Source organism: Allobosea sp. RIT-PG3_2 (assembly GCF_057321085.1).
Genome location: NZ_JBXWCA010000003.1, coordinates 1 through 111726 on the forward strand (window position 1 = coordinate 1; position 111726 = coordinate 111726).

At 65.6% G+C, this 111726-nt stretch carries 107 protein-coding genes, 1 tRNA gene and 1 pseudogene; 51 read left to right on the forward strand and 58 right to left on the reverse strand.

The window, feature by feature from the left end:
• Positions 1–329 precede the first annotated feature (329 nt).
• Positions 330–440 (forward strand): annotated as a pseudogene (locus tag AC2FAN_RS10300) (IS630 family transposase); the annotation flags it as partial.
• A gap of 291 nt (positions 441–731) precedes the next feature.
• Here the strand turns inward: AC2FAN_RS10300 and AC2FAN_RS10305 are convergent.
• Genes AC2FAN_RS10305 through AC2FAN_RS10320 form a run of 4 tightly spaced genes read right to left on the reverse strand, consistent with a single transcriptional unit; the run spans position 732 to position 3068 of the window.
• The gene (locus AC2FAN_RS10305) at positions 732–2132 is read right to left on the reverse strand and encodes an AtzE family amidohydrolase (protein WP_485173769.1); all 1401 of its coding nucleotides are present in this window, start codon (positions 2130–2132) and stop codon (positions 732–734) included.
• Positions 2129–2353, reverse strand: coding sequence for a DUF4089 domain-containing protein (locus AC2FAN_RS10310; RefSeq protein WP_485173771.1), 225 nt, complete (start codon positions 2351–2353; stop codon positions 2129–2131). Before AC2FAN_RS10310 ends, AC2FAN_RS10305 begins: the two co-directional genes overlap by 4 nt.
• Complete coding sequence (locus AC2FAN_RS10315; RefSeq protein ID WP_485173773.1) at positions 2350–2487, reverse strand: hypothetical protein; 138 nt, start codon at positions 2485–2487, stop codon at positions 2350–2352. The genes AC2FAN_RS10310 and AC2FAN_RS10315 overlap by 4 nt, the downstream gene beginning before the upstream one ends.
• Complete coding sequence (locus AC2FAN_RS10320; protein ID WP_485173775.1) at positions 2484–3068, reverse strand: cysteine hydrolase family protein; 585 nt, start codon at positions 3066–3068, stop codon at positions 2484–2486. The genes AC2FAN_RS10315 and AC2FAN_RS10320 overlap by 4 nt, the downstream gene beginning before the upstream one ends.
• A 290-nt stretch (positions 3069–3358) precedes the next feature.
• On the opposite strand from AC2FAN_RS10320, the gene atzF reads away from it, so the two are divergent.
• Positions 3359–5167, forward strand: coding sequence for an allophanate hydrolase (gene atzF / locus AC2FAN_RS10325; RefSeq protein ID WP_485173777.1), 1809 nt, complete (start codon positions 3359–3361; stop codon positions 5165–5167).
• On the opposite strand, the gene AC2FAN_RS10330 is transcribed toward atzF, so the two are convergent.
• The 10 genes from AC2FAN_RS10330 to AC2FAN_RS10375 form a co-directional block, all read right to left on the reverse strand.
• Positions 5149–5838 carry a GntR family transcriptional regulator gene (locus AC2FAN_RS10330; RefSeq protein WP_265051818.1) on the reverse strand — a complete coding sequence of 230 codons (690 nt, stop codon included), beginning with the start codon at positions 5836–5838 and terminating at the stop codon, positions 5149–5151. The two genes, atzF and AC2FAN_RS10330, sit on opposite strands and share 19 nt — an antisense overlap.
• Before the next feature lie 97 nt (positions 5839–5935).
• Entirely contained in the window at positions 5936–6316 is a 381-nt protein-coding gene (hpxZ, locus tag AC2FAN_RS10335; protein WP_265051819.1) for an oxalurate catabolism protein HpxZ, read from the reverse strand.
• 36 nt (positions 6317–6352) lie between these two features.
• Positions 6353–8065 (reverse strand): dipeptide ABC transporter ATP-binding protein, encoded by a 1713-nt coding sequence (locus AC2FAN_RS10340; protein ID WP_265051820.1) that lies wholly within the window; start codon positions 8063–8065, stop codon positions 6353–6355.
• A gap of 1 nt (position 8066) precedes the next feature.
• Positions 8067–8984, reverse strand: coding sequence for an ABC transporter permease (locus AC2FAN_RS10345; RefSeq protein ID WP_476807570.1), 918 nt, complete (start codon positions 8982–8984; stop codon positions 8067–8069).
• A 14-nt stretch (positions 8985–8998) separates the two neighbouring features.
• The gene (locus AC2FAN_RS10350) at positions 8999–10012 is read right to left on the reverse strand and encodes an ABC transporter permease (protein ID WP_485173780.1); all 1014 of its coding nucleotides are present in this window, start codon (positions 10010–10012) and stop codon (positions 8999–9001) included.
• Positions 10013–10167: 155 nt separating this feature from the next.
• Entirely contained in the window at positions 10168–11754 is a 1587-nt protein-coding gene (locus tag AC2FAN_RS10355; protein ID WP_485173782.1) for an ABC transporter substrate-binding protein, read from the reverse strand.
• A 301-nt stretch (positions 11755–12055) separates the two neighbouring features.
• Positions 12056–12544: a hypothetical protein gene (locus AC2FAN_RS10360; protein WP_485173784.1), complete on the reverse strand. Its 489-nt coding sequence runs from the start codon at positions 12542–12544 to the stop codon at positions 12056–12058.
• A gap of 63 nt (positions 12545–12607) precedes the next feature.
• Positions 12608–12742, reverse strand: a complete 135-nt coding sequence (locus AC2FAN_RS10365; RefSeq protein ID WP_485173786.1) for a hypothetical protein — start codon at positions 12740–12742, stop codon at positions 12608–12610.
• A 249-nt stretch (positions 12743–12991) separates the two neighbouring features.
• Entirely contained in the window at positions 12992–13429 is a 438-nt protein-coding gene (locus AC2FAN_RS10370) for a tripartite tricarboxylate transporter permease (protein ID WP_485173788.1), read from the reverse strand.
• Positions 13430–13447: 18 nt separating this feature from the next.
• Positions 13448–13915: a MarR family winged helix-turn-helix transcriptional regulator gene (locus AC2FAN_RS10375; protein WP_485173790.1), complete on the reverse strand. Its 468-nt coding sequence runs from the start codon at positions 13913–13915 to the stop codon at positions 13448–13450.
• A 56-nt stretch (positions 13916–13971) separates the two neighbouring features.
• On the opposite strand from AC2FAN_RS10375, the gene AC2FAN_RS10380 reads away from it, so the two are divergent.
• Positions 13972–15108, forward strand: a complete 1137-nt coding sequence (locus AC2FAN_RS10380) for an FAD-dependent oxidoreductase (protein ID WP_485173792.1) — start codon at positions 13972–13974, stop codon at positions 15106–15108.
• 280 nt (positions 15109–15388) lie between these two features.
• On the opposite strand, the gene AC2FAN_RS10385 is transcribed toward AC2FAN_RS10380, so the two are convergent.
• Positions 15389–16099 carry a FadR/GntR family transcriptional regulator gene (locus AC2FAN_RS10385; RefSeq protein ID WP_485173794.1) on the reverse strand — a complete coding sequence of 237 codons (711 nt, stop codon included), beginning with the start codon at positions 16097–16099 and terminating at the stop codon, positions 15389–15391.
• Between the two features lie 148 nt (positions 16100–16247).
• On the opposite strand from AC2FAN_RS10385, the gene AC2FAN_RS10390 reads away from it, so the two are divergent.
• The 4 genes from AC2FAN_RS10390 to AC2FAN_RS10405 all read left to right on the forward strand — a co-directional run bounded on the left by AC2FAN_RS10390 (position 16248) and on the right by AC2FAN_RS10405 (position 19614).
• A complete protein-coding gene (locus AC2FAN_RS10390) occupies positions 16248–17117 on the forward strand; it encodes an amino acid ABC transporter permease (protein ID WP_485173796.1) in 870 nt (289 codons plus the stop codon).
• A complete protein-coding gene (locus AC2FAN_RS10395) occupies positions 17117–17896 on the forward strand; it encodes an amino acid ABC transporter ATP-binding protein (RefSeq protein ID WP_485173798.1) in 780 nt (259 codons plus the stop codon). Before AC2FAN_RS10390 ends, AC2FAN_RS10395 begins: the two co-directional genes overlap by 1 nt.
• Before the next feature lie 16 nt (positions 17897–17912).
• On the forward strand, positions 17913–18803 hold the full coding sequence (locus AC2FAN_RS10400) for an ABC transporter substrate-binding protein (protein WP_485173800.1): 891 nt from the start codon (positions 17913–17915) through the stop codon (positions 18801–18803).
• Positions 18804–19068: 265 nt separating this feature from the next.
• Positions 19069–19614 carry an ureidoglycolate lyase gene (locus tag AC2FAN_RS10405; protein ID WP_485173802.1) on the forward strand — a complete coding sequence of 182 codons (546 nt, stop codon included), beginning with the start codon at positions 19069–19071 and terminating at the stop codon, positions 19612–19614.
• 164 nt (positions 19615–19778) lie between these two features.
• On the opposite strand, the gene AC2FAN_RS10410 is transcribed toward AC2FAN_RS10405, so the two are convergent.
• The 7 genes from AC2FAN_RS10410 to AC2FAN_RS10440 all read right to left on the reverse strand — a co-directional run bounded on the left by AC2FAN_RS10410 (position 19779) and on the right by AC2FAN_RS10440 (position 25500).
• A complete protein-coding gene (locus tag AC2FAN_RS10410) occupies positions 19779–20597 on the reverse strand; it encodes a transglutaminase-like domain-containing protein (protein WP_265051831.1) in 819 nt (272 codons plus the stop codon).
• Between the two features lie 105 nt (positions 20598–20702).
• On the reverse strand, positions 20703–21716 hold the full coding sequence (locus AC2FAN_RS10415; RefSeq protein WP_476807802.1) for an HAD family hydrolase: 1014 nt from the start codon (positions 21714–21716) through the stop codon (positions 20703–20705).
• Positions 21717–21777: 61 nt separating this feature from the next.
• Positions 21778–22551, reverse strand: a complete 774-nt coding sequence (locus AC2FAN_RS10420) for a hypothetical protein (RefSeq protein ID WP_485173805.1) — start codon at positions 22549–22551, stop codon at positions 21778–21780.
• A gap of 80 nt (positions 22552–22631) precedes the next feature.
• Complete coding sequence (locus AC2FAN_RS10425; protein WP_265051833.1) at positions 22632–22856, reverse strand: hypothetical protein; 225 nt, start codon at positions 22854–22856, stop codon at positions 22632–22634.
• Between the two features lie 82 nt (positions 22857–22938).
• Entirely contained in the window at positions 22939–24522 is a 1584-nt protein-coding gene (locus AC2FAN_RS10430; protein ID WP_485174551.1) for an arylsulfatase, read from the reverse strand.
• Positions 24523–24829: 307 nt separating this feature from the next.
• Positions 24830–25162 carry an HdeA/HdeB family chaperone gene (locus AC2FAN_RS10435; RefSeq protein ID WP_265051834.1) on the reverse strand — a complete coding sequence of 111 codons (333 nt, stop codon included), beginning with the start codon at positions 25160–25162 and terminating at the stop codon, positions 24830–24832.
• 83 nt (positions 25163–25245) lie between these two features.
• Positions 25246–25500, reverse strand: coding sequence for a hypothetical protein (locus AC2FAN_RS10440; protein WP_485173808.1), 255 nt, complete (start codon positions 25498–25500; stop codon positions 25246–25248).
• Positions 25501–25690: 190 nt separating this feature from the next.
• Here AC2FAN_RS10440 and AC2FAN_RS10445 point away from each other — a divergent pair, with 190 nt between their 5' ends.
• The gene (locus AC2FAN_RS10445; protein WP_485173809.1) at positions 25691–27469 is read left to right on the forward strand and encodes a hypothetical protein; all 1779 of its coding nucleotides are present in this window, start codon (positions 25691–25693) and stop codon (positions 27467–27469) included.
• Between the two features lie 66 nt (positions 27470–27535).
• On the opposite strand, the gene AC2FAN_RS10450 is transcribed toward AC2FAN_RS10445, so the two are convergent.
• The 3 genes from AC2FAN_RS10450 to AC2FAN_RS10460 all read right to left on the reverse strand — a co-directional run bounded on the left by AC2FAN_RS10450 (position 27536) and on the right by AC2FAN_RS10460 (position 31423).
• Positions 27536–29338 (reverse strand): mechanosensitive ion channel family protein, encoded by a 1803-nt coding sequence (locus tag AC2FAN_RS10450; RefSeq protein WP_485173811.1) that lies wholly within the window; start codon positions 29336–29338, stop codon positions 27536–27538.
• A 142-nt stretch (positions 29339–29480) separates the two neighbouring features.
• Entirely contained in the window at positions 29481–30494 is a 1014-nt protein-coding gene (locus AC2FAN_RS10455) for a DUF1254 domain-containing protein (RefSeq protein WP_485173813.1), read from the reverse strand.
• A 101-nt stretch (positions 30495–30595) separates the two neighbouring features.
• The gene (locus AC2FAN_RS10460) at positions 30596–31423 is read right to left on the reverse strand and encodes an acid phosphatase (protein ID WP_265051840.1); all 828 of its coding nucleotides are present in this window, start codon (positions 31421–31423) and stop codon (positions 30596–30598) included.
• 176 nt (positions 31424–31599) lie between these two features.
• Here AC2FAN_RS10460 and AC2FAN_RS10465 point away from each other — a divergent pair, with 176 nt between their 5' ends.
• On the forward strand, positions 31600–32598 hold the full coding sequence (locus AC2FAN_RS10465; protein ID WP_265051841.1) for a helix-turn-helix transcriptional regulator: 999 nt from the start codon (positions 31600–31602) through the stop codon (positions 32596–32598).
• 169 nt (positions 32599–32767) lie between these two features.
• Positions 32768–33214 (forward strand): PaaI family thioesterase, encoded by a 447-nt coding sequence (locus AC2FAN_RS10470; RefSeq protein ID WP_265051842.1) that lies wholly within the window; start codon positions 32768–32770, stop codon positions 33212–33214.
• 93 nt (positions 33215–33307) lie between these two features.
• On the opposite strand, the gene AC2FAN_RS10475 is transcribed toward AC2FAN_RS10470, so the two are convergent.
• Positions 33308–35281, reverse strand: a complete 1974-nt coding sequence (locus AC2FAN_RS10475; protein WP_485174553.1) for a hybrid sensor histidine kinase/response regulator — start codon at positions 35279–35281, stop codon at positions 33308–33310.
• A 448-nt stretch (positions 35282–35729) separates the two neighbouring features.
• On the opposite strand from AC2FAN_RS10475, the gene AC2FAN_RS10480 reads away from it, so the two are divergent.
• The 3 genes from AC2FAN_RS10480 (at position 35730) to AC2FAN_RS10490 (ending at position 39103) form a co-directional block, all read left to right on the forward strand.
• On the forward strand, positions 35730–37022 hold the full coding sequence (locus AC2FAN_RS10480; protein ID WP_476806933.1) for an alpha/beta hydrolase: 1293 nt from the start codon (positions 35730–35732) through the stop codon (positions 37020–37022).
• A gap of 63 nt (positions 37023–37085) precedes the next feature.
• Positions 37086–38243, forward strand: coding sequence for an acyl-CoA dehydrogenase family protein (locus AC2FAN_RS10485; RefSeq protein ID WP_476806956.1), 1158 nt, complete (start codon positions 37086–37088; stop codon positions 38241–38243).
• On the forward strand, positions 38243–39103 hold the full coding sequence (locus AC2FAN_RS10490) for an HTD2 family dehydratase (protein WP_485173816.1): 861 nt from the start codon (positions 38243–38245) through the stop codon (positions 39101–39103). The genes AC2FAN_RS10485 and AC2FAN_RS10490 overlap by 1 nt, the downstream gene beginning before the upstream one ends.
• A 22-nt stretch (positions 39104–39125) precedes the next feature.
• Here AC2FAN_RS10490 and pepT read toward each other — a convergent pair whose 3' ends face one another.
• From pepT to AC2FAN_RS10535, 9 genes are all read right to left on the reverse strand, one after another.
• Positions 39126–40370: a peptidase T gene (gene pepT / locus AC2FAN_RS10495; RefSeq protein ID WP_485173818.1), complete on the reverse strand. Its 1245-nt coding sequence runs from the start codon at positions 40368–40370 to the stop codon at positions 39126–39128.
• 106 nt (positions 40371–40476) lie between these two features.
• On the reverse strand, positions 40477–41454 hold the full coding sequence (locus AC2FAN_RS10500) for a peptide ABC transporter ATP-binding protein (RefSeq protein WP_485173820.1): 978 nt from the start codon (positions 41452–41454) through the stop codon (positions 40477–40479).
• On the reverse strand, positions 41451–42473 hold the full coding sequence (locus AC2FAN_RS10505) for an ABC transporter ATP-binding protein (RefSeq protein WP_485173822.1): 1023 nt from the start codon (positions 42471–42473) through the stop codon (positions 41451–41453). Before AC2FAN_RS10505 ends, AC2FAN_RS10500 begins: the two co-directional genes overlap by 4 nt.
• A gap of 4 nt (positions 42474–42477) precedes the next feature.
• Positions 42478–43389 carry an ABC transporter permease subunit gene (locus AC2FAN_RS10510; protein ID WP_265051847.1) on the reverse strand — a complete coding sequence of 304 codons (912 nt, stop codon included), beginning with the start codon at positions 43387–43389 and terminating at the stop codon, positions 42478–42480.
• Positions 43390–43429: 40 nt separating this feature from the next.
• Positions 43430–44440, reverse strand: coding sequence for an ABC transporter permease subunit (locus tag AC2FAN_RS10515; RefSeq protein ID WP_265051848.1), 1011 nt, complete (start codon positions 44438–44440; stop codon positions 43430–43432).
• A gap of 286 nt (positions 44441–44726) precedes the next feature.
• Entirely contained in the window at positions 44727–46343 is a 1617-nt protein-coding gene (locus AC2FAN_RS10520) for an ABC transporter substrate-binding protein (protein ID WP_485173824.1), read from the reverse strand.
• Between the two features lie 146 nt (positions 46344–46489).
• Positions 46490–48082 carry an ABC transporter substrate-binding protein gene (locus AC2FAN_RS10525; protein ID WP_476806939.1) on the reverse strand — a complete coding sequence of 531 codons (1593 nt, stop codon included), beginning with the start codon at positions 48080–48082 and terminating at the stop codon, positions 46490–46492.
• 244 nt (positions 48083–48326) lie between these two features.
• A complete protein-coding gene (locus tag AC2FAN_RS10530) occupies positions 48327–48992 on the reverse strand; it encodes a GntR family transcriptional regulator (protein ID WP_485173826.1) in 666 nt (221 codons plus the stop codon).
• 52 nt (positions 48993–49044) lie between these two features.
• Positions 49045–50451 carry a flagellar biosynthesis protein FlgA gene (locus tag AC2FAN_RS10535; protein WP_485173828.1) on the reverse strand — a complete coding sequence of 469 codons (1407 nt, stop codon included), beginning with the start codon at positions 50449–50451 and terminating at the stop codon, positions 49045–49047.
• Between the two features lie 164 nt (positions 50452–50615).
• On the opposite strand from AC2FAN_RS10535, the gene AC2FAN_RS10540 reads away from it, so the two are divergent.
• The 6 genes from AC2FAN_RS10540 (at position 50616) to pcaF (ending at position 57196) form a co-directional block, all read left to right on the forward strand.
• Entirely contained in the window at positions 50616–51650 is a 1035-nt protein-coding gene (locus AC2FAN_RS10540; protein ID WP_476806941.1) for a 4-hydroxythreonine-4-phosphate dehydrogenase PdxA, read from the forward strand.
• Between the two features lie 70 nt (positions 51651–51720).
• Entirely contained in the window at positions 51721–52716 is a 996-nt protein-coding gene (locus AC2FAN_RS10545) for a Bug family tripartite tricarboxylate transporter substrate binding protein (RefSeq protein WP_485173831.1), read from the forward strand.
• A gap of 170 nt (positions 52717–52886) precedes the next feature.
• On the forward strand, positions 52887–53375 hold the full coding sequence (locus tag AC2FAN_RS10550; RefSeq protein ID WP_265051855.1) for a tripartite tricarboxylate transporter TctB family protein: 489 nt from the start codon (positions 52887–52889) through the stop codon (positions 53373–53375).
• Positions 53376–53394: 19 nt separating this feature from the next.
• On the forward strand, positions 53395–54906 hold the full coding sequence (locus AC2FAN_RS10555; RefSeq protein WP_485173833.1) for a tripartite tricarboxylate transporter permease: 1512 nt from the start codon (positions 53395–53397) through the stop codon (positions 54904–54906).
• 51 nt (positions 54907–54957) lie between these two features.
• Positions 54958–55875 (forward strand): dihydrodipicolinate synthase family protein, encoded by a 918-nt coding sequence (locus AC2FAN_RS10560; protein ID WP_485173835.1) that lies wholly within the window; start codon positions 54958–54960, stop codon positions 55873–55875.
• A 112-nt stretch (positions 55876–55987) separates the two neighbouring features.
• Positions 55988–57196 (forward strand): 3-oxoadipyl-CoA thiolase, encoded by a 1209-nt coding sequence (gene pcaF / locus AC2FAN_RS10565; protein WP_265051858.1) that lies wholly within the window; start codon positions 55988–55990, stop codon positions 57194–57196.
• A 49-nt stretch (positions 57197–57245) separates the two neighbouring features.
• On the opposite strand, the gene AC2FAN_RS10570 is transcribed toward pcaF, so the two are convergent.
• Positions 57246–57719 carry a hypothetical protein gene (locus tag AC2FAN_RS10570; protein ID WP_485173838.1) on the reverse strand — a complete coding sequence of 158 codons (474 nt, stop codon included), beginning with the start codon at positions 57717–57719 and terminating at the stop codon, positions 57246–57248.
• Positions 57720–58038: 319 nt separating this feature from the next.
• On the opposite strand from AC2FAN_RS10570, the gene AC2FAN_RS10575 reads away from it, so the two are divergent.
• From AC2FAN_RS10575 to AC2FAN_RS10620, 10 genes are all read left to right on the forward strand, one after another.
• On the forward strand, positions 58039–58695 hold the full coding sequence (locus tag AC2FAN_RS10575) for a helix-turn-helix domain-containing protein (RefSeq protein ID WP_265051860.1): 657 nt from the start codon (positions 58039–58041) through the stop codon (positions 58693–58695).
• Between the two features lie 171 nt (positions 58696–58866).
• Positions 58867–60489: a cytochrome-c oxidase, cbb3-type subunit I gene (gene ccoN / locus AC2FAN_RS10580; RefSeq protein WP_485174555.1), complete on the forward strand. Its 1623-nt coding sequence runs from the start codon at positions 58867–58869 to the stop codon at positions 60487–60489.
• 13 nt (positions 60490–60502) lie between these two features.
• Complete coding sequence (ccoO, locus tag AC2FAN_RS10585; protein ID WP_485173840.1) at positions 60503–61267, forward strand: cytochrome-c oxidase, cbb3-type subunit II; 765 nt, start codon at positions 60503–60505, stop codon at positions 61265–61267.
• An 11-nt stretch (positions 61268–61278) separates the two neighbouring features.
• A complete protein-coding gene (locus AC2FAN_RS10590; RefSeq protein WP_265051862.1) occupies positions 61279–61434 on the forward strand; it encodes a cbb3-type cytochrome c oxidase subunit 3 in 156 nt (51 codons plus the stop codon).
• A 2-nt stretch (positions 61435–61436) separates the two neighbouring features.
• Positions 61437–62321, forward strand: a complete 885-nt coding sequence (ccoP, locus tag AC2FAN_RS10595; protein WP_485173842.1) for a cytochrome-c oxidase, cbb3-type subunit III — start codon at positions 61437–61439, stop codon at positions 62319–62321.
• Between the two features lie 31 nt (positions 62322–62352).
• A complete protein-coding gene (gene ccoG / locus AC2FAN_RS10600) occupies positions 62353–63777 on the forward strand; it encodes a cytochrome c oxidase accessory protein CcoG (RefSeq protein WP_485174557.1) in 1425 nt (474 codons plus the stop codon).
• A 20-nt stretch (positions 63778–63797) separates the two neighbouring features.
• Positions 63798–64319 carry a FixH family protein gene (locus AC2FAN_RS10605; protein WP_476806946.1) on the forward strand — a complete coding sequence of 174 codons (522 nt, stop codon included), beginning with the start codon at positions 63798–63800 and terminating at the stop codon, positions 64317–64319.
• Between the two features lies 1 nt (position 64320).
• The gene (locus AC2FAN_RS10610) at positions 64321–66507 is read left to right on the forward strand and encodes a heavy metal translocating P-type ATPase (protein WP_485173844.1); all 2187 of its coding nucleotides are present in this window, start codon (positions 64321–64323) and stop codon (positions 66505–66507) included.
• Between the two features lie 2 nt (positions 66508–66509).
• The gene (ccoS, locus tag AC2FAN_RS10615) at positions 66510–66659 is read left to right on the forward strand and encodes a cbb3-type cytochrome oxidase assembly protein CcoS (RefSeq protein WP_265051866.1); all 150 of its coding nucleotides are present in this window, start codon (positions 66510–66512) and stop codon (positions 66657–66659) included.
• A 112-nt stretch (positions 66660–66771) separates the two neighbouring features.
• A complete protein-coding gene (locus tag AC2FAN_RS10620; protein ID WP_485173847.1) occupies positions 66772–69285 on the forward strand; it encodes a DNA translocase FtsK in 2514 nt (837 codons plus the stop codon).
• A gap of 27 nt (positions 69286–69312) precedes the next feature.
• Here the strand turns inward: AC2FAN_RS10620 and AC2FAN_RS10625 are convergent, their stop codons facing one another.
• Together AC2FAN_RS10625 and AC2FAN_RS10630 are read right to left on the reverse strand one after the other, a co-directional pair.
• On the reverse strand, positions 69313–70140 hold the full coding sequence (locus tag AC2FAN_RS10625; protein ID WP_265051868.1) for a DUF2182 domain-containing protein: 828 nt from the start codon (positions 70138–70140) through the stop codon (positions 69313–69315).
• Entirely contained in the window at positions 70137–70916 is a 780-nt protein-coding gene (locus tag AC2FAN_RS10630; RefSeq protein ID WP_265051869.1) for a DUF899 domain-containing protein, read from the reverse strand. Before AC2FAN_RS10630 ends, AC2FAN_RS10625 begins: the two co-directional genes overlap by 4 nt.
• A 122-nt stretch (positions 70917–71038) precedes the next feature.
• On the opposite strand from AC2FAN_RS10630, the gene AC2FAN_RS10635 reads away from it, so the two are divergent.
• Positions 71039–72247 (forward strand): helix-turn-helix domain-containing protein, encoded by a 1209-nt coding sequence (locus AC2FAN_RS10635; protein ID WP_265051870.1) that lies wholly within the window; start codon positions 71039–71041, stop codon positions 72245–72247.
• 45 nt (positions 72248–72292) lie between these two features.
• A complete protein-coding gene (locus AC2FAN_RS10640) occupies positions 72293–72931 on the forward strand; it encodes an NHL repeat-containing protein (RefSeq protein WP_265051871.1) in 639 nt (212 codons plus the stop codon).
• A 102-nt stretch (positions 72932–73033) separates the two neighbouring features.
• Here the strand turns inward: AC2FAN_RS10640 and AC2FAN_RS10645 are convergent, their stop codons facing one another.
• The 3 genes from AC2FAN_RS10645 to AC2FAN_RS10655 form a co-directional block, all read right to left on the reverse strand.
• On the reverse strand, positions 73034–74041 hold the full coding sequence (locus AC2FAN_RS10645) for an amino acid ABC transporter substrate-binding protein (protein ID WP_485174559.1): 1008 nt from the start codon (positions 74039–74041) through the stop codon (positions 73034–73036).
• A gap of 107 nt (positions 74042–74148) precedes the next feature.
• Complete coding sequence (locus AC2FAN_RS10650; RefSeq protein ID WP_485173850.1) at positions 74149–75309, reverse strand: M20 aminoacylase family protein; 1161 nt, start codon at positions 75307–75309, stop codon at positions 74149–74151.
• A 102-nt stretch (positions 75310–75411) separates the two neighbouring features.
• Positions 75412–76305: a LysR substrate-binding domain-containing protein gene (locus tag AC2FAN_RS10655; RefSeq protein WP_485173851.1), complete on the reverse strand. Its 894-nt coding sequence runs from the start codon at positions 76303–76305 to the stop codon at positions 75412–75414.
• A 130-nt stretch (positions 76306–76435) separates the two neighbouring features.
• On the opposite strand from AC2FAN_RS10655, the gene AC2FAN_RS10660 reads away from it, so the two are divergent.
• Positions 76436–77140 (forward strand): SDR family oxidoreductase, encoded by a 705-nt coding sequence (locus tag AC2FAN_RS10660; RefSeq protein ID WP_485173853.1) that lies wholly within the window; start codon positions 76436–76438, stop codon positions 77138–77140.
• Positions 77141–77166: 26 nt separating this feature from the next.
• On the opposite strand, the gene AC2FAN_RS10665 is transcribed toward AC2FAN_RS10660, so the two are convergent.
• The 9 genes from AC2FAN_RS10665 to AC2FAN_RS10705 form a co-directional block, all read right to left on the reverse strand.
• Positions 77167–78186, reverse strand: coding sequence for a GGDEF domain-containing response regulator (locus AC2FAN_RS10665; protein WP_265051875.1), 1020 nt, complete (start codon positions 78184–78186; stop codon positions 77167–77169).
• An 11-nt stretch (positions 78187–78197) separates the two neighbouring features.
• Complete coding sequence (cheB, locus tag AC2FAN_RS10670) at positions 78198–79214, reverse strand: chemotaxis-specific protein-glutamate methyltransferase CheB (RefSeq protein WP_485173856.1); 1017 nt, start codon at positions 79212–79214, stop codon at positions 78198–78200.
• A gap of 28 nt (positions 79215–79242) precedes the next feature.
• Positions 79243–81495, reverse strand: coding sequence for a hybrid sensor histidine kinase/response regulator (locus AC2FAN_RS10675; protein WP_485173858.1), 2253 nt, complete (start codon positions 81493–81495; stop codon positions 79243–79245).
• Positions 81492–82172 carry a chemotaxis protein CheW gene (locus AC2FAN_RS10680; protein ID WP_476806951.1) on the reverse strand — a complete coding sequence of 227 codons (681 nt, stop codon included), beginning with the start codon at positions 82170–82172 and terminating at the stop codon, positions 81492–81494. The genes AC2FAN_RS10675 and AC2FAN_RS10680 overlap by 4 nt, the downstream gene beginning before the upstream one ends.
• On the reverse strand, positions 82172–83446 hold the full coding sequence (locus tag AC2FAN_RS10685) for a CheR family methyltransferase (protein WP_485173860.1): 1275 nt from the start codon (positions 83444–83446) through the stop codon (positions 82172–82174). Before AC2FAN_RS10685 ends, AC2FAN_RS10680 begins: the two co-directional genes overlap by 1 nt.
• Entirely contained in the window at positions 83446–83910 is a 465-nt protein-coding gene (locus AC2FAN_RS10690) for a chemotaxis protein CheW (protein ID WP_265051880.1), read from the reverse strand. The genes AC2FAN_RS10685 and AC2FAN_RS10690 overlap by 1 nt, the downstream gene beginning before the upstream one ends.
• 24 nt (positions 83911–83934) lie before the next feature.
• Entirely contained in the window at positions 83935–85572 is a 1638-nt protein-coding gene (locus tag AC2FAN_RS10695; protein ID WP_485173862.1) for a methyl-accepting chemotaxis protein, read from the reverse strand.
• 139 nt (positions 85573–85711) lie between these two features.
• Positions 85712–87016: an NAD(P)/FAD-dependent oxidoreductase gene (locus AC2FAN_RS10700; protein ID WP_485173864.1), complete on the reverse strand. Its 1305-nt coding sequence runs from the start codon at positions 87014–87016 to the stop codon at positions 85712–85714.
• A 105-nt stretch (positions 87017–87121) separates the two neighbouring features.
• A complete protein-coding gene (locus AC2FAN_RS10705; RefSeq protein WP_485173866.1) occupies positions 87122–89470 on the reverse strand; it encodes a molybdopterin guanine dinucleotide-containing S/N-oxide reductase in 2349 nt (782 codons plus the stop codon).
• A gap of 175 nt (positions 89471–89645) precedes the next feature.
• On the opposite strand from AC2FAN_RS10705, the gene AC2FAN_RS10710 reads away from it, so the two are divergent.
• Positions 89646–90434: an enoyl-CoA hydratase/isomerase family protein gene (locus AC2FAN_RS10710; protein ID WP_485173868.1), complete on the forward strand. Its 789-nt coding sequence runs from the start codon at positions 89646–89648 to the stop codon at positions 90432–90434.
• Between the two features lie 163 nt (positions 90435–90597).
• A complete protein-coding gene (locus tag AC2FAN_RS10715; RefSeq protein ID WP_485173870.1) occupies positions 90598–90897 on the forward strand; it encodes a hypothetical protein in 300 nt (99 codons plus the stop codon).
• 48 nt (positions 90898–90945) lie between these two features.
• Here AC2FAN_RS10715 and AC2FAN_RS10720 read toward each other — a convergent pair whose 3' ends face one another.
• Together AC2FAN_RS10720 and AC2FAN_RS10725 are read right to left on the reverse strand one after the other, a co-directional pair.
• Entirely contained in the window at positions 90946–91290 is a 345-nt protein-coding gene (locus AC2FAN_RS10720; RefSeq protein WP_265051886.1) for a Rid family hydrolase, read from the reverse strand.
• A gap of 387 nt (positions 91291–91677) precedes the next feature.
• Positions 91678–91764: transfer RNA gene (locus AC2FAN_RS10725), tRNA-Leu, on the reverse strand.
• Between the two features lie 274 nt (positions 91765–92038).
• Here AC2FAN_RS10725 and AC2FAN_RS10730 point away from each other — a divergent pair.
• Positions 92039–93043: a complex I NDUFA9 subunit family protein gene (locus AC2FAN_RS10730; protein WP_485173872.1), complete on the forward strand. Its 1005-nt coding sequence runs from the start codon at positions 92039–92041 to the stop codon at positions 93041–93043.
• 29 nt (positions 93044–93072) lie between these two features.
• A complete protein-coding gene (locus AC2FAN_RS10735) occupies positions 93073–93753 on the forward strand; it encodes an HAD family hydrolase (RefSeq protein ID WP_265051911.1) in 681 nt (226 codons plus the stop codon).
• 12 nt (positions 93754–93765) lie between these two features.
• Here the strand turns inward: AC2FAN_RS10735 and AC2FAN_RS10740 are convergent, their stop codons facing one another.
• Positions 93766–94761, reverse strand: coding sequence for a 2-hydroxyacid dehydrogenase (locus AC2FAN_RS10740; RefSeq protein WP_265051912.1), 996 nt, complete (start codon positions 94759–94761; stop codon positions 93766–93768).
• Between the two features lie 179 nt (positions 94762–94940).
• Here AC2FAN_RS10740 and AC2FAN_RS10745 point away from each other — a divergent pair, with 179 nt between their 5' ends.
• On the forward strand, positions 94941–95471 hold the full coding sequence (locus AC2FAN_RS10745) for an SH3 domain-containing protein (protein WP_265051913.1): 531 nt from the start codon (positions 94941–94943) through the stop codon (positions 95469–95471).
• A 205-nt stretch (positions 95472–95676) separates the two neighbouring features.
• On the opposite strand, the gene irr is transcribed toward AC2FAN_RS10745, so the two are convergent.
• Positions 95677–96141: a Fur family transcriptional regulator Irr gene (irr, locus tag AC2FAN_RS10750; protein WP_265051914.1), complete on the reverse strand. Its 465-nt coding sequence runs from the start codon at positions 96139–96141 to the stop codon at positions 95677–95679.
• Between the two features lie 300 nt (positions 96142–96441).
• Between irr and fabA the strand changes: the two genes are divergently transcribed.
• The 5 genes from fabA (at position 96442) to AC2FAN_RS10775 (ending at position 99857) form a co-directional block, all read left to right on the forward strand.
• A complete protein-coding gene (fabA, locus tag AC2FAN_RS10755) occupies positions 96442–96954 on the forward strand; it encodes a 3-hydroxyacyl-[acyl-carrier-protein] dehydratase FabA (protein ID WP_089176843.1) in 513 nt (170 codons plus the stop codon).
• A 112-nt stretch (positions 96955–97066) separates the two neighbouring features.
• Positions 97067–98293: a beta-ketoacyl-ACP synthase I gene (gene fabB / locus AC2FAN_RS10760; RefSeq protein WP_265051915.1), complete on the forward strand. Its 1227-nt coding sequence runs from the start codon at positions 97067–97069 to the stop codon at positions 98291–98293.
• Positions 98294–98300: 7 nt separating this feature from the next.
• Entirely contained in the window at positions 98301–98573 is a 273-nt protein-coding gene (locus tag AC2FAN_RS10765) for a DUF3303 domain-containing protein (RefSeq protein ID WP_265051916.1), read from the forward strand.
• A gap of 138 nt (positions 98574–98711) precedes the next feature.
• Positions 98712–99545, forward strand: a complete 834-nt coding sequence (gene fabI, locus AC2FAN_RS10770) for an enoyl-ACP reductase FabI (RefSeq protein WP_485173876.1) — start codon at positions 98712–98714, stop codon at positions 99543–99545.
• A gap of 66 nt (positions 99546–99611) precedes the next feature.
• Positions 99612–99857 carry a DUF2188 domain-containing protein gene (locus AC2FAN_RS10775; protein WP_265051918.1) on the forward strand — a complete coding sequence of 82 codons (246 nt, stop codon included), beginning with the start codon at positions 99612–99614 and terminating at the stop codon, positions 99855–99857.
• A 24-nt stretch (positions 99858–99881) separates the two neighbouring features.
• Here AC2FAN_RS10775 and AC2FAN_RS10780 read toward each other — a convergent pair whose 3' ends face one another.
• Positions 99882–100235 (reverse strand): hypothetical protein, encoded by a 354-nt coding sequence (locus AC2FAN_RS10780; RefSeq protein ID WP_485173878.1) that lies wholly within the window; start codon positions 100233–100235, stop codon positions 99882–99884.
• A 188-nt stretch (positions 100236–100423) separates the two neighbouring features.
• Between AC2FAN_RS10780 and AC2FAN_RS10785 the strand changes: the two genes are divergently transcribed.
• Positions 100424–100594, forward strand: coding sequence for a GIY-YIG nuclease family protein (locus tag AC2FAN_RS10785; RefSeq protein WP_485174561.1), 171 nt, complete (start codon positions 100424–100426; stop codon positions 100592–100594).
• Between the two features lie 91 nt (positions 100595–100685).
• Here the strand turns inward: AC2FAN_RS10785 and AC2FAN_RS10790 are convergent, their stop codons facing one another.
• On the reverse strand, positions 100686–101918 hold the full coding sequence (locus tag AC2FAN_RS10790; protein WP_485173880.1) for an argininosuccinate synthase: 1233 nt from the start codon (positions 101916–101918) through the stop codon (positions 100686–100688).
• Positions 101919–102162: 244 nt separating this feature from the next.
• Here AC2FAN_RS10790 and AC2FAN_RS10795 point away from each other — a divergent pair, with 244 nt between their 5' ends.
• Together AC2FAN_RS10795 and AC2FAN_RS10800 are read left to right on the forward strand one after the other, a co-directional pair.
• Entirely contained in the window at positions 102163–102771 is a 609-nt protein-coding gene (locus AC2FAN_RS10795; protein ID WP_485173882.1) for a DsbA family protein, read from the forward strand.
• Between the two features lie 4 nt (positions 102772–102775).
• Complete coding sequence (locus tag AC2FAN_RS10800) at positions 102776–103681, forward strand: NHL repeat-containing protein (RefSeq protein WP_485173883.1); 906 nt, start codon at positions 102776–102778, stop codon at positions 103679–103681.
• On the opposite strand, the gene AC2FAN_RS10805 is transcribed toward AC2FAN_RS10800, so the two are convergent.
• Together AC2FAN_RS10805 and AC2FAN_RS10810 are read right to left on the reverse strand one after the other, a co-directional pair.
• Positions 103682–104755: a M48 family metallopeptidase gene (locus AC2FAN_RS10805; RefSeq protein ID WP_485173885.1), complete on the reverse strand. Its 1074-nt coding sequence runs from the start codon at positions 104753–104755 to the stop codon at positions 103682–103684.
• Between the two features lie 29 nt (positions 104756–104784).
• Complete coding sequence (locus AC2FAN_RS10810; RefSeq protein ID WP_265051924.1) at positions 104785–105342, reverse strand: LemA family protein; 558 nt, start codon at positions 105340–105342, stop codon at positions 104785–104787.
• A 355-nt stretch (positions 105343–105697) separates the two neighbouring features.
• Between AC2FAN_RS10810 and rpsA the strand changes: the two genes are divergently transcribed.
• The 6 genes from rpsA (at position 105698) to lhpI (ending at position 111652) form a co-directional block, all read left to right on the forward strand.
• Positions 105698–107404 carry a 30S ribosomal protein S1 gene (gene rpsA / locus AC2FAN_RS10815; protein WP_265051925.1) on the forward strand — a complete coding sequence of 569 codons (1707 nt, stop codon included), beginning with the start codon at positions 105698–105700 and terminating at the stop codon, positions 107402–107404.
• 258 nt (positions 107405–107662) lie between these two features.
• A complete protein-coding gene (locus AC2FAN_RS10820; protein ID WP_485173888.1) occupies positions 107663–108952 on the forward strand; it encodes an Hsp70 family protein in 1290 nt (429 codons plus the stop codon).
• A gap of 73 nt (positions 108953–109025) precedes the next feature.
• Positions 109026–109997, forward strand: a complete 972-nt coding sequence (gene sppA / locus AC2FAN_RS10825; protein WP_485173890.1) for a signal peptide peptidase SppA — start codon at positions 109026–109028, stop codon at positions 109995–109997.
• A gap of 28 nt (positions 109998–110025) precedes the next feature.
• Positions 110026–110310, forward strand: a complete 285-nt coding sequence (gene ihfB, locus AC2FAN_RS10830) for an integration host factor subunit beta (RefSeq protein ID WP_265051928.1) — start codon at positions 110026–110028, stop codon at positions 110308–110310.
• 56 nt (positions 110311–110366) lie between these two features.
• The gene (locus AC2FAN_RS10835) at positions 110367–110705 is read left to right on the forward strand and encodes a LapA family protein (protein WP_265051929.1); all 339 of its coding nucleotides are present in this window, start codon (positions 110367–110369) and stop codon (positions 110703–110705) included.
• Entirely contained in the window at positions 110705–111652 is a 948-nt protein-coding gene (lhpI, locus tag AC2FAN_RS10840) for a bifunctional Delta(1)-pyrroline-2-carboxylate/Delta(1)-piperideine-2-carboxylate reductase (protein ID WP_265051930.1), read from the forward strand. Before AC2FAN_RS10835 ends, lhpI begins: the two co-directional genes overlap by 1 nt.
• Positions 111653–111726 lie beyond the last annotated feature (74 nt).

Below are 111726 nucleotides of genomic sequence, written 5' to 3' on the forward strand. Positions count from 1 at the left end.
GAAAACGAAAACCCCGTCTCGTTCCGAGGCGGGGTTTTTGCATTCGCCGAGCACACCGCCAGAATCCGCGCCAGATCGCCACGGAGCTCAAGCGAAACGCCGCATCCATCCCGCGGCGTGATGACGATGCGCTCGATCATTGCGCGGATCGCTTCGATCGCCTCGTCGCGCAGGCAGGTCAGGATCTTCCTGAAGGCTCTCCAGCTCGATCACGCGCCGGCGGTAGGATTCCGCAAGGTTCAGATGACCAGCACGGCGGGACGATCGGCCGACGGAGATAGCTCGCGTTCAGGGATTGCTTCTCGCGCTCCCACTCAGCAAGGCGCTGTTTCATCGACGAGACCGGCTTGTCCACCATGGCTCGCCTGCGCGGTCGGGCTCCCCGCGGCGAACGCTGCCGGGCCGGCATCCCCAATGGCCACTGGAGGACGACGACCTGGCCGGAGGGACGCGGTCGGAGCGATCGTCAGCCTCTTCTCCCCGACCGCATGCGCGATCTACTTCAAAGCCGCCGGCTAAGGCATGGATTAAACCGAAACTATTCTAGCGAAAAGCAGGCCACCGCGGCGAGAGGCAAGCTTCACATGCATGATCGGTCGCCAAAATGGACGAAGCTGCTTGCGGCATCTGCGAAACTCCGCTTTGCGGTAGTAATCTCGACGATCGGCGGTGAGGACGAAAGCGCTCGCCGCAAAGGTCCACTCGCCGTGGAATCGTCCCTGGCGGTCGAGTCAATTGCAACTCGCCAGCGGAGGTTTGACCGAGGCGACGCGGGCCTCGGCAAGGGCATAGGCTGCGCGCAGGCAGAGATCCTCGCGCCAGGGAGCGGCGATGAGCTGAACGCCGATCGGCAGGCCGCCTCCGAAGACGGGTACCGCCGCTACCGGCAGCCCGACGCAGGAGATCGGCTGCGTGAACAATCCGATATTGGGCCTCAGCGGCACGGTCTCGCCCTTCAGCATCATGGTCTTCTGGCCGAGTTCCGGCGCGACGCAGGGAGTCGCCGGTGCGACGATCAGGTCGACGGTCTCGAAAAGCCGTATCATCTCGTCGTGAAACCAACGCCGCGCCCGCTGCGCCTGGAGATACCAGGCGGTCGGCTGCAGGGCCCCGGCGAGAAAGCGGTCGCGGGTCTCGGGGTCGAAATCATCGGCGTGCTGCCGCAGGCGCTGAAGGTGAAAGGCGGAGCTCTCGCCATTGGTGATCAGGAAGGCGGCCGCGCGCGCTATGGCCGCCCCGGCGATATCGATCACTTGCGTCGCGCCGAGCGCCTCGGCGACCGCGGCAACGGCAGCCTGCGCCTCCGGCATCGAATCCGTCGCGAAATAGCCGCCCGCGATCGCGATACGCAGCCCGGAGACGCCGTCCTTCAGCGTCGGCAAGGTCGGGTCGATCGCCCGGACCGCACAGGCTGGATCATGCGAGTCCCGGCCCTGCATCAGGTCATAGGCCATCGCGAGGTCTGTCACGTCGCGGGCGAAGGGGCCGAGATGGTCGAGCGAATCGCAGAATGGAAAACTGCGCGTACGCGGCAGCCGGCCATAAGTAGGCTTCAGTCCAAAGACCCCGCAGAACGAACTCGGCACCCGGATCGAGCCGTTGGTGTCGGAGCCGAGCGAGATGGGCGCCAATCCCGCGGCGGTCGCGGCGCCCGAGCCCGACGACGAACCTCCAGCCATGCGGGCGAGGTCATGCGGATTGCGGCAAGGCCCGTCATGGGCGTTCTCGCCGGTGAAGTCATAAGCGTATTCGCCCATGTTGAGACCGCCAAGCAGCACCGCGTCGGCCTGGCTCAGGCGCTCGATCAACAGTGCATCGCGTGCGGCCGGCGCGCGCGCCCGGTTGATCTTCGAGCCGGCGCGGGTCGGCAAGCCGCTGATGTCGAACAGGTTCTTGGCGGCGAAAGGCACGCCCGCAAGTGGCCCGAGGGCCTTGCCCGCAGCGCGACGAGCGTCGATGGCCGCCGCTTGGGTGAGTGCGCGCTCGGCGGTGACATCGGTGAAGGCGTTAATAGTCGGGTTGAGCTCGTCGATGCGCTTGAGAAAACCGCCCACGACGTCCTCCGCGCTGATCGCGCCATCTCGGATATCGGTGGCGATCCGGTGGGCCGGTGCGAAGGCGTCGAAACTCACGCGGGCTCTCCGTTGCCGGATTTCCCGGCACGGAACACGCCGGCCGGCTCGAAGGCAGCCTCGTCGAGCGGAGCCTCGAAGACGATCGTTGCCATGGTCTCGGCGATCGCCAGGAACTGCAGGACAGCGGGGCGCTGATTCCCAGTGATCGTCAGACCGAGCGTGGACGCCATTGCATCGCAATGGCGCGCTGCGTCGAAGACGGGCTTGGTGTCGCTCATTCAGCGGGCTCCAGCTTGCCAAGCGGGGCGGCGGCCGCGGTTCTGGGCGCACTCGCGCTCGCCGGTGCATGCGCGCGGTCAAGCCGGAAGCCGCCGATCATCGGGATGAAACTCTGGACGACCATCCGGTTCACGCCGCCTTTTCCTTTGGGGCAAGCGCCTCCAGCACGGCATCCGTGGTCGATACCCAGCCGAAGATGCCGCCCTGGGCCGTGATCATACGCAGGCCAACCTCGTGGAATTCCGGGAAATACGAGGCGCAGGCATCACCAAGCACGAGACAGCGATACCCCCGGTCGTTCGCCTCGCGCACGGTCGTATGGACGCAGACCTCGGTGGTGACGCCGCAGACCAGCAGTGTCTCGATACCGCGATTGCGGAGCATCAGGTCGAGATCTGTCTGGTAGAAGGCGCCCTTGCCGGGCTTGTCGAGCACGGGTTCGCCGGGCAGTGGCGCCAGCGCCGGCACGATCTCGTGACCCGCCTCACCACGGATCAGGATGCGGCCCATCGGCCCTTCCGCACCAATGCGCTTTTCCTTCGGCCCGCGCTGTACCTTGGCCGGCGGCGCGTCCGAGAGATCGGGCCTGTGCCCCTCGCGGGTGTGGATCACCAGAATGCCTGCGGTGCGCGCGCCCTCCAGCACGCGCCGGCAGGGCGCGACTGCCTTGACGAGCAGCGCGCCCGGCTTCGCGGCGATCTCGACGGCTGGCATCTGGCGCTCCTCCCGCAAAGAGAACGGAACGGGCTTTGCAAGGCCCGTGCCTATACCTGCAGGCAGCGTGCTGCCGTTGGGCGCAGGTGGCGCGTCTGCCGCGCAGCTGCCCCGGAAAGGAAAAACGCGGTTCCCCAGCCATTCCCGCCTTCAGGACTCCGAAGATAGTCGCGCTACTCCTTTGCAGAACTCTCCCAGCAAAGCGCCTTGCATAATCTTTGCATGCAATCGTGCTGAGATTGATCACTAAATAGCCAATCAGCCCATGCCACCGAAACGGAAGCCGGCCAGTGCAGACTCTGAGTGAAATCCTCTCTGCCCATCGCGACGGAAGCCGCACCCTCGCGCAGACCGTCGCCGGGAGCTATGCCCGGCTACGCGCGCTGGACGATCCGGCGATGTTCATTGCACTCAAGCCCGAGTCCGAGGCGCTGGCGGAGGCGGAGCGGCTGCAGGCGGAGGGAGAGCGCGGCCGTGCGCTGTGGGGCGTTCCGGTCGCCATCAAGGACAATATCGACTTCGTCGGGCTGCCCACCACCGCGGCATGCCCGGCCTTCGCCTATGTGCCCGCGCAGGATGCCGCCGCCGTCGCCCGTTTGAGGGCCGCCGGCGCCATCGTGATCGGCAAGACGAATCTCGACCAGTTCGCCACCGGGCTTAACGGAACGCGCTCGCCCTATGGCGCGCCACGCAACGCGCTGCGGGCGGATCTGGTGCCCGGCGGCTCCAGCTCCGGCTCGGCCAGTGCAGTCGCTTCCGGCGTCGTCCCCATTGCGCTGGGCACGGACACCGCCGGCTCCGGGCGTGTGCCGGCCGGCCTGCAGAACCTCGTCGGGCTCAAGCCGAGCCTCGGCCTGGTTCCGACAGCGGGCGTCGTGCCGGCGTGCCGCACGCTCGACTGCGTCTCGGTTTTTGCGTTGACGGTCGATGACGCGATGGCGGTGCTGGAGGTGATCTCGGGTGTCGATGACGCCGACCCGTTCTCCCGGCCCGTAGCGCTCGGGCGGCTCGGCCCATTGCCGCCGCACCAGAGAATTGCCATCCCGCGACCCGCCGATCTCGACTTCGACGGCGATGCGGCGGCAGCCGCGAGCTTTGCGCTGGCGGTCGAGCGCGCGCGGGGGCTGGGCGCGACCATCGTCCCAATCGATATGACGCCATTCTACGAGACGGCCCGCCTGCTTTATGACGGCCCCTGGGTGGCCGAGCGCTTCCTTGCGGTCCGCGGACTGCTCGCACGCGACCCCGAAGCGATCCTGCCCGTCATCAGGCAGGTCATCGCCGGCAGGCCCTTGCCCGATGCGGCCGACACCTTCGCGGCGCAATACAGGCTGGCCGAGCTCGCTCTCGCCGCCAGTGCCTCGCTGAAAGGCATCGATGCGATGATGGTGCCGACTGCGCCGAGGCCGGTGACGCTGGCCGAGATGGCCGGCGACCCGGTCGGCAGGAACTCGCTGCTCGGCCGCTACACCAATTTCGTCAATCTGCTCGATATGTGCGCGCTCGCCGTGCCGGTGACCCTGGCCGGGGACGGCACGGCGGCGGGCGTCACCTTCATCGCGCCGTCCGGCCGCGACGCGGCGCTGGCCACGCTGGGCCGCGCCTTTCATCACGCGGCCGGCTTGAGGCTCGGCGGCCTGGACGCGCCGATGCCACCGCTCGCGGAGCTCCCGATCGTCGCCCCGCCCGGCGCGATCGAGATCGCGGTCGTCGGTGCCCATCTGTCGGGCATGCCGCTCAACGGCGAGCTGACGGCATTGGGCGCTACGTTTCTGCGCGCGACAACCACGAGCGAGGACTACAGGCTCTTCGCTTTGCCCGGCGGCCCGCCGGCCCGGCCCGGCCTGATCCGCGTCCGCAACGGTGGAGCCGCCATCGCGCTCGAGGTCTGGGCGTTGCCTGCCGAAGGCTTCGGCCGCTTCGTCGCCGGAATCCCCACGCCACTCGGCATCGGCACGCTCGCGCTGGCCGACGGTACGCGGGTCAAGGGCTTCCTCTGCGAGCAGATCGCGACGGAGGACGCGCGCGACGTGACCGAATTCGGCGGCTGGCGGGCTTTCGCGGCAGCCCAGATCGAGCCTCAGGGCGCTCGCGCGTAACTCCTGAAGGCATCGCGCACGATGCCGATATGGGCGCGCATCGCCTCTGCCGCACCGGGCTGGTCGCCTCGCAGGATCGCCTGCACGATCAAGTCGTGCTCCTGGTAGGAGCCTCCCAGCCGACCGGTCGTCCGGAACTGCGCCCTGCGAAACGGCGCGACTCGCGCACGCGTCATCAAAGTCAGTTCGGCGAGGTAGCCATTATGCGTGCCCGCATATATGGCGGCGTGAAAAGCCTCGTTGGTCTCGTGATAGCGCAGGGGATCGCCCTCATGCACCAGCGCGCGCAGCGCCTGATGCAAACCCTCCAGGCCGCGCCGTTCGGGCACGGTCATGTTGCGGGCGGCGAGCCCCGCACAGAGAGCTTCGAGTTCGGCCATCGCCTCGAACATGTCGTCGAGCTGCGTCGGTGTCGGCAAGGCCACCACCGCGCCGCGATGCGGCCGCACGCTGACCAGGCCTGATGCTGCGAGCTGGCGGATCGCCTCGCGCACAGGTGTGCGCGAGACGCCGAATCGCGCCGCCAGCTCCTGCTCGTCGAGAGGCGTTCCCGGTTCGAGCACGCCCGATATGATCTCGTCGGCGATCTGCAGGCGAAGGGCTTCGGTCCGCGTCCGCGGTGGCGCTGCAGGCTTGGATATCGCTAAGGCGGCGGCGGGGTGGGGCGGCATGATCAGGTTCGGAGGGAAGGCGGAATTGCCGATGCCTGCATAGCAGCCAGAGCGATGGTGGTCATGCCGTCACGCAGCATGTGCTGCCGCCAGCTGCTCATTCGGGGATGACGCTGACATGAGCGCTGACGACGCGCCAGCCTTCCGCGAACTTGATCCAGGTCTGGCTCTGCCGACCGACCTTCCCGACCATGCTGTCGCGCCGGAACATGGTGTTCGCCGTCGCCGTGGTGTCGCCATACGTTGTGATGACGGTGCGCTCGATCGCGCGCATCACCCCAACCGGCGAGCGGGCCGAGCGGAAAGCGGCGATCTCGCTGTAGCCGTACAGGTTTTCGGCGACCCCGTAGCGCAGCGTATGCGGGCTGTCCTTGAACAGCTTGTCCAACGTCGCGACGTCGTTTGTGGTCAGCGCCTTCTCGTACTCAGCGAAGGCGGCCTCGACCTCGGCCAGCACCGTGGGGTCGTTGATCTTCATCGGCAGGCGTCTCCAGAGGCGTCGGGCAGGAACCGCTCATAACGGCGGGTGCGGAATCGCGGTCAGCAATTCCCTCGTATACTCCGCCTTGGGATCGCCGAGCACCTCCTCGGCTGTGCCTTCCTCGACGATCGAGCCCGTCTTCATCACGATCACCCGGTCGCAGAGCAGCCGCACCACGTTGAGATCGTGCGAGACGAAGAGGTAGCTCATGCCGAGCCGCCCCTTCAGCTCTTCCAGCAGGTTCAGCACCACCGCCTGGACGGAGACGTCCAGCGCAGCGGTGGGCTCGTCGAGAATGACCAGATCGGGGTCGAGCGCGATCGCACGCGCAATGCCCACACGTGCCTTCTGCCCGCCCGAGAGCTGATGGGGAAACCGGTCGATCAGCTCGACCGGCAGGCCGACGAGCCGCGCCAGCTCCTCGCAGCGTGCGCGCAAGGCATCGCGTCCCTTGATCGTACCCATCCGCATGATCGGGTCGGCAATGGCCCGCTCTGCGGTGAAGCGCGGATTGAGGCTGTCGGTCGGGTCCTGGAACACCATCTGGATGCGCCGGCGATGCGGCGACGCGGCGAATTGCTTGGCGGGAATCGCGCCGATATCGGTGCCGTCGAAGACGATCCTGCCGCCGCTGGGGTCGATCAGCCGCGTGAGCATCATCGAGGTCGTCGATTTGCCGCAGCCGGATTCGCCAACGAGCCCCAGCGTCTCGCCCCTGGCGACGCTGAAGCTGATGCCGTCGACGGCGCGGAAGGGCGCTGGCGGCTCAGCCGGACCCTTGCCGAGCAGCTTGGCGAAGAGGCTGCCGCTCGCCGGCCGCGGATATTCCTTGATCAGGTTCTCGACCTGCATCAGCGGGCCGGTCTTGGCCACCGGTTTCAGGGCAGCGGCGGCCGTTCTGGCCTCGCCGGGCACTGTTTTCGGCGCTTCGGGCAAGAGATCCGCGAGGCTGGTGTCCAGCCGCGGCGTCGCCTTCATCAGCTTGCGGGTATAGGGGTGCTGCGGGTTGCGGAAGATCTCGCCGGCCAGGGCGGTCTCGACGACCTTGCCCTTCTCCATCACGACGACCTTGTCGCAATAGGCGGCGGCGAGGCCGAGATCGTGCGTGATCAGGATCGTCGACATGCCACGCTCTCGGGTCAGTTCTACGATCAGGTCCATCACCGCCTTCTGGGTGGTGACGTCGAGGCCCGTCGTCGGCTCGTCGGCGATCAACAGCTGCGGCTGGCAGGCCAGCGCGAGCGCGATCACGACGCGCTGGCACATGCCGCCCGACAGCTCGAACGGATAGGCGTCGTAGCGCTCCTCGGGGCGGGCGATCTTGACCTTGGTCAGCGCCTCGACAGCCTTCTCCTTGGCCGTCGCACGCGTCGCCTGGACATGCTGCAACAGCACGTCCTCGATCTGCTTTCCGACCTTGCGGATCGGGTTGAGCGCCGCGCGCGGGTTCTGGAAGATCATCGAGATCTCCCGCCCGCGCAGATCGCGCATCTGGGTCTCGTCGGCTGCGACGAGATCGACGCCCGAGAACGAGATCTTGCCTTCGGCGACGCGGCCCGCGCGATCGAGAATCCGCACCACGGCATAGGACGTGACCGACTTGCCCGAGCCGGACTCGCCGACGATCGCCACCGTTTCGCCCTTGGCGACGCTGATATCGATCGATTTGACCGCCTGCACCGCGCCGCGCCGGGTGGCGAACTCGACGGTGAGGTTCTTTATCTCGAGCAGCGGCACCGCGGTCATGTCAGTTCCTCCGCTGCGGGTCGACGAGATCGCGCACGCCATCGCCGAGCAGGTTGAAGCAAAACACGGCGATCATCAGGGCGAGGCCCGGGAAGAAGGCAATCCACCACTCGCCGGAGACGATGAAGCTCGCACCCTCGGCCACCATGATCCCCCATTCCGGCGTCGGCGGGCGCACGCCCAGCCCGATGAAGGAGAGACCTGCCGCATTCAGGATCGCGTAGCCCATGGTCAGGGACATCTGCACCGCCATGATGGGCATGATGTTCGGCACGATCTGGGTCAGGAGCAGCCGCCAGTCGGAATTGCCCGAAAGCCGCGCCGCCTGCACGAAGCCGGAATCGCGGCGCACATTCGCCTCGGCGCGCGCGACGCGGGCATAAAGCGGGAAGTTGATGATCGCGGTCGCCAGCACGATGTTTCCGACCGAGTTGCCGAGCGCGGCCACGATCCCCATCGCCAGCACGAACAGCGGAAAGGCCATGATCGTATCGGCGATGCGGCCGACGACCTTGTCGACCCAGCCGCCATAGAATCCGGCCATGACGCCGGCCAGTCCGCCCATCAGGAAGACCAACGCCACCGAGAAGATCGCGATCGAGAAGTCCAGGCGCGTCGCCGCCACCACGCGGCTGAAGATGTCGCGGCCGAGCTGGTCCGTGCCGAACCAGTGCGCCCGGCTCGGCGCCTGCAGGGCGGCGTTGGTGTTGCTCGCCAGCGGGTCGTAGGGAACGATCGAAGGGCCGAAGATCGCCGCCAGCAGGATCAGCGCGAACAGTCCGAAGGCGAGCCCGGTGACCGGGTTCTCGGCCACGATGTGGCGCGCATGCGTCCACAAGCTGGTGGAAGGCGGCGCTTCGAAGCGCAGCGCCGGGGCGGGTTCGACTGTCGGGGCGGGCGCCGGCTCGACCTTGGCGATGTCGTTCACGGGCTTCACCCCTCCAGCCTTACGCGGGGATCGATGACCCCGTAGAGCACGTCGATCATCAGGTTCAGGGCGACGTAGAGGATCGCCATTGTCAGCACGAAGCCCTGGATCGGCGCGTAGTCCGACGCGATCAGCGCCTCGACCGCGTAGGAACCGACGCCGGGCCAGGCAAAGACCTTTTCGACCAGCACGTTGGCACCGAGCAGGAAGGAGAACACCATGCCCAGCGTCGTCACCACCGGCAGCATGGCGTTCCGGAAAGCATAAGTGCCGATGACCTTGCGGTTCGTCAGGCCGCTGGCGCGCGCCGTGCGCACGAAATCGGCGCCGAGCACGGCCAGCATCGATGCCCGCGTCATGCGGGTAATCGGGGCCAGCGAGAAGATGGCGAGCGTTACCGCCGGCAGGATCAACTGAGCGAAAGCCCCCCGGAAGGTCTCGAAATCCCGCGCTACCAGGGTGTCGATCAGGAGCAGGCCGGTAACGCGAGGCGGCTCGGAGGCGAAGACGTCGAGCCGCCCGAGCGGCGCCGGTGACCAGCCGAGCAGAAAATAGAAGACGTAGACGAGGAGAAGCCCGGTGAAGAACACCGGCAGCGAGACGCCCGCGGTCGCCACGACGCGGCAGAGATGGTCGATCCAGGAACCCTGCTTCACAGCCGCCAGCACGCCGAGCGGCAAGGCGACCGCCATGGCGAGCAGCAGCCCGGCCAGCGTCAGTTCGGCGGAGGCTGGCAGGCGCGCGGCGAGGTCGGCCGTCACCGGCTGGCCGGTGGTCAGCGAGGTCCCGAGATTACCCTTCACCAGCGCGGTGACGTAGGACACGAACTGCACGGGCAGCGGCTGGTCGAGCCCGAGCTTGGAGCGGATCTCGATGATCGCCTGCGGCGAGGCGGCAGGGCCGGCGAAATAGGCAGCCGTATCGCCCGGCAGCACCCGCGTCAGCAGGAAGGTGACGATGATCACGCCGACGACCGACGGGATCGTGGTCATCAAGCGCTGGCCGATCATGCGCAGCATGGCGTCTTCCCTTCATCCAAACGCGCCGTCATTCCGGGCGGAGCGAAGCGGAGGCCCGAAATCATCGTAGAAAGTCGCGCCTTACGATGGATTCCGGACCGGCGCCGCTACGCGGCTTGCCCGGAATGCCGGTGAGGTTCCTCGGCCAGAACCGCTCACCCCTTGGTGAGGTAGCGGAAATCCGGCTCGCGGCAGGGCTGGAACTGGTAGCCGCCGATCGACTTCTGCAGCGCCACGTCATGAGTTGGCTGGTTGATCGGCACCATCGGCACCTCGTTTTCCACCAGCTTGATGAAGTCGATGACGTTGGCGTCGTAGGCGGCCTTGTCGGGCGCGAAGCGGGCGGCATCGACGAGCTTGTCCAGCGCCGGATTCTGGTACGCGGCGATGTTGAAGATCGAGTTGTTGCCGTGCATCGTCCAGAACAGATAGTAATCGGGATAGTCGAGCCAGCCAGCGAAACGGTTTAGCACCATCGGGTTGGTCTTCTTGGCGATTTCGGTGCGGAAGTTCGCGCCTGGAACCTTGTTGATCTCGACGGTTATGCCAATGCCGGCCAGCGCTTCCTTGATCAGCACCGCCATCGGCTCGGCGACGGTCGCATTGCCCGCGTCGAAATACAGCGTCGTCGAGAAGGGGCCGCCTGCGGCATCGACGAGGGCCTTGGCCTTGGCGACGTCGCTCTTATAGGGGAAGGGCTGCGGCCAGGCGACTTTCGGCTCGGTGCCGCCCGACATATCGACGCCGCGGCCGAACAGCGAGGCCTGCAGAATCTTTTCATAAGGCATCACCCAGGCCACGGCCTGGCGCAGGCGCACATCCTTGAACGGGCCGACCTGCGTGTTGAGATAGCAGCCCCAGACGCCGTTGGGGATCGGCACGCCGACGACGTTGACCTTGCCCGCGTCGAGCAGGTCCTTGAAGTCCTTCGGCGGCAGACCGTATGAGACGTCCGCATCGCCGCGCTCCATCAAAGCCCTGCGGGTCGAAGGCGAGGCGATGTCGCGCGCGATGATGCGGCGCAGCTGCGGCAGCTTTCCGCATTTCCAGTCGTCATTGCGGACATAGATCGTCTCTACGCCCGGCTTCCAGCTCTCGACCTTGTAGGCGCCGGAGCCGGCGACGTTGTTCTTCAGCCATTCCTTGGCATGGGGGTCGCCACCGCCATTCTTGATCGCGAGCTCGGAGTCGAAGACGAACGGGATCGTGACCGCGAGGTTCGGCAGTGTCATCTTGTCCTTGCGGACGAAATCGACGCGAAAGGTCTTCTCGTCGACGACGACGAATTGCTCGGGCTTCTCCAGCGAGCCGGCATTCATCTGCGTCGTGGCGAAGCCGCCGATCGTGCAGGCGCGATCGAGCGACCACTTTACGTCGGCCGCAGTGACCTTGCGGCCCGAATGAAAGGTGACGTCGCGCAGCTTGAAGGTGCAGCTCATGCCGTCCGACGCGACCTGCCAGCTCTCGGCCAGCTCCCCCTCGAGCTCGCCCATCGAGATGGTGTTGCCGCCACCGCCGGAGATCGGCACGGGTTTGAAACGCAGCAGGCGGTCATAGCAGTTTAGCGCGACGCCATTGACTGGCTGCGACGAGCCGATGCCCTGCATGTCGAGGCTGTTGGGCCCGTACTCCTGAACCAGCAGCAGGGTTTCAGCCCGGCCCACGGCCTGGGCTTGCGCCTGGCTCCGCGCGACGAACGGCGCGGCAAGACCTGCGGCGATGGCGGTGCGGCGTGTGATCATCGGTTGGAGACCCCTCGTTTTGCCAGTCGGATGTCGCGGCGCGCCGGATGATGGGAAGCACCCCCGCAGACCGCGCGTTCGGCCGCAGCGCGAGCGCTGTCTCGGCGCGTGGCGGCTCGGGCTGGACTCGGACGAAGATGCGGTTTGGCGTCGGCGCACATGGCGCTTTAAAAGCACGTAGCGTGCCAGCGGGCAGGGAACTGAAATGCTTTCAAAAAGGCGCGCATCGACGAATGCGTACGCCGCGTTGTATGCAATGCGCAGAAATATGCCTATAAAATGGGCTGTTATACTAGATGCCCTAGCCTGCACCGCTCAGTGCGGCGCGGATGCCGATCTCGGCCGAATCGAGAATGCCGAAGCCGGCGGTGGGTTCGCTCAGCCGAGCGGCATAGCCCGACAGATTGGTGCTCCAGAACACGACGGTGTCGAGCGACGACCGGGCGGCCAGATCCCGGGCCTTCGCCAGCAACGTGTCGCTACCGACATAGGCGGCATCGAGATTGTCGACGATGCCGAGCCAGCTATGGTCGACGATGTCCACACCCTGTGAGCGGAACCTCTCGAGGATATCGAGGGATTCGATCTCGTCGCCCTGAGTGACGAACCCGATCCTTTTCTCAGCCGCCGCCGTCAGGAGCGCGACCGCCGCGAGCGACGTTGTGACCGCCGGGATTCCCGTCCGGTCCTCGATCCGCCGGCACAGCTCGCGATCGGCGTCGAAGCCCAGCGCTGCCCCGCGCGTCGCGTTCCAACAAATCACATCGACGCCAGCATCGGCCAGCAGCATGGCAGCGCCGTCGAACGGTTCGAGCCTGTAGCCGGGCGCTGTACCGGTCTCGATGATCCCGCCCTAAGGCACGCGCGCGATGCAGCAATCGATGTGCGGGTGGCCCGCAAGCATCTGGCCCGCCACGCGCTCGACGACCCTGTTGGACGACGGGACGATCAGGCCGATGGCGCGGCGCGAACAAGCTGTCTCGGACATGGCAGGCCGCGTGCTCCGGCTGATAGGGGCGCCGGATATGAATCCAGCTGGCATATCGCTTTGCGATCAATAGCCTTCATCTGTCGAGTGAATGCGCCCACGCATGCAGTGGACGACAGCATGTCCATCTGTCCGCCTATCGACCAGGCACCACGCCGCTCCGACCGAAATGTCAGATCCCGCGGTTTCTCGATGTCCGGGATCGGCGCATTTGCCCATTGCCGCTTTGGCCCATGCCCAAGAGCGTTTTCAACCGGCCGTATGTTGCTCGTTGGCTTTGGCGCTTCTCAAGGAAGCGACAATGGTCCAGCCAACGATTGCGATGGTGATCGCGGCGAGGACGGCAGCGATCGGGCGGTCGACGAGGCCGATCAGCCTGCCGTCGGATTTGATCATCGAGTTGATGAAATACTCCTCCAGCAAGGGCCCGAGCACGACGCCGAGGATGACCGGCGCGACGGGGAAATCGTTTTCCTCCAGCACGAAGGCCAGCACGCCGAAGGCGAGCATCAATCCGACGTCGAACAGCGAGTTGTTGATCGCGTAAGAGCCGACAATGGCGAACAGGAGAATGATCGGCATCAGCATCCTGCGCGGCACGCTGGGTGACGTCTCAACGTCAGCTCCAAGCGAGACGCTGCCTATCAGCGCAAAACTCTCCCCATCCGAGCTCGCGACCAGATGCACTCGATGCCGGCTCGATTCTTAATCCCTCACGGGGTTCGGCTGCATCGTCTCGACGTTGTCGAGCACGCGGCGGAGCAGCCGAACCAGGGTCGTGACCTCGGCATCGGACAGCCCTTCGGTCATTTCGGTATTGGCTTGTCGCAGCGCTTGACGCCCTGCCGGCAATTTTTCAATGGCGGCGTCCGTGAGTGAAATGAGGCTGCTGCGGCGGTCTCGCGGATCGGGCTCTCGGCGGACGAGCCCATCCCGCTCCATACGCCCGAGAAGCTGCGCCATCGTCGGCTGCTCGACCTTGGCGAGACGGGCGAGCTCGGACTGAGCCAATCGTTCTCCGTTCCGCAACATCGAGAGCACCGGCAACTGCGCGGTGGCGAGACCGAGCGGGCGCAGCCGCGCATCGCCGACGCGTGTCAAACCCCGCGCGATGCGGCTCAGATAATGTCCGGGGTGTTCGAGCGGTTGCCAGCCATCGTCGTCGAGCGCCATTGCATAGCATCCTATGTTTAGTTATATAGCATCCTATCTAACTAAAGGAACGGCTTATGACAATGATGGGAACGATCGGCATCGTTGGCGGTGGACCGGGCGGACTAATGCTCGCCAGACTGCTGCAACGGCGCGGGCGAAAGGTGGTCATTTTCGAACGCGACGCCAACATCGACGCGCGGCCACAGGGCGGCTCGCTCGACATGCATGCCGAAACCGGCCAGCGCGCGATGCGGCAGGCTGATCTCGAACACGCATTCGCAGCGGAGGCTCGCCCGGAAGACCAAGGCGACAGGTTGTATGACCAGCATGGCACGCTGCTGTTCGACCGCGATGGCTCGGGAGACGACCGACCCGAGATCGACCGCACGGCATTGCGTCGCATCCTCGTCGACTCGCTCGAACCCGGCACGATCCAGTGGAGCGCGAAAGTGGCAACGGTCGAGTCTGTCGATGGCGGCGTGCAAGTCGTCCTCGACGGCGTCTCCCACCGCTTCGCTGCCGTGGTCGGTGCCGATGGGGCGTGGTCGCGGGTTCGCCCGTTGCTCACCGATGCACGACCCGCTTACGAAGGCGTGACACTCGTCGAGCTCGGGTTCGACGTCGCCCGCCACCCGCATGTCGACCGGCTCGTCGGGAGCGGCAAGATGTTCGCGGTGGGTGCCAATCGCGTGCTGATCGCGCAGCGAAACGGGGACGGTCATATCCGCGGTTACGCTGGGCTACGGATGAAAGAGGACGAAGCACGTCGCTGGGCGCAACTCCCTGGCGAAGAGGTCCGGGCTCATGTGCTGGATGCCTTCGCGGAATTCGCCCCCGCCTTGACCAAGCTGATCATCGACGGCGATCTTCTCGCGGTACGGCCTCTATATGCCCTTCCGATCGGGCTGGACTGGGCTCCGGTACGGGGGATCACAGTGATCGGCGACGCGGCGCATCTGATGTCGCCGTTCAGTGGCGAAGGCGTGAACCTCGCGCTCGCCGACGCAGTCGATCTGGCGGAGGCGCTGACTTCGGGTAAAGGCTGGGATGCGATTGCAGCGTTCGAGGCGATGATGGCCGGTCGCGCGGAGGAGGCTGCGAAAGGCGCGGCTGCCGGGCTCGACAGCGCCGTCTCTTTGCACGGGGTGGCGCCGGTGCTTGAGCACTACAAGGAGCGTGTCATCGCTTCGAGCGACCGACTCTCGGTTTGACCTGCCTGTGGAAGACCCTTCCGGCAGGAGCGGCATCGGTCGATCCAGGCGCTCGGATCACCCTGGATCGCACCTCGACCAAAGCGTCGTAGGGACGTCCGTTGTTCGGCGAGCGGTCAACGGCCGCGACGGGCCTGGGACCAAGGCATCGCCCATATGCGACCCCGCTCTTCAAGAAGATGCCTTATGCACGATCAGGCATAGCAGTTGAACATTCGCCAATGAGGCGAATGGATCAACGTTGGTCCAGTTCACATTCGAAAGGCGGACAACGATCAGGTTACCTTCCAGGACCAGTTCCACTGCCGCCATTCACGCCCCCGATTTGAAACTGGGTAAGCTTGACGCCTCCGCGCTCTGCCGTCGCGGCGATATGATCCATCATGGCCTGCGCACTCTTGACGAAGCAGCCGGTTTCCAGCGCCTCGACGATGAGCCGGTGCTCGGCCGCCGTAGATTCCAGCGTTTCCATGCGGCTCATGGGAATGCGCTGGGCCTCGAGGATGACCCTATGCGCGCTCATGAAGCTCCCGATAAGCACCGTATTTCCGGAGGCCTCGACGATAATGACATGAAATTTCCGGTCGTTTGACGCCAGAGAAACAAGGTCTTGCCGCGTCGCCGCCTCGACCATCGCGGCAAGGCACGCCTTGAGCTCCTCCATGATGGCTGACGTCATGCGTGTGGCCGCCAAGCCCGCAGCATACCCTTCCAGACTATAGCGAAATTCGTAGACTTCCTTTGGCGCAGCAAGCCCGAGGTGACGCCAGTGCGGCACCCTGGCTTCCGGGGCGACCACGAATACACCTTTCCCGACCTCGACTCGCAAAAGGCCGATCGTCTCGAGAATCGAGATCGCCTCGCGCAGGGACGATCGGCTGATTCCAAGCTGCTCCGACAAGATGCGCTGTGACGGCAGCTTTTGACCGGGTTCCACCTGCCCCCGCTCGATCATCTCCTGCAGTTTTCTAACCGTCTCGTGAGGCACCATGTGGCGCTCGGGAAGGTGTGACGATTGCATTTCGGCTCCGACGGCAAACGAAGAGCGCACTCCCTGAGAAGCCCGCGATTGACACAGCATTGCTCGGATGCTTGGTTCTCAGCAAGTGGTCAGACCGGTCGGATGTCTTGGAGGTTTAATGTCGTCGACGCAGCCTGCAAGGATCGTTCCGGCAACCTATTGGGGTCAGCGCTTTGCCGTGCTGCTGCTTTGCACCGTCGTCGGCTGGCTGATCGTGCAGGTGGCGCGCACAGACAACGTTAATTGGTCGGTCATTCCGGAATATCTGTTCAACGCTTCGATCCTCTCCGGCATTCGCCTGACGCTGTTGATGACGTTCCTCGCCGTGGCGATCGGGGTCGCCGGCGGCATCGTCTTGGCCGCGATGAAGGAGTCGCGGAACGCCATGCTCTCGACCGCGGCGGGCATTTACATCTGGTTTTTTCGCGGCACGCCGCTGCTCGTTCAGCTGATCTTCTGGTTCAATATCCAGCTGTTCATTCCGTCGGTCGGCGTCGCGGGCTATTCGATCAATACCAATGCGCTTGTGTCGCCGTTTACGGCGGCCCTGCTCGCGCTCAGCCTGAATGAAGCAGCCTATATGGCCGAGATCGTGCGAGGCGGGCTTCTGGCGGTCGACAAAGGGCAGTCGGAAGCTGCAATGGCCTTGGGATATACGCCTGGGCAGACCTTTCGCAAGATCATCCTGCCTCAGGCAATGCGCGTCATCATTCCACCGATCGGAAATCAAACGATCTCGATGCTGAAGACGACGTCGCTGGTTTCTTTCGTGGCAGCCCAAGATTTGCTGACACGAGTCCAAAATATATATGCAAAGAACTTTCTAGTGATCGAGTTGCTGTTCGTTGCGGCTATCTGGTACTTGGTGATGACGAGCGTTGCCACGGTTATACAAGGTTGGATCGAGCGCAGGTTGAGCCGCGCTTCGACCAGACGGCCCGCGCGGTTTTCTCCGAGGCAGCTCGCAGCAAGCGCAGGGCAGGCATGATGACCGGGCAAGAATTCGTGGTTCAGGCCGAAGGGGTCCGCAAATCCTACGGCTCGATCGAGGTGCTAAGCGGGATCGATCTCAATCTCAAAGCCGGCGAAGTGGCCTGCATCATCGGGCCTTCCGGAAGCGGCAAGTCGACCTTTCTGCGTTGCATCAATCATCTCGAAAAAATCGATGCCGGACGGATTCTCGTGAACGGCAAGCTGGTGGGCTACCACCAGCGAGGCAACACGCTCTACGAGATGAAACACGCTGAACTGGCCCGGCAACGCCGGGACATCGGGATGGTTTTTCAGCGGTTCAATCTGTTCGCGCATCTCGATGTGATGACCAACATCACGCAAGGTCCCATGCTCTTGAAGGGCGAAGCGAGGGACGTGGCGGTCGAGAACGCGCGACGGCTTCTCGCTATGGTCGACCTTCGCGAGAAGGAGCATGCCATGCCGGCAGAGCTTTCCGGCGGGCAGCAGCAACGTGTTGCGATCGCGCGCGCACTCGCCATGAAACCCAGCTTGATGCTGTTCGACGAGCCTACCTCCGCGCTTGATCCAGAGCTGGTGGGCGAGGTGCTGGCTGTGATGAAGCGACTCGCACGGGAAGGAATGACCATGCTGATCGTCACACATGAGATCGGCTTCGCGAGGGAAGTCGCGGATCGCGTGGTCTTTATAGACGGGGGATTGATCGTCGAGGAAGGCCCGGCTCGGGAAGTTCTGCAGAATCCGCAAAAAGATCGGACGAAGAGTTTCCTCAGCCGGATCAACAATCACAATTGACAGGGGAATTGTTCAAATGACGAGAAGGCTCAAAGCGGTCGTCCTGGCCGCCGCTATCGCATGGACGTGTTCGGCGGCTGCGGGAGAGCGCATTGCCGGCCTTTACGACATGTTGCCCGAGCGTATCCGCAACGCAGGTGCGATCATGGCCGCCAGCGATCCGCAGCAACCGCCCTACGACTTCTACGATGAGGACAACAAGACCCTCATCGGTGTCGAGCAGGAGCTTCTGGCCGAAGTAGCGTCGCGCATCGGAATTCCAATCAAGGTGTCAGCTGCTCCGTTTCCCAGTATCATTCCCGGCATCCAGTCTGGGCGCTTTGATCTCGGAGCGTCTGCGTTCGGGGACTTCGTCGAGCGCGAAAAGATCGTCGATATCATCGATGTGAACTATGAGGCCGCCGGTCTCGTGGTCGTTGCGGGCAATCCGCTTGGCATCAAGAAGCTCAGCGACATGTGCGGGCACCGCGGCGCCGCCCACCAAGGCTCGACCCCGCTCAAGCTCTTCGAACTGCAGGCTCAGAAATGTCGGAGTTCGAAGCCGCTTGAGATCATGGAGTTCCCAACCAGCGATCAGGCCCAGCTCGCGGTGAAGAGCGGGCGCGCAGATGCCTATATCGCCAATGTAGGCGTTTCAGCCTATTCGACTGCGAAGCAGCCCAAGGGCGGCATCCAGCTCGAACTCATCACCAGCGGCCGCTACGCGGTTGGTTATCAGGGGTGGATCGTCAACAAGAACAGTCCGGGCCTTCGCGATGCGGTGATCAAGGCTTTGCAGAGCATGGTCGACGATGGTTCTTACGCAGCGGTCTTCAAAAAATGGAACCTGTCGCAGAACGTTCTGCAAAAGGTGACGTATAACGATGCTGCTCGTTTTGGGGCAGATTACTTCAAGATCGAAGACTGAGAGCGATTCATTCGTTCGGGCGGGGCGACGTTCCGAGCGGAGCGGCGCCTCGCCCTCTGCGCGACCATCAAAGAGCAGCCCTTGACGTGTATCCGAAACCGTCCGGCGCTTTCCTCCGCAATCCCATCTCTTGACAGGCAGGGCCGGCTTCACCAACGCCTGTGCCGTCATCCGGCCGGTTCAAACGGCACCGTATCCACCTGCGGTGGACCGGCATCTACAATGCGTGGAGGCCTCGATCCCGGCGGCCCCTTGAGGAACACCTATGCAAGACGATGAGCTCACGCTCGGGATTCCTTCCCCCCGGATTCTCCAAGTTCAACCGGTGACGAAGGCCTCGTTCGAGCCCTATGGATGGATCGTGGAAGCTGGCGAATCCGATCATGTTGTCAACAACGGTACGGCTCTGCGACATGACATCCACGCGCACGCAGCCTCCGATGTCCTGCCAGGAACCAGGCTGGTTACATCGATCTTCGAGGCGAAGGCGCAGCATCCGGACCAGCCGATCGAAATGCTGGAACGGCATCCAAACTCGATCCAGCTCATCGTTCCGCTTGGCGGTGCGGGCCATATCGTGGTCGTCAGTCAAAACAAGGCTGACGGCACCCCTGATTTTTCGACCTTCGCTGCCTTTTGGTTGTCCGCTGCGCAAGGATTGATCTACCGTCGGGGACTCTGGCACCACCCGATAATGGCCATTGGAGCGGATGCGCGTTTCCTCGTCCAATCCTGGCAGAACGGCACCGAGGCCGACTGCGAGACAATCGCTATAGAAGCCAGAGCGGTATCTCAGGGCGGCCCGGATTAGAGTTCCGCTGAGCAGCTCGGCTTCGGTCAGGAGGCTGCCAGCCCTCGACGCCCCGGCGATCCCGGTTGTGCGGCAGCTGATATACCTTTTTCCGGGAACGTCCGGTTCTCGGCAGTGGGTGAACGTCTGCAAATGGCGCGTCAGGACATGTCTGGTTGCAACTGCTACATCGCCCCTTCCACCACCTCGTCGGTCCAGACCTTGAACCCTGTCAGCGTGTTCGGCCCGAATGTGGTGGCGATGGCGACATCGGCCGCATCACGCCCGCGCGCGATCAGCACGCGGCCGATGCGCGGCACGTTGTTGCGCGGATCGAACATCTGCCAGCCGCCGTCGAGATAGGCTTCGAAAGACGCCGCGAAATCGCCTGGCGGATAAGGCGGCGGCGTGCCGACATCGCCGAGATAGCAGGTGCAATAGCGTGCCGGGATGTTCATCGCCCGGCAGAAGGCGATCGCGAGATGAGCGTAGTCGCGGCAGACGCCGCGGCCTTCACGATAGGCGTCGGACGCTGTGCGGGTCACGCTGGCATCGTTGTAGTTGAAGGCGATGCGCTGGTTGACGAAATCGCAGATTGCCTGAACACGTAGCGCGCCCGGCTGGGTATGGCCGAAGAGCTGCCAGGCGAGGTCGAGCAGGCGGTCACTGTCGCAGAAGCGGCTCGCCAGCAGGAAGACGAGACTCTCCTCCGGCAGCCGTTCGACCGGCACTTGGCCGGCACTGCGGTCATGGCTTTCGGGCAGGCCGCTATCGGAGATGATCGCGTCGGCGGTGATCCGCATCAACCCCTGTGGCGCCAGCAGCCGAGTGCACCAGTTTCCGAAGCCGTCCCGATAGGCACTGACGGGAACCGAAGGCTGGATGCGGATATGGTCGGGTTCGGCCAAGTCCGATACCCGGCTGAAATGCACGTTCAGCATCAGGATGACCGGTGTCGGTTGCGGAAAATCGTAGTCGAGCGCGTAGCCGATCCTGAGTTTCACGCGATGCCTTCTGCGCGATGATTGCGCGCGAACACTGGCTGGCCGGCGGCCAGTCAGACCATCATGCATGTTCCCGGCCAAGGCGATATAGGTTCCGGCCAGGGATCACTTGCTGCCGAATGGGAAGATCGTCTTCCAATCGTTCTTCATGTCGACGACTGTCCAGCCGTTCACGGCGGCGACGTCCAGCGCCTTGTCGAGCATCCCGATGGACGACGTGCGATCGTAGGCCCATTCCCGCACCGGGTCGGTGTGGTGCACGATCAGGCCGAAGCCCGGGCCCTGTCCCGAGGTGGTCCATTGCAGCATCTGGAGATCGCCGTCCGAGTTGCCGAAGGCAGCGATCGGGCGCCGCCCGATATGCTGCTGGATTCCGACGGGTTTGCCCGCCTTGTCGTCGATGAAGCTGATTTCCGGTAACCGCATCAGCACGGCCTTGCCCTCCCGCATTTCGAACTGGGTCTTACCGCTGCTGCCAACCACCTGTTCGGGCGGAATGCCATAGACCTTCTCGGCCCATGGCCGCATGAAATCGATCCCTCCGCCGGAGACGATGAAAGTCTTGAAGCCGTTCGCGCGCAGATAGATCATCAGCTCCAGCATCGGCTGATAAACCATCTCGGTGTAGGGGCGCTTGGTCACGGGATGCCTCGCCGTGGCGAGCCAGTCTGTCACCAGCTTGCTGAACTCGGTCGTCGTCATGCCGGAGTGCGTGGCCACGACGATCTCGCCTGCGGCCCGTTCTCCACCCGCCAGCGCAGCCTTGACGTCACCCTTGAGCAACGAGGCGAAGGGCTCCTGGCTCTGCCATTCGGGATGTTGAGGAGCGAGTTCCTTCACCCGGTCGAACGCGAACAGTAGCTGGAAATAGAGGGGCTGCTCCGCCCACAGGGTGCCGTCGTTGTCGAATGTTGCGATGCGCTCCGGGACCGGCACGAAATCCGGGGTTCCCTCCCTGGTCACCTTTCCGACAAATGCGACGATGGCTTGCTTCGCGGCAGTGTCGTTCCATGAAGGCAATGGATCGCTCTGGGCATAAACCGGCGTGATGCTCACGATCGCAACCCAGCAGCCAAATGCGAGACGCTGAAGCAGCCGATAGAAGGAACTGGCTAGCATAGAAGCCTCCATCGCGCTGGCGCGCAGGCTGCCGGGGATATCGTCAGCTTGGCGGAACCGATCAAAATCGCGCGGTCACACCGAGTATCGGGCCATGCTGAACCATGTCGTAGCTGAAGCGGGCGCTCTTATAGTCGACGCCGATCGCGCGATAGCCCAGCGACACCGACCAGGTCGGGCTGAACTGGTATCCGACCGCTCCGAGCAGATCCCAGTGATAATTCGATCCACCGGCGCCGGCCATGGCCCATCCTGTCAGGAACCAGTCCGGGCTGAGGTTGTAGCGAGCCTTCACACCGAATGTGGCGTCGACCCAGGACTGGGTTTCGCTACCAATCAGAACGGGCAGCGGCGCAGCGGCGCTCAGCACGACCCTGTTGGAGAAGCTGAAGAACTTCGCGCCGCCGATCAACTCGATGTTGCCCCAGTCGCCCTCGGCCACACGATAGGTGCCTGCAGCCAGGCCGAAGAACGAGGTCGAGCGAAGCTTCAGCCCGACAAATCCCGCCGGCCCCCTGTCCTTGTCCGAGATCTTGACGAAATTCGCCTCGCCGACGAACCCGTACGTGCCGTTACTGGCTTCCACGATACCCGACGCGGCGAAATCCAATGCCGGAAGGATATCCCGGAATTTCAGGTTCACATCGATGTCGGGCAAGCCGAACAAGCCCTGCTTGCCGTTCAGGCCCGACATCCAAGTATAGGCTGTCACGGAAACTGCCCAATCGCTGGCCGTAACCATCGTCATGCGGGGAGCGGGGGCAAGATCGGCAGCTTGCAGTACAGACGGCAGCAGAGCAGTCGAAGCAATGACGACGATGTGCTTGATCGACATGGTAGGGTCCAATCAGTAACGGCAGACTCGTCGACCATTGACGATGGCGCACCCGTCGCAGCCTGAGACAATCTTTCAGTTCAATTGCCCGTCGGTGCTCCAAGCCTGTAGTTTCGCTGTAGTCGTCGATCGGTCGATGGATAGAGCGACTGGCACTCTCCGTAGTAGAAGGAGCCAGTTGCTCGATTGACCGGGTTCGCGCAGATTTGCGCGAGTTCGGCCTGTCTGGACTGCGGGGTCTGGCAGGCCGACAGGATCAGTCCCAGCGAGAAGGTAAGTCCAACTGCGACATATGTGGTTTTCATGATGCCCTCCCAGATTGTCGTCTCGACTGCGGGAAAGGTCACGGCGGGCAGGTGTCGATGAGCCCGCCGTGATGTGGGCTCTTCATTTGCCCATAGCGGCTCGCGCGGCCTCGATCTTCGCCTTCACGGCGTCGAGGTTGAAGCTCGCGCCCTTCTGCATCGGCGGGAACTCGACGGCCGTCATCGCCAGCTTGGCAACTTGCTGCTGGACGAAGACGAAACGCCAGAACTCGTACTGGAACCATGAAAAGTAGTTTTGCGAGCCGGACTTCGTGCCGTTTTCGGGCCAACCGGTGCGCTCGAACGGGTCGAGACGCAGGTTGGTCAGGTAGGGCACGTCTGCCTTGGTCTTGTCGCCGAGCCAACCGCCGGGCTGGTCGATGAAGCGATACTTGTAGTCGCCGATGCGTACGGCGCCGAGCTCGCTTTCGCCGAAGTAGAAGATCTCCTCGCGGTTCGACGGGCCCTTGCCGGTGATCAGGTCCATCTGGTTGTAGCCGTCCAGGTAGACCTTGTAGCTGGTGCCGCCGATCTGCTTACCCTTCTTGAGCTCTTCGGCAATGTTGGGATTGCCCGCTGCGGCGAGGAAGGTGGGGAACCAGTCGAGCCCGGAGATCAGGCCGCTCTCGACCTTGCCTGCCGGCACCCGGCCCGGCCAGCGGATCATCGCCGGGGCCCGGAAGCCGCCTTCCATGATCGTGCCTTTGCTCTGCGCGAAGGGCGTCTGCCCGCCATCGGGCCAGGTGAAGACCTCGGTGCCATTATCGGTGGTGAAGACGACGATGGTGTTGTCGTCGACCCCCATCTCCTTGAGCTTGTTCATGACCAGGCCGACATCGTCGTCGAGCTGCGCCATGCCGGCTTCGTGGATGGTCCAGCCGTTCTTCGAATTGCGCATCGCCTCGTATTTCGGCGAGAGATGCGTGACGATGTGCATGCGGGTCGGATTGAGCCAGAGGAAGAACGGCTTGTTGTCGGCCTTGGCCTTGTCGAGGAACTTGAAGGACAGGTCGCGGATTTCGTCGTCGACGGTCTCCATCCGCTTCGGGCAGAGCTCACCCGCGTCACGGATCGTCTGCTTGCCGACCTTGCCCCAGCGCGGGTCGACGGTGGCGTCGTCGGCATCGGCTGCCAGCGAATGAACCATATTGCGCGGACCGACCTGCGACCTGAGGTCTTGCGGATAGTTCGGATGGCAGGGGTCCTCCATCGCATCGAGGTGATAGAGATAGCCAAAGAACTCGTCGAACCCATGCACGGTTGGCAGGAACTCGTTCTTATCGCCAAGGTGGTTCTTGCCGAACTGGCCTGTGGCGTAGCCCATTCCTTTCAGTGCGGTGGCAATCGTCACGGCCTCCGCAGGCAGGCCGGTCGGTGCTCCCGCCTGGCCGACCGTCGTCATGCCGGTGCGGATCGGCAGTTCTCCCGTGATGAAGTTGGCGCGCCCGGCCGTGCAGCTCGCCTCGGCGTAATAGTCGGTGAACAGCATGCCCTCGGCGGCGAGCTTGTCGAGATTCGGCGTGCGGCCCGCCATCATGCCGCGATGATAGGCGCCGATGTTCCAGATGCCGATATCGTCACCCATGATGACGACGATGTTGGGCCGTTGCGGCTGCTGCGGCGTCGGTGCCTGCGCATGCACCGGCGCACACAGGGTCAGCGACATCAGCGCGGTCGCTCCGGCGAGGGCGGCGCGCGAGCGCCCCTGCCAGTCCGCGACCATCTCGCACAGGGCTGCGCCGCGAGGCCGCATTCGTCCCATTGGCATGACGTCAGACATCTCGTTTCCTCCCTTGGGATGCGTCGGAACCTCCGCGCGTGATGCTTCGGAGCCAGGCATGGCGGATCGGCACGGCAGATCGGTTTGCCGGCCGGCATCGCATCGAGGCGCCGGACGGTAGCGGGCACGGCTTGTGAGTTTGCCGCCGCTCATGGGGCTGGGGCCGGATACCGGCCCGGGAAGACTTCCCCGCCTACCGTCCCCTTTCCTGCTTGATGACGAAATCGATCGCCTTGATGACGGTCTTCCCCGGGTTCGCCTTGCAGTGGACGATCACCTCGTGGACCCCCTTCTTGGCGCGGGGCATGTTGATGGCGTGCTTCTTCGCCAAGCCGTTGTACCAGCCGCTGTACCAGACCCCCAGGAAGTCGGCGTCCTCCTGGAACGTCCCGGCGAGCTGGGCGCATGTCAGTTTCTGGACGTCGATATAGCCCTTGGAATCGGCGTATGTATTCAGCTCGACCTGTGCCTGGGCGGCCGAGACCGTTCCGACGAGCGCTGTGATGAAGATGAGCAGACGGCGCATGCGGTATTCCCTTCGTTGCTGAAGTCGCGATCCGCTGATCTGCACGGCATCGCACGCGGGTTTCGGTCTCGTTATTTGGCGGCTTACTTGTCTCTCGCAGGCCGCTGTCGCAGCATGTCGAGGATGGCATTCTCCAGTTCTTTCAGGGTCGCCTTGTATTCACGCTGTCGGTCTGCATTTCCGTTAGCAGTCCAGATGACGAGGGCAGCGTTGGCGTCGTTGAAGTCGCGAACGAGATCGCGAAAGCTCTCGCTGGCCATGTAGAGGCGCCGAAGGTCGCTTCCCCGGTCGGGAAATTTCAGAAGCAGGCCGGCCGTTTCGTCGATGACGTGGCCCATGGGTGTTCCTAACCAGCCAGCAATGGCCGGGCTTTAGCCAAATAGCCAGCCCGTAAGGGTGTGTTACGGTATTAATGCGAATTAATTCAATAGCTTACGACGCTACCTCGTAATGGCCCGGAAATAGTTCGCCGGGGGCGAATTGTTCGACTAGGGTCGCGTTCCGAGTTGTGGCGGAAAGGCATGGGAAATGCCGAATGCCGTAGCGTCCACCTCTGCAAGAACTGTCGGATCTGCCGATATTAGAGAGCAGATCGAGCGGATTCTGGCCTCGCCGGAGTTCCGCGCCACGCCGCGGCGGCGTGAATTCCTGAAGTATATTGCCGAGGAACTAGCGGCCGGGCGCGTGGGCGGCCTGAAGGGCTATTCGATCGCGGTCGCCGTCTATGGCCGCGACCCGAGTTTCGATACGCGCATCGATCCCCTTGTCCGCATCGAGGCTGGTCGCCTGCGAGCCGATCTCGAGCATTATTACCTGACCGCGGGGATGAATGATCCGCTGTTGGTCGAGATCCCAAAAGGCGCGAATGCGCCCAAATACACTTGGCGCGATGACCAGGTACTCGCCGGGAAAGGCCGCCCGGAAAACTCGACGGTTGCCGACATCCCCCGGTCGGGGCCCATAATCGAAAGGTCGCGGTTTCCACGCACGAGTCTCTGGCTGATATGCGTGGCTGGCCTCTGTGTGATCGCGGTCGTGATCGCCCATGTGATGCAGAGCGGGCGGGGGCTGCCCGTCAATACCAAGATCGCGTCGATTGCCGTGCTTCCATTCACCGTGCAGGACGGAGACAGCCAGCAAGATTATTTCGCGCGCGGGATCAGTCAGGAGCTGGCCAAAAACCTGTTCCAATTTGCCGATCTGTCGGTGACCCCCCCAAGCTCGATCAACCTCTCCCAGCAATCGGATCCCTACCTGTTCCGCCGATCCCTCGGGACAACGGCGTTCGTTGAAGGCTCGGTACAAAAGAGCGCGGCCAACATCAGGGTGTCGGTCCGCCTCATCGATACCCGGACCGGCGCCCTTCTCTGGAGTGAATCTTATCGGCGAACGCTTCAGGCGGATCAGATTCTGGAGATCGGAGACGAGATCGCGGAGAAAATTGCAGCCACGATCGCTGGCAATGCCGGCGTGCTCGCCCGGGCGGCCCTGAAAACCAGCCTCGCGAAAGAGCCGAATAGCTTGAGCGCCATCGACTGCGTCCTGCGGTTTTACCAGCACCAGATGAGCGGGACGCCCGAGAGCCATCGACTGGCGCGCGACTGTCTGGAGGCGACAGTCAGATCAGAACCAGGGTATGCGGAGGCTTGGGCCAGCCTGTCGCAGATCTATGCTCAAGAGTATCGTGTGGGCCTGAATCCGCGCGCCGACGGCGTGGCAGCGGTCATCAGGGCGCGTGAGGCAGCCGAACGGGCTCTCGAACTGGCGCCCGGCGACGCCAATACCATGATGGTTCGAGCCGCCACCATGTTCGATGTTGGCGACTTCAGCGGATTCCGGCAGCTCGCCGAAGCTGCAATCAAGACGCGCCCCGGCGATCCCGATCTGTTGGCTCATTATGGCCTTCGCATAGCCGCATCCGGAGATTGGCGGGCGGGTGCCGCCTTGGCACGACGCGCGATCGATATGAACAGCCTGCATCATCCGAGCTGGTACAGCATTCCCGTGATCCTGGAGCGCTACCTGGCGGGGGACGATCAAGGAGCTCTTGCCGCGACGAAGGGAATAACGCGCGTGTTGTTCATGAGCGAAGATTTCTTCGCGGCGATGATCCTTGGGCAATCGGGACAGCTCGATCTTGCGCAGAAGGCGGGCGACAGGGTCAACCGGGAATCGCCTCACGTCGCGGAGCAATTCTGGCCGGTTTTCCGAGCATGGAAGATATCCGAAGACACCCTGGATCGGTTCGCCGACGGGCTGCGGAAGGCCGGAATACATATCGATCCAGCGGTAGCGTCCCCTCGCTAACACAGCGCGCCACGGCCCTTTTGACAGTGCCCATATTCGAAGTAGCCACGGCTCGGGCAGCGAGGCTCACCCACCCATCTGCGGTACATGCAACGGCTTCGGCACCAGTTTAATGCCGTTCTCCGCCAGCGTGATCCGCACCTTGGAAAGTATCGCCTTGCGTATTTGGAATTGACGTCCAGCCCGGGCTTTGTATTTGCCGCGGATCACCAGAGTGCCCTCCTCGAGGGCGGCAATGCCCTGGCTCTTGAACGGCTCGAGGAGATCGGCGTTCAGTTCCGGATCCGCCTCGACCTCCTGCCCGATCTTCTTGAACAGTTTTCGCACGGCTTCGACATCGGTGTCCAAAGCAACCCGGAACAGCATCTTCTCTATGACCCATTCGCGGCTGAAGTTCTGGATCTTCCCGATCTGCCCGAAGGGGATTGTCGCAACCGGTCCACGCGGATGCCGCAGGGAGACCGATCGCAATGAGATTCGCTCGACGGTGCCCTTGGCTCCCGAGGTCTCGATGTATTCGCCGTGACGGAAGGCATCATCGACGAGGAAGAACAGGCCGGCCACCACATCCTTGACCAGTGTCTGGGAGCCAAGGCCGATCGCCAGGCCGAAGATCGAGAGGCCGGTGATCAGAGGCCAGACATTGATGCCCAGCATGACCAGGACGGTCAGAGCGCCCAGCGTCAGAAGCGCGGCCTTGGTGAGACCCACGAGCAGTGGGCCGACGGTGGTCAGCCGCGTACCGACTACAGCGGTGGCGACCTGCGGATCGCCCGGGGCAGGAGGTCTGATGCGCGCGGCCATGATGGCCACCCAGTTCCAGCAGAAGGCAATGACCAGTACGAGCATCAGAATCTCGGCCGCTTTCAGCAAGACAGTGCCCCGCGAAATGCCGACGACATCCAGAATCGGCAGGAGCCAGAGGATCGCCAATACCGCGAGAATCGATGAGGCGATCACGATGCGGAAAGTGCGCCACAGCGCGCCTGTCAGTTCGCCTCCCTGCGATCGAACCGCCTGCCAGCTGCGTCTTTCGATGGCGACGTCGAGATGAGGGCCGGCGAGAACCAGAAGAAGCGACAGCAGCAACAGCCCGCCCCGCGTCGGCCGTCCGATCGTCAAGTCCAGTTGGATGAAGACGAAGGCGAAGGTGACAACCGCCACCACGAGCCACGGCCAGATTGCGGCCAGCTTCCGGCGCAGCGATCCTGCCTTGCTGCCGAAGGACAGAGCCCTCGTCACCAGCCGGCGATGACGAAGATATGCCGCTGCGACCAGATTGGTGAACGGCAGGGATACCGCGAATGTTGCGAAGAGATCGCGTAGCGGATCAGCCGCATTCCATACGCGCAGACAGGCAAGCACCACCAAGCCGCCGGACGCGATGCCGATGGCGAGCGCGAGATCGCGTCGCCAACGCCGGAAGATGGACCTGCGACCGGTGGTCAATGGGAAACATATCATCGTCGCCACGGCCGAGATGACGACGCAGTTCAGCAAGGCGCGGCGGAGCACTGAATCGCCGATGAGACTCAGAAATAGAATCCAGGACGCCAGTATCACGAGCAAGGCAGCCGCGAACCAGGCGGCCACGGACAGAAAGGGCTTAGCCTTCAATCTGCTGATGATTGAGCTGGCAACCGCTGCCGTTGCAACAATGGCAATCAGGCAAATCGCTGCAATGCCGAGAGCCAGTAGCGCGGGATTATAACCCGCGGTTTCGAGACCTTTGATGAAATCGTGCCACGCGCCACCGGAAGAGAGCCAACCTGACAGCCTTGTCGTCAGCCCATTCTCGATCAGCACTGAGAAACGATGGAGCATCGCGGAAGCAGCATCGAGCTCGTCGGTCCTTGAATCGGCAGCCATGGTCTCGGTCTCTTGTCGAAGTCAGCGACACTAATCTGTCCGCGCGAACCGGTTGTCCAGCATGGAGTAAAAGTGTTGGACCTCTGGCACAGGAGGCGCGACGCGTTACTGCCCGGGCAGAACGGCGCAAGCGGGCGGCCTTCTACGATGCGGGCTGCGCCTCCGGCAGCTTCCACTGGCCGTTCAGGAACTCGGGACGGGGACGGTAAAGCCGGAATGTGTAGTTCCACCCCTGCGTGATCGGCAGGCAATTCTCGATCTTGCCGTCGCAGCCGCCGAACTGGATGTCGATCGCGCCGTCAGTGCTCTTCTTGCCGGTGATGCTGTTGACCGAATAGGCGCCGTATTCGTTCTTTTCGAAGAAGCCCTTGTCGTTATAGACGCTGATCGACCAGAACGCGTCGACGGGGACGTCCTTGACCCTGAGCTTGTAGACCGTCTTGCCGTCGTTCTTGGCCGGGGTCACCGAGCGGTAGGATGCGTCCTTGTCGGGGTTGCCGCCCCAGCCGGCGGCCGTGCCGATCAGGTGCATGACCGGATCGACCTTTCCCTTGGGGCCGAAAGCGTTTGTGAAGCTGCCGGACGCTGCAGACAGCGCTTCGAGCGCGTCACGGATCTTTTTCTGTTGAGCCAGGTCCCAATTCGGCGCCTCGAACCTGCCGACCGCCTTCTGCTCCACCTTCAGCGCATCTTGCAAAGCGTGAACCTGCGCGAGGTCCTTGGCGTCGTTGGGATCGACAAGGATACGGACCGCGACGAACACATAGCGGGTGCCGACCTTGTCCTTGGTGAGCGTCGTGCGACCGGGCTTGTAGACCACCATCGGGGTGTAATGATCTTCGCTGATGACCTGCATCGATACGAAGCGCTTGCCGGCATCGGGAAGGGTGATGGTCACCGGGCCGGCGTCTAGGTCGAAGAGCGCTTGGGAATAGAGCGTATCCCGGTTCATCCGGACCACGGGCTGCTTGTCGATCGGCGTCGGCGCCCTGTTGTGGACGAACTTGCCGAGGGCACCGTCGCTGGCCGTCTTGGCCATATAGAAATCGGACTCGGCTCGCTTGAAATTGCCGACATTGACCGGAACCGGCTGCGCGGATGCCACGCACGGCGCGAGAACCAGAAAGCTCAGGCTGCAGACCAACGTCATGCGCATCGAACGGTACCTCATTGGCGTGTTGGATCGATTTGTTCATCGGGCAGGACCGAATGGGTCCGCGCATCCGCCCAGCTAGGAATGTCCGGGTCCGGGGCCCGTTACTGCACCGACAGAGCCGCGGCCTCCGCCGCGCAATCGGGTGCCGGGTTTGCCCGCTTCGCCTTCGCGGCCTTTACCTCCGCCTTCGCGGCTCTGAGGTCGGCAAGAAAGGTCGCGTTGGTCTGCAGCCGCGCAACTGTCGCCGCGCCCATGATCCGCCCCGCATCGACATCGCTCTGCCAATGCGCGTCGCAGATCACGCGGCTTTGCCCGAATTCGATGCCGCGCTTGAGCAGCTCGTTCGAGCGCTCGGGATTGATCTGCGCGAAGACGAGCGCCCAACCCCAGCCTGCGGCCGTGTGGCCGGACGGATAGGAGCCGTCGCCCCGCAGAATGGCCTCCTGATCCGCCCGGCAGGTCGCCTCGTTGTGGACCACGAAGGGGCGAACCCGATTGTACTTGTTCTTCACGCCATAGGTGGAGAGTCCAAAATCGGACAGCATCTTCTGCATCATCGCATAGAGGCGCGGGGTCTGCTTGCTGTCGATCCTGACACCCATCGCGCAGGAGAAATTGTCGGCTGCCTGCGGAAAGGCGAGATCGGCGTCGGTATAGGCGAGCTTCCAGCGGCTGGTGTTTCGCAGGGGGAGCGTCGCCTTGCGCGCTTCCTCGTCCCGGGCGAGCGCAGCCGAGTCCGTCTCGGGCGGCGGGCCGAGCAGCATCAGGCTGTTCGGCAGGTCGGACTGCTTGAGATAGCCCGGTGCGATCTTGAAATGCGGGTCTGTGACCTTCGGCTGGGCTTCACCCGCCTGCGCCAGGGCCTGCCCGCAGAGCGCGAGCAGCGCAATCAGCGAAACATGCGCGGCCCGAACCGCATTCTCGGTCATCGACATTTCCTATTCCTTCGACATTGCTGCCGTCGCGAGCATTTCGTGCATGGGCTGCCTGCCCGTCTTGCCATTTCGCGCCAATCGGGAGCGGCTATTCTGCATCCTCGCCGATCGCGAATTCCCCGGGATTCGGCCTTGTAAAAGCGTCAACGCGGTGATCGCGGCGAGGTCTGATGGCTGATATCCCTTTGACGCGCGGCCAGTTCCTGCTGCCCTTCGTCAGCATTCTCGACGATATCGGCGCCCCGACGGAGATGCTCCTGGAGAGGTCACGGCTGCCATCGTCCCTGGCCGAAAAGACCGAGCTCTACCTTCCGCTTCTGCCGGCTCTGCGCTTTGTCGAGACCGCCCAGAGAACGCAGGGCATCGAGGATTTCGGCTTTCTCGCGGCCCAGCGCCTGCACTTCTCCCATATGAGGGAAAAGACCCGCGCCCTGATCGCTCATTCCCCGACCCTGCTCGTCGCGCTCCGGCATGCCTGCCACTGGGCGTCGCGGGAGGACACCATTCTGAGCATGTGGATCGAGCACGGCGCGGATCATGTGCGGGTTTGCAGCAGGCTCGCCGGGACAGGGCTCCTGCATCTGAAATACGCGCAATGGATCCAGAACATTTTCCCGGTATACATCATCAGGCAATTCGCCGGCCCGGACTGGATGCCGACGGTGATCGCTTTCGAATCGTCTTATGCGCCGTGCCCGGCGACGCGATCCTGCTGGCCGAATGTGCGGTTTCTGTCGGGCCAGCATGCTGCATGGATCAGCCTGCCGGTCACGCTGCTCGGCCTGCCCAACCGTTCGGCCGCCTCGTTTCCGCCGCCGCGCGACAACGAGGATGGGCCTTCCGCCTACGACATCGTCGAGCTCCTCAAACTGATGCTGCCGGCCTATCTCGACGAGGGAACAACTGCGCTTGCCGACGTCGCCGAGATCGCGGGCGTCAGCACACGGACGCTTCAACGCAAGCTCGCCCACGTCGGCCTGTCCTATTCGGACCTACTCGACACGGTCAGGTACGAGAATGCGAGCCGGCTTCTCCGCGACACCGATTGCAGGATCATCGACGTCGCCTTTTCCTCCGGCTACACGGATCCGGCGCATTTCAGCCGCGCCTTCCGACGGATGACGGGCGTCACGCCGCGCCAGTTTCGTGAGCAGTCGCAGCTCGGCTGAATGCGTGTCGCCGCGCGCCACAAACCGCCCAACCAACTGCTTGAGCCAGGATGCAGCAACCTTTTGGCTGGAGTGGAAGCCGAGCTCGCGGCCGAAGCGGATGCTTCGCGAGCGCCTTGCGTTGCTGACCTCGCATGCGCCTGTCACGATGCCCGACGGAGGATATACCATGAGCCTTGACGTCGCCCAGATTGATCGGCGCATTCGGGAGAGCTTTGCCAGGCAGGGGTTGATGCAAAGCCTCGGCGCAATGCTCGGCGAGGTCTCGCCCGGACAGGTGGAGGTATCGCTGATCCCCAGGCCCGAGGTTTCGCAACAGCACGGCTTCGTGCATGCGGGAGCGGTGAGCGCCATAGCCGACAGTGCTGCCGGCTATGCTGCCCTGAGCATGATGCCGATGGATCGGGGCGTGCTTACCGCCGAATTCAAGATCAACCTGCTGGCCCCGGCGGCGGGGGAACGCATTGTCGCCCGAGGCAAAGTGGTCAAGTCCGGCCGGACGCTCACGCTTGCCCAAGCCGAAGTGTTCGCTGAGAGCGATGGCAAGGCGCGATTGATCGCACTCCTGACGGCGACACTGATGGCGATCGAAGGCCGGGACGGAATCGCTGACTGAGTTCGGCCTAATGACCTTTCCAGATGCAACGCTGCAGGCCCAAGGTCGCGAGCGGCCTTCGAATGAGGCGGGCCGCAGCCGGCCTCTTCACATTCACGGTCCGCTAGCATTGTCCCCGGAAGAGACGGCATAAATGCCAGGGCCCGGCTTGAGTCTGGTCGCGTTGCATATGGCCTTGTGAAGATCGGCCTGCCAGAATGGCTTGGCGAGGCGTTCCACTCCGGCCAATACCGTTTCAGGTATTTCAGCGTATCCGCTTGCGAGGATAATCGGAATATCCGGCCACCGGCTGGTTACCTCGGCGATCAGCTGGCCGCCGGTCATTTTAGGCATTGCATGGTCGGTAATAAGCAAATCGAAGCTTTCCTCGGACTCCAGTTTTTCCAGCGCTTCGGAACCGGAGTTGGCTTCAACCACCGTATGGCCGAGGTCTTCCAGGAGCGCGACGGTATTCATCAAGATGAGCGCGTCATCGTCGACGGCCAGTATTCTGAGAGAACTGCCCGGCTCTTCGACAGTTATCGTCTCCTCAGCCGTGACCGTCGAAGGGATTGCGGGTTCCGCCGCCGGGAGCCAAAGGATCGCGGTCGTCCCCTTTCCCAATTCGCTCTTGAGCTCCAGCCGCCCCCCCAGCTGCTGTGCAGTTCCAAGAACCATCGGCAATCCCAATCCAGTGCCTTTCCCAATTCCCTTGGTCGTGAAAAAGGGCTCCACCGCCTTCGCCAGAACGTCGGGGGCCATCCCGACGCCCTCGTCCACCACGATAATCTGGACGTAGCGTCCAGGTTTCAGCTCCGCGGGGCCGCTCATCTCCGCGTCGATATTCTTTGCGGAGATGGTGATTCTGCCGCCCTCAGGCATGGCGTCGCGCGCATTGACGGTAAGATTGAGAATGGCAAGCTCAAGCTGATTTCGATCTACGAGGATGTTGTCGAGGTCAGCCGGCAACGAAAAATCGAGATTTACGGAGGGGCCGAGCGACCGGCGGAGCAAGTCCGACATCGCACCCATCAGATCGAATACGCTTATCGGAATAGCCTGGAGTTCCTGCTTGCGCGCAAACGCCAGCATTCGCTGTGTCAGGGAGATTCCACGTGAGGCGCCTTCCATCGCGTTATTGATCAAGCTCATCTGCCGGTCATCTGTGAGTCGTTTCCGAAGCAGCTCGAGGCTGCCAACAACTGCATTCAGGAGGTTGTTGAAATCATGGGCGATGCCTCCGGTTAGTTGGCCGACGGCTTCCATTTTCTGGGACTGATACAAGGCCTCGCGTGCCGTATCCAAAGCGATTTCTGCACGCTTGCGTTCGGTCATGTCGCGGGTGATTTTGGCGAAGCCCATGATCGAGCCGGAGTCGTTATGGATCGGATCGATCGCAACGCTTGCCCAGAAGCGTTCGCCGTTCTTGCGGACGCGCCATCCTTCGGTCTGAAATCCGTCGTTGGCGCGGGCCTTGGCAAGAGCTCGCTCCCACTCTCGTCTGTCGTGATCCTCCGGCGTGTAGAACACCGAGAAATGCCGACCAATGATTTCGTCGGGCCGGTAGCCTTTGATCCTCTCCGCCCCCGCGTTCCAGTTCGTGACGAAGCCTTTTTCGTCGAGCATGAAGATGGCGTAGTCGGTCACGCCCTGGACTAGGAGGCGAAATGACTGCTCACTTTCGCGCAGCGCTCTCTCTTGCTCTCTGCGTTCGGTCAGATCACGGGTGATCTTCGCATAACCCAGCACTTGCCGCGTCTGGGGATCGATGACCGGATCGATGACGACATGCGCCCAGAACTGGGATCCGTCCTTCCGCACGCGCCAGCCTTCGCTCTCAAATCGTCCCTCCGCCCTCGCCGTTGCCAAGGCCCGGCTTGGAAGGTCCGCCTCGATATCGGAGGCCGTGTAAAAGCGTGAGAAATGCTCGCCGAGGATTTCGTGGTCCTGGTAGCCCTTGAAGCGCTGGGCGCCGGGGTTCCAGCTTGCGACCAGCCCTGCAGCGTCCAGCATGTAGATGGCGTAGTCGGTAATCGCATCCACAAGGATTCGATAGCGGCTGTCCGAAAGTTCGTTTTGTGGAGCCATGCCCAGGGACAGTCCGTTCAGCCAACACCGAAGAACCCCGCGAAAGGCATTCGGTTCCACGACTTCGACATGAATTTCCTGCGGATACGCGATCGTGCTCCGTGAGCGGCTTTGCCTTCGCGCTTGGCGCATTGTTCGAAGGTGCAATCGAGCTACTTGCCGGCGCTGCATGGAGGCTTTGTCCAGGACGAGCCGATCGGCCACGGCTCGGCTCGGGACGGCCGGCTGCCCGGCCAGAAAAGCTGATCCGGGACGCCTTGGATTTGCCCTCCACCACGCAGGCGCACCGAGTGGCGGACTGACTGTCCCGCCGGTAAGGAGGCGAGGGTGCCTTGACCGCCCGGCAGGAACGCTGCCTAGTCCTGACGGGCTGTCAAAGTTCGGTATCATTCCCGCAAGATCAGATGATCTCGGGATGCACTGCGTCGTGATCGGGGACGAGGTGAGAATGCGTGTTGCGTTTCTCCACAAGGCCAGGCTTCGGCTTTTCTGTGCCGGAGCGGCGGCCTTGGTGCTGACGGGCTGCGCGGGGGACGTGAAGGGCGTGCTCCTGCCTGTAAGCTCGTCTGCTTCCGACACCAGCAAGGTCACCATGCTGGTCGCGACGACGCGCGCGCCTGACGAGGATGCGGGCATCCTGTTCTCCGGCGAGCGCGGCAAGCCGGCCTTCGCCGAAATCACGGTGTCGCTGCCGCCGGCGGCGCGTCGCAAGGTCGGCGAGGTGCAGTGGCCGAGCCAGCTGCCCGGCAATCCGGAGACTGACTTCGTCACGCTTAGGGTCGATAAGCTCGACCGCGCACAGGCGGTGTCGCGCTTCCACAAGGCTGTGATGAAGGTGCCCAAGCGCAGGGTGATGGTCTTCATCCACGGCTTCAACAACCGCTTCGAGGACGCGGTCTACCGCTTCGCCCAGATCGTTCATGACTCGACCGCCGACGTCGTGCCGATCCTCTTCACCTGGCCCTCGCGCGGCTCTATCTTCGCCTATGGCTATGACCGCGAGAGCGGCAACTATTCGCGCACGGCGCTGGAGAGTCTTTTGCAGGATCTCGCGCGCGATCCGTCGGTCGGAGAGGTCTCGATCCTCGCCCATTCGATGGGGAACTGGGTGACGATGGAAGCGCTGCGCCAGATGGCGATTCGGAACGGGCGCATCCCACCGAAGATCGCCAACGTCATGCTCGCGGCGCCGGATGTCGATGTCGATGTTTTCCAAAGCCAGATCGGTGATATCCAGGGCAAGTTGCCGCGCTTCACGATGTTCGTCTCGCAGGATGATCGGGCGCTGGCCGTTTCGCGGCGCGTCTGGGGCAGCACGGTGCGGCTCGGCGCGATCGACCCGGACGTCGAGCCTTACCGGACCGAGCTCTCCAAGGCCGGTATCACGGTCGTAAACCTGACGAAGCTGCGCTCCGGCGACAGCCTGAACCACGGTAAATTCGCCGAAAGCCCGGAAGTGGTGCAGCTGATCGGCACCCGGCTGGTCGAGGGGCAGCCGATCACGGATTCGCGCGTCGGTCTGGGCGAGCGCCTGATGCAGGTGACCGCCGGCACCGCGGCGGCTGTCGGCACGGCCGCAGGCCTCGCGATTTCGGCGCCGCTCGCCGTTGTCGACCCTCATACGCGCCGCAACTTCAACGATACGATCGAGGAGGTCGGGCGCACGGTCAGCGATGTCGGAGACGCGACGAGCAATGCCGTCGCCGCGCCGCTGGCAGGAGCGGGGCTGCCGAGCCGCTGAGAGGGGAGGACGCGTCCGAGGCCTTTGTCTATTGCTACGGTCCCGGACAATCTCGAGGCCGTCATGGACCATGCCCCCGACCATTCCGACATCCGCGACGCCGTTGCGAAGCTCTGCGCGGATTTTCCCGGGGAGTACTGGCGCAAGCTCGACCGCGAGATGGCCTATCCGGCCGCGTTCGTGGCCGCACTGACCGAAAGCGGCTTCCTCTCCGCCCTGATCCCGGAGGAATATGGTGGCGCCGGCCTGCCCCTCTCGGCCGCCGCGGTGATCATGGAGGAGATCCAGCGACAGGGCTGCAACGGCGCCGCCTGCCATGCCCAGATGTATGTGATGGGCACCGTGCTGCGACATGGCACGGCCGACCAGAAGCAGCGCTACCTGCCCAGGATCGCCTCGGGCGAGCTCAGGCTGCAGGCCTTCGGCGTGACCGAGCCGACCAGCGGCACCGACACCACTGCGCTCAGGACCACGGCTCGGCGCGAAGGGGATCATTACATCGTCAACGGCCAGAAGATCTGGACGAGCCGTGCGGCGCAGTCCGACCTGATGCTGCTGCTCGCCCGCACCACGCCGCGCGACCAGGTCGCCAAGCGCACCGACGGGTTGTCGGTCTTCATCCTGGACATGCGCGAGGCGTTGAAGGCCGGCCTCACCATCCGGCCGATCCGCACGATGATGAATCACGCCACCACCGAGGTCTTCTTCGACAATGTGAAGGTGCCGGCCGAGAACCTCGTCGGGGAGGAGGGCAAAGGCTTTCGCTACATCCTCTCCGGCATGAACGCGGAACGCATCCTGATCGCGGCCGAATGCGTCGGCGATGCGAAATGGTTCATCGAAAAGGCCTCGAATTACGCGAGGGAACGCCATGTCTTCGGCAGGCCCATCGGCCAGAACCAGGGCGTCCAGTTCCCGATCGCCAAGGCCTACGCCAACATGCGCGCCGCCGAACTGATGGTGCGCGAGGCGATCCGGCTCTACGAGGCCGGCGCCAATCCGGGCGCGGAGGCCAACATGGCCAAGATGCTGGCGGCCGATGCCTCCTTCGAGGCCGCCAATGCCTGCATCCAGACGCATGGCGGCTTTGGCTTCGCCGAGGAATACGACGTCGAGCGCAAATTCCGCGAGACGCGCCTCTATCAGGTCGCGCCGATATCCACGAACCTGATCCTGTCCTATCTCGCCGAGCATGTGCTGGGCATGCCGAGGTCGTACTGATGACTGCTCCCGACGCGCCCAACCTCGACATCGATTATCTGCGCGGCTGGATCGGCCGGGAGGATGTCGGCGTCGATATCGTCAGCGAGGACCTCGCGCGAAAATACCACGCGACCTTCGATTATCCCGGCGAGGCCCCGAAAACCGGCGAGGCGGTTCCGAGGCTCATCCATTTCTGCCTGGCGCAACCGGCAGCCCCGACCAGCGGGCTCGGCCCCGACGGCCACCCCGCGCGCGGCGGCTTCCTGCCGCCAGTGCCTTTGCCGCGCCGGATGTGGGCTGGCGGTGCGTTCTCCTTCCATGGCGATCTCAAGGTTGGCGACACGGCAAGGCGGACCTCCCGCATTGCCGATGTCGTGTTGAAGGAAGGGCGCACCGGGGCGCTCTGCTTCGTCACGGTCGAGCATCGTATCGAGGCGAACGGTGCGCTCGTGCTCGAGGAGCGGCAGGACATCGTCTATCGCGGCCTCGAGACCGGTACGGGTGCGGCGAAGACGCCTCCGCTGGCCGAGCAAGGCATGCACCAGCGCCCGATGAGGGCGGAGGCGCCGCTGCTGTTCCGCTATTCGGCGCTGACCTTCAACGGACACCGCATCCATTACGACCGCCGCTATGTGACGGAGGTCGAGGGCTACCCCGGTCTCATCGTCCATGGTCCCATGCAGGCGGCCCTGCTTTGCAACTACGCCACGGAACTGCGCGGTGCCCCGCCGAAGCGCTTCAGCTTCCGCGGGCTGTCGCCGCTGTTCGACGACGACGCTTTCGCGCTGCACGCCACCGAAGACGGTGACGGTTTGAGGCTCTGGACGGCCAAGCAGAGCGGCACGTTGTGCATGATGGCGGAAGCTTACTGGTCGTGAGTTCGGCGCCGCCACCGATGAATCAGGGAGAGGAAGCGGTCGCTTTTTCCGCCGCCAGCCGAACGATCGTACGCGCCGTCTCGTAGGACTTCATGAAAGCCGGGACAGGCAAGAACTCGAAGCGCGAGTGGAAATTGCAGCCGCCGGTGAAGAAATTCGGCGTCGGCAGGCCGCGTGCCGAGAGGGCAGCGCCATCCGTGCCGCCGCGCATCGGGATCAGCTTCGGCTCGATCTTCAGCGTATCGAGCGCCGCGAAGAGCAGGTCGACCGAGCGGCGGTCCTCGCCCAGGCTGTCATGGATGTTGCCGTAGGTGTCGGTGACCTCGGACGAGACCCGTCCCCTAGGATAGCGCTGCGCGATCAGTTTGGTGACCTCGCCAATGCGGCGCTTGCGCTGTTCGAACCGGGCCTTGTCGAATTCGCGGATCATCACCTTGAGCCTGGCTTCGCTCTGGCCGGCGGCGATCTCGGTGAACCAGAAATAGCCTTCGCGCCCCTCGGTATTCTCGGGTGTTTCCGCGCGGTCGAACTCGGCGATGAAATCCATCGCCATTAGCAACGGGTTGACCAGCACGCCTTTGGCCGACATCGGATGGGCGCTGACGCCGGTGAAGCTGATCTCGCCCTGTGCCGCGTTGAAATTCTCGATGACGACCTCGCCGAGTTCGCAGGCATCGATGGTGTAGGCGAAGTCGCAGGCGAAGCGGGCGAGATCGAGCGCCTTGGCCCCGCGCAGGCCGATCTCCTCGTCGGGCACGAAGGCGACGACGATGTCGCCATGCGCGTCCTCGGGCCTGAGCTCGGCGAGCAGCGTCATGATCGCCGCGGCCGCGGCCTTGTTGTCTGCCCCGAGCACGCTGGTGCCGTCGCCGACGATGACGTCTTCGCCGACCCAGGGCTTGATCTGCGGGTTCTCCGCGACGCGCAGCCAGATGTCCCGCTCGCGGTTGAGGCAGAGATCCTGCCCTTCGAAGCGCAGGATCTGCGGGCGGATCACCGGGGAGAGCCCGACATCGACCGTGTCGAGATGGGCGATGAAGCCGATGCGCGGTGCGCCCGGACGGGTGCCGGGCTTGCGGGCGGTGACGGTGGCGTGGTCGTCGATGACGATGTCGGCTAGGCCGAGGGCTCGCAGCTCTTCGGCGAGAAGGGCGGCGAGGTTTTGCTGGCCGGGCGTGGAGGGCAGGCTGGTCGCCCGCGCGTCGCTCTGACTCTCGACCGCGACGTAGCGCAGGAAGCGCTCCGTCAATTCAGACGCAATGGACATCTCGACCTCGCTTCGCATCTCCTGCCCTGCCAGCTTGCGGGGGCAGGGCACAGCGAGAGCTATCGCGCCGGCGAGCGCTTCGGCAAGGCCCGCCGAAGCAACGCGGTCACGCCGCCTTGGCCAGGAAGTCCTCGGCGTAGTGACAGGCGACCTGCCGGCCGTCGATCTCGCGCTTCTCTGGGCGCTCCGCCCGGCAGCGATCGGTCACATAGGGGCAGCGGGTCGAGAACACGCAGCCCGTCGGCGGATTGAGCGGGGAGGGCAGTTCGCCGCGCAACACGATGCGCTCTCGCTTGGCCCCGCCGACACGCGGTGTCGAGGCCAGCAACGCCTGCGTATAGGGGTGCAGCGGCCGGGCGTAGATGCGCTCCTTCGGGCCGTGCTCGATGGCATTGCCGAGATACATCACCAAGACGTCGTGGGCGATGTGGCGGACGACGCTGAGGTCGTGCGAGATGAAGAGATAGGCGAGCTTCAGCTCGTCCTGCAGATCGGCCAGCAGGTTCAGAACCTGCGCCTGGATCGAGATGTCGAGCGCCGAGACCGGCTCATCCGCCACCAGCAATTTGGGCGAGAGGATGAGAGCACGAGCGATCGCGATGCGCTGGCGCTGGCCGCCCGAGAACATGTGCGGATAGCGGGCATAGTGCTCCGGACGCAGGCCGACCTTGGCCATCATCGCACGGGCCTTCTCGGTCCGCTCGGCCTTGGATAGGTCGGTGTTGATCTTGAGCGGCTCCTCAAGGATCGTGCCGATCTTCTTGCGCGGGTTGAGCGAGCCGTAGGGGTTCTGGAAGACGAGCTGCACCGTGCGGCGCAGCCGCCTGCGCTCGCTCGCGGGCGGCGAGATGGCGTCGAGACCGTCGAGAGTCAGATGGCCCGAGGTCGGTGTCTCGATCAGCGTCGCCATCCGCGCCAGCGTCGATTTTCCGCAGCCGGACTCGCCGACGACGGCGAGGGTGCGCCCGGCCTCGACCGAGAAGGACACCTTGTTCACCGCCTGAAGCTGCGCCGGCGGGCGGAAGAACCCCTGCTTGACCGGATAGGTCTGGGTCAGCTCGCGGGCTTCGATGACGGTGCTCATCGCGTCGCCTCCGTCGTCAGGCCGGCCTCGTCGCGGGCGCGCTCGGCATCGCGATTGGGATCGCCGAGCGGGTAATGGCAGCGCACGCGCCCGTCCGCCCAGTTCCTGAGCTCCGGCTGGACATTGCGCGAATGGTCGGTCGCATAGGCGCAGCGCGGGCTGAAAAGGCAGCCTTTCGGCCGGTCGTTCAGGCCGGGCACCATGCCCGGGATGGTGGCGAGGCGGCTCGCATGCTCGCTGCGCTCCGGCAGGGCGGCGAGCAGCGCTGCGGAATAGGGGTGCTGCGGATCGGCGAACAGCGCGTCGACCTTGCGCTCCTCCATGATCTGCCCGGCATACATCACCATGATGCGCTGTGCCGTCTCGGCGACGACGCCCATATTGTGGGTGATGAGGACGAGCGCCATGCCGCGCTCGCGCTGCAGCGACATCAGCAGGTCGAGGATCTGCGCCTGGATGGTGACGTCGAGTGCGGTCGTCGGCTCGTCGGCGATCAGCAGGCGCGGATTGCAGGCGATCGCCATCGCGATCATCACGCGCTGGTTCATGCCGCCGGACATCTGATGCGGGAAGGCCTTGAGGCGGCTTTCCGGTGCGGGGATGCCGACCTGTTCGAGCAGCTCGATCGAACGGCGCTTCGCGGCCTTGCCATCCATGCCTTCATGCTTCTTCAGCGTCTCGGCGAGCTGGAAACCGATGGTGAAGCAGGGATTGAGGCTGGTGCTCGGCTCCTGGAAGATCATCGCCACGTCCTTGCCGGTGAGCTGGCGGCGCTCGCGGGCGGACATGGTCAGGAGGTCGCGGCCGTCGAAGCGCAGCTTGTCGGCGCGAACGCGGCCGGGATAGCCGACGAGGCCCATCAGCGCGAGCATGGTGACTGATTTGCCGGAGCCGGATTCGCCGACGACGCCGAGCACCTCGCCCTCTTCGAGGGTGAGGTCGATGCGGTCCACGGCGCGCAGCGTTCCCTGGGAGGTGGGAAATTCGACGCTGAGGTTTTCGATTTCGAGAAGGGGCATGGGATCAGCGCTTCAGCTTGGGGTCGAGCGCATCGCGCAGGCCGTCACCCAGCAGGTTGAAGGCGAGCACGGTGATGAGGATGGCGAGGCCCGGGAAAGTGACGACCCACCAGGCGCGCAGCACGAACTCGCGCGCATCCGCGAGCATCGTGCCCCATTCCGGGGTCGGCGGCTGGGCGCCTAAGCCCAGGAAGCCCAGCGCGGCAGCGTCGAGGATCGCGGTGGAGACGCCGAGCGTCGCCTGTACGATGAGCGGCGCGGCGCAGTTCGGCAGGATCTCCGAGAACATCAGCCGGACCGTCTGCGCGCCGCTGACCTGGGCGGCGATGACATAATCCTTGCTGGCCTCGGTGATGACGGCGGCGCGGGTGATGCGCACGTAATGCGGCAGCACGACGATGGCGACGGCGAGCATGGCGTTCATCAGGCCGGGGCCGAGGATCGCGACGATGACGATCGCGAGCAGAAGGCTCGGCATCGTCATCAGAATGTCCATCAGCCGCATGATCGCGATATCGGCGAGGCCCTTGAAATAGCCCGCAATGAGGCCGAGGACGATGCCGACGATGATCGCGATCGCGACCACGAAGATGCCGATGACCAGCGAAAGCCGCGCGCCGTAGAGCAGGCGCGAGAGGATGTCGCGGCCGATCGCGTCCGTGCCGAGCGGGTAGGAGAGCGAGCCGCCTTCCTGCCAGAACGGTGGCTTCAGGAAGACCGCGTTGTTGGTCAGGTTCGGCTCGTGCGGCGCGATCAGCGGCGCGAACAGCGCGCAGAACAGCACCACGACGATGACGACGAGCCCGGCCACCGCGCCGCGATTGGCGCTGAAATAGGTCCAGAATTCGCGCGCCGGATGGGGCGGGACACCGCTCGGTGCGGCGACGGCGGGGGCTTCGAGGGTCTCGGCGCTCATGGGCGAGGGCTCCGCTGGGAGCTGAAATGCGTAAGGCGGTTCATCGGGCGTGCCTGATGCGCGGGTTGATCAGGCCGTAGAGCAGATCGACGAAGAGGTTGACGCTCATGACGACGATGCCGAGCAGCAGCGTGCCGCCCTGCAGGACGGGGTAGTCGCGCCGGCTGATCGCCTCGATCAGCCATTTGCCGACGCCGGGCCAGGAGAAGATCGTCTCGGTCAGGATCGCGCCGGTGAAGAGCGTGCCGACCTGCAGGCCGATGACGGTGACGACCGGGATCAGCGCATTGCGCAGCGCGTGCAGCGCGACGACCCGGATCGGCGCCATGCCCTTGGCCCGTGCCGTGCGGATATAGTCCTCGCCGAGCACCTCCAGCATCGCCGAACGCGTCATGCGGGCGATGACGGCGAGCGGCACCGTGCCGAGCACGATCGCCGGCAAGACGAGATGCGACAGCGCCGACCAGAAGGCGTCGATGTCACCGGCCAGCAGGCTGTCGATGGTGAGGAAGCCGGTGACCGGCTCGATGAAGTATTGCACGGCGATGCGGCCCGAAACCGGGGTTATGCCGAGCTGAACCGAGAACAGCAGGATCAGCAGCAGCCCCCACCAGAAGATAGGCATCGAATAGCCGGTGAGCGAGATGCCCATCACGCCATGGTCGAAGATCGAGTTCCGCTTCACTGCCGCGATGATGCCGGCCGGCAGGCCGATGAGGAGTGCGAGAATGATGGCGCAGAGTGCGAGCTCGATGGTGGCGGGGAAGAGCTGGCCGAACTCGGTCAGCACGTTCTCGCGCGTCACGATCGACTTGCCGAGATCTCCCTGCACGACGCGCTCGATATAGCGGCCGTACTGAACGAAAAGCGGCCGGTCGAGACCGTACTCGGTGAGGAGCTGTGCATGGCGGGCAGCATCGATGCCGCGCTCGCCGGCCATGGTCTCGATCGGGTCGCCCGGCACGAGCCGCACCAGGAAGAAGGCGAGAAGCGTGATCCCGATGAAGGTCGGGATGACCAGGCTCAGCCGTGTGAAGATGAAGCGCAGCATGGTTCTGCCATTCTTGTCGGCCGGAGCGTGGCGTTCCACGCGGCGGCCTGTTTTGTCGTTTTATTCAAGTTCGAATTCCGGCGCAGCGCAAACACCAGAATCCCGGAAAGATCAAGAACGCCGTGACGAAAACCGTGGATCGCGATGGTGCTGCGCGGGTGGAACTCGGATGCCCGACGAAAGACTTGCAAAACCTCGGGGGCACCAACGAAACAATGCGAATAAAGCCGGCGCCGACGAAGCAATGAATGCTCCATCGGCGCCGATGACTATCGGGGGCGAGCCGTCACTTGGTGATCGACACGCCGTAGAAGGGCTGGCCGCCGAAGAAGTGGATCTTGTAGTCCTTCACTTCCTTGCGCACCGGCGTGAAGGCCTGCGCATTGGCGAAGAGCAGGCCCGCGACATCCTCGTGGAAGAGTTCCTGAAAGCGCTTGTAGAGCTTCGTGCGCTCGCCCTGGTCGGTGATCGTGTTGGCCTTTGCCAGCGCGTCGGAAGCTTCCTGGTTGCACCAGCGCGCCCGGTTGGCACCGGTCTTCACGCCTTCGCAGGTCCAGCCCGAAAGCAGGATCTGGCTCGGATCGGGATAGTCCCAGGTGTAGCCGAACATCCCGACCTCGTGCTCGCCGGCGCGGCCGCGCTTGAGGTACTCGCCCCATTCGAAGGTCTGGATCGTCGCCTTGACGCCGATCTTGGCCCAGTCGGCCTGGATCAGCTCGGCAGCGCGCCGGCCGTTCGGCATATAGGCGCGCACGACGGGGATCGCCCAGAGCGTCGTCTCGAAGCCGTCCGCGAGGCCGGCCTCCTTCAGCAGCGCCTTGGCCTTCTCGGGATCATAGGCGCGCGGTTTCAGCTCGTCATTGTGCGACCACAGCGAAGGTGGCACGGCTGCCGCCGTGGGCTTGCCCGTGCCCTGATAGACCGCGTCGATGATCGCCGGGATGTTGGTGGCATAGGCCAGCGCCTCGCGCACGCGCTTGTCGCCGAAGGGCTTCTTCTGCTGGTTGAAGGCGAGGAAGCTCTGATCGGCGATGCTGCCCTGCAGCAGGTTGATGCCGGCTTCCGTCTTCATCGCCGGCAGGTCGCCGGGATTGGGGTAGCGCGCGATCTGGCACTCGCCGGAGCGGACCTTGGCGAAGCGCACGGCGGCATCGGGCGTGATCACGAAGATCAGGTCGTTGACCAGCGCCATGCGGTCGCGGTTGCCGACAGCCTTGGTCCAATGGTCCGGCACCGCCTTGAAGCGGATGACGGCATCCTTCTGATAGGCGAGCAGCGAGAACGGGCCGGTGCCGATCGGCGCGAAATCGACCTGCTCGGGCGTGCCGGCCTTCAGCATCGCGGCTGCATATTCGGCCGAGAGGATCGACATCGGCTCGACCGAGAGCGCCGAAAGCAGCGGCGAGTTCGGCTTGTTCAGCGTCAGCTTCACCGTGTAGTCGTCGACCTTCTCGACCGACTTCAGGCTCGGCTTCACGATCTCGCTGAAGAACTGGTAATTGCCGCTGCCGACCTTGTTGTAGGGGTTATTGGCGTCGAACATCCGCTCGAACGAGAAGACCACGTCGTCGGCGTTGAATTCGCGCGTCGGCGTGAAGGTCTTGCTGGCGTGCCACTTCACGCCCTTGCGCAGCTTGAAGGTGTAGGTCAGCGCATCGTCCGAGATCGTCCAGGACTCGGCGAGGCTCGGGATGATCTGCGAGCCGCCGCGCTCGGTCGCCGTCAGCCGCTCGTAGATCTGCGCCGCCACGTCATAGGCGGTGTTCTGGCTGCTGAATTGCGGATTCAGGAAATCGGGACTGGCTTCGGAGCAGACGACGAGCGCCTGGGCGCCCGCGACGGCGGGCAGGAAAAGGGCACTCAGCCCCAGCGTCAGAGCGAAGGAGCGGGCACGAACGGACATGGCGTTTCTCTCGGATAGGCGGGGAGACGGATCGGGCGCGGGGCGTCGTGCCCCATCGTCTCCACCTCCCGAAACGCGGCCCCGAGGGGCCGCGTCGTTTGGCATGCATCGGCCGCGCCAGAACGGGGCGCGACCGGCGCTTCGGCTCAGTTGCCGATGTCGACGCCGTAGAAGACGTGGCGGCTGAACGGCGAGAGCTTGAAGTCCTTCACTTCCTTGCGGACGGGCTTCAACTGCACCGCATGCGCGATGGTGAACCAGGGCGACTGCTCCTTGAAGATCACCTGAGCCTGCTGGTAGAGCTTCTCGCGCTCGGCCTGGTCGGTGACCGTCTTCGCCTTCGTCACCAGATCCTCGAAGGGCTTGTAGCAGAACTTGGCGACGTTCGAGCCGTTGGTCTTGGCCGAGTCGCAGCCGAGCAGCGTGTGCAGGAAGTTGTCCGGATCGCCGTTGTCGCCGGTCCAGCCGAGCATGCCCGTCTGGTGCTCGCCCGCCTGCATGCGCTTGCGGTACTCGCCCCACTCGAACGATTTGATCTCGGCCTTGACGCCGACCTTGGCGAGGTCCGCCTGCATCAGCTCGGCGATGCGCTTGGCGTTCGGGTTGTACGGGCGCTGCACCGGCATCGCCCACAGGTCGATCTCGAGCCCATTCGGGTAGCCGGCCTCGGCCAGCTCCTTCTTGGCCGCCTCCGGATCGAAGGGATCGTCCTTGATCGTCTCGTTGTAGGACCACATCGACGGCGGGATCGGGTTGGTCGCCGCGATGCCGCTGGAGAGGTAGACCGCGTCGATGATCGCCTTCTTGTTGATCGCCTTGTTGACGGCGCGGCGCACCTTGACGTCGTCGAAAGGCTTCTTGGTGGTGTTGTAGGCGAGATAGCCGATGTTCAGGCCCGGCTGCTCCAGGATCTGGACATTGGCGTCCTTCTTGATCGCGTCGAGGTCGGCCGGGTTCGGATAGGGCATGACATGGCATTCGCCCTTCTGGAGCTTGGCCCAGCGCACCGAGGCGTCCGGCGTGATCGCGAAGATGAGGTCGTCGATCTTCGCCTTGCCGGCCCAGTATTCCGGGAAGGCCTTGTAGCGGATGATCGCGTCCTTCTGGTACTGCACCAGATAGAACGGGCCGGTGCCGACCGGGTCCTGGTCGAGCTTCTCGGGCGTACCCGCCTTCAGCATCGCATCGGCGTATTCCTTCGACTGCACGCTGGCATATTGCATGGCGAGGTCGGAGAGGAACGGCGCCTCCGGCTGGTTCAGCGTGATCTTCACGGTGTAGTCATCGACCTTCTCCACCGACTTCAGCAACTTGGGCATGCCCATGTCGTTGAAATAGGAGTGGTTCGAGCTGGTCACCTTGAAGAACGGGTGATCCTCCTTCCACTGCCGCTCGATCATGAACATCACGTCGTCGGCGTTGAAGTCGCGTGTCGGCTTGAAAGCGCGGTTGGAGTGCCACTTCACGCCTTTGCGCAGGTGGAAGGTGTAGGTCAGGCCATCGGCCGAGATGTCCCACTTCTCCGCGAGGCCGGGCTGCACCTTGGTGCCGCCGCGCTCGAACTGGACGACGGTGTCGTAGATCTGGGTGTTCGCGTCGAAGGAGGTGCCGGTCGTGTTGACGCTCGGCGCGAAGTTCTCGGGGCTGCCCTCGGAGCAATAGACCAGCGTTTTCGCCATCAGGGGCTGCGCCGCCATCAGCGCGGAGGCCGACAGCGTCGCCAACAAAATCTTTTTCATGGATGTCTCCTTGAACGCCTCTCCGCCGCCTGCGGCGGAAGATGGCCCCGTTGCATCGGAAGCTTCATCGGCGGAATTCCCCGAGCCGCCTTGTCAACAGCTTATTGAAAGTCGAAGGAGGCGAATAGTCGTTTCCGCAGGCGTTCTGCGACCCGAGAATGGGAGGGTAAACGATTGCGCTGCGCGGTTTCCGTCGCCTCGCAAGGTCACCTGCTCGTGCCGGAATGAGCGTCCGGCTTGGCTATCAAAGCACCTCGCGGACGCGCAGAAGCGTGGTGTCCATGTGCCGGCCGATCGCCTCCGACAGGGCGTCGGCGTCGCGCTTGAGCAGCGCCGCGATCATCTCCTCATGCTCGGCTACTGCGCCCGCCCATTTCTCCGGCCCCTCATTGCCGACGAAGCGCAGCCGCTTGATGCGCGACTGCAGGGTGGTGTGCATCTCGGCGAGAACCGGATTGCCGGAAGCGGCGACGATGGCGCTGTGGATCGCCTGGTTCAGCTTGAAATAGTCGAGCCGGTCACGCGTGGCATAAAGCGCCAGCATGTCCCGGTGCAGCCTGTGGATCGCCTCGATGGTCGCGTCGCTGGCCTGCGCGCAGGCGATCCGGCCGCCCAGCTGTTCCAGGCTCTTGATGACGTCGAGGATGTCGGCGAGATCCCGCGCTGAGAACTTGCGCACGACCGCGCCCTTGGCGGGCAGGATCTCGACCAGACCCTCGCTGGCGAGCGTCTTGATTGCCTCGCGCAACGGCGTCCGCGACACGCCGAGCTGCGCACCCACCAGCCCCTCGTTGATGCGCTGGCCGGGGATGAGCTGGCCCTCGATGATCATGTCGCGCACCCGCTCCAGAACCTCGTCATGGAGGGTCCGTCGCGTGATCCGGGGATAATCGGTGGCCGTCTCGCTCATCGCTGTTCCATCGTTTCCGGCGCCTCCGTTACGGCATGCGGCGTCTGTGCTGTCAAACGACGGCGGCCGCCTCGGTGGCAAACAGCGCGTCCTGCCGGTGGCGCATCGCCAGCAGCCCGGAATCGCCGGGTATCTCGACATCGCCGAGGCGGATCGCGTCGCCGGCCCTGACGTTTCGGACGAGGGTCCGGTTGGCGACGAGGTAGAACGGGGCAGGGCGTTCGGCAGCGAGCGGCGCGGCCGGCCTGATCTCGGCCCCGACGCCGTCGATGCTGTGATGGTGCCCGCCCATTACGAGCGCGGTGCCGGCGGCGAGGTCGCGTTGCGCCACCGCGACGAGGTCCTGCCGTGGCCGATAATCCTCGCCATAGCCGGAGCGGCCGAGGCCGGCGGCATCGAGGATGGAAGTGGCGACTTCCACACCCAGAAGGTGGCGCGGCAGGTAGAGCGCCGCCGTCCGGCCGCTCCGGCTGACGACATGGCCCTTTCCGGCCAGCATTTCCCAGGTCTCGGCGTTGTCGCAGCGCACGACGATGAAGACGCCGCCGGCGAAGCTCGCCTCCTCGGGCAGGCGCAGATGATGGAACACGTCGATGCGGCGCGTGCCGGCCAGGAGCCCGCCTTCGCTGCGTTCCGCGAAGAGGTCGGCGATCTCCGGAATGCGGGCCGGCGGTGCGTGGAAGCCGGCCGCGTCGGCCGAGAAGCCGAGCGCATTGGCGACGAGCGTCATCTCGCAGAGATCGGGCACAGCCCGCAGCGGGAACGCCTCGCCCAGGATGCGCGCGCGCTCGGCCGCATTGGCGACGATCGAGCGAGAACCGGGCAGCCAGTGCTCGCGCAGCGCAGGCAGGGCATGGGTCACGCCATTGCAGGTGACGTTGCCCGTGGCGGCGTCCAGCACGAAATCATATTCGCTAGACTTGCCGGCCGCGATGATTTCGAGGCCGAGCACCTCGGCCCAGCTCGCCAGCGCGATCAGCAGGCTCGGCTGGTCGCCGTCGACCGGCGTCACCACGACGCCCTTCTGTTGGGCGAGGCGCGCCAGCCCCGGTCCGACGACGCTGTCGGCCTCCTTCGAGACCAGCGCGACATGGCGGCCGGCCTCGATCGCGGCGAGGCTGTATTGGGTCGCTCCTTCCGGGCTGCCTGTCGCTTCGACAAGCAGCTGGAACGGCAGTTCGAGGACGATGTCGAGGCTGGCGGCGGCGACGCATTTGCCGCCGTCCCAGGCCGCGCGCGCCTGGGCCGCGGTCTCGCACAGGGCGATCTCCGATGGCGCAAAGCCGGCGGCGGCAAAGGCGCGCCCGGCGGCTTCAGCCGTCATGTCCACCGCGATGCGCGCATTGACCAGCCGCGTCCGCCGCGATTGCGCGAGATAACTGCGGCCGAAGCTGCCGCTGCCGACGAGGCAGGTTTCGACCGGCTCGGCGATCCCGGCGTAATGCGCGTGAAAATTCATCAGGCTTCTCCCCGCGCGGCCGATGACGGCGTGGCTCGTTCGGGCCCGCGCTTTCGGAAATGACTACAGCAATCTCGTTATGCTGCATACAGCATACTTGAGGCGATGGGGTGCTTGTGGTAGCGAAGAGGGCAACAGGGATGAAAAGGCAGCGGAGTGCGGCCATGAATGAGCGGACGAATGACGCCTTGCCGGTGATCGCCGCAGCGATGGGTGATCCCTCCGGCATCAGCCCGGAACTGATGGCGCGCATCCTGGCGGAGCCCGATCTCCGGTCCGCGGCGCGCTATGTCGTGTTCGGCGACAAGCGTTTGCTCGATCTCGGCATCGAGGACAGCGGCGTCGATCCGCAGGTGCAGGTCGTGAAGGACGGCGAGGCGCTGCCGCTCGGCGACAGGCCCGTCTTCATCGACCTCGGCAACCATGATCCGGCCGATCTCCAGCGTGGCAAGGCGACGCTCGCGGGCGGCAAGGCCGCGACAGAGAATTTCCGCCGCGCGCTCCAGTTCGCCGCCTCCGGCAAGGCCGATGCGGTCTTCTTCACGCCCTTCAACAAGGCGGCGATGCGCTTCGCCTATCCCGGCTACGACGACGAGATCCGCTTCGTGCGCGATGCCATCGGCTTCGAGGGCCCCGCGAGCGAATTCAATGTCCTCGACAAGCTCTGGAACGCTCGCGTCACCTCCCACATCCCGCTGTCCGAGGTTGCCAGCAACATCACGCAGGAGCGCATCCTGCGCGCGCTGACGCTGGCTGACGCCAATCTGCGCGCTGCCGGCTTTAACCCGCCGCGCATCGCTGTCGCGGGCATCAACCCGCATGCCGGCGACGGCGGCAATTTCGGGCGTGACGAGATCGAGACGATCGAGCCGGCGGTGAAGGCCGCCAAGGCCAAGGGCTTCACTGTGGAGGGGCCGTTCCCCTCCGACACCGTCTTCCTGAGGGCAAAGAACGGCGATTTCGACGCCGTCCTGACGATGTATCACGACCAGGGCCAGATCGCGATGAAGCTGATCGGCTTCGACCGTGGCGTCACGCTGATCGGCGGCTTCCCCTTCCCGATCTGCACGCCCGCCCATGGCACGGCCTATGAGATCGCCGGCAAGGGCATCGCCAATCTCGGCGCCACTCGCGCCGCGCTGTCGCTGGCCATCAAGATGGCGCAGGACGGGAAGACGAAGGCCCGCGCCGCCGCCTGATCCGGTTTCGTTTTCAACAAGGCCGCCGGCAAGAGCGGCCCTTCAAATTCAAAACCTAGGGAGAAACCTCATGAAGACCATTGCCATGACTGCCGCGCTGGCCGGCGCGTTCGCGCTGGGCGGCATCGGTGCGGCGCAGGCCTGGGAGCCGACCAAGCCGATCGAGTTCGTCGTGACCTCCGGCGCCGGTGGAGGCACCGACAATTTCGCCCGCGTCATCCAGTCGATCATCACCAAGCACAAGCTCACCGAGCAGCCGATCGTGGTGGTGAACAAGGGCGGCGGCTCCGGTGCCGAGGGCTATGTCTACGGCAAGGGCGCCAAGGGCGATCCGAACCGCGTCATCTTCGGCACCAACAACGCCTATCTGCTGCCTTACGTTGCCAAGCTCGGCTACAAATACACGGACCTGACGCCGGTCGCCGCGCTGGCGCTCGACGAGTTCCTGCTCTGGGTGAAGGGTGATGCTCCCTACGCCGACGCGAAGGCCTATATCGAGGCGGTCAAGGCCAAGCCCATGGGCTTCAAGATGGGCGGCAGCCAGTCCAAGGACACCGACCAGACGCTGACCTCGATGATCCAGGACGCCTCCGGCGTGAAATGGATCTACGTCCCGTTCCAGGGCGGCAGCGCCGCTGCCGTGCAGCTCGCCGGCGGTCATATCGACTCCAACGTCAACAATCCCAACGAGAATATCGGCCAGTGGAAGGCCGGCCAGGTGAAGCCGCTCTGCGTCTTCTCGCCGGCCCGCCTCGCCAAAAGCGACGCGGTCTTCGAGGGCAAGGGCTGGGGCGACATCCCGACCTGCAAGGAAGCGGGCCTGCCGCTCGAGACCTTCCAGATGCCGCGCACCGTCTGGCTGCCGGCCGAGGTTCCGGCCGACGCCGTGACCTACTATGCCGGCCTCATGGAGAAGGTCTCCAAGACGCCGGAATGGCAGGAGTTCGTGCAGCGTACCGCCCAGACCGGCAAGTTCATGAAGGGCAAGGAGCTGACCGACTTCGTCGCCAAGGACGAGGCCGCGAACAAGAAGGTCTTCGAGAACGAAGGCTGGGTCGCGAAGTAAGGGCCTACTCGACAAGACGCAGCGACCTGGACGTCATCCCGGGCGGCCCTCGGCCGACCCGGGATCCATCGAAGGCCGCTACGCCCCATGATGGATTCCGGATCTCCGCTTCGCTGCGTCCGGAATGACGAGGCGCTTTTCGGCGGCCCCCGCAAGGAGGAACCCACCCCATGATCACCCGCTTCTGGGCCGAAATCGGGACTGCGATCCTGACGCTCGTCTTCGGGCTCGTCATCGTGAAGGGCTCGCTGGAGTTCGGCATCGGCTGGGATACGTCGGGCCCGCAGCCCGGTGCATTTCCTTTCTATGCCGGGGCGCTGATCGCGCTGGCGAGCCTGGGCACGCTGGCGATGACGGTGGGCCAGCGCGTGGCCGGCAAGGCTGCGCTGGCAGAGGCGTTCCTCGATGCCGAGCGCGGCAAGCGGGTGCTGTCATTCCTGCTGCCACTCGTCGGCTTCGTGGTGCTCAGCGCCACGCTCGGCATGTATGTCGCGACGATCCTCTATCTCGTCTTCGCGATGCGTTTCCAGGGTGGCTATGGCTGGCTGCCGAGCCTTGCGACCGCCTTCGTGACGGCGGCGTTCTTCTATTTCGCCCTCGAAAAATTCTTCCAGATCGGTCTGCTCAAGGGCCCGATCGAGCCGCTCATCGGCCTTTAGAGGCGGCAGGGAAAAGCGCATGGACAACGTCGCCAACCTGATGCACGGCTTCTCGGTCGCGCTCACCACGCACCATATCCTGCTGATGATCGCGGGCGTGCTGCTCGGCGTGCTCGTCGGCGTGCTGCCGGGGCTCGGCGCCCCCAACGGCGTCTCGCTGCTCCTGCCGCTGACCTTCTCGATGGACCCGGTCTCGGCGATCATCCTGCTGACCTCGCTCTACTGGGGCGCGCTCTTCGGCGGCTCCACCACCTCGATCCTGTTCAACATCCCCGGCGAGCCATCCTCGGTCGCGACGACCTTCGACGGCCACCCGATGGCCAAGCAGGGCAAGGCGACGGAAGCGCTCTCCTTCGCCTTCCTCTCTGCCGGCTTCGGCGCCATGGCCGGCGTCATCCTGATCACGCTGTTATCCGGCTGGGTCGCGAAATTCGCGCTGCGCTTCTCCTCGCCGGAGTACTTCGCCGTCTATTTCATGACCTTCGCGAGCTTCATCGGGCTCGGCGGCGCCTCGCCCTTCAAGACGGTCGTCTCGATGGCGATCGGCTTCGCGCTTGCGACGATCGGCATGGACTCGGTCTCGGGCAATGTCCGGCTGACGTTCGAGTTCGACGTGCTGCTCGCCGGCGTCAGCTTCCTGATCGCGGTCATCGGCCTGTTCGGCATCGGCGAATTGCTGCTGACTATGGAGGAGGGGCTGCGCTTCGAGGGCGTCGCCGCCAAGGTCCGCATCAGCGACGTGCTGCGTACGGCGGCCAAGCTGCCGCGCTACTGGCTCGCTCTGCTGCGCTCCTCCTTGATCGGCATCTGGATGGGCATCACGCCGGGCGGGCCGACCGCAGCCTCGTTCATGAGCTACGCCATGGCCAAGCGCTCCTCGCGCAACCCGGCCAAGTTCGGCAAGGGCGAGCCCGAAGGTGTGATCGCGCCCGAGACCGCCGACCATGCCGCAGGCTCCGCCGCCATGCTGCCGATGCTGGCGCTCGGCATCCCCGGCTCGGCGACGGCGGCGGTGATGATGGGCGGCCTGATGATCTGGGGGCTCAACCCCGGCCCGACGCTCTTCACCGACCGCCCCGATTTCGTCTGGGGCCTGATCGCCTCGATGTATCTCGGCAATGTCGTCGCGGTGGTGATCGTGCTGGCGACAGTGCCGCTCTTCGCCTCGATCCTGCGCATCCCCTTCTCGATCATCGGACCGATCATCGTGGTGATCTGCTTCATCGGCGCCTTCACCGCCGCGAGCAAGGAGTTCGATATCTGGCTCGCGCTGGTCTTCGGCCTCGTCGGCTATCTCTTCAAGAAGCTCGATTACCCGACCGCGCCGCTCGTGCTCGCCATGGTCATCGGCGACAAGGCCGAGGACGCCTTCCGCCAGTCGATGATCTTCAGCCAGGGTTCGCTCTCGATCTTTTGGTCGAACGCTCTGGTCTCGACGCTGATGACGATCGGTCTCGCCTTGCTGGTGCTGCCGGTCATCGGCAGCATCGCCCGTCGCCTGCGCGGAACGAAGGCCGCCAGCACGGTCTGACGCCCGTATCGCTGTTCGCTTTCCGCCCTGTCCGCCATACGAGAAGACGCCATGACCGAACCCTACAAGGGCATCCTGCCGATCGCGCCGACCGTCTTCCACGACAATGGCGACCTCGATATCGAGGGCAACAAGCGCGTCATGGACCTGATGGTCGACCAGGGCGTCGACGGCATCTGCATCCTCGCGAACTTCTCGGAGCAGTTCCTGCTGACCGACGAGGAGCGCGACCAGGTGATGCGGCTCTCGCTGGAGCAGATCGATGGCCGCGTGCCGGTGATCGTGACCACCTCGCATTTCTCGACGCGCATCGCCGCCGCCCGCGCCAAGGCCGCCGCGGATGCCGGCGCCAAGATGCTGATGATGATGCCGCCTTATCACGGCGCGCTGCTCAAGGCCGACGAGCAGGGCATGATCGAGCATTTCAAGGCGGTGGCGGATGCCTGCGGTATCCCGATCATCCTGCAGGACGCGCCGCTCTCGGGCGTGACCATGACCGTGCCCTTCATGATCCGGCTGGCCAAGGAAGTGCCGCTCGTCCGCTACTTCAAGATCGAGGTGCCCGGCACGGCGAACAAGCTGCGCGCGCTGATCGAGGCGGGCGGCGACGCCGTCGTCGGCCCCTTCGACGGCGAGGAGGCGATCACGCTGATGGCCGATCTCGATGCCGGCGCCACCGGCACCATGACGTCGGCGATGATCCCCGACCTGATCAAGCCGATCCTCGCCGCGCATGCTGCCGGTGACCGCAAGCAGGCGGCGGCGCTCTATGCCCGCGTCCTGCCGATCATCAACTACGAGAACCGCCAATGCGGCCTGCGCTCGGCCAAGGCGGTGATGAAGGAGGGCGGGGTCATCAAGTCCGAGGCCGTGCGCCACCCGCTGACGCCCCTGCATCCGAAGACGCGCGAGGGGCTGATCGAGCTCGCCCGCGAGCTCGATCCGCTGGCGCTGCGCTGGGGCAAGTAGGTCCGACGCCGCGAGCCCGTGCCACGTCGTCTTTACAAAGCCGGGAGGGGCAGCGAGAACCTCACCTGACGAGCCGGGCCTCAAGGGCGGCTACAGAGGGAAGATCCCGACGATGAGCGAAGCTTTCATCTGCGGCTATGTCCGCACGCCGATCGGCCGCTTCGGTGGCTCCCTGTCCTCGGTCCGCGCTGACGATCTCGGGGCAGTGCCGCTGAAGGCTCTGCTCGAGCGTCATGCGGGCGTCGATTTCGCTGCCGTGGACGATGTGATCTTCGGCTGCGCCAATCAGGCGGGAGAGGACAACCGCAACGTCGCGCGCATGTCGCTCCTGCTCGCCGGCCTGCCCAAGGAGGTGCCGGGCACCACGATCAATAGGCTCTGCGGTTCCGGCATGGATGCCGTCATCGCCGCCGCCCGGGCGATCAAGGCCGGCGAGGCCGAGTTGATGATCGCCGGCGGCGTCGAGAGCATGTCGCGCGCGCCCTTCGTGCTGCCGAAGGCCGAAAGCGCCTTCTCGCGCCACGCCGAAATCCACGACACCACCATCGGCTGGCGCTTCGTCAACCCGCTGATGAAGCAGCAATACGGCGTCGATTCCATGCCGGAGACCGGCGAGAACGTAGCCGCCGATTGCAAGGTCAGCCGCGCCGATCAGGATGCCTTCGCTGTGCGCTCGCAGCAGAAGGCAGTCGCTGCCCAGCAGAATGGCCGATTGGCCAGGGAGATCGTGCCGGTCCTGATCCCGCAGCGGAAGGGCGATGCGATCCGTGTCGAGATCGACGAGCACCCGCGCGGCGACACCACGCTGGAGAAGCTCGCCAAGCTGGGGACCCCGTTCCGCAAGGAGGGCGGCACCGTCACGGCCGGCAATGCCTCGGGCGTCAACGACGGCGCCGCCGCGCTGATCGTCGCCTCGGAGAAGGCTGTGGCGAAATATGGCCTGACCCCGCTGGCGCGCGTGCTCGGTGGTGCTGCAGGCGGCGTCGCGCCGCGCGTGATGGGCCTCGGGCCGATCCCGGCCACTCGCAAGCTCTGCGAGCGCCTTGGCCTCAAGCCGACCGATTTCGACGTAGTCGAGCTGAACGAGGCTTTCGCGAGCCAGGGCATCGCGGTGCTTCGCGAGCTCGGCATCGCCGAGGACGGCGCGTATGTGAACCCGAACGGTGGGGCGATCGCACTCGGCCACCCGCTCGGCATGTCCGGTGCCCGCATTGCCGGCACGGCGGCGCTCGAACTGTCGCTGACCGGCAAGCGTCTTGCCCTCGCGACCATGTGCATCGGCGTCGGCCAGGGCATCGCCATCGCACTGGAACGAGTCTGACAGCTCGGCTGGCGGCGCTAAGCCCGGCTCCACGCCTGATTGAGACAGGTCAATTCCAGGGGGCGGGCTCCATACGGGCCCGCCCGAGGACCATCACGCGATCGACCTGGAACCCCGAGCGCTGCAGGGCATCGTGATCCTGCGGCCAGGCGGCGGAGCGTTCCAGCGAGATCGCGATCCGGCGCAGGTCGAGCTCGACCGCGAGCTGGTTGGCGAAGCGCAGCAAGGCGTCGACCAGATGCGTTCCCGGCAGGCGCAGCATCGCCAGTTCGAAAATCTCGAGCGTGGTTCCTCCGCTGATCGTTTGCGCGACACGGAAGGTGAACAGGGCATGGGGCATGCCGCGCACATCGCGCAGCGAGAAGACGCCGCGCGGCCGCGCCCCGTCCTGCGAATGGTCGCGCACGAAGGCGGCCCAGTCGTCGGGCGTCACCTCCGGATGCAGCATGGCCACGAGGCCGTAGACGGCGTCGGCTCCGGCCGGCGCGATGCGCGCGACCTCGAAGATGTCATCGCCCGTCACGTGCGGCTTCTCCCGAATTGCAGGCGCGCACGGTGGTTGGCGGGCCTGTGTTGTCGCATTGATCTGGATCAATTTCGCCGGCTGCGACGGCAAGCGTGCTTTGTGACCCTGTCCGCCTCGGTTATGGTCGCCATAGATCGCAATGCGTCCTCTTGGACGCGAGGTTGCGATCTACTCTTTAGTTTGGGCATCGGGCTTTTTCCGAAAAGCGGTTTCCACTTTTCTCGGTCCGATGCTCTAGCGGGAAGATGCGATCGTGAACTGTCACCCCTCGGCCTGTAGCGCTACGAACCGCGGCGATGGCGGCTGTCGCAACTGCATGGTCCGCCTGGTGAGCGTCTGCGCCTCGCTCTCGGATGACGAGTTGGCCCTGCTCGAATCCCTGGCCCATCCCACGCATTTCTCTTCCGGCGAGACGCTGTTCACGCAGGGGCGCGAGGCCCATTCCGTCTACAACGTCACCGCCGGCGTGGTGCGTCTCTACAAGCTGCTCTCGGATGGCCGGCGCCAGGTCGTCGGCTTCGCCCTGCCGGGGGATTTCCTCGGGCTCGCCATGCGCGACGCCTATGGCTTCTCGGCCGATGCGATCGGCGAGGTCGCGGTCTGCGCCTTCTCGCGCGGCGCCTATACCGCGCTGGTCGACGCCAAGCCGCATCTGCTGAAGCGGCTGCACGAGTTCGCGACGCATGAACTGACGCTCGCCCATGAGCAGATGATGCTGCTCGGCCGGCGCACCGCCGAAGAGAAGCTGATCTGCTTCCTGCTCGGCATGCAGCAGCGCTGGGCAAGGCTCGGCAAGCCCTCCGTCACGGTGCCGCTGCCGATGACGCGGCAGGACATCGCCGACTTCCTCGGCCTCACCATCGAGACCGTGAGCCGCACCTTCACCCGCCTCGCCAAGGACAAGACGATCCTGATCGTTCCCGGCGGCGTGCGCGTGATGAATCCCGAGCGGATGAGCGCCGTCGCGGCCTGAGGCCTGCGCGCTCTCGCCGCAACCGCCTGCCCGTTTCCTTGACCTGAATCAACGCCCGGCTTCCGGCCGCTCGCTAAGCCTCCTCTTCATGGCGCGCTCATGCGCCGGACGAAGCGGGAGTCGGATGTGACGGCAACGGCAAGCCAAGTCAGGCAGGCGACTGTCGGCGAAATGATCGGCATGCTGATCGCGGCGGCCTGCGTGCTGCCGCTGATCGTCGTCTCGGCGCTGACCGAAAGCTCCGGCTACGCCTTCCATGCGGCGCTCGGCGTCGTCGCGGCCGCGGCTGCCGTGATCCTGATCGCGAACCGCTGCTTCGACGGCTCGCCCGCGGTTTCGCCGCAAGAGATCGACGGCAAGCCGAACTACAACATGGAGCCGGTGAAGTTCGCGACGGTGGCCGCGATGGTCTGGGGCATCGCCGGCTTCACCGTCGGGCTTATCATCGCGCTCCAGCTCGCCTTTCCAGTGCTGAACTTCGACCTGCCCTGGATCAATTTCGGCCGGTTGCGCCCGCTGCACACCTCGGCCGTGATCTTCGCCTTCGGCGGCAACGTGCTGATCGGCACGTCCTTCTATGTCGTCCAGCGCACCTGCCGCGCGCGCCTGGCGGGCATCCTGTCGCCCTGGTTCGTCGTCCTCGGCTACAACTTCTTCATTGTCATCGCCGGCACCGGCTACCTGCTCGGCATCACGCAGGGCAAGGAATACGCCGAGCCGGAATGGTACGCCGACCTGTGGCTGACCATCGTCTGGGTCACCTATCTCCTGGTCTTCCTCGGCACGGTGATGAAGCGTCGGGAGCCGCATATCTATGTGGCGAACTGGTTCTATCTCGGCTTCATCGTCACCATCGCGGTCCTGCATATCGGTAACAACGTCGCCGTGCCGATCTCGATCCTGTCGCCGAAATCCTACGGCCTCTGGTCGGGCGTGCAGGATGCGATGTTCCAGTGGTGGTACGGCCATAACGCGGTCGGCTTCTTCCTCACCGCCGGCTTCCTCGCGATCATGTATTACTTCGTGCCCAAGCGCGCGGAGCGGCCGATCTACAGCTACCGGCTCTCGATCATCCACTTCTGGGCGCTGATCTTCATCTATATCTGGGCAGGCCCCCACCATCTCCATTACACTGCGCTGCCTGACTGGGCGCAGACGCTGGGCATGACCTTCTCGATCATGCTGTGGATGCCCTCCTGGGGCGGCATGATCAACGGCATCATGACCCTGTCGGGCGCCTGGGACCGGCTGCGCACCGATCCCGTGCTGCGGATGATGGTGGTTTCGCTCGCCTTCTACGGCATGTCGACCTTCGAAGGCCCGCTGATGTCGATCAAGGCGGTCAACGGCCTGTCGCACTACACCGACTGGACCATCGGCCACGTCCATTCCGGGGCGCTCGGCTGGGTCGCCTACATCTCCTTCGGCGCGATCTATTGCCTCGTGCCCTGGCTGTGGAACCGCAAGGGCCTCTACTCGCTCAAGCTGGTGAGCTGGCACTTCTGGATCTCGACGCTCGGCATCGTCTTCTACATCACGGCGATGTGGGTCTCGGGCATTCTGCAGGGCCTGATGTGGCGCGCCTACACCGCGCTCGGCTTCCTCGAGTACTCGTTCATCGAGACCGTCGCCGCGATGCACCCCTTCTACGTCATCCGCGCGATGGGCGGGGCGCTGTTCCTGATCGGCGCGCTGATCATGGCCTTCAACCTCTGGATGACCGTGCGCTCCGAGGCGGCGGCAGACATGCCGCGCTCCGAGGTCCCCGCGCCGCTGCTGGCCGTGGCCGCCTGAGAAAGCTTCCGCAATGACGAGCATCGAACACAAGCCCGCGCGCCGCTCGCTCTGGGCCAAGCACAAGATTTTCGAGACCAACTCGATCGTCCTGGTCATCGGCACGTTGCTGGTGATCTCGATCGGCGGCCTCGTCGAGATCGCGCCGCTCTTCTATTTGAAGAACACGATCGAGACCGTGCAGGGCATGCGCCCCTACACCCCGTTGGAGCTTGCCGGCCGCGCGATCTACGTCCGCGAGGGCTGCTACAACTGCCACAGCCAGATGATCCGGCCGCTGCGCGACGAGGTCGAGCGCTACGGGCATTATTCGCTGGCCGCCGAGAGCATGTACGACAAGCCCTTCCAGTGGGGCTCCAAGCGTACCGGTCCGGACCTCGCCCGCGTCGGCGGCAAGTATTCCGACGAGTGGCAGCGCGCGCATCTGGCCGAGCCGCGCGCGGTGGTGCCGCAGTCGATCATGCCGGGCTATCCCTTCCTGGCCAAAACCGAGCTGTCCCATAGCGACATCGCCGACCAGCTGCGCGCCAACCGCGCCGGCGGCGTGCCCTATAGCGACGAGATGATCGCGCAGGCGCAGAGCGACCTGAAGGCGCAGGCGACGCCGGACCATCCCGGCCAGTCCGATCTGGAGAAACGCTACCCCAGGGCGCAGTCGCGCGATTTCGACGGCGACCCGCAGCGCATCACCGAAGCCGACGCCCTGATCGCCTATCTGCAGGCGCTCGGCACGCTGGTCGACTTCAAGCTCTACGACGACAAGGCCAACATCCGCTGAGCGAGGCCACCATGCAAACGACCTATCACTGGCTCGCCGGCTTCGCCCAGTCCGCCGGCCTTCTCTACTTCGTCGCCGTCTTCCTCGGCGTCTGCTTCTACGCCTTCTGGCCGAAGAACCGCGCCCGCTTCGAGCAGGCCGCGCTCAATCCGCTGCGCGAGGACTGACCATGGACCAGCGTCACGACGCCCAAGAGATCGACCCCGTCACCGGCCACGCCACGACCGGCCATGAATGGGACGGTATCCGCGAGCTCAACACGCCGCTGCCGCGCTGGTGGCTCGGCATCTTCTACGCCACCATCATCTGGTCCTTCGGCTACTGGATCGTCTACCCGGCCTGGCCGCTCCTGACCGACGCGACCAGGGGCGTGATCGGCTACGCCACCCGCTCGGACATCACCGTGCAGATGAACGAGCTGAAGGCTCAGCGCGCGGCGCTGGCGGCCGGCATGACTGAGGCCACACCCGCGCAGATCAAGGCCGATCCCAAGCTGTTCCAGATCGCGACGGCCCAGGGCAAGGCCGCCTTCGGCGACAATTGCGCGGCCTGCCATGGCGTCGGCGGCGCCGGTGCCAAGGGCTATCCCAACCTCAACGACGACGACTGGCTCTGGGGCGGCTCGCTCGACACGATCATGCAGACGCTGCGCCACGGCATCCGCGTCGCCGGCAATGACGACACGCGCGTCAGCCAGATGCCGGCCTTCGGCCGCGACGGCCTGCTGAAGCGTGGGGAGATCAACGCCGTCGCCAACCATGTCCGCGAACTCGCCGGCCTGCCGACGGAGCCGAAGGCGGATCTGGCACTCGGGCGCAAGCTCTTCGCCGACAACTGCGCCGCCTGCCACGGCCCGGCCGGCAAGGGCAACCAGGAACTGGGCGCGCCGAATCTGACCGACGCGATCAGCCTCTACGGCATGGACATGGCCTCGCTGACCGAAACCATCGGCAACAGCCGCAACGGCGTGATGCCGGCCTGGGGCGGGCGGCTGGACGAGACGACGCTGAAGGCGCTGACCGTCTACGTCCACTCGCTGGGGGGAGGGCAGTAGCGTGAGCACCGCCGGGACCGATCCCGACGACATGCCGCTCTTCGCGGCGTCGCGGAAGGTCTATCCGCAGAGCGTCTCCGGCCCTTTCAGGCGCGCGAAATGGCTCATCCTTTTCCTGTGCCTCGGCATCTACTACCTGCTGCCCTTCCTGCGCTGGGATCGCGGCCCACATCTGCCTGATCAGGCGGTGCTGGCAGATATCGCCAACGGCCGCTTCTACTTCTTCTTCATCGAGATCTGGCCGCAGGAGGTCTACTACTTCACCGGCCTGCTGATCCTGGCCTCCTTCGTCCTCTTCCTGATGAATGCGGTCGCCGGCCGGGTCTGGTGCGGCTATCTCTGCCCGCAGACGGTCTGGACCGACCTCTTCCTCGCCGTGGAGCGTTTCTTCGAGGGCGACCGGCGCGAGCGCATGCGCCGCGACGAGGCGCCATGGAGTGCCGACAAGCTCTGGCGCAAGAGCGCCAAGCACGCGGTGTGGCTCGTCATCGCCTGGTGGACCGGTGGCGCCTGGGTGCTCTACTTCGCCGATGCGCCGACGCTGGTGCGCGAGCTCGCGACCTTCACGGCGCCGATCTCGGCTTATGTCTGGATCGCGATCCTGACCTTCACCACCTATTCGCTCGCCGGCATCATGCGCGAACAGGTCTGCAAGTTCATGTGCCCCTGGCCTCGGATCCAGGCCGCTCTGACCGACGACGAGGCGCTGAACGTCACCTATCGCTACGATCGCGGCGAGCCGCGCGTCTCGGTCAAGCAGGCCCAGAAGCTCAGGGCGCAGGGCGCGCCCGCCGGCGACTGCATCGATTGCCATCAATGCGTCGCGGTCTGCCCGACCGGGATCGACATCCGCGACGGCGCGCAGGTCGATTGCATTCAGTGCGGCCTGTGCATCGATGCCTGCGACACCGTCATGGCCAGGATCGGCCGCCCGACCCGCCTGATCGCCTATGACACCGAGACCAACGTCAAGCGGCGCATGGCCGGAAAGCCGGCGATCTATCGTCCGCTGCGGGTGCGCACGCTTATCTATGCGGCGCTGATCGTCGTCGTCGGCGGCGCCATGCTCTGGCAGCTCGCGACGCGCCGGACCGCGGACATTTCCGTGCTGCACGAGCGCGCCCCGCTCTTCGTGACGCTGAGCGACGGCTCGATCCGCAATGCCTATGCCGTCCGTCTGCTCAACAAGCGCCCGGAGGTTCGCCCCTTCGCGCTGACTGTGGCCGGCCTGCCCGGTATCCGCATCGATGCGGTCGGTATCGCGCCCACTGCGGATCTGCGGCCGGTCGTCACCGTCGATCCCGATTCCTCGCGCGAGGTGCGCGTGCTCGTCACCGTGCCGGCCGGCGTGCCGCTGGAAGCGTCGCAGGCCATCACCATCACCGCCTCGGATCTCTTCGCCGGGGAGACCGTGCGCGCGACCGACCATTTCATGGCGCCCGGAGCCAAACCATGAGCTGCTGCGGAGTTTTCCTGATGTCCTGCGACGCCCCTGCCGCCCCGCGCCCACGACGCCCCTTCGAACTGACCGGGTGGATGGTCGCGGCGATGCTGGTGCTGTTCTTCGGCGTCATCGTCTCCGTCAACGCGACGATCCTCACGGTGGCGCTGCGCACCATGCCGGGCGTCGAGACGCGCAGCGCCTACGAGACCAGCCAGCATTTCAACGAGGAAATCGCCCGCCAGCACGAGCGCGACGCGCGTGGCTGGAAGGCCGCGGCCACGCTCTCCCGGCAAGGCGAGGGTGCGACGCTCGGCGTGACCCTGGCGGACCGTCTCGGCCAGCCGCTCTCCGGCTTCACCGCGACGGCGCGATTGCGCCACCCAGCGACCTCCGCGCGCGATCACGCCGTCACGCTGAACGAGGGCCAGCCCGGACGATACGACGCGAATTTCGACCATATCGAAAGCGGCGCCTGGATTCTCGAATTGCAGGCGCGGCGCGGAGATGAGGTCGTCTTCGTCTCCCGCAGCCGCATCACCTTGCCGGAGAGATGATATGGCCGGGCAGGATCTCTCCGTCTTCGTGCGTCGTCGCGATGGCGGCGTCGCCAGCATGGAGCTGGCTGTCGACGGCATCCGCTGTGCCGGCTGCATGCAGGCGATTGAGAGCGGGCTTAGCCGCGAGCCCGCCATCCTCGGCGCCCGCGTCAATCTCGCGCTGAAGCGCGTCTCGGTCGAATGGCGGGAGGCGCTGCTGCGGCCTGAAGCGGTCGTCGACAAGCTCGCCGTGCTCGGCTTCAAGGCCTATCCTTTCGTGCCGGAGCGGCAGGAGGATGGCGCCGTCGCCGAGGAGCGCAGCCTGATGCGCCGGCTCGGCGTCGCCGGCTTCGCCTCGATGAACATCATGCTGCTCTCGGTCGCGGTCTGGTCCGGCAATAGCGGCGACATCGACCCGACGACGCGCGACTTCTTCCACTGGCTCTCCGCCCTGATCGCCCTGCCGACCGCCGCCTATGCCGGCAGGCCCTTCTTCGAAAGCGCGCTCCGGGCGCTGAAGGCCGGCGCGGTCAATATGGACGTGCCGATCACCATCGGTGTGGTGCTGGCGTTAGCCATGTCGGTCGCCGAAACCTGGAGCCATGGCCGCCACGCTTATTTCGACGGCGTGGTGATGCTGCTCTTCTTCCTGCTGATCGGACGCTATCTCGACCAGCTGATGCGGCGGCGCACCCGCGATCTCGCCGGCAATCTCGCCGCGCTCAAGGCCGAGACCGCAACGCGGCTCGCCCCGGACGGAAGCTGGACGATTACCCCCATCGCCGCGATCGAGCCCGGCGATTGCGTCCTCTTACGCCCCGGCGAGCGGGTCTCGGTCGACGGCATTGTCGAGACGGGAAGTTCCGAACTCGACCGGAGCCTCATCACCGGCGAGACCACCCCGGCCGCGATCGGCCATGGCGAGCGCGTCCATGCCGGCACGCTGAACCTCACGGGCGCGCTGACCATCCGCGTCGAGGCGGCCGGGCAGGGCACGCTGCTCGACGAGATCGACCGCTTGATGAGCCAGGCCGTCGGCAGCCGCTCGCGCTATGTCCGCCTGTCGGACCGCGCTGCGCGGCTCTATGCGCCGGTGGTCCACACGCTGGCGGCGGCGACCTTCCTCGGCTGGCTCGCCTGGGGACTCGCTTGGCCCGAGGCCCTGATGATTGCCGTCACCGTGCTGATCATCACCTGCCCCTGTGCGCTCGGCCTCGCGATACCCGCCGTGCAGGTCGTCGCGGCCTCCGCCCTGTTCAAGCGCAAGATCATGCTGAAGGAGGGCGACGCGCTGGAGCGCCTTGCCGAGGCCGATATCGCCGTCTTCGACAAGACGGGAACGCTGACCCTGCCCGAGCCCGACATCCTCAATCCCGACGCGCTCCCGCCCGAGCGCCGGGCCGAGATCGGCGCGCTTGCCGCTGCCAGTCATCACCCGCTGGCGCAAGCATTGGCGCGAGCGCTCGGCGTCACTTCCGCGAAAACCGATGTCCGTGAAGAGCGCGGCCAGGGCCTCTCGACTGGCGCGGGCGAGGATGAGCAGCGGCTCGGCAGCCTCGGGTTCTGTAATGCCGAAGCGGAGGCCGCTTCGGTCAAGACGCAACACCCCGGCGCCTCCCTCATCGCCTATCGCCATGGCGCCTACCGGACCGTGCTTGCGCTGGGGCAGAGCCTGCGTCCGGAAGCCCGAGAGACGATTGCAGCCTTGCGCGCGGCGGGGCTCGAGATCGCGATCCTCTCCGGCGACCGTCCGGAGGCGGTCGCGCCGATCGCGGCCGAGCTGGGGATTACGCATGTGCAGGCTGGCCTGCTGCCGGGCGACAAGCTCAACCTGCTCGACAGCATGGCGGCGAATGGCCGCAAGGTCCTGATGATCGGCGACGGCCTCAACGACGCGCCGGCGCTGGCGGGCGCGCATGTCTCGATCTCGCCGGTGAGCGCCACCCATCTCGCGCAGGCGGCGGCCGATGTCGTCTTCCTCGGCGACAGCCTCGCTCCGGTTGCCGCTGCGCTCGACATCTCACGCAAGGCGCGTGGGCTGATGCTGCAGAACCTATGGTTCGCCGTGCTCTACAATGCGGTGGCGGTGCCGATCGCGATTGCCGGGCTGGCGACGCCGCTCGTCGCCGCCGTCGCCATGTCCGGCTCTTCCCTGGTGGTGACGCTCAACGCCCTGCGCGCCCGCTCGGCGGCTTCGGAGGCTTAGGCATGAACATCATCGTGATCCTGTTTCCGTTGGCGCTGGGGCTGGGGCTGGCCGGACTCGGCGCCTTCTTCTGGTGCATGCGATCAGGCCAGTTCGCCGATCTCGAAGGGGCGGCGTGGCGCGTCCTGCAGGATGACGACGCCGACGACTGAGGTCCGTCGGCTCGTTTCGCGTCACTTCGGGAGCGCTCGATTCATGGGGCCTTAACCCTGCCCGGCTAGTCCTGCGGGACAGGTTAACGAGTTGTCGTGTTCGCCCAAGCCCATGCATAAAACGGATCGTCACCGCCGCGCGAACCCCATCGTTTCCGAGGGTTTTCGTTCCGATCAGCCCGAGGAGCCGGCGCAGGCTCTGGTGCTGCACAGGTCGGCCCGCCGGCCTGCGGCAGAGCCGGCGGAGCCCTCTTTCACGTGGCCCGAGAACGTGCGTTTCACCCGCACGCCGGACAGGTTGCGCAAGGCGGCGCAGGCCGAAAAGGCTGCCTCCTCAGTCGAGCTTGGCGACGGCGACGTTGCCAGCCCGTTGGCCGAGCCGGCAGCCGGCGCGAATCGCGTCCGCTTCTGGCGCACGCCAGACCATCTCATCAAGGAAGTCTGGGGCACGCCGTCGCTGGCGGGCATTCCGCATGGCCCTGCCGATCTGCCTGCCGCCCTCGACGCCGACCCGGACGAGGCGATGGCTCCCCTTATCGAAGAAGCCTTCGAGGTGGTGGAAGAGGTCGTCTGGCCGCAGCTTGCAGCCGAGCCCGAGCAGGCGACCACCCCGCTCGCCTTCATTTCCGATCACGCCTTCTGGGAATGCGTGCCCGCCGCCGAACGGGACGATGCCGAGTTTTCGTTCGAAACAATCCCGCTTCCCACGGATCGCGCGGGCGTTCCGGATGCGCCGGACGCCTTGCCTGCCGAAGAGCCTCGCGCGCGGCGGACAGACAATGCGCCGCTTCAGCCTGAAACGCCGCATGTTTCCACCTCGATTGGCGTTCCGGCCTGGTCCGGTCTCGGCTGGAGCCAGGGCTATCAGGTGAGCCTCCAGCTCTCGGGCCAAACCTGGCTCGCTCCGGTCGCGAAGGAGCGCCCGGTCGAGACCGTCGCTGCCGTCCAGCCGGAGCGCGAGATCGTGGCGAAGCCTGGCGTAGCGGTGGCACGCGGTACGCGGCCTCATGTCGATCCCGAGCCCGTCAGGCCCAAACCTGTCCGGCCGAGGGCTCGCGTCATCGAGGTCCTGCCGGCGCCGGTGCAGGATGAGGGCTTCCAGCTTCCGCCGATCGAATTCCTGGCCGAGCCGCCGCTGACGCAGGATGAGGAACTGCCGGTCGAGGTCCTCCAGCAGAATGCCGGCCTGCTCGAAGGCGTGCTCGAAGACTTCAATATCAGGGGCGAGATCGTCCAAGCCTGCCCCGGCCCCGTCGTCACCCTCTATGAGCTCGAACCGGCTCCCGGCATCAAAAGCTCCCGCGTGATTTCGCTAGCCGACGACATCGCGCGTTCGATGAGCGCGGTATCGGCGCGTGTCGCGGTGGTGCAGGGCAAGAACGCCATCGGCATCGAACTGCCCAATGCCAGGCGCGAGACGGTGTTCCTGCGGGAGCTGCTCGCCAGCCAGGATTTCGAGGCGACCAAGCACAAGCTCGCGCTCTGCCTCGGCAAGACCATCGGCGGCGAGCCGGTGATCGCGGATTTGGCGCGCATGCCGCACCTGCTCGTCGCCGGCACCACCGGCTCGGGCAAGTCCGTCGCGATCAACACCATGATCCTGTCGATCCTCTACCGGCTGAAGCCGGAAGAGTGCCGCCTGATCATGGTCGATCCCAAGATGCTCGAGCTTTCCGTCTATGACGGCATCCCGCATCTGCTCACCCCCGTCGTCACCGACCCCAAGAAGGCGGTCGTCGCCCTGAAATGGGCGGTGCGCGAGATGGAGGAGCGCTACAAGAAGATGTCGAAGCTCGCGGTGCGCAACATCGACGGCTTCAACGCCCGCGTCGGCGAGGCCAAGGCGGCCGGCGAGGTCATCACCCGCACCGTCCAGACCGGCTTCGACAAGCATTCGGGCGAGGCGATCTACGAGGAGGAGGTCATGGACCTCGAGCCTCTGCCCTATATCGTCGTCATCGTCGACGAGATGGCCGATCTGATGATGGTCGCCGGCAAGGAGATCGAGGGCACGATCCAGCGCCTTGCCCAGATGGCGCGCGCCGCCGGCATCCATGTCGTGCTGGCGACGCAGCGTCCGTCCGTCGACGTGATCACCGGCACGATCAAGGCGAACTTCCCGACCCGGATCTCCTTCCAGGTCACCTCGAAGATCGACTCGCGCACGATCCTCGGCGAGATGGGCGCCGAGCAGCTGCTCGGCCAGGGCGACATGCTCTACATGGCCGGCGGCGGGCGCATCACCCGCGTGCACGGCCCCTTCGTCTCGGACAACGAAGTCGAGAAGGTCGTCGCCCATCTCAAGACGCAAGGCCGGCCGCAATATCTCGACGCCGTCACCTCCGAGGAGGAGGAAGCCGGCGAGGACGAGGACGGCGCCGTCTTCGACAAGACCGGCATGGGTTCGGTGGAGAGCGACGACCCCTACGAGCAGGCCGTGGCGGTCGTCTTGCGCGACAAGAAGGCCTCGACCTCCTACATCCAGCGCCGCCTCCAGATCGGCTACAACCGCGCCGCCTCCATCATGGAGCGCATGGAGAACGAGGGCATCGTCGGGCCGGCCAATCACGCAGGCAAGCGCGAGATACTCGGAGATGCTGCCCGTCCGCGCGATGAAGAGGACTGATCGGCGGCAGCCGAGGCAGTGCGGCGTTCAGGCCAGTCTGCACGCGAGTTGAAGCGCGCCAACTACGATGATGCCCGCACCGAATGCCTGGCCGACCGGGCCGCTTCTCGGCAAAAGCCGCTCCGCGGAGATCGCCGCCGTGACGAGCGCCATGAGCCTTAGGTCCATGATGCCACCGACGATCAGAGCCGTCATGGGAGCGATGCAGGACGCGCAGCAGCGGAAACCGAGGCGCAGGCCCTGAGCCCAGACCGCAGCCTTGCCAGCAGGCAGCCCGATCTTCCCCGGCGCTTTCCCACAGGCAGCTAGAAGTCGCTGTCTGGCTAAGGAGAGCTGAAACGCACCGGCGGCGATGAGGGCCACGCCTCCCCCGCTCGGAAGCGAGCGCGCCAGCGCCGGAGCCTGGATCGCCGCCGAGGCCAAGGCGCCACCGAGCACGAAGAGGATCGCGCCCAGCCCGGTCCAGATGGCGAGGTAGCCGGCTGCCATGACTGCCGCCAGGAAATCGGGATACGGACAGCCCGCCGTCGCAAACGCCTGCCGGTACTTCCACAGCGCCGGCGTCAGGGCGGGCAGCATCATCGCAATCGTCATCGCCAGCCACATCCCGAGGAAGGAAGCGGCAGCATCGGGCCATGACTGGCCGCACATCGGCAGCCAGACGCCCGACATCCACCAGCCGCCTGCCATCGGCACTTCGGGCATCGCGGCCATCGCGTCGCTTTGGGCGATCGTGATGCCGGTCGCAGCCCCGAAGAGCAGGGCGAGGGCACCGAGAAAGACGGCTCCCGCGAGGGGCGCGGCGGCTGCGCCGCGTCCCTCTCCCTTGCCGAAGCCGGTCTCGATCGCCGTCACGCGGAGACCTGCCGGGCGCCATAGCGGTCATGATGGCGCCACCAGGGGCCCTCCGCCTCGTTGCGCCCCTTGGGAGCGCGGTCGAGCCAGGGATACATGCCCCAGATGCCGTCGACCCCGCGCGAATAGGTCGAATAGGTGTGGTAGATGGCGCCGCCCTCGCGGATGAAGGCGCTCATGCCCGGCCGGTCGCGGTGATAGGTCGGGACGTCCGTTCCGGCCATCGTGGCGAAGGCACGCTCGACCGCATTGCCGCCCGAGCGCCATTCGAATTTCGGCGTGTGCTGGAAGTTGTAATCGACCCCCTTCGTGCGCTCCTGCTCCTCGGTGAAGGAGACGTTGAAGTCGAAGTTGAAGTCGCTTCCGCCCGAGGAGGCCCAGGGGAAGCTCCAGCCCATCCGCTTGCGGAAGCCGAGCAGCTTGGCGAGCGGTGCGCGCGACACCGCCCAGAGCATCACGTCATGGTTGGCGAGATGGGTCGTCACGCCGTTGAACCCGTCCGCGATCGCCGAGCAGGAGGGGCAGCCGGCCTCGTAATCGGGGCCGAACATGAAATGGTAGACGAGGAGCTGCGAGCGGCCCTGGAACAGGTCTGCGAGCGCGGCCTCCCCCTCTTCGGTGTCGAAGCGATAGTCATTGTCGACCCGGACCCAGGGCAATCCCTGCCGCAGCTGCGCCAGCTCGTCGCCGCGTTGCGTGTGCTCCTTCTCGGCCTGCAGCAGCTTGAGCCGCGCCGCGAGCCATTCCTCGCGCGTTCCGATGGTATGTGTCGTCATCGTGCTTCGCTCCTGTCGTCGGATGTGATCAGCGCCGCCCGTTCTGCTCTCGATGCGGCGTCCCGGTCGGTGGTAAGGCGGAGTGACAGAGGGGTGGGAGTGACAAGTTTGGCGGGATTCGGATGGACTCGCTGATCACGGCCGCGGCGCGGGCGCTCGCCTCGGGCGATCCGCTCGGCGCGCTGGACCGGGTCGCGCTGCGGGACGATCCGCCGGCGCTGGCGCTGCGCGGCATCGCGATGGCGCAGCTCGGGGACTTCCCGCGCGCCAAGATATTGCTGCGACGCGCGGCCCGCGGCTTCGGCAACAGGGAGGCCGCCGCCCAGGCGCGCTGCGTCGTCGCGGAAGCCGAGATCGCGCTGGCTTCGCGCGATCTGAACTGGCCTGTGAAGCGGCTTGCTGCTGCAGCCGCGGTCCTGTCGACGCATGGTGACCGGATCAACGCCGCCCATGCGCGCTATATCGAGATTCGCCGTCTCCTTCTGATCGGGCAGCTCGATGCGGCGGAACGGGCGCTCGCGACGATCGAGCCTGAGGAACTGCCGCCGGCGCTGCAAGCGGTGCATTGGCTGGCCGGCGCCGGGATCGCGCTGAGGCGGCTTCAGGCTGCGGCCGCGCGCTCGGCGCTCGCTGCCGCATCAGGAGCCGCGCGCCGGGCCGGGATCCCCGCCCTGATGGCCGAGGTCGACGGCGCGCAGCTCATGCTGGAGGCGCCGACGGCGCGGTTGCTTGCGCGGGGCGAGGAGCGGCTCTTGCGGCTGGATGAGGTCGAGGCCCTGCAATCGACCGAGGCGCTGGTCGTCGATGCCTGCCGCTATGCCGTGCGCGGGCCGGACGGGGCTGTATCTCTGGCGACGCGACCTGTCCTCTTTGCGCTGGCGCGCGAGCTGGCCGAGGCATGGCCGGCCGATGCGCCGCGGGATGCCCTGATCGCGCGGGCCTTCCGCTCGAAGCTGACGGATGAATCGCATCGTGCCCGGCTGCGCGTCGAGATCGGCCGGCTTCGCGCCGCCATCGAGCCGCTGGCGCGGGTGAGTGCGACGCCGCGCGGCTTCGCGCTTTCGCCACGCGCAGCTCCCGAGGTGGTCGTGCTGGCGCGGCCGGTCGAGGAGAAGCATGCGGCGGTGCTCGCGCTCCTCGCCGATGGCGAGACCTGGGCGAGTTCCGCGCTGGCGGTTGCGCTCGGCAGCAGCCAGCGGAACATTCAGCGCGCGCTCGACGCACTGGCCGAGGGCGGCAAGATCCAGTCCTATGGGCGGGGCCGGGCGCGGCGCTGGGTGATGCCGCCGACGCCGGGATTCGCGACCGCCTTGTTACTCACCGCCCTATGATGGGGCAGACTAGATGGACGGCATCGCATCCACCGGAGTGAAGCCATGACGACATCCAACGCCGACATCATCCGCGAATACGGCCCCTTCCCCGGCGTCGAGAAGGTCGGCGGCGTCAGCTTCGATGGCCGGCGGGTCTGGTTCGCCTCGGGCGACCGGCTGAACGCGCTCGATCCCGAAAGCGGGCAGGTGGAGCGCGCGATCGAGGTGCCGGCCCATGCCGGGACCGCATTCGACGGCACGCATCTGTTCCAGATCGCCGAGGATCGCATCCAGAAGATCGAGCCCGAGACCGGCCGCGTCGTCGCGACCATTCCGGCCCCCGCCGGTGGCGGCGATTCAGGTCTGACCTGGGCGGAGGGCACGCTCTGGGTCGGGCATTATCGCGAGCGGAAGATCCACCAGATCGATCCCGATACCGGCAAGATGCTGCGCACCATAGAGTCCAACCGCTTCGTCACCGGCGTCACCTGGGTCGACGGCGAATTCTGGCACGGCACCTGGGAGGGCGACGAGAGCGAGTTGCGGCGCATCGACCCGGTTTCCGGCGAGGTGCTGGACAGTCTCGTGATGCCGGCGGGAGAGGGTGTCTCCGGGTTGGAGTCGGACGGGGGAGACCTGTTCTTCTGCGGCAGCGCCGGCAAGGGCACCGTCAGGGCCGTACGCCGGCCGAGGCGGGCCTGAGCACTGCGCCCCGCCGAGATCGGCGAGGGAGCGCGATCACCACTCCGGTGAAGCTAGCGCCACGGCCGGATGCATCCCGGGCCGTGGCGTTTCGACGAAGTCTTATCGGATCGGCGGCGCGTAGTGCAGGCCACCGTCCTTCCAGGACGCGTTCAGCCCTCTCGCGATCTTCAGGGGGCTGTCCTTGCCGACATTGCGCTCGAAGATTTCGGCATAGGAGCCGACCTTCGCGACGATGTTGTAGGCCCATTGCCTGGGCAGGCCGAGGCCGGGCCCGAGTTCGCCCTCCTTGCCGACCAGCCTGAGGATGTTGGGGTTCGCGGTCGTCGATGCGGTCTGGTCGATGTTCTTCGAGGTCAGGCCGAGCTCCTCGGCGGAGTGCAGGACGTGCAGCGTCCATTTGACGATGTTGTACCAGGGGTCGTCGCCCTGCCGGACGGCCGGGCCGAGGGGCTCCTTCGAGAGTGTCTCGCCCAGCACGGCATGCTTGTCGGGCTCGGTCAGCTTCGACCGGAAGGCGTAGAGCACCGAGCGGTCGGACGAGAAGGCGTCGCAGCGCCCCGACTGGTAGGCCTGCGCCGCCTCCTCCTGCGTCGCATAGGCGACGATCTCGTTCTTCAGGCCGTTGACCCGGAAGAAGTCGGTCAGGTTGAGCTCCGTCGTGGAGCCCTGGTTGGTGCAGATGGTCGCGCCGTTCAACTCCTTGGCGTTCTGGATGACGCCGGAGCGGACCATGATGCCCTGGCCGTCATAGTAGTTCACGCCGGCAAAGATGATGCCGTTCGTGGTCTCCCGCCCGAGCGTCCAGGTCGTGGTGTTGAACAGGATATCGACTTCGCCGGTCTGGAGCGCAGTGAAGCGGGAGGCCGGGGTTAGCGGCACGATCATGACCTTGTCCGGATCGCCGAAGATCGCCGCTGCGACGGCCCGGCAGACATCGATGTCGAGGCCCCGGTATTTGCCGCTCGCGTCGGGGATGGAGAAGCCGGGTGTTCCGGCGGTCGAGCTGCATTTCACCGCGCCGCGCTTGGTCACGGTGTCGAGCGTCGCGGCCTGGCTGGCCGCAAGCGTTGCAGAGCAGATCAGGGTGGCGATTCCGATTGATTTCAGCATGTTCTCCTCCGGTTTTTATCGTTGGGAAGGGGCGATGGCACAGCTCCGCCGGGCATCGCCTTCGGTGGCCGAAAGCGATGTCGCGGAGAATGCGAGGGGGTGGCTCAGGCGGCGGGCAGGCGCCGACGCACGATGGCGGCATGGAAGCCGGCGCCGTAGCGCAGGCTATCGTCGTTGAAGTCGAAACCTGGGTTGTGCAGCGGCGCAGAATCGCCATTGCCGATATTGGCGAAGCAGCCGGGGACAAAATCGAGGAAGCGGGCGAAATCCTCCGAACCCGTCATCGGCTCGCGCGCGACGGCGACGTTTCCATCGTCGAACACGGTTCGGGCTGCGGCAAAAGCCTCCTGCACGAGGGCCTCGTCGTTCACCAGCGGCACGAATTCGCGGGTATAATGCAGGGTGGCGCTGAGATTGTAGCTCTGCGCCGTACCCTGCGCGATGATCCCCATCTGCCGCTCGATCTCGGCGCTGACCTCGGGCCGGAAACTGCGGGCATCGCCGAGGATGCGCGCGGTTCCGGGCAGGACGTTGCGCGTGCCGTCGGTCAGAAGCTCGGTGACGGAAACGACCGCGATATCCGCCGGGCTTAGCCGTCGCGAGACGATGGTCTGGAGACCAGTGACGAGCGCGCAGGCGGCGACCAGCACTTCGTTGCCCGTATGCGGCCGCGCCGCGTGGCTGCCGACCCCCTTGAGTACGATCTCGAAATTGTCCTCGGCCGACATGAAGGAGCCGACCCGTGTCTGGAACTTCCCGATGGCGAGGCCGGGCATGTTGTGCAGCCCGTAGATCTCGTCGAAGGGAAACCGCTCGATCAGGCCATCGGTCAGCATCGCCAGCGCACCCTTGCCCCACTCCTCGGCGGGCTGGAACAGGAAGCGCACCGTGCCGTCGAAGCCCCCCTCCGTCGCCAGCAGCTTGGCCGCGCCGAGCAGCATCGCCGTATGCCCGTCATGGCCGCAGGCATGCATCACGCCGGGCGTCTGCGAACGATGAGGATGGTCGCCCTGCTCGGTGATGCGCAGCGCGTCCATATCGGCGCGCAGCGCGACAGCCCTGTTCCCGTTGCCCCGCTTCAGCGTGCCGACGACGCCGGTGCCGCCCACGCCTTCGACCACCTCGTCGAGCCCGAACTCGCGCAGCTTCGCGGCGACGAAGGCGGAGGTCACTTTTTCCTCGAAACCGAATTCGGGATGGGCATGCAATTGACGCCGCCATGACGTCATTTCGGTCTGAAGGGCATCAGGATCGAGTTCTGGCATCGGTCGCGGCCTCGTTTGCATCTCCGGCCGATGGATAGTGCTTTCGGCGCGAAAGAGGCGCTGCAATCATGTGCGCGGGATGCAAGTTTGTTGCGCAGGGCCTCAGCGGGCCTTGGCGGCTTCGCTCAGCCATCGGCACACGGTTGCGATAGGCTCCGGGTGCCGCGGCCGGCGCGGCGAGACGATGTAGAAGCCCGCCTCGGCCACAAGCTCGATCCCGAAGAGGGGCACCAGGCGGCCGCGCGCGATGTCGTCATCGGCCAGGAAGCGGCTCGTCAAGGCCAGCCCCTGCCCGGCGATGGCCGCTTCCAGCGCGAGTGCGGTCTGGTTGAAACGGATGTTCTGGGCGGGCTTCGGTGCCGTGCCCGGGAAAACCCTTTCCAGAAAGGCCGGCCAGAAATCATGGCCGTCGTGCAGGAGCGGGTAGCGCGCGAAATGGCCGGGATCTCGAGGATCTCCGATTCTCTCGAGAAGCAGCGGGCTGCCGACCGCGATGATCGCCTGCTCGTACAGCAGTTCGGCGTTCAGCCCCGAGCCGAAGGGTGGCCGCCCGAGCCGGATGGCGAGATCGACCGCATCCGTTCGGAAGTCGGAAAGGCGATCGGTCGCAACGATGCGCAGCTCGATCCCCGGATGCGCGGCCGTGAAATCCGGCAGGCGCGGAATGAGCCAGCGGGAGGCGAAGCTCGGCGTCACGCTGATGGTCAGGTGCAGCGGCGCTGGTCTGAGATTCTCCGTCGCATCGGAGATCAGCTCGAAGGCGCGCCGGACCGAGGCGACGTAGCTGCGCCCGGCCTCCGTCGGCACGAGGGTCCGCGGCTGCCGCTCGAACAGCTTGAGCCCGAGTTCGGCTTCGAGCTGGCGAATCTGCTGGGCGACCGCGCCCTGCGTCACGCCGAGCTCCTCGGCGGCGAGGCGGAAGTTCAGATGTCGTGAGGCGACTTCGAAGACGCGCAGGCCGTTGAGCGAGGGAAGGCGATGGGTTTGGCCGTTCATGCGATAGTTTTTCTACAGGCAGACGCGAACGGAACTCGTTCGTCAGGCCCGGGCCGGAGTGATAAGAAGGCCGTCTGACCTTTTGGAATGCGCAACTCGATAGTGCTGCGCAGCGACGACGGAGACAAGCATGTCGGCAGAAAAAGTGGCTCTGGTGACTGCGGGCGGCAGCGGCATGGGCGCTGCCGCGGCCAGGCGTCTGGCGGCGGACGGTTTCCGGGTCGCCATTCTCTCGTCCTCCGGCAAGGGCGAGGCGCTGGCGAGTGAACTCGGCGGGATCGGCGTGACCGGGTCCAACCAGTCTAACGATGATCTGCGCCGCCTCGTCGATCTCGCGATGGAGCGCTGGGGGCGCATCGATGCCCTCGTCAACAGCGCCGGCCACGGGCCGCGCGCGCCCATCCTCGATATCACCGATGAGGATTGGCACCGGGGCATGGACACCTATCTGCTGAACGTCATCCGCCCGGTGCGGCTGGTGACGCCGATCATGCAGCAGCAGAAATCCGGCGCCATCGTCAACATTTCGACGGCCTGGGCCTTCGAGCCGAGCGCGATGTTCCCGACCTCGGCGGTGTTCCGCGCGGGCCTCGCATCCTTCACCAAGATCTTCGTCGACACCTATGCGGCGGACAGCATCCGCATGAACAATGTCCTGCCGGGCTGGATCGACAGCCTGCCGGCAAAGGAGGAACGCCGCCAGAGCGTGCCGATGGGGCGCTACGGCACCAGCGCGGAGATCGCAGGCACCATCGCTTTCCTGGTCTCGCCGGATGCCGCCTACATCACCGGCCAGAATCTGCGCGTCGACGGCGGCATCACCCGGTCCATCTGAGACCGGGCGCCTCGTCGCCTCGGACTTCAGCCGGCGGGCATGTCCGCGAAGACCGCGCGGTCCCGCCCGGCATTCTTCGCGCGGAAAAGCGCGAGGTCGGCGGCGTTGACGACGCTCTCCGGGTTGTTTTCGCTATTCGGCCAGGCGGTCGCGACACCGGCGCTGATCGTGACGCGCCCCGAGCCATGGGCGATGTTCAGGTCGCGCACGCCCTCGACCATGCGCTCAGCGACAAGCACGGCGCCTTCCTGCGACACGTCTGTCAGGATCACCACGAACTCCTCGCCGCCGAAGCGGGCGGCCAGGTCGGTCGCGCGGCAGGCACCGCTCTGGATCACGCCGGCAACCTGCTTGAGGACATCGTCGCCCGCGAGGTGGCCGTAAGCATCGTTGTAGCGCTTGAAATGGTCGACATCGATCATCAGCACGGACAGCGGATTGCGGGTCCTCGTGCCCCGTTTCCACTCGGCTGCGAGATACTCGTCGAAATAGCGGCGGTTGCCGAGCCCGGTCAGCCCGTCGATCCGCGTCAGGCGTTCCAGCTCGAGATTGGCGCGCATCAACTCGCGCTGGCTCTCGCGCAGGGCCCGATAGGCCTCGTCGCGCTGGACGTGATCGAGATAGGCGCGGGTGTGATAGCGGATTCGGGCGATCAGCTCGACCTTGTCGGGCAGCTTGACCAGATAGTCATTAGCGCCGGCCTGAAAGGCTTCGCTCTTGATCGCCGGGTCTTCCTTGGTCGAGAGCACGATCACCGGGACAGCGTGCAGCGAGGGGTGCTGGCGGTAGCGCCGCACCAGATCGAGCCCGTCGACGCCGGGCATCACCAGATCCTGCAGGATGACGGTCGGCTTGACGCGTTGGGCGACCTCGATCGCCTCGAGCGGATCGGTGCAATAATGGAAGTCCAGATCGCCATGATGGGCCAGCGCCCGCCGGACCGCTTCGCAGACCATCACTTGGTCGTCGACCAGCAGGACCATCGAGAGGTAGCTGTCGGCCGGGGAGGGCACATTGGGCGCGGATGGAGATGGTTCGCCTGCCATGGGAAGCCTTTTTATGGGGCCGGCTGGCCGCAGGCCTCGACAAGGCGCGGCGCGATCGCGGTCAGCGGCAGAATTTCGGCGGCAGCGCCGATTGCCGCGGCTGCCTTGGGCATGCCGTAGACGGCGCTCGTCGCTTGGTCCTGTGCGATTGTCAAATGATGCTTGTCGCGCAGAAGTTTCAAGCCGCGCGCGCCGTCCCTCCCCATGCCCGTGAGGAGCACGCCGACAGGCTCGCCCCGCCATTGCTGAGCGACGCTCTCGAAGAACGTGTCGACCGAGGGCCGGTACGGGTAGTCGCGCGGCTCGGCTCGGTAGCCGAGCTCGCCCCCCGCCTTGAGCACGAGGTGATCGGCACTCGCCGCGATCAGCACGCTTCCCGGCACCGGTCGATCGCCTTCCAGGGCAGGGCGAACCGCGAGCCCGCATTGCTGCTCCAGCCAGCTGGCGAAACCCGGAACGAACTGCGCGTCGAGATGCTGAACCAGGATGATGGCCGCCGGAAACCCGCGCGGCAGCCCGGCGAGCAATGTCGCGACGGCAGTGGGTCCGCCGGCCGAAGCGCCGATGGCGACGAGCTGTGCCGAGCCGAGGCGCCTCGCCGGCATGCGGGCCCTGCGCGCCGGCGGGAGATCGCGCGAGAGGCGGGCGATGGCGGTCATGCGCGCCAGAAGCGCATCCCCCTGGCCGGAAGCGATGCCATTGGTGCCGACCGAGGGGATGTCGACGGCATCGAGGGCGCCGTAGCCCATCGCTTCGTAGACGCCGGATACATTCGCATCGACGCTGGCCGTGACGAGCAGGATGGGGCAGGGCGTCTCGGTCATGATGCGCCGCGTGGCCTCGATGCCGTCCATCACCGGCATGTTCAGGTCCATCAGGACCAGATCGGGGCGATCGTGCCGGCAGGTCTCCACGGCTTCGCTGCCGTCCCTCGCGATCCAGGCGACCGTGTGCTCCGCCGTCGAGGTGACGATCCGGCGCAGGACTTCGACGGCCATTGGCAGGTCGTTGACCAGACCGACTCTCATGAGAAGCTTCTCATCGGGTCGCGCAGCCTCATGGTTCGCCGATAAGGTCTTCGACGGCGTGAATCAGAGTCTCGTCGTGGAAACTGCTCTTGGTCAAATAGTAATCCGCACCGGCATCGAGCCCGCGGCGCCGATCCTCCTCGCGGTCCTTGTAGGAGACGATCATCACCGGGGTCTTGCGCAGCCCGCTGTCCTTCTTGATCAGCGTCACCAGCTCGATGCCGTCCATGCGCGGCATGTCGATATCGGTCACGACCAGGTCGAACGAACCGGTGCGGACAGCATTCCAGCCATCCATGCCGTCGACGGCGATCTCGACCTCGAAGCCGCGATGGTCGAGCAGCTTCCTCTCCAGCTCGCGCACGGTGAGCGAGTCGTCGACGACGAGGATGCGCTTGCGCTGCTTCTGCCCCGCGCGAACCGGACGGTGCTCCAGCGTCTTGATGGGGCCGCTCGAGACCAGTTTCTCCATCGAGCGGACCAAATCGTCGACATCGAGGATCAGTACGGGCGAGCCGTCCTCCAGCAAGGCGGCGGCGCTGACGTCCTTGACCTTGGCAAGGCGCGCATCCAGCGGGCGCACCACGAGTTCGTGCTCGCCGAGGAAACGGTCGACTACCAGCGCGTAGGTATCGCTCCCTTGGCCGACGACGACCACGGCAAGATCGGATTCGGCGGATTGCGGCTCGCCGCGGCCGAGAATTTCATGGGCGGTGATGAGCCCGACCTGCCGGTCGTCGAAACGAAAATGCGGGCGACCTTCGAGGGAAGCGATGTGCTCCCGCGGCAAACGCAGCGCCCGCGCGATGCCCGCGAGCGGAAGGGCATAGGGCTCGCCGTCGATCTCGACGAGGAGCGCCCGGATCACCGAGAGCGTCAACGGCAACTGGAGCTGGAAGCGGGTGCCGCTCCCCAGCTGCGAGCTGATCTCCACCTGGCCGCGCAGCTGGCGGACCATCGCCTGAACGGCATCGAGCCCGACGCCGCGCCCTGAAATATCGCTCAGCGTCGACTTCATCGAGAAGCCCGGCAGGAAGAGGAATTCGAGCAGCTCCGCCTCGCTGAGGTCGTGTACGGCCTCGGCCGTGGTGAAGCCGCGATCGACGGTGGCTTGCCGCAAGGCGTCGAGATCGATGCCGCGACCATCGTCCGCGACGATGATCTGCAGCAGCCCGGCGTGATGGCGCGCCTCGATCCGGATGATCCCTTCTGCCGGCTTGCCGGCGGCTTCGCGTTCCGGCGGGTCTTCGAGCCCATGGTCGATCGCATTGCGCAGCAGGTGGCCGAGCGGCGCGTCGAGCTGTTCGAGGATGTCGCGATCGATGCTCGTCGCGCCGCCGACGATGTCGAGCCGCAACCTCTTGCCGAGCGCGCGCCCGATATCCCGGACGGTTCGGGAAAAATGCCGGACACCATCCTCGAAGGGCCGCATCCGGCTTGCCAGCGTCTCGTCGTAGAGACGGCTGGCAAGGTCTGTCGCCTGCCGGTCGACGGCATCCAGCTCGTCCAGCCGCTGGCCCAGGATCGCCTGGCTTTCCTGCAGCTTGAGCTGCACGGCATCCAGCGCCAGCAAGGCGCGGGGATCGCTGGTCGCGGCCGGCATCGCGGCCTGCAGGGCATCGACGCTCCGGACGAGCTCGGCATGCACCCGCCGCAGCCGCAGCAGACCGTCGTTGAAAGGCCGCAGGCGCCGCGACGCCATCAGGGACTCGCCGGCGAGCCCGAGGAGGCGGTTCAGGCTCTCGGCCGTGACCCTGACCATCCGGCTGCCCGGCCCATCGCCCGGCAATGGCGTCGGCTCTCCGGGGGATGGAGTCGTGGCTTCCCGGTCGATGTGCGCGGGAGCGGCCTCGGCGTCGCTGCGCACGAGGCTGTTCGCGTCGCCCGTGGCGGAGGCGTGCTGAAGAGCATGCACGAGACGATCGATCCGGCGCTCGGCTTCGGCCTCGTCGGGACCGTGCTCGGAAGCGAGGGCCGTCAGCAGGTCGATGCTCTTGAACAGCGCGTCGATATGGGCGTGGTTCAGGCGCAACGTTCCGCGCTGCGCCGCGACCAGGCACTCTTCCATCTCGTGGGCGACCCGCACCGCCGGCGTCAGGTCGATGATCCGCGCCGCGCCTTTGAGCGAGTGGGCGGCCCGCATGCAGGCTTCGAGATGAGCTGCCGAGACCGGGTCCCGTTCCAGCGCGAGCAGTCCGGTCGTCAGCGCCTGCGATTGCGAGGAGAGCTCGGCGCGGAACAGCTCGAGCATGGAGAGCTCGCTGAAGTCCTCGCCGCTCATGCGATGCTCCGGTCGATCAGCTCGGTCAGCCGGGTCTCGTCGAGGCAGCCCACCGCCCGATCGTTCCACGGGAGCACGCTCGTGACAACGCTGGCCGCGGCCCTGCCGATCGTGGCGGGAACGGCGCCCAGGCCGTGCCGGTCGAAGGTATGCAGCCCGTGGACTTCATCGACCTCGAAGGCCGAGCGCCCGCCCGCGGTGCCGATCACGACGAGTCGGCGGAAGGCGGTGATCCGCTCGCCGGCCCGCGGTGCCGCCTCGGTGTCGATGCCGAGGAGCTCGGACAGCGAAACGCAGACGAGCAGCTCCCCGCGGACATTGACGATGCCGCGCACCGCGCCGCTGCGGCGATGAGGCAGGGAATGGATCGGGCGCGGCTCCGCGATCTCCTGGCAGCTCGCGGCCGGCAGGCCGAGCCATTCCGTCCCGAGCCGGAAGATGAGGACACTGGTGAGCGCGTCGTGATCCACCTCCTCGCTCGCGGGCCGGGCGAAGAGCCGCGTCCACTCCTCGCGATAGCCCGGCGGCAGCGGTCGATCCAGCAGCCGACGGGCGATCTGCGCGTGCGAAGCACCGTTGCGGCCAGGCCGCGACGTCTCGGTTTCCGGACCGGGCTGGCCCCCGTTGTCGAGGCTGCTTGTGGCGTGCGGTGTGTTCACGTCGGCTGTGGCGGACATCAGGCTCCGCTCCTCTTCGTCAGCCGGTCGAGCCGGTCAGCCAAGGCCCGCGCTCCCGCCTCGTCTCCCCGGCGCTGCAGCAGCAACCGCAGATGCGCCAGCGCTTGGCGGTGGTCCGGCGCGAGGTAGAGGGCCTTGCGGTAGTTGCCCGCCGCATCCTCTTCGGCATCGTCCGCGTCCTGCGCGAGGCCGAGCAGATAGAAGACCTCGGCCGACGGGCCGAAGGCCGCGATATGGCGCTCGGCCGCCGCACGGGCTTCGGCGAGGCGTCCGGCATTGGCCGCGCTCTCGATGGCGGCAAGACCCGCGGCCTCGCTTTCCGGTGACGAAGCCGGAGCGCTCGGCGCCATGGTCGCTCGGCTTGCGAAGGGGCGAGGCTTCGGTTTGGGGGGAGCGCTCGAGGCGGTCGATGCCGGCAGCTTGCGAATTGCGGGCGCGTTCGCTTCCGAACGCGATCTGGCCGTGGCGCCCGGCGTGGGCGCTTCCTTCGTGAAGGCGAAGGCGCGTGGCAGCCTTGCCGATGTGAAACCATGCAGGGAAGGCAGGCCCGACTCGCCCGGCCCGACCAGAAGCAGGCCTTTGCCAGACAAGGCCTGCCGGAGCGCTGCGAGGGCGGATGCCTGCGTCTCCCGATCGAAATAGATCAGCAGGTTGCGGCAGAAGATGATGTCGTAGGCCTCGCGCTCCATTGGCCTGGTGGGGTCGAGCACGTTGCCGAGCGAGAAGCGGACCGGGCGTCGCACGATCTCGTGCGGCCGGAAGCCGCCTTCCAGCGCCTCGAAATAGCGCTCGCGGAAGGACAGATCGCTGCCGCGGAAGGAGTTCTTCCCATAGATCGCGCGCCCGGCCAGGGCGAGGTTGCGGCTGCTGACGTCGATGGCGTCGATCGCGAAATCCGTTGGCCCGAAGCCGGCATCGAACAGCGCCATCGCCATGGAATAGGGCTCTTCCCCGGTCGAGCAGGGCAGGCTCAGCAGCCTGATGGGGCGGTCTGTGAGCTTTGTCTCGCGTGCGTGCCGGACCATGGCGGCGAAGGCTTCGCGATCTCGGAAGAACCAGGTCTCCGGCACGATGACCGTGTCGATCAGCTCCTGGCGCTCGCTCTTGTTCCCGGCCAGATAGCTCCGATAGGCGTCGAGGCTGGGCAGTCCGCAAGCGGTCATGCGCCGTGTCAGCGCGTGGCGAATGACGGAAGCTCCGACCGTTTCGGTGCTCAGGCCGATCATGTCCCGCAGCATCTGCTCGAAATCGCCGGTGGCTGCACTGTTCTCCATCACGGCTCTGCCGTCAGTTGCCGGAACAGGATGTCGCGGATTTCCGGCGGCAGCAGAGCCTCCGGCTTGATCCATTGGATGAGCCCGGTCTCGTCGGCAGCGACCGGTCCGAGATAGGGAGGCGTTCCAGCCTCGACGCCGGAGGCGACGAAATCCGCGGGGTCGCGCTTGGTCGTCTCGATGGCCCGCTCCGCGACCAGCCCGAGGAGCTTATGCTCTCCCGGGCCCGTCGGATAGCGAAGCAGGAGGATTCGCGTGCTCAGCACCGGCGCGGCCGGGCGCCCGAGCGCCAGCAGGGAAAGGTCGATCAGCGGCACCGGCGTGCCGTGATAGCTGATCGCGCCGATGACCCCGGCGGGAGCGGCCGGCAACTGCTTTGCCGAGAGCAACGGCAGCACCATTTCGACCTGCGCGGCATCGAGCACATAGCGATCCTGCCCTAGCTGGAACATCAGGAACAGCATCGGTCGGCCCCGTTCCGGTTTCCGTTACGCTCGCAGCTTGAAGCGCGAGATGCTGCTGCGCAGCCCGCCCGAAACCTGGTTCAGCTCGTCGATCGCGAGGGTGGATTGCTGCAGGGATTCGACGGTCTGCTGGGCGGCCTCGCTGAGCTGCCCCAGCGCTTCGCTGATCTGCCCCGCGCCGGTCGCCTGCGCCTGCATGCCCTCGTTGGCGACCTCGAAGCGCGGCACGAGGCCCTGCACCTGCTCGATAATTTCCGAAAGCTGGCCGCCGACCTGCTGGACGTCCTGCATGCCGCGCCGCACCTCCTCCGAGAACTTGTCCATGCCCATCACGCCGGCCGCGACGGCCGACTGGATGTCCTTGACGATCTGCTCGATGTCGTAGGTCGAGACCGCCGTCTGATCGGCGAGGCGGCGGATTTCGGTCGCCACCACGGCGAAGCCGCGGCCATATTGTCCGGCCTTCTCCGCCTCGATCGCGGCGTTGAGCGAGAGCAGGTTGGTCTGGTCGGCGACCTTGGTGATGGTCGTGACGACCTGGTTGATGTTGCCGGCCTTCTCGCTGAGGATCGCCAGCTTGGCATTGATCGCGCCTGCCGCATCCATGACCTGCTGCATCGTGGTTTCCATCCGCGCCAGCCCGGCCTGTCCGCCGCCGGCCAGCGTCGCGGTCTGCTCGGCGACGCCCGAGACCTCGTCCATCGTGCGCACCAGCTCGTTCGAGGTCGCCGAGATTTCCTTGGCGGTAGCGCCGATCTCCGTCGTCGTGGCGGCGATTTCGCTGGCGGTCGCCTGCTGCTCCTTAGAGGTCGCCGCGACTTCCGTGATCGAGGTGTTGACCTGGATGCTCGACTTCTGGATCTGGCCGATCAGCCCGGCCAGATCGTCGGCCATCGCGTTGACGCCATCGGCGACAGTGCTGAACTCGTCGCGGCGAGACAGCGCGAGCCGTTCGCTGAAATCGCCGCGCCGCATCATCTCGACCATTCCGAGCAGCTTGCCGAGCGGCACGGTGATCGCCCGGAACAGCAGGTAGCCGCACAGCAGGGCAAGGCCGAGCGCGATGATGAATGCGACGATCAGCCCGAACTCGGCGGCGCGGACGATGCGGACGATATTGCGGGTCGATTCGTCGGCCTCGGTCTTGTTGAAGTCCATCATCGTCCGGAGCGCGGTGCGCAGCCGCGCGGCGCGGGGCTCGATCTCGTTCTTCACCATCGCGCTCTGGTCGATCGTCTGCCCGTTGCTGGCCGCAAGCTTTACGGCCGCGATCATCGCGTCCTCGACCGGAACAAACTGCTCGAACAGCCGCTGCGCCTCGGTGTGGTTCTTGCGGTCCTGCTCGGAGTCGATGGTGGGCTCATACGACTTCAACAGCGAGCGCATCCGTTCCCTGCTCGCCAGGATGGCATCGCTCACGCGGCTCCTTTCCGCCGCCGTGTCCGAAAGATGGAATTCATGGCTGAGGCCGTCGGCCTCCGCCCATGCCGTGGTCAACTGGGCGCTGTAGTAGAGGCCGGGGACCGTCTTGGTCTCGACGGCCAGCGCCTCGCGTTCAGTTTGCAGAAACCAGACATAGCAGAGCGCCGCGATAGCGGACATCACCGCGAGAACTGCGGCGAAGCTGAGCAGGATACGGCGGCGTATCGTCAGGCTCTTCATGATTCATTCCATCGTCGGGGCACTGTGAAGCGCGTTTCGGCCGCAATACCGGCGTGCGAACGGAGCGCTGCCAAATCATCGTTAGCGCGGAGTTATTTCCCGACTGTTGAAGAGCGCCGTTACGATTCGACCGACTATCTCAATCCAGACGCGGCGAAGCTTGCCGGCGCTCCCGCAGGAAATCGGCCGCCTGATAGCGCCAATAGGTCAGCTGGACGGCAGCCGTGCCGAACGGGCCGCCATTCCAGGCGAGGCCGAAGGGCGCAAACAGCTTGAACCGGTCGCTGTCGCCCCGGATCGCCTCGGCAATGACGCTCCCGCCGATCGCCGTAGTGTTCATGCCATGGCCGCCGAAGGCCGTGCAGTACCAGACACCCGGCCGGTACTGCCCGATCTGCGGCATCAGATGGCGCGCATAGGACATCAGGCCCGACCAGGCGAGCTCGACCTTCAGCCCCGAAAGCTGCGGATAGGTCGTGACCATCTCGCGGCGCAGCAGTGCCGCGACATCGCGCGGCTCTGTCGTGCGTGTCGTGATCCGGCCGCCCCAGAGGATGCGGTTGCCGCCTTCGACGAGCCGGTAATAGTCGCCCGCGCGCCGATCGTCGCCCACTCCGGCGCCGGTGCGGATGGCCTCGCTGATCAGCTCCGGCGCCGCCTCCGTGAGCAGCACATAGGTGGCGATCGGCAGGTAGGCGTGCTTCAGCGGGGCGAACAGTCCGCCCGTGTAGCCGCCCGTGGTGAACAGCACCTGCTCGGCCTCGATCGTCGCCTGCGCCGTGCGCAGGCGCTTCACCGGCCCGGCGAGGTCGCAGGACAGGACCGGCGATGCTTCGTGGATCGCGCCGCCGAGTCGCACGATCTCGCGGGCGAGAGCGCGGGCATAGTTGAGCGGATGGAAGTGGAAGGCGTCGTCGTCCGCGAGCGCGGCGTGGTATTTGGGCGAGCGCAGCAATTCGCGCGTTTCCTCGCGCGGGAGATAGCGCAGCTTGCGACCGAAGCGCTTCGCTTGAGCGTCGCGCTCTGCCTGAAGCGCGGCGCCCCCGTCATAACGTAGGGCCCGCATGATGCCCGGCGAAGGCGCGGCGTCGTCGATGCCGAGCCTTTCGATGTTGCGCCGGACGATGTCGACGCCCTCGATGGTCAGGCGATAGAGTTCCTCCGCCTGCTGACGGCCTGCCTGGCGCTCGATGGCGGAGAGCGAAGTCGCATATCCCGCGCTGACGAAGCCGCCATTCCGCCCCGAAGCCCCCCAGGCGACACGTTCGGCTTCCAGGAGCACGATGGAACGCCCGGCCCGCGCCAGCTCCAGCGCCGCGGTCAGACCCGCCAACCCGCCGCCGACGATGCAGATATCCGCTTTGATCTGCCCGTCAGCCGGCGGGTAGCTTTCACCCGAAGCAAGGGTACGGCGATAATAGGTGTCGACATAGGACGGGGACATGCGGTCTCGCGCGGCAGGCTGAAGGCAGGTTCGGCGGGCAGCTATCGCGCGATCCGCCGCCGCCTTCCAGAGGGCCGGACCAGATGGCCCTCATGCCGTCAGCGCCTACTCAGCGGCCTCCGACACGGCCGCACCCGGCGGGTCATAGGCCTGGATCGGCGGCAGATTGCCGTCGAAGCGCTCGACCTGCACCGTCGTCAATTGCCCGGTACAACCCTGCGCCAGCGCCGAGGTGCCGATATCACGGGTCAGCACGTTCGGATTGCCGTGGACGCAGAGCGGCTTGTCCTCGGTCGGGTCGACGGGATCGTACCAGGCGCCCGTCGGCAGCTGGATCACGCCGCGGCGGATGCCGTCGGTGATGTGGACCGCGGCAAGGCACGCCCCGCGCTCGTTCGAGAGGCGGATGATGTCGCCGTCGGCGATGCCTCGCGCGGCGGCGTCCTCCGGGTGCATATGCGCGACCTCGCGGCCGCGATGCTTGGCATCGCTGCTATGGCCGCCGAAATCGAACTGACTGTGCAGGCGCGTGCGGGGCTGGTTCGCGACGAGCACATAGGGATTGGCGGTGTCCGGAACGTTCGTCGCGCCGAGCCAGGCCGGGTGCCCGAGGCAGTCCGTCTCCCCGAAGCCCGCGATGGTCTCGGAGAAGATCTCCAGCTTGCCGCTCGGGGTCGGCAAGGGCGAGGCGGCCGGGTCCGTGCGGAAGGCGCGCAGCTTGCCGCCATCGTCGGTTTGCTGCGGCAGCTCGTAGCCGTCGCTCGCCCAGAATTCGGCGAAGCTCGGCGCCGGCAGCCCTTTCGCCGCCAGGGCCTCGCGCGTCGGCTCGTAGAGATGTTCGAGCCACTGCCGGACGTCGCGCCCCTCGGTGAAGGCGTCGGCGGTGCCGAGCCGCTCGGCGAGGCCTGCAAAGATCGCGTAGTCGTCGCGCGCCTCGCCATAGGGCGCGACGACCGGATGCATCGGCACGAGCAGCGGATCGTTGGAGTTGCCGCCGATATCCTCGCGCTCCAGCGTCATCGTGCAGGGCAGAACGACGTCGGCGTGGCGGGCCGTCGCGGTCCAGGCCAGTTCGTGAACGACGAGCGTGTCAAGCCGGGCGAAGGCCTGCCGCAGCCGGTTCAGGTCCTGATGGTGGTGGAACGGGTTGCCGCCGGCCCAGTAGACCAGCTTGATCCCGGGATAGGTCCGGGTCTGGCCGTTGTAGCGGTAGGTCGTCCCCGGGTTCAGCAGCATGTCGGAAATGCGCGCCACCGGGATGTAGTCGCTGACCGGATTCAGGCCCTGCGAGAACGTCGGCATGGGTACGGAGTTGTAGCGCCGCCCGTAATAGGCGATGGCGCCGAGCCCATAGCCATAGCCGCCGCCGGGCAGGCCGATCTGGCCGAGCGCTGCCGCGAGAACCATGCCCATCCAGACCGGCTGCTCGCCATGCGCGGCGCGCTGCAGGGCGTGCGCCACGACGATCAGGGCGCGCTTGCCGTGCAGGCGCCTGGCCAGCGCCACGATCTCGTCGGCCGGCAGGCCGGTGATCGGCGCGGCCCAGGCCGCATCCTTGGGCTGGCCGTCGCTCTCGCCGAGCAGGTAGCGCTCGAACACCGACCAGCCAGCCGTGTAGCGGTCGAGGAAGGCGCGGTCATGCAGCCCGTTGACGACGAGCGTGTGGACGAGCGCGAGCATGAGGGCCGTGTCGCTGCCCGGCACGTTCGCCACCCACTCGGCGCCGGCCTCGGCAGGCAGGTCGCTCCGCAGCGGGCTGACCAGCACGAACTCGCAGCCGCGCTCCTGCGCGCGCTCCATCGCGCCGCGCTCGACATGGCGGCTGATGCTGCCGCCGGCGACCATGCTGTTCTTCAGCGCCATGCCGCCGAAGGCGAGCACGATCTCGCTGTGCTCGGCGATCTGCTCCCAGGAGACGTTGCGTTTCACCAGATCCTCGTAGTCGCCGATGATATGCGGCACGAGGACGGAGGAGGCGCCCGAGGAGTAGCTGTTGACCGAGCGCACATAGCCGCCGGTCGAGGTGTTGAGGAAGCGGTGGATCTGGCTCTGGGCGTGGTGAAAGCGGCCCGCGCTGGCCCAGCCATAGGAGCCGCCGAAGATCGCGCCGGGGCCGTGATCGTCGCGCACGCGCCGCAGTTCGCCGGCCAGCCTGTCGAGCACAGCCGACCAGGACATCGGCACGTATTCGTCCCGGCCGCGGCGGTCGTCCGGGCCCGGCCCGTCTTCGAGCCAGCCGCGCCGCACCATCGGCTGCGCGATGCGGGCGCAATGGCGCAGGGCCGCCGGGAAGTTCTGGATGATCTCGTTGGGGTCGGGATCGCCGACATGCGGGCGGACTTCGAGCTGCCCGTCCTTCATCCGCGCCGAGAACACGCCCCAATGCGAGGTATGTGGGCGAAAGGCCTCGTTTTCGGTCGAAGCCTCGGGTGCCTGGCCGGCGGGGCTCGTCATCGCCGCGATCCTCGTCAAGTGAGCTGGGAACGATGATCCGTCATCCGCCGGTCCAGCGCGGATCGCAAGAGAAATCGGGGCTTGATCGATGCGTTGGAGGCAGACCCTTCTGCTGGAGTTCATGGTCCCGGCAAGTCAGAGTGGGCGGCGGCATTGCATGGAGAGTGAGGGGACTATGCAGAAATTCTCCGAAGAGATGGTCGTGATCGAAAGGCAGGGCGCCGTGTTGACGGTGACCATGAACCGACCCAGGGTGCTGAATGTCCTGGACGAGGCGCTGGCGGATGCTCTCTTGGCCGCTTTCGCGCCCATCGCGGCGGATTCGACCATCAAGGCGGTCATCCTCGCCGGCGCCGGCCGTTCCTTTATGGCAGGCGGCGATCTCTCCCGTTTCCACGCCGATCTCGCGAACGCGCCTGCAACCGCCGGCCTGCTCATAGACCGCTTCCATGCGCTGATGCGTCTGATCAAGGCCCTCCCGCAACCGGTGATAGCGGCGGTCCAGGGGCCGGTCGCGGGCGGTGGCGTCGGTCTGGCGCTGGCCTGCGACATTGTCATTGCTGCGCAGGGCGCGAGCTTCCTCTCGGCCTATACGAAGCTCGGAACCAATCCGGACGGCGGAACGACATGGTCGCTGGCGCGGCTGCTCGGCCCCCGGCGCGCGCTCGAATTCGTGCTGCTCAACGAAGCGATGGACGCAGAGACCGCGCTGCATCTCGGCCTCGTCAACCGGGTGGTGCCCGACAGCGAGCTGGCGGAGGCGGCGCTGGCTATTGCCGGGCGCCTGAGCCAGGGCAGCTTCGGCGCCAACAAGGCGAGCAAGGCTCTCGTCCAGGCAGCCATGGAAGGCACTTTCGACGAACAGCTGGATCTGGAGAAACGCGCCTTCGCGGCCAATGCCGGAACGGCGGATTTCAGGGAGGGCATTCAGGCCTTTTTCCAGAAGCGCGCGCCGCGGTTCTGACAGGTGTCACCTTGAAAGCGGGAAGGCCCCGAAAATCGTTTGCAACGCCGCCTTTGCTTGACATTTATCATGTCCAGCGGTGTCATGAAGGTGAGTTGGTTGACCCTGATCGGAAGGTTTGCACCCTCGGTTCCCGCGCCGCGCGCGGATGGTCGGCTTTCACATGAAACCTACAGTCTCAGACTATACCGTGGCGATGCCCTGGTACGAACCAGAGGATTTCCCGCTGCTATGGGAACTCGCCCATGATCGCTCCGAGATGCCGCCGCGCTATGAGGACTGGCGCAGTAACGCGGAGGCCGTGATGAACGTCTGGCTCGCCAGAGGGCGAGCCTTGCAGATCGTCACGATTCGGCCAGGGCCCTTCCTGGCTTGGCTTGAGGCTCGAGGCCTGCCGAATACGGCCGAGAACCGCCGCCGTTATGTCGAGGATCTCGTGACCAGCAATCATGATGCGGCCTGATGGGCCGGCGGTCTGATTTCATCCGCCATCGACGCCACAGGCGCCGCGTCAGGAGCGCGCGGCAGTGACCACGACCTCGATCATGGCGCCACCCAGATCGGCCACGCCGACGGTCGCCCGGGTCGGCATTTCGTCACCGAAGAAGCCGGTCCAGGCGGCGTCCATTTCCTTCTTCCGGGAGAGGTCGGTGACGAAGATCTGCGCGGCGACGATCGCCTTGCGATCGAGCCCGACCTCGCCGAGATAGCCTTCGATCTTGCCGAGGATGTTCTGGGTCTGCGGGCCCATGGACTGTGTGGTGTCGTCGGCGACGACACCACCGACGAAGACGAGATTCCCTGTTTCGACGATGCGGTTCTGGATCGGTGTGCGGATCGAACGCTTGATGGTCATGGGTCTTCTCTCCCGTGTGATGGCGCGTTCACCTGCGCCACAAGCAAGGATGCTATAGGGGCTACGTATCTGATATCCCTGACTCTGCCGGAATGGAGTCGCGGATGCCTCGTCATCGCAGGCTTTGGTTTCGAAGTGATTGGCCTGGCTTCCAGAGTCGGGGGGATCGCCGTGCAGCCCGCTGTCTTCCACGAACGGCAGCGCGACCTGCTGCCCCCTCGCTTCCGCTGCGAGTTTTGCGAAGCTTGATGCTGAGACGTTCTGGCCGGCCTTAATTGGCAAAGGAGCCGGCATCAAATGGGCGCTGACATGAAACCGTTCTGTAAAAACGGGTGTCAACCAAACCCTTGTTACTGCACCACTCTTTGACGCCGAAGCGAGAAAGAGTGGTGCCCAGGAGAGGACTCGAACCTCCACGCCCTTGCGAGCGCCAGCACCTGAAGCTGGTGCGTCTACCAATTCCGCCACCTGGGCAACGGCGGTTCGTTTACGGGGGGCGAGTCGTCCTGTCAACGGGCTTGCGGAAATGAATTGCATTCGCCTGCCGGTGGGCTGTGGAAACCGCTGCGGAGCGGCGCGCGAAGGCGGGAAAAAGCAGCGATGGCGCGGCTTCGTGCGGGGTGGGAGCTGTCGGCCTAGGGCGAAACGCCGCAAGCCGCCAGCAGGGGCGCGTTCGCCGCAAAAGGCATTTCCACTTTGGCGAGACATGATCTAGGAGGGCAGAAGTATTCTAAACGGAGCTTTCGCGATGGCCTCTCAAGCCCCGGCCCAGCAACTCGTGACGGTCTTCGGCGGCTCCGGCTTCGTCGGCCGCCATGTCGTGCGGGCGCTCGTCAAGCGCGGCTACCGCGTGCGCGTCGCGGTGCGCCGGCCGGACCTCGCGGGCTTCCTGCAGCCGCTGGGCACTGTCGGCCAGATCCATGCTGTGCAGGCCAATCTGCGCTATCCGGTTTCGGTGGCGGCTGCGGTCCAGGGGGCCGACGCCGTCATCAATCTCGTCGGCATCATGCAGGAGCAGGGCCGCCAGAGCTTCTCGGCCGTGCAGGCCAACGGCGCCCGCGCCGTGGCCCAGGCCTGTGCCGCCGCAGGGATCACCCGGCTCGTCCATGTCTCGGCGCTGGGCGCCGATGCCGAATCGCGCTCTTCCTACGCCCGCAGCAAGGCGGAGGGCGAGGCTGCGGCGTTCGCTTCCGTGCCGGATGCGATCGTGCTGCGCCCCTCGGTGATGTTCGGGCCCGAGGATACTTTCTTCAACCGCTTCGCCTCGATGGCCCGGATGCTCCCGGTCCTGCCGCTGGTCGGCGGAGGGGCGACCAAGTTCCAGCCTGCCTTCGTCGGCGATGTCGCCGAGGTGGCGGCGCGCGCGGTTGACGGCACGATGACGGGCGGGCGCGTCTACGAACTTGGCGGGCCGGAGGTTCTGAGCCTGCGCCAGGTCACGGAGGAGGTCTGCCGCGTGACCGGGCGCAAGCGCCTGCTGGCACCGCTGCCGTTCCCGCTGGCGCGGATCGTTGGAAGCGTGCTGCAGGTCGCCGACACGTTGACGCTCGGCCTGATCCCGGACGAGCTGGTGCTGACCCGCGATCAGGTCACGCTGCTCGAGAGCGACAATATCGTCTCGCCGGCTGCGGTCGCTGAGGGGCGGGACTTCGCCGGCCTCGGGCTCGCCCCGACCACGGTCGAGGCCATCGTCTCGTCCTATCTCTGGCGTTTCCGCAAGACCGGTCAGTTCGACGCCGCCCGGGCGAGCTGAGGCACCCCGCTTCGGCTCGGGAGGCGCGCGTGCCGTTCGATCTCGTCATCTATGATTGCGACGGCACGCTGATCGATAGCGAAACGCTCTATAGCGAGGTCAGCCTCGTTCTCTGTCACGAGATCGGGCTGACGCAGTGGACGCTCGACGACTACAATACGAACCTGATCGGCATCCCGCTCGTCGACGGCTTCAAGGTGATCGAGGCCGCGCTCGGGCGACCGCTGCCTTCCGATTTCGAAAGCCGGATCGAGGACGGCGTCGCAGCCCGGCTGGAGCGCGAGTTGCGGGCTCTGCCAGGCGTGCATGAGGCGCTGCGCGAACTGGCCGGGCGCCGTTGCGTCGCGTCCTCGACGAGCCTCGAGCCGCTGCGGCGCAATCTGGGCCTGGCCGGACTGATCGACCTGTTCGATCCGCATGTCTTCTCGGCGTCGCAGGTTGCCCGCGGCAAGCCGGCGCCGGATGTCTTCCTCTTCGCCGCCGCGCAGATGGGTGCGGAGCCGGAGAACTGCCTGGTGCTGGAGGATTCCGTGCCCGGCGTGCAGGCCGCGAAGGCTGCCGGCATGCAGGTGGCCGGCTTCACCGGCACCGCCCATGACAAGCCCCGCACGCGCGAGCGCCTGCTGGCGGCCGGCGCTGCGGCCGTGATCGATGACTATCGGGAATGGCCTGGCGAGGCGGCGCGGCTTGCGGAGCTGCGCGCCGCCTGAGCGGTTGGCCCGTCAGAGCATGCTGGGCAGCACGCGATCCGGCGGCTTGTGTCCGTCCATGAAGGTCTTGATGTTGACGATGACCTTCTCGCCCATGTCGGCGCGGCCCTCATGCGTGGCCGAACCCATATGCGGGAGGACCACCACCTTGTGCTGGCGCGCGAGCTTGAGCAGGCGCGGATTGACCGCCGGCTCGCTCTCGAACACGTCGAGGCCGGCGCCGGCGAGCTCCCCGGCTTCCAGCATGCGGGCGAGCGCGGTTTCGTCGACGACCTCGCCGCGCGCCGTGTTCACCAGGATGGCGTCGGGCTTCATCAGCTTGAGACGGCGCGCCGAGAGCAGATGGTAGGTCGCCGGCGTATGCGGGCAGTTGACCGAGACGATGTCCATCCGCGCCAGCATCTGGTCGAGCGAATCCCAATAGGTCGCGTCGAGCTTCTCCTCGGTGCGAGCGTCGACCCGGCGGCGATTATGGTAGTGGATCGACAGCCCGAAGGCAGCGGCGCGGCGCGCCACGGCCTGGCCGATCCGCCCCATGCCGACGATGCCGAGGCGCTTGCCGGTAATGCGCCGGCCGAGCATCCAGGTCGGCGACCAGCCGGCCCAGTCGTCGTCGGGGATGACGCGCGCGCCTTCCGCGATCCGGCGCGCCACCGCGAGGATCAGAGCGATCGTCATGTCGGCGGTGTCGTCGGTCAGCACGCCCGGCGTGTTGGTGACGGTGATGCCGCGCTGCACGGCGCTGGCAACGTCGATATTGTCGACGCCGTTGCCGAAATTCGCGATCAGGCGCAGCTGGTCGCCGGCCTGCGCGATGATGGCCGCGTCGATCTTGTCGGTGACGGTCGGGACCAGCACATCGGCGGTCTTCACCGCTTCGACGAGCGCGGCCTGCGACATCGGCTTGTCGTCGATGTTGAGCCGGGCGTCGAACAATTCGCGCATCCGGGTTTCCACCACGGCGGGCAGCTTGCGCGTCACCACGACCAGGGGCTTCTTCTTCGACATGGCGGTCACCCTTCCGTCATTCGCCGCATCCGTCGCATGCCCTCAACCAGCCATTAACCCTGATGGCCCAGGAATGACGACGGCTGCGCGGCCGGCATGAGCGTTCTCTAGGCGGCGCCGCAGCGGAAGACAACTTGACCCTTCGCTGGGGGGCAGGGCGCTTAGCAGGAGAGCGGTGGATGAAGGCCTCGTCGATGCGCCGTCTGGCCATGATCGGCATTGTATTCACGGGCTCGTCCTTCGCTGCTTTCGCGCAGGACATGCAGGCCGGGTCGGTCACCGGCCTGCCGGTGCCGCGCTATGTCAGCCTCAAGACGGACCGGGTCAATCTGCGCGAAGGGCCGTCCAAGGAGCATCGCACCCGCTGGGTCTATCAGCGCGCCGGCTTGCCGGTCGAGGTCACGGCGGAGTTCGAGACCTGGCGCCGGGTGCGCGATGCCGACGGAACCGAGGGCTGGGTGCTGCACAGCCTGCTCTCCGGGCGCCGCACGGCGCTCGTGGCGCCCTGGTCCCGGAACAAGGACGAGGTCTTCCCGATGCGCAGCGCGGCCGCAGAGGACGCAAACGTCGTCGCGAGGCTGCAGTCCGGCGTCGTCACTAGCGTGGCTGCCTGCGTCAATGCCTGGTGCCGCGTCAGCGTCGGCAACATCACCGGCTTCATCCGCCAGGAGCGGCTCTGGGGCGTCTACCCGAACGAGAAGGTCGACTGAAACGCGGCCTGCCGGCGGCTACTGCGCCGTCAGCGGTCGCCCGCCGCGATCAAGAGCAAGCCGGCCCGTGTCGCGCAATAAGCCGCCGATGCAGGTGAGGCCGGGAACGCGGCAGCGACAAAAATGCAGGCGAAGGCTCGTCGCGCGATTGGGAAAACGCATCGTACCTCGCTCGTGCTTGGCCTTTCGAGCGGAAAGGTCGACTTCAGCTCTCGATCTTGCGCAGCCGTACCACCACATCGACGCGCGCGATCTCATAGCCCTCGGGCGGCGTCGGCAGGCTCGCGACATCGATCTCCTGAGCGGGGATATCGATCACCCGGTTCTCGCCATCCACGACGAAATGGTGATGGTCGTGATCGGCGGTGTCGAAATAGGCCTTGGCGCCGTCGAGTGTCAGCTCGCGCAATAGGCCGGCTTCAGTGAATTGGCGCAGCGTGTTGTAGATCGTCGCGAGCGAGACCGGGATGCGCTCCTTCATCGCCTCCTCATAGAGCATCTCGGCGCTGATATGGCGCTGGCCCTTGGCGAAGAGCACCCAGCCGAGCGAGACGCGCTGGCGTGTCGGCCGCAGGCCGACGCGGCGGAGCTTCTCGCGGATGTCGTGGAACGGGCATCCCTGCCGCACCGCCGAAACCTGGGCCTGATCCTGGGAGGTCAGATCGCTCATGCCGTTTTGCGTGCCCTCATCCGAAACGGACGCTCGATGCTCCGCCTGCTGATTGAAATCATCCTAAGAAATGTAGGGCCTCGGCTTCCTCGTCGCAAGCATGACGCCGTTATTGGGAACCCGGTCTCGCCTTTCCTTGATCTGGCGCAGTGTCGTTGCGTTTTTTTGATGCTGCCATGGTTTTTGATGCTGCAATGTGGGTCGGCGCGCCTGTGCCCTTTCGTTTCCGGTTCCCGCTGTGTTAGGCACGGCTGAGAATACGCCGGTCGAATCCAGCTGGCGCAAGGGAGCGGAACGGGAATGCAGCGTCAGTCGTCTTTCAGCTACGAGGAGATCCTCGCTTGTGGTCGCGGGGAACTGTTCGGGCCGGGCAATGCGCAGCTGCCGCTGCCGCCGATGCTGATGTTCGACCGTATCACCGAAATCGCGGAAGAGGGTGGCGAACACGGCAAGGGGCTCGTTCGCGCCGAATTCGACATCAAGCCCGACCTCTGGTTCTTCGACTGCCATTTCAAGGGCGATCCGGTGATGCCGGGCTGCCTGGGTCTCGATGCGCTCTGGCAGCTCACCGGCTTCTTCCTCGGCTGGCTCGGCCTGCCCGGCCGCGGCCGGGCGCTCGGCGTCGGCGAGGTCAAGTTCGCCGACCAGGTTCTGCCTTCCGTCAAGCGGGTCGTCTACGGCGTCGACTTCAAGCGCGTCTTCAAGTCGAAGCTTGTGCTCGGCATCGCCGATGGCTGGCTCGAGGCCGACGGCAAGCGTATCTATACGGTCAGCGATATGCGGGTCGGCCTGTTCAAGCCGGAAGCGGCCTGAGGAAAAACAGCCGCATGACCTTGCGCCTTGTGAGCGCGCGGTCCATTTGCGCGGTATGATCCGGAGCAGCGGGTGTGCCCCGCTGCGGGCGGGTAGCTGGAGATAAGCGAGCATGAGACGCGTCGTCGTCACCGGGATGGGCATCGTCTCGTCCATCGGCAACAACACGCAGGAGGTGCTGGCCTCGCTGCATTCGGCGAAATCGGGTATTTCCCACGTCGCCGAATTCGCCGAGCACGGCTTCCGCAGCCAGGTTGCCGGCGTGCCCACGCTCGATCCCGCCACGGTGCTTGACCGGCGCGCCATGCGCTTCCACGGCGGTGGCTCGGCCTGGAACCAGGTGGCGATGGAGCAGGCGATCGTCGATGCCGGGCTCGAGACCGCCGAGATCAGCAACGAACGCACCGGCATCATCATGGGCTCGGGCGGCCCTTCGACCCGCGCGCTGATCGACGCCTACGACAAGGCCCGCGAGAGCGGTTCCTCGAAGAAGGTCGGCCCCTTTGCCGTGCCCAAGGGCATGTCCTCGACCGCCTCGGCCACGCTCGCGACCTGGTTCAAGATCAAGGGCGTCAACTATTCGATCTCCTCGGCCTGCGCGACCTCGAACCACTGCATCGGCAACGCCTACGAGCTGATCCAGTGGGGCAAGCAGGACATGATCTTCGCCGGCGGCTGCGAGGAACTGGACTGGACGCTCTCCGTCCTGTTCGACGCCATGGGCGCGATGTCCTCCGACTTCAATGCGACCCCGGCTCGCGCCTCGCGTGCTTATGACGTGGCGCGCGACGGCTTCGTCATCGCCGGCGGCGCCGGCGTCGTCGTGCTGGAGGAGCTGGAGCACGCCAAGGCGCGCGGCGCCAAGATCTATGGCGAGATCGTTGGCTATGGCGCGACCTCGGACGGCTACGACATGGTCGCTCCCTCCGGCGAGGGCGCGGTACGCTGCATGCGCATGGCGCTGGAAGGCGTGAAGGCCAAGGTCGATTACATCAATCCGCACGGTACCTCGACCCCGGTCGGCGACGCCAAGGAGATCGAGGCGATCCGCGAGGTCTTCGGCGCCGGCGACAAGTCGCCGCCGATTTCGGCGACCAAGTCGCTGACCGGCCACTCGCTGGGCGCGACCGGCGTGCAGGAAGCGATCTATTCGCTGCTGATGCTCAACAACGACTTCATCTGCGAGAGCGCCCATATCGAGGAGCTCGACCCGGCCTTCGCCGACATGCCGATCGTGCGCAAGCGCATCGACAATGCCGGCCTCGGCTGTGTCCTCTCCAACTCCTTCGGCTTCGGCGGCACCAACGCCACCATCGTGATGAAGCGCCTGGAGGCCTGAGGCCGCCATGCTCTTCATGGTGATCGAGCATTTCGATCAGGCCCGCGTGAAGGACGTCTACGCCCGCTTCCAGGAACGCGGGCGGATGGCGCCGGAAGGCTTGCGCTATGTCGAAAGCTGGGTCGCCGCCGATCTCGGCCGCTGCTTCCAGATCATGGAATGCGACGACGTCGCCCTGCTGCAGGAATGGGTCCTGCAGTGGAGCGATCTTGCCCGTTTCGAGATCGTGCCGGTCGCTACATCGAAGGCCGCCGCCGCGGCGATCCTGAAATCCGGTTAGCCGTCGAGCCCTGGAGCAGAGCCTGCAATGGGCCTGCAATCATAAAGCGCCGTTCAAGGCTTGACGTATCGAGTTGCAGAGCGTTCTTCCCGTTTCCCGCCTTCGGGTCCGATCCTGAAGCCCCTTTCCGAGTTTGCCATGCTCCCGCTGATGCATAAAAAGCGCGGCCTCATCATGGGTGTCGCCAACCAGAATTCGATCGCCTGGGGCATCGCCCGCACCCTGAATGCCCACGGGGCCGAGGTCGCCTTCACCTATCAGGGCGACGCGCTCGGCAAGCGTGTCCGGCCGCTGGCCGAAAGCATCGGATCGAATCTGGTGATCCCCTGCGATGTCGAGGATCTCGCCACGGTCGACTCGACCTTCGCGGCGCTCGACGAAGCCTGGGGCGGCGATCCCGAGCGAAACACGCTTGATTTCATCGTCCACGCCATCGGCTTTTCCGACAAGAACGAGCTCAAGGGGCTCTACGCCGATACCAGCCGCGAGAATTTCTCGCGCACGATGGTGATTTCCTGCTTCTCCTTCACCGAGATCGCCAGGCGTGCCGCCGAGCGCATGCCCAAGGGCGGCAGCATGATCACGCTGACCTATGGCGGCTCGACCCGGATCATGCCGAACTACAACGTCATGGGCGTCGCGAAAGCGGCGCTTGAGGCGAGCGTGCGTTATCTCGCCGGCGATTACGGCCCGCGCGGCATCCGTGTGAACGCCCTGTCGCCCGGCCCGGTGCGGACGCTGGCCGGTGCCGGCATCTCCGACGCACGCGCCATGCTTTCCTGGCAGCGCGCCAATTCGCCGCTGCGCAAATCGGTCTCGCTGGAGGAGATCGGCGGCTCGGCGCTGTATTACCTTTCGGATCTGTCCGGCGGCGTCACCGGCGACATCCATCACGTCGATGCCGGCTATCACATCACCTCGATGCCGGCGCTCGAAGGCCTGCGCGCTGCCGATAGCGGCAACGGCGAATAGACGGAACCTGAGGCCCCGGCTCATTGTTCTCTTTCGATCGAAAGAACGGTCGAAGGAGGGTGTGCAATGGTCATGGTCAGATATGAGGTCGTCGAGCACGATGGCGGCTGGGCCTACAAGGTCGGCGAGGTGCTGTCGGAAACCTTTTCGTCGCACGAGGCGGCGCTGAAGGCCGCCACCAAGGCCGCGGCGCGCCAGACGATCGCCGGCAACACCGACGGCATCGTCTATCAGGACAAGGATGGTCGCTGGCATCAGGAGCTGGCTGACGGCCATGATCGCCCTGCGACCGAGGTCGTCGACGAACCCTAGGGCCGTGACCGGTGTGTCTCGCGTTCAGCGCGCGGTGAAGAAGGTCAGCAGCACCTTGTTCTTCTCGCCGAGCAGGCAGAGAAAGCGGCGTGGCTTGTCCGAGCGGTCGGTCCGCAGATAAGCCTCGCCCATCACGATGCGCGTGACCGGAATATCCTCGATCCTGGATTCCGAAACGGCGACGGTGGTGCCGTCCTCGTCGATATAGATGTCCTTGATCTCCGGATCCTTGGCATGGAGCGTCTGGAGGGCCGCCGCTTTGCAGGTCGCGATTTCCGGCGTCGCCGGTTTCTCGCTCTTAGGTGGAACCTCCTGCGCGAAGGTCGAACCACACAGCAGGGCGGTGGAGATCAGGGCAGGGGCCAGGAGCCGGAACATGACGAGCACTCGGATTGATCGGTGAGTGCTGAACGCTTCAGAGCCCCACTGGTTCAAAGGGCGATGTCATCCCGTGCGCGCTGCGGCGCGAAGTGCCGCTGCGCAGACACGGGACCGCCAACCGGATTAAGCTCAATCTTTCCGCGCCGGAGCCGCGATGACCGCCCGCTCTATGTTGGCGTCATGCGATCAAGGCGCATGCGGCCCGGTACGACATCGACCGCTTGGTCTATGTCGAGGCCTTCGATGATCCCTCGCAGGCGATCGAGCGTGAGAAGGTGCTGAAGAGATGGCGCCGGGCCTGGAAGATCGCTCTGATCGAAAAGGAAAACCCGGCGTGGTCTGACCTCGCCGGGTGAAGCAGGCTCACTAATCGCGCGGTCCCGAATCCGCGCAGCAGCACGACGTGCCGCAGCGCGTGCGGGATGACAGCGCGCTTCCTGAAGGCTTTTACAGCCCCAGCTTCTTCTTGCGCTGGCCGAGCGTGCGCAGGCGCAGTGCGTTGAGCTTGATGAAGCCCGCGGCGTCGCGATGGTCGTAGGCGACCGCGCCTTCCTCGAAGGTCACAAGGTCCTGGTCGTAGAGCGAGTAGTCGCTCGAGCGGCCGATGACGTGGACGCCGCCCTTGTAGAGCTTGAGGCGGACGTCGCCCGTGACGAACTCCTGGCTCTTGTCGATCAGGGCCTGCAGCATCTCGCGCTCCGGCGAGAACCAGAAGCCGTTATAGATCAGCTCGGCGTATTTCGGCATGATCTCGTCCTTGAGATGCGCCGCGCCGCGGTCGAGCGTGATCGATTCGATCGCGCGATGGGCCGCATGCAGGATCGTGCCGCCGGGCGTCTCGTACATGCCACGGCTCTTCATGCCGACGAAGCGGTTCTCGACGAGGTCGAGCCGGCCGATGCCGTTGTCGCGGCCGAGATCGTTGAGCTTGGCGAGCAGCGTGGCCGGCGAGAGCTTAACGCCATCGATCGCGATCGCGTCACCCTTCTCGAAGGAGACCGTGACGACCGTCGGGGTGTCCGGCGCCTCTTCCGGCGAGATCGTGCGCGAATAGACGTAATCGGGCACCTCGACCGCCGGGTCCTCCAGCACGCGGCCTTCCGAGGAGGCGTGCAGCAGGTTGGCGTCGACGGAGAAGGGCGCCTCGCCGCGCTTGTTCTTGGCGATCGGGATCTGGTGCTGCTCGGCGAAGGCGATCAGCTGCTCGCGCGAGCGCAAATCCCATTCGCGCCAGGGCGCGATGACGACGACGTCGGGCTTCAGCGCATAGGCGGTGAGCTCGAAGCGGACCTGGTCGTTGCCCTTGCCGGTGGCGCCATGGGAGACGGCGTCGGCGCCGGTCTTCTCGGCGATCTCGATCAGCTTCTTGGCGATCAGCGGCCGTGCGATCGAGGTGCCTAGCAGGTAGACGCCCTCATAGGCGGCGTTGGCGCGGAACATCGGGAAGACGTAGTCGCGCACGAATTCCTCGCGCAGGTCCTCGATATAGATGTTCTCGGGCTTGATACCGAGCAGCAGCGCCTTGTCGCGGGCAGGGCCGAGTTCCTCGCCCTGGCCGAGATCGGCAGTGAAGGTCACGACCTCGCATCGATAGGTGGTCTGCAGCCATTTGAGGATGATCGAGGTGTCGAGTCCGCCGGAATAGGCGAGAACGACCTTCTTCACGCTGCTGTCAGCCATCTCTGTCAATTTCCTGCTGGCGGCCCCCGGGCCGCGTTTCGGACGCAATGGCGCACTATCGCAGGGTTCGGGGCGAAGCAATCGGAACCTTCTGATCGATCCCGCGTCGTCCTGTGATGGGTCGGCGCTGGCGACGGCGTCGCCCCACCTTCCCATGCGCCCATTCGGGGCGCTTGCGGTCGGGCTCCGGAGGGCGCAGGCTCGACGGTGCGCGACACGAAATGACGACCTGTTCGGAGGCTGAATGCCGAATCGTCCCGTTTTGGACTTCTGGTATGAGTTCGCGTCGCCCTATTCCTGCCTGAGCGCCCTCAGAATCGAGAAACTGGCCGAGGAGGCCGGCGTCGAGCTGCGCTGGCGGCCCTTTCTGCTGGGGCCGATCTTCGCTGCCCAGGGGTGGAATACCTCGCCCTTCGCGATCTATCCAAGCAAGGGACGTTATATGTGGCGCGATACGGCGCGCCGGGCCCGGCGTCAGGGCTTGAGTTTCGTCAAGCCGGAGAATTTTCCCCAGAATTCGCTGACAGCGACACGCTTGGCATTGGCAGGCCGCGACAGCGGCTGGACGCCGGCCTTTTCGCAGTCGCTGTTCCGGGCCCAGTTCTGTGATGGCCGCAATATCGCCGAGGAGGCGGTGCTGGCGGCGGCCCTGAAGGAGGCCGGAAGCGAGCCCAACGCCACGATGCCGCTTGCGCGCAGCGAGGAGGTCAAGGGTCGCCTGCGAGCCGAGATCGAATATGCCAAGTCGATCGGTATCTTCGGCGCGCCCTTCTTCGTTGCCGGCGATGGCGAGCTGTTCTGGGGCGACGACCGCCTGGAGGAAGCGCTCGAATGGGCACAGGACGGGCGTTGACGCCGTGACATGGAACCGCCGGCGGCTGTTGGTGGCGGGCGCGGGTTTGTGCCTGGCGCCCCCCGCGCTGGCGCGCCCGACCTTGCCTGGCGATGCGCCGGGCTATGACGCGCGCGAACTCAGCGCCGTTCCCAATGAGGCCGCCATCGGCCGGCGCTACTGGTCGCCCGGCCTGAACGACGGCTATGTGCCGCAGGGATTGACCGTTTACCGCGACGAAATCCTGATCGCCGCCTATCGCAGCACCGAGCGCGATCAGGACAATGGCCCGGCCCGGCTGTTCCGGCTGTCGCGAGCCGACGGTAGCCTGCTCGGCAGCTTCTCCCTTCCGGCGACCTATGGCCACCCCGGCGGCCTCGCCATGGTGCGGGAGACGTTGTTCGTCGCCAATTCGGGGCGCCTGCTCGCACTGGATTTCAGGGAGTCCTGCCGCAACGGCGAATGCGTGCCCTTGAAGGAGGCGCGGGTCGACAAGGCGATGGGGCCGTCCTTCCTCGCCGCGTCCGGCGACGTCCTGTGGTTCGGCCCCTATCGCCGCGAGGGCGAGCCGAGTCTTCACGCCGTACCGGCCGCCCGTGTTCTGGCCGCCGGCGATGCTGCGATAGGCCTCTCCGATTCACAGGCGAGCCTGCCATTGCCGTTGCTGACGCAGGGCGCGACCTTCGATGGTGAAGGGAAGATTTGGCTCTCGCAAAGCTCCGGCAATCGGCCGGCCTTTCTCTCCCGCCTCGATCCCCGTACAGGCGCGGTCCTTGCGCGCTATCCTGCGCCGGGCGGGATCGAGGATCTCGGCCATGCGCCGGATGGCAAGCTCTGGGCGGTCGGCGAAGCGGGAACGCAGCGCTGGAACCGCTGGAACACCTTCTATCCGCTGGTGTTCGAGATCGATCCGGGCAAGCTCGCGGCCTGATCAGCCGGGCCCGGGCGCCTGCGGCGGACGCGCCCATGGTCCACGCGCGGCCGTCTCCTCCACCATCGTCGGCAGGTCCTGCCGCTCGGCCAGCTTCGGCGGATGCGGCGGCATCGCCGGCATGCGCCCGCCGGCCGTCTCGACCAGCGCCTGCACGCGCTTGGTCACGGAAGGATGCGTCGAGAACAGATCGGCGAAATCGTCCGGATCGTTTTCGAAGCACATATCCATCACGCCGGAGGGAATGCCCTCGATATCGGCCCGGCCGGAGATCTTGAGCAGGGCCGAGATCATCGCATCCGGGTTCTTCGTCAGCTCGACGGCCCCGGCATCGGCCAGGTACTCGCGCGAGCGCGACAGCGACAGCCGGATCACCACGGCAAGGAACCAGGAGATCGCGATCACGGCGACGCCGACGACGATGGCGAGCCCGTTGCCTTTCTTGGAATCGTCGGAGGAGATGCGGATGCTGCGGCGGCCGAAGCCGCGGAACACCATCTCACCGACGAAGGAGACGACGCCGGCGATGACAATCGCGATCACCATGAGGCGCACATCGCCGTTGCGGATATGCGTCAGCTCATGGGCGAGCACTGCCTCGACCTCGGCATCGTTGAGCTGCGCGAGCAGGCCGCTCGTCACGCTGACGGTGAACTGCTTGTCGTTGACGCCGCTGGCGAAGGCGTTGAGCGCATCGCTCTCGACGATGGCGAGCTTGGGAACGGTGAGCCCGCGCGAGATGCAGAGGTTTTCCAGCATCCGGTAGAGCTTGGGGTTGTCCTCGCGTGCCACGCCCTTGGCACCGGTCACCGCGCCGATCATCGCGACGTTCATGCGGAAGCCGACGAAGACCCACAGCATCGTCGCCAGGGTGATGAGGGGGAACCACGAGCGAAAGATGCGGTTCGCCTCGCCGAAGGCGCTGCGGCCATAGGGCACGCCGCCATAGCCGTAGCCGACCAGCAGCAGGCCCCAGACGGTGAGGTAGACGAGCAGGAAGAGCCCGGCGATCAGGAGATTGGACCTGATCCGGTTATTGCGCTGATGGGTATAGAGCCCGAAGGCCTGAGCCATCGCAGCCGCTCCCTGCCGTGGTCCCTGCCTCAGAACTTCACGCTGGGCGCGACCTCGATCTGGGCGCGCGTCTGTTCGCCGACATCGAAGAACTCGCGCTGGGTGAAGCCCATCTGCGGCGCGAAGAGCACGGCCGGGAAGGCCTGGATCGCCGCGTTGAACTCGCTGACCGCATTGTTGAAGAAGCGCCGGGCGGCCGCGAGCTTGTCCTCGACATTGCCGAGATCGACCTGGAGCTGCTGGAAATTGGCGCTCGCCTTGAGATCGGGATAGGCCTCGCCCAGCGCCAGCAGCCGGCCGACCGCGCCCGAGAGCTGCTGCTCGGCGGCAGCCTTGTCGTGGACGCCGCTCGCGCCCTGCGCGGCGTTGCGGGCGGCGATCACCGCGTCGAGCGTCGATTTCTCATGCGTCGCATAGCCCTTCACCGTCTCGACGAGGTTCGGGATCAGGTCGTGCCGCTGCTTGAGCTGGACGTCGATGTCGGCAAAGGCCTGGTTGACGCGCTGCCGCATAGCCACGAGCCCGTTATAGGTCATGATCAGATAGATCACGACGGCCACGATCAGCCCGAGAATGACCCAGCCCATGCGACGCTCCCCCTGTGCCAGCGCTTGAGCGGGGCAGACTGGCATGACGGGCGACCTTGGGGAAGCCGCGCAGAAAACTTGCCCTCGCAACGGCCATGTATTACATCGCCCCTGTCCGAAGGGCCGTGATCGATCATGCGCCGGGGGCGGTCTTCGAGACCTGCTCCCGTTTCGTGTTGGAAGCGCGCTCCTGGGATGCGGATCGAACCGGCGGCCATGGCGCCCCCGTTCCCGATGCTTCGGGGCGGGATACCTCCGAGAGGAGGAGCCGACGGCAGCGATCCGGATCGCAACACCAACCACGGCGCCCATGCCGGACATCCGCGGGATACGCGGCCGGCTTCCAGGAGATTACATGTCAGCTGTTGAAAGCTTCACTTCGGGTCGCGAGGATTTCGCCGCCCTGCTCGAAGAGTCCTTCGCCCGCAACGAGGCGATGGAAGGTACCGTCATCAAGGGCAAGGTCGTCGCCATCGAGAAAGATATGGCGATCATCGACGTCGGCCTGAAGACGGAAGGGCGCGTCGCCCTCAAGGAATTCACCGGCCCCGGCCGCGAGCAGGACATCGTCGTCGGCGATGAGGTCGAGGTCTATCTCGACCGGATCGAGAACGCGCTCGGCGAAGCCGTCATCTCGCGCGACAAGGCTCGCCGCGAAGAGAGCTGGGTCAAGCTCGAGAAGGCCTTCGAGGCCCGCGAGAAGGTCACCGGCATGATCTTCAACACCGTCAAGGGCGGCTACACCGTCGACCTCGACGGCGCCGTGGCCTTCCTGCCGCGCTCCCAGGTCGACATCCGTCCGATCCGCGACGTCGGCCCGCTGATGGGCCAGCCGCAGCCCTTCGAGATCCTCAAGATGGATCGCCGCCGCGGCAACATCGTCGTGTCGCGCCGCACCGTCCTCGAGGAGACCCGCGCAGAGGCTCGTTCCGAGCTCGTCGCCTCGCTCGAAGAAGGTCAGGTCATCGACGGCGTCGTCAAGAACATCACCGAATACGGTGCGTTCGTTGACCTCGGCGGCATCGACGGCCTGCTGCACGTCACCGACATGGCCTGGCGCCGCGTCAACCATCCGTCCGAGGTCGTTACCATCGGTCAGACGGTCAAGGTCAAGATCATCAAGATCAACCAGGACACGCACCGCATCTCGCTCGGCATCAAGCAGCTGCTGGCCGATCCGTGGGATGGCATCGCCGAGCGTTACCCGGTCGGCACCCGCCTCAAGGGTCGCGTGACCAACATCACGGACTACGGCGCGTTCGTCGAAGTGGAGCCGGGCATCGAAGGCCTGATCCACGTCTCCGAGATGTCCTGGACCAAGAAGAACGTCCACCCCGGCAAGATCGTCTCGACCTCCCAGGAAGTCGACGTCGCGATCCTCGAGGTCGATCCGGTCAAGCGCCGCATCTCGCTCGGCCTCAAGCAGACCCTGCGCAATCCGTGGGAGCTCTTCGCGGAGCAGCACCCGGCGGGTTCGACGGTCGAGGGCGAGGTCAAGAACAAGACCGAGTTCGGCCTGTTCCTGGGTCTCGAAGGCGATATCGACGGCATGATCCACCTTTCCGATCTCGACTGGAACCGTCCGGGCGAGCAGGTCATCGAGGAATACAAGAAGGGCGACGTCCTGCAGGCCGTCGTTCTCGATGTGGACGTCGAGAAGGAGCGTATCTCGCTCGGCCTGAAGCAGCTCGGCGGCGATCCCTTCGTGGATGCCGGCGAGTTCAAGAAGGGCCAGATCGTCACCTGCGAGATCGTCGAGGTGAAGGAGTCGGGTCTGGACGTGAAGATCGCCGACACCGACATGATGACCTTCATCAAGCGCGCCGAACTGGCGCGTGACCGTGCCGAGCAGCGCCCCGAGCGCTTCGCGGCCGGCGAGCGCATCGACGCCCGCGTCGTGCTCTTCGACAAGAAGGCCCGCAAGATCCAGGTCTCGATCAAGGCCCTGGAAATGGCTGAGGAGAAGGAGGCTATGGCCCAGTACGGCTCCGCCGACTCCGGTGCCTCGCTCGGCGACATCCTGGGCGCTGCGCTCAAGAAGGCGACGACCGACAAGAAGTGAGGCTTCGGCCGCTTCGGCGGCCGGCCTTCGAATTCAGCCCGCGCGGAGAAATCCGCGCGGGCTTTTGTTTCGATAGACGGATTCGGTGCCGGAACCTCTTTCGTCATCCCGGACGCAGCGAAGCGGAGCTCCGGGATCCATCGTAGAGCGCTTTTGCCCTTCGATGGATCCCGGATCGGCGCGGCTTCTCCGCTTGTCCGGGATGACGGCATGACGGGTCGAACCTGCGTTGCATCCCTGGCCACCAAGGAGCCTGCCATGACACCCGCCGCCATCGGCATCGACTTCGGCACCACCAACAGCGTCGTCGCGCTGGCGGGTGCGGATGGCTCCGTCATGACGCGCTCCTTCGCGACGCGGCAGGGCGCGGTCGATGCCTATCGCTCGGCGTTGATGTTCTGGCGCGAGGGGCGCCCGCCCGAGACGCGCGTCACCCATGTCAGCGGCCCCGACGCGCTCGACATGGCCCTTGGCATGACGACCGAGCACCGCTTCCTCCAGTCGCTCAAGACCCATCTCTCCAGCCGCGCCTTCCAGGAGACGCGCCTGTTCGGCAAGCTGTTCCGGCTGGAGGATTTGATCGGCGTTTTCCTGAATGATCTCGTGGCGGGTCTCGATGGCCATGACATGCTGCCGCTCGTCTCCGGGCGTCCCGTCGTCTTCGCCGGCGAGCGGCCGGACGAGGAGCTGGCGCTCGGCCGCCTGAAGGCGTCCTACGCCGAAGCGGGGATGAAGCAGGTCGACTTCGCCTATGAGCCGCTCGGCGCCGCCTACTGGTATGCCCGCGATCTCGGCCGGCCGCAGACCATGCTGGTCGCCGACTTCGGCGGCGGCACCAGCGACTTCTCGGTGATGCGCTTCGAGCCGGGCGAGCGTGGGCGGCTGGAGGCCATCCCGCTCTCCCATGCCGGCGTCGGCGTCGCCGGCGATACCTTCGACTACCGCATCATCGAGCACGCGGTCTCGCCCGCGCTCGGCAAGGGCGGGGAATACCGCTCCTTCGGCAAGCTCCTGCCGGTGCCCGCGCATTACCACGCCGCCTTCGCGCAGTGGCACAAGCTCTCGCTGATGAAGAGCCGCGAGACCATGGCCGAGCTCAACGCCCTGATCCGGGAGGCCGTCGAGCCCGGCAAGCTCGAGGACCTGCTGACGGTCATCGAATACGATCTCGGCTACGAGCTCTATCGTGCCGTCTCCGCCGCCAAGGTGGCGCTTTCGGAGAGCGAGGCCACGACGCTGAGCTTCAGCCAGATGGGCGTCGTCATCGAGAAGCCGATCCGCCGCGCCGACTTCGAACGCTGGATCGCCGGGGATGTCGGCGCGATCGAGGCCGCGCTCGACCGTGCGCTGGCTGAGGCCGGGCTGGCGGGGGATCGGATCGAGGCGGTGTTCATGACGGGCGGCACCTCCTATGTCCCGGCGGTGCGCAAGCTGTTCGATCGCCGCTTCGGTGCCGACAAGGTGCATATCGGCGACGCCTTCCGCTCGGTCGCCAGCGGGCTCGCCTTGCTCGCGCTCGATCGGGCGCGCGCCTCGGTCGCGGCCTGAAGGCCGCGCTCTCGCCTTGCCCGTCCGGCGTGGTGGGTCTACATCACGGACCCGCAGCCGCCAGGAGTGCCCGATGTCATCCGACGCAGATCTGCTCGCAGATCGCCGCAGCCTGCGGCGCAAGCTGACGCTCTGGCGTGTGCTCGCCGTCCTCGGCGTCATCGTTGCAGCGGTGATCGGCGGCCTTGCCTGGAAGGGCGACAGCCCCGCGAGCCTGTCGAGCGCCCATATCGCGCGCATCACCATCGCCGGCTTCATCTCGGGTGACCGACGCACGCTGGACCTGATCAAGTCGGTCGAGGACAGCAGCGCCGTCTCCGCCGTCGTGCTCAGGGTCGACAGCCCTGGCGGCACTACCTCCGGCTCCGAGGCGCTTCACACGGCGCTGCGCCAGCTCGCCGCGAAGAAGCCGATGGTCGCCGTGGTCGATGGTCTGGCGGCCTCGGGCGGCTACATTGCCGCCATGGGCGCGGATCGCATCGTCGCCCGCCAGACCTCGCTCGTCGGTTCGATCGGCGTGCTGTTCCAGTTCCCCAACGTCTCGCATCTGCTCGATACGGTCGGCGTCAAGGTCGAGTCGATCAAGTCGAGCCCGCTCAAGGCTGCGCCCAGCGGCTTCGAGCCGACTTCGCCGGAGGCGCGCGAGGCGCTTCAGCGCGTCGTCGACGACAATTACGCCTGGTTCAAGCAGATGGTGCGTGACCGCCGCCATCTTGCCGATGGCGAGGTGACGACCGTCTCGGACGGGCGCGTTCATTCCGGCCGTCAGGCGCTTGCGTTGAAGCTCGTCGACCAGATCGGCGGCGAGCCGGATGCGATCGGTTGGCTCGAGCGCGAGAAGGGCATCGCCAAGGATCTCAAGGTGCGCGACTGGCGCCGCCGCAGCGAATCCTCCTCTTTCGGCCTCTGGAGTTTCGCCGAGGCGATGGCGCGTGGCGCGGGGCTGGAAGCCCTCGCCGCGACAATCGCGCGGGCGGCGGATCAGCCGGTCGGCTTGCGGCTTGACGCGCCCTTGGCGCTCTGGCAGCCTGCGGCTGAAAAGTGATGTTGATACAAATGGTTATACTCCGGCGATGATTAAATCCGAACTCGTTCAGCGGATCGCTGATCAGAACACCCACCTTTACCAGCGCGACATCGAGAACATCGTCTCGGCCATCCTGGACGAAGTCGTGAAGGCGCTTGCGCGAGGTGACAGGGTGGAACTGCGCGGTTTCGGCGCTTTCTCGCGCAAGGCGCGCTCCGCCCGGATCGGCCGCAATCCCCGTACGGGCGACGCGGTCGAGGTCGAGGAGAAATTCGTTCCCGTCTTCAAGACGGGCAAGGAACTGCGGCTTCGCCTCAACGGCAAGTCCTGAAACGGCAAGTCCTGAGCCGAAAGCCCGCCGTTCCTCCTGCCGCCACGGAGATTGCGATGAAAGCCTTTCTCAAGGCGTTGGTGCTCGTTCCGGTCGCGCTGCTGATCGTGCTGTTCTCGGTCGCCAACCGGGCTCCGGTGCGGGTCTCGCTCGATCCTTTCAGCCGTGACCTGCCGAGTTTGTCCTACGAGCTGCCGCTCTTCCTCGTGGTCCTGGCGGCGATCTTCATCGGCGTTCTCGTCGGCGGCTTCGCCTCCTGGCTGGCACAGGGCAAGTATCGCAAGGCTGCGCGTCGTGGCCGCCGCGAGGTCGAGGCACTGCGCTCCGAGACACAGGCCCTGCGTTCCGCAGTTCCCGATTCTGCCCTGCCGGCCCTGACCAGCGGACGTCAATGATGCGCCTGTTCGACGTGGCCGAGATCGATGCGGCTCTGAGCTACCCCGGCCTGATCGACATTCTCGACGACGCCTTTCGCAGCGAGGTCATTGCGCCAAAGCGCGGCCAGTACGAGATCGAGCGCCCGGACGAGGCGGCGGCGATCCTGCTGACCATGCCGGCCTGGAGCGGCCCGAACGTCGCCAATCCCTATATCGGCACGAAGATCGTCTCGGTCTTCTTCGGCAATGGCCGGCGTAACCTGCCGGGCGTGATGGGCGCCTATCTGCTGATGGATGGCGAAACCGGCAGGCCACTCGCGGTCATGGACGGCAATCGCCTGACGACCTGGCGTACGGCGGCCGCCTCGGCGCTCGCCTCACGCTACATGTCCAATCCTGAAGCGAGCCGGATGCTGATGGTCGGGGCCGGCGCGCTCGCGCCCTTCATCATCAAGGCGCATCGCTCGGTCCGGCCGCTGACCGAGATCGCGATCTGGGCTCGTCGCCCCGAAGCGGCCGAGGCCGTCGTCGCGGACCTGGCGGCGGATGGTATCGAGGCGCGGGTGACGACCGATCTCGAGGGCGAGGCCCGCACGGCGGATATCATCTCCTGCGCCACCAACGCGACCGAGCCGCTGATCCACGGCCACTGGCTGAAGCGCGAGGCGCATCTCGACCTGATCGGCGGCTTCACCATGCAGATGCGCGAAGCTGACGCCGAGGCGTTGCACCGTGCCCGCGTCATCGTCGATTCAAGCAAGGCGATCGACGAGGGCGGGGATGTCGCCGTCGCGATCGCGGAAGGCAGCTATAGCGCCGACAAGGTGGCTGGAACGCTCGCCGATCTCTGCCATGGCCGAATCGCCGGACCCGTCGAGGGCGGCGGCATCACCCTGTTCAAGTCGGTGGGCGTCGCGCTCGAGGATCTGGCTTCAGCCGTTGCGGTTTGGGAAAACCGCTCCTGACCGGAAAGGCTATCGGGCCGGATCGCGGAAGCCGCTTTTCGGCCCGATACTGAGGTAAAGCTGGCTGGTGCCGC

What these genes read in the sequence shown, in the direction of transcription:
- AC2FAN_RS10310 (WP_485173771.1), bottom strand. Translation starts at nt 2,353, where the DNA reads ATGAGCGACACCAAGCCCGTCTTCGACGCAGCGCGCCATTGCGATGCA.
- AC2FAN_RS10320 (WP_485173775.1), bottom strand. Translation starts at nt 3,068, where the DNA reads ATGCCAGCCGTCGAGATCGCCGCGAAGCCGGGCGCGCTGCTCGTCAAG.
- AC2FAN_RS10330 (WP_265051818.1), bottom strand. Translation starts at nt 5,838, where the DNA reads ATGCCGCCCCACCCCGCCGCCGCCTTAGCGATATCCAAGCCTGCAGCG.
- hpxZ (WP_265051819.1), bottom strand. Translation starts at nt 6,316, where the DNA reads ATGAAGATCAACGACCCCACGGTGCTGGCCGAGGTCGAGGCCGCCTTC.
- AC2FAN_RS10340 (WP_265051820.1), bottom strand. Translation starts at nt 8,065, where the DNA reads ATGACCGCGGTGCCGCTGCTCGAGATAAAGAACCTCACCGTCGAGTTC.
- AC2FAN_RS10350 (WP_485173780.1), bottom strand. Translation starts at nt 10,012, where the DNA reads ATGCTGCGCATGATCGGCCAGCGCTTGATGACCACGATCCCGTCGGTC.
- AC2FAN_RS10355 (WP_485173782.1), bottom strand. Translation starts at nt 11,754, where the DNA reads ATGATCACACGCCGCACCGCCATCGCCGCAGGTCTTGCCGCGCCGTTC.
- AC2FAN_RS10360 (WP_485173784.1), bottom strand. Translation starts at nt 12,544, where the DNA reads ATGCTGCTGGCCGATGCTGGCGTCGATGTGATTTGTTGGAACGCGACG.
- AC2FAN_RS10365 (WP_485173786.1), bottom strand. Translation starts at nt 12,742, where the DNA reads ATGTCCGAGACAGCTTGTTCGCGCCGCGCCATCGGCCTGATCGTCCCG.
- AC2FAN_RS10375 (WP_485173790.1), bottom strand. Translation starts at nt 13,915, where the DNA reads ATGGCGCTCGACGACGATGGCTGGCAACCGCTCGAACACCCCGGACAT.
- AC2FAN_RS10380 (WP_485173792.1), top strand. Translation starts at nt 13,972, where the DNA reads ATGACAATGATGGGAACGATCGGCATCGTTGGCGGTGGACCGGGCGGA.
- AC2FAN_RS10385 (WP_485173794.1), bottom strand. Translation starts at nt 16,099, where the DNA reads ATGGTGCCTCACGAGACGGTTAGAAAACTGCAGGAGATGATCGAGCGG.
- AC2FAN_RS10390 (WP_485173796.1), top strand. Translation starts at nt 16,248, where the DNA reads ATGTCGTCGACGCAGCCTGCAAGGATCGTTCCGGCAACCTATTGGGGT.
- AC2FAN_RS10395 (WP_485173798.1), top strand. Translation starts at nt 17,117, where the DNA reads ATGACCGGGCAAGAATTCGTGGTTCAGGCCGAAGGGGTCCGCAAATCC.
- AC2FAN_RS10400 (WP_485173800.1), top strand. Translation starts at nt 17,913, where the DNA reads ATGACGAGAAGGCTCAAAGCGGTCGTCCTGGCCGCCGCTATCGCATGG.
- AC2FAN_RS10405 (WP_485173802.1), top strand. Translation starts at nt 19,069, where the DNA reads ATGCAAGACGATGAGCTCACGCTCGGGATTCCTTCCCCCCGGATTCTC.
- AC2FAN_RS10415 (WP_476807802.1), bottom strand. Translation starts at nt 21,716, where the DNA reads ATGCTAGCCAGTTCCTTCTATCGGCTGCTTCAGCGTCTCGCATTTGGC.
- AC2FAN_RS10420 (WP_485173805.1), bottom strand. Translation starts at nt 22,551, where the DNA reads ATGTCGATCAAGCACATCGTCGTCATTGCTTCGACTGCTCTGCTGCCG.
- AC2FAN_RS10425 (WP_265051833.1), bottom strand. Translation starts at nt 22,856, where the DNA reads ATGAAAACCACATATGTCGCAGTTGGACTTACCTTCTCGCTGGGACTG.
- AC2FAN_RS10430 (WP_485174551.1), bottom strand. Translation starts at nt 24,522, where the DNA reads ATGTCGCTGACCCTGTGTGCGCCGGTGCATGCGCAGGCACCGACGCCG.
- AC2FAN_RS10435 (WP_265051834.1), bottom strand. Translation starts at nt 25,162, where the DNA reads ATGCGCCGTCTGCTCATCTTCATCACAGCGCTCGTCGGAACGGTCTCG.
- AC2FAN_RS10440 (WP_485173808.1), bottom strand. Translation starts at nt 25,500, where the DNA reads ATGGGCCACGTCATCGACGAAACGGCCGGCCTGCTTCTGAAATTTCCC.
- AC2FAN_RS10445 (WP_485173809.1), top strand. Translation starts at nt 25,691, where the DNA reads ATGCCGAATGCCGTAGCGTCCACCTCTGCAAGAACTGTCGGATCTGCC.
- AC2FAN_RS10450 (WP_485173811.1), bottom strand. Translation starts at nt 29,338, where the DNA reads ATGGCTGCCGATTCAAGGACCGACGAGCTCGATGCTGCTTCCGCGATG.
- AC2FAN_RS10455 (WP_485173813.1), bottom strand. Translation starts at nt 30,494, where the DNA reads ATGCGCATGACGTTGGTCTGCAGCCTGAGCTTTCTGGTTCTCGCGCCG.
- AC2FAN_RS10460 (WP_265051840.1), bottom strand. Translation starts at nt 31,423, where the DNA reads ATGACCGAGAATGCGGTTCGGGCCGCGCATGTTTCGCTGATTGCGCTG.
- AC2FAN_RS10465 (WP_265051841.1), top strand. Translation starts at nt 31,600, where the DNA reads ATGGCTGATATCCCTTTGACGCGCGGCCAGTTCCTGCTGCCCTTCGTC.
- AC2FAN_RS10470 (WP_265051842.1), top strand. Translation starts at nt 32,768, where the DNA reads ATGAGCCTTGACGTCGCCCAGATTGATCGGCGCATTCGGGAGAGCTTT.
- AC2FAN_RS10475 (WP_485174553.1), bottom strand. Translation starts at nt 35,281, where the DNA reads ATGGCTCCACAAAACGAACTTTCGGACAGCCGCTATCGAATCCTTGTG.
- AC2FAN_RS10480 (WP_476806933.1), top strand. Translation starts at nt 35,730, where the DNA reads ATGCGTGTTGCGTTTCTCCACAAGGCCAGGCTTCGGCTTTTCTGTGCC.
- AC2FAN_RS10485 (WP_476806956.1), top strand. Translation starts at nt 37,086, where the DNA reads ATGGACCATGCCCCCGACCATTCCGACATCCGCGACGCCGTTGCGAAG.
- AC2FAN_RS10490 (WP_485173816.1), top strand. Translation starts at nt 38,243, where the DNA reads ATGACTGCTCCCGACGCGCCCAACCTCGACATCGATTATCTGCGCGGC.
- pepT (WP_485173818.1), bottom strand. Translation starts at nt 40,370, where the DNA reads ATGTCCATTGCGTCTGAATTGACGGAGCGCTTCCTGCGCTACGTCGCG.
- AC2FAN_RS10500 (WP_485173820.1), bottom strand. Translation starts at nt 41,454, where the DNA reads ATGAGCACCGTCATCGAAGCCCGCGAGCTGACCCAGACCTATCCGGTC.
- AC2FAN_RS10505 (WP_485173822.1), bottom strand. Translation starts at nt 42,473, where the DNA reads ATGCCCCTTCTCGAAATCGAAAACCTCAGCGTCGAATTTCCCACCTCC.
- AC2FAN_RS10510 (WP_265051847.1), bottom strand. Translation starts at nt 43,389, where the DNA reads ATGAGCGCCGAGACCCTCGAAGCCCCCGCCGTCGCCGCACCGAGCGGT.
- AC2FAN_RS10515 (WP_265051848.1), bottom strand. Translation starts at nt 44,440, where the DNA reads ATGCTGCGCTTCATCTTCACACGGCTGAGCCTGGTCATCCCGACCTTC.
- AC2FAN_RS10520 (WP_485173824.1), bottom strand. Translation starts at nt 46,343, where the DNA reads ATGTCCGTTCGTGCCCGCTCCTTCGCTCTGACGCTGGGGCTGAGTGCC.
- AC2FAN_RS10525 (WP_476806939.1), bottom strand. Translation starts at nt 48,082, where the DNA reads ATGAAAAAGATTTTGTTGGCGACGCTGTCGGCCTCCGCGCTGATGGCG.
- AC2FAN_RS10530 (WP_485173826.1), bottom strand. Translation starts at nt 48,992, where the DNA reads ATGAGCGAGACGGCCACCGATTATCCCCGGATCACGCGACGGACCCTC.
- AC2FAN_RS10535 (WP_485173828.1), bottom strand. Translation starts at nt 50,451, where the DNA reads ATGAATTTTCACGCGCATTACGCCGGGATCGCCGAGCCGGTCGAAACC.
- AC2FAN_RS10540 (WP_476806941.1), top strand. Translation starts at nt 50,616, where the DNA reads ATGAATGAGCGGACGAATGACGCCTTGCCGGTGATCGCCGCAGCGATG.
- AC2FAN_RS10545 (WP_485173831.1), top strand. Translation starts at nt 51,721, where the DNA reads ATGAAGACCATTGCCATGACTGCCGCGCTGGCCGGCGCGTTCGCGCTG.
- AC2FAN_RS10550 (WP_265051855.1), top strand. Translation starts at nt 52,887, where the DNA reads ATGATCACCCGCTTCTGGGCCGAAATCGGGACTGCGATCCTGACGCTC.
- AC2FAN_RS10555 (WP_485173833.1), top strand. Translation starts at nt 53,395, where the DNA reads ATGGACAACGTCGCCAACCTGATGCACGGCTTCTCGGTCGCGCTCACC.
- AC2FAN_RS10560 (WP_485173835.1), top strand. Translation starts at nt 54,958, where the DNA reads ATGACCGAACCCTACAAGGGCATCCTGCCGATCGCGCCGACCGTCTTC.
- pcaF (WP_265051858.1), top strand. Translation starts at nt 55,988, where the DNA reads ATGAGCGAAGCTTTCATCTGCGGCTATGTCCGCACGCCGATCGGCCGC.
- AC2FAN_RS10575 (WP_265051860.1), top strand. Translation starts at nt 58,039, where the DNA reads ATGGTCCGCCTGGTGAGCGTCTGCGCCTCGCTCTCGGATGACGAGTTG.
- ccoN (WP_485174555.1), top strand. Translation starts at nt 58,867, where the DNA reads ATGATCGGCATGCTGATCGCGGCGGCCTGCGTGCTGCCGCTGATCGTC.
- ccoO (WP_485173840.1), top strand. Translation starts at nt 60,503, where the DNA reads ATGACGAGCATCGAACACAAGCCCGCGCGCCGCTCGCTCTGGGCCAAG.
- AC2FAN_RS10590 (WP_265051862.1), top strand. Translation starts at nt 61,279, where the DNA reads ATGCAAACGACCTATCACTGGCTCGCCGGCTTCGCCCAGTCCGCCGGC.
- ccoP (WP_485173842.1), top strand. Translation starts at nt 61,437, where the DNA reads ATGGACCAGCGTCACGACGCCCAAGAGATCGACCCCGTCACCGGCCAC.
- ccoG (WP_485174557.1), top strand. Translation starts at nt 62,353, where the DNA reads ATGCCGCTCTTCGCGGCGTCGCGGAAGGTCTATCCGCAGAGCGTCTCC.
- AC2FAN_RS10605 (WP_476806946.1), top strand. Translation starts at nt 63,798, where the DNA reads ATGTCCTGCGACGCCCCTGCCGCCCCGCGCCCACGACGCCCCTTCGAA.
- AC2FAN_RS10610 (WP_485173844.1), top strand. Translation starts at nt 64,321, where the DNA reads ATGGCCGGGCAGGATCTCTCCGTCTTCGTGCGTCGTCGCGATGGCGGC.
- ccoS (WP_265051866.1), top strand. Translation starts at nt 66,510, where the DNA reads ATGAACATCATCGTGATCCTGTTTCCGTTGGCGCTGGGGCTGGGGCTG.
- AC2FAN_RS10620 (WP_485173847.1), top strand. Translation starts at nt 66,772, where the DNA reads ATGCATAAAACGGATCGTCACCGCCGCGCGAACCCCATCGTTTCCGAG.
- AC2FAN_RS10630 (WP_265051869.1), bottom strand. Translation starts at nt 70,916, where the DNA reads ATGACGACACATACCATCGGAACGCGCGAGGAATGGCTCGCGGCGCGG.
- AC2FAN_RS10635 (WP_265051870.1), top strand. Translation starts at nt 71,039, where the DNA reads ATGGACTCGCTGATCACGGCCGCGGCGCGGGCGCTCGCCTCGGGCGAT.
- AC2FAN_RS10640 (WP_265051871.1), top strand. Translation starts at nt 72,293, where the DNA reads ATGACGACATCCAACGCCGACATCATCCGCGAATACGGCCCCTTCCCC.
- AC2FAN_RS10650 (WP_485173850.1), bottom strand. Translation starts at nt 75,309, where the DNA reads ATGCCAGAACTCGATCCTGATGCCCTTCAGACCGAAATGACGTCATGG.
- AC2FAN_RS10655 (WP_485173851.1), bottom strand. Translation starts at nt 76,305, where the DNA reads ATGAACGGCCAAACCCATCGCCTTCCCTCGCTCAACGGCCTGCGCGTC.
- AC2FAN_RS10660 (WP_485173853.1), top strand. Translation starts at nt 76,436, where the DNA reads ATGTCGGCAGAAAAAGTGGCTCTGGTGACTGCGGGCGGCAGCGGCATG.
- AC2FAN_RS10665 (WP_265051875.1), bottom strand. Translation starts at nt 78,186, where the DNA reads ATGGCAGGCGAACCATCTCCATCCGCGCCCAATGTGCCCTCCCCGGCC.
- cheB (WP_485173856.1), bottom strand. Translation starts at nt 79,214, where the DNA reads ATGAGAGTCGGTCTGGTCAACGACCTGCCAATGGCCGTCGAAGTCCTG.
- AC2FAN_RS10675 (WP_485173858.1), bottom strand. Translation starts at nt 81,495, where the DNA reads ATGAGCGGCGAGGACTTCAGCGAGCTCTCCATGCTCGAGCTGTTCCGC.
- AC2FAN_RS10680 (WP_476806951.1), bottom strand. Translation starts at nt 82,172, where the DNA reads ATGTCCGCCACAGCCGACGTGAACACACCGCACGCCACAAGCAGCCTC.
- AC2FAN_RS10685 (WP_485173860.1), bottom strand. Translation starts at nt 83,446, where the DNA reads ATGGAGAACAGTGCAGCCACCGGCGATTTCGAGCAGATGCTGCGGGAC.
- AC2FAN_RS10690 (WP_265051880.1), bottom strand. Translation starts at nt 83,910, where the DNA reads ATGCTGTTCCTGATGTTCCAGCTAGGGCAGGATCGCTATGTGCTCGAT.
- AC2FAN_RS10695 (WP_485173862.1), bottom strand. Translation starts at nt 85,572, where the DNA reads ATGAAGAGCCTGACGATACGCCGCCGTATCCTGCTCAGCTTCGCCGCA.
- AC2FAN_RS10700 (WP_485173864.1), bottom strand. Translation starts at nt 87,016, where the DNA reads ATGTCCCCGTCCTATGTCGACACCTATTATCGCCGTACCCTTGCTTCG.
- AC2FAN_RS10705 (WP_485173866.1), bottom strand. Translation starts at nt 89,470, where the DNA reads ATGACGAGCCCCGCCGGCCAGGCACCCGAGGCTTCGACCGAAAACGAG.
- AC2FAN_RS10710 (WP_485173868.1), top strand. Translation starts at nt 89,646, where the DNA reads ATGCAGAAATTCTCCGAAGAGATGGTCGTGATCGAAAGGCAGGGCGCC.
- AC2FAN_RS10715 (WP_485173870.1), top strand. Translation starts at nt 90,598, where the DNA reads ATGAAACCTACAGTCTCAGACTATACCGTGGCGATGCCCTGGTACGAA.
- AC2FAN_RS10720 (WP_265051886.1), bottom strand. Translation starts at nt 91,290, where the DNA reads ATGACCATCAAGCGTTCGATCCGCACACCGATCCAGAACCGCATCGTC.
- AC2FAN_RS10730 (WP_485173872.1), top strand. Translation starts at nt 92,039, where the DNA reads ATGGCCTCTCAAGCCCCGGCCCAGCAACTCGTGACGGTCTTCGGCGGC.
- AC2FAN_RS10740 (WP_265051912.1), bottom strand. Translation starts at nt 94,761, where the DNA reads ATGTCGAAGAAGAAGCCCCTGGTCGTGGTGACGCGCAAGCTGCCCGCC.
- AC2FAN_RS10745 (WP_265051913.1), top strand. Translation starts at nt 94,941, where the DNA reads ATGAAGGCCTCGTCGATGCGCCGTCTGGCCATGATCGGCATTGTATTC.
- irr (WP_265051914.1), bottom strand. Translation starts at nt 96,141, where the DNA reads ATGAGCGATCTGACCTCCCAGGATCAGGCCCAGGTTTCGGCGGTGCGG.
- fabA (WP_089176843.1), top strand. Translation starts at nt 96,442, where the DNA reads ATGCAGCGTCAGTCGTCTTTCAGCTACGAGGAGATCCTCGCTTGTGGT.
- fabB (WP_265051915.1), top strand. Translation starts at nt 97,067, where the DNA reads ATGAGACGCGTCGTCGTCACCGGGATGGGCATCGTCTCGTCCATCGGC.
- AC2FAN_RS10765 (WP_265051916.1), top strand. Translation starts at nt 98,301, where the DNA reads ATGCTCTTCATGGTGATCGAGCATTTCGATCAGGCCCGCGTGAAGGAC.
- fabI (WP_485173876.1), top strand. Translation starts at nt 98,712, where the DNA reads ATGCTCCCGCTGATGCATAAAAAGCGCGGCCTCATCATGGGTGTCGCC.
- AC2FAN_RS10775 (WP_265051918.1), top strand. Translation starts at nt 99,612, where the DNA reads ATGGTCATGGTCAGATATGAGGTCGTCGAGCACGATGGCGGCTGGGCC.
- AC2FAN_RS10780 (WP_485173878.1), bottom strand. Translation starts at nt 100,235, where the DNA reads ATGTTCCGGCTCCTGGCCCCTGCCCTGATCTCCACCGCCCTGCTGTGT.
- AC2FAN_RS10790 (WP_485173880.1), bottom strand. Translation starts at nt 101,918, where the DNA reads ATGGCTGACAGCAGCGTGAAGAAGGTCGTTCTCGCCTATTCCGGCGGA.
- AC2FAN_RS10795 (WP_485173882.1), top strand. Translation starts at nt 102,163, where the DNA reads ATGCCGAATCGTCCCGTTTTGGACTTCTGGTATGAGTTCGCGTCGCCC.
- AC2FAN_RS10805 (WP_485173885.1), bottom strand. Translation starts at nt 104,755, where the DNA reads ATGGCTCAGGCCTTCGGGCTCTATACCCATCAGCGCAATAACCGGATC.
- AC2FAN_RS10810 (WP_265051924.1), bottom strand. Translation starts at nt 105,342, where the DNA reads ATGGGCTGGGTCATTCTCGGGCTGATCGTGGCCGTCGTGATCTATCTG.
- rpsA (WP_265051925.1), top strand. Translation starts at nt 105,698, where the DNA reads ATGTCAGCTGTTGAAAGCTTCACTTCGGGTCGCGAGGATTTCGCCGCC.
- AC2FAN_RS10820 (WP_485173888.1), top strand. Translation starts at nt 107,663, where the DNA reads ATGACACCCGCCGCCATCGGCATCGACTTCGGCACCACCAACAGCGTC.
- sppA (WP_485173890.1), top strand. Translation starts at nt 109,026, where the DNA reads ATGTCATCCGACGCAGATCTGCTCGCAGATCGCCGCAGCCTGCGGCGC.
- ihfB (WP_265051928.1), top strand. Translation starts at nt 110,026, where the DNA reads ATGATTAAATCCGAACTCGTTCAGCGGATCGCTGATCAGAACACCCAC.
- AC2FAN_RS10835 (WP_265051929.1), top strand. Translation starts at nt 110,367, where the DNA reads ATGAAAGCCTTTCTCAAGGCGTTGGTGCTCGTTCCGGTCGCGCTGCTG.
- lhpI (WP_265051930.1), top strand. Translation starts at nt 110,705, where the DNA reads ATGCGCCTGTTCGACGTGGCCGAGATCGATGCGGCTCTGAGCTACCCC.